The sequence below is a fragment of the Arthrobacter sp. EpRS71 genome, from assembly GCF_001512285.1.
In the GTDB taxonomy this organism is placed as follows: domain Bacteria; phylum Actinomycetota; class Actinomycetes; order Actinomycetales; family Micrococcaceae; genus Arthrobacter.
Map to the genome: position 1 here is coordinate 325,897 of NZ_LNUV01000003.1, position 84,120 is coordinate 410,016.

General features: G+C 62.8%; 76 protein-coding genes, 3 tRNA genes and 1 riboswitch (1 of these 80 only partly in view). Of the genes, 49 read left to right on the forward strand and 30 right to left on the reverse strand.

The features are described 5' to 3' along the window. On the forward strand, positions 1 to 523 hold the 3' end of the coding sequence (locus tag AR689_RS04275) for an AAA family ATPase (RefSeq protein ID WP_062067270.1). The gene continues 686 nt to the left of window position 1, outside the view; only the last 523 of its 1,209 coding nucleotides appear in the window; its start codon lies off the left edge, out of view; the stop codon is at positions 521 to 523. Between the two features lie 46 nt (positions 524 to 569). On the opposite strand, the gene AR689_RS04280 is transcribed toward AR689_RS04275, so the two are convergent. Then, positions 570 to 1,937 (reverse strand): LLM class flavin-dependent oxidoreductase, encoded by a 1,368-nt coding sequence (locus AR689_RS04280; RefSeq protein ID WP_062067273.1) that lies wholly within the window; start codon positions 1,935 to 1,937, stop codon positions 570 to 572. Between the two features lie 296 nt (positions 1,938 to 2,233). Between AR689_RS04280 and AR689_RS04285 the strand changes: the two genes are divergently transcribed. Next, positions 2,234 to 2,746: a GNAT family N-acetyltransferase gene (locus AR689_RS04285; RefSeq protein ID WP_062067278.1), complete on the forward strand. Its 513-nt coding sequence runs from the start codon at positions 2,234 to 2,236 to the stop codon at positions 2,744 to 2,746. 60 nt (positions 2,747 to 2,806) lie between these two features. Continuing rightward, entirely contained in the window at positions 2,807 to 3,187 is a 381-nt protein-coding gene (locus AR689_RS04290; RefSeq protein ID WP_062067281.1) for a RidA family protein, read from the forward strand. A 69-nt stretch (positions 3,188 to 3,256) separates the two neighbouring features. On the opposite strand, the gene AR689_RS04295 is transcribed toward AR689_RS04290, so the two are convergent. Continuing rightward, a complete protein-coding gene (locus tag AR689_RS04295) occupies positions 3,257 to 3,916 on the reverse strand; it encodes a response regulator (RefSeq protein WP_062067284.1) in 660 nt (219 codons plus the stop codon). Next, positions 3,909 to 5,609, reverse strand: coding sequence for a sensor histidine kinase (locus AR689_RS04300; protein WP_062067287.1), 1,701 nt, complete (start codon positions 5,607 to 5,609; stop codon positions 3,909 to 3,911). The genes AR689_RS04295 and AR689_RS04300 overlap by 8 nt, the downstream gene beginning before the upstream one ends. 198 nt (positions 5,610 to 5,807) lie before the next feature. On the opposite strand from AR689_RS04300, the gene AR689_RS04305 reads away from it, so the two are divergent. Next, positions 5,808 to 7,337, forward strand: coding sequence for a CitMHS family transporter (locus tag AR689_RS04305; protein ID WP_062067290.1), 1,530 nt, complete (start codon positions 5,808 to 5,810; stop codon positions 7,335 to 7,337). A gap of 136 nt (positions 7,338 to 7,473) precedes the next feature. Here AR689_RS04305 and AR689_RS04310 read toward each other — a convergent pair whose 3' ends face one another. Continuing rightward, entirely contained in the window at positions 7,474 to 7,932 is a 459-nt protein-coding gene (locus tag AR689_RS04310) for a hypothetical protein (protein WP_062067293.1), read from the reverse strand. Between the two features lie 74 nt (positions 7,933 to 8,006). Then, entirely contained in the window at positions 8,007 to 8,192 is a 186-nt protein-coding gene (locus AR689_RS04315) for a hypothetical protein (protein ID WP_062067296.1), read from the reverse strand. Between the two features lie 187 nt (positions 8,193 to 8,379). Here AR689_RS04315 and gatC point away from each other — a divergent pair, with 187 nt between their 5' ends. From gatC to AR689_RS04335, 4 genes are all read left to right on the forward strand, one after another. Beyond that, the gene (gene gatC / locus AR689_RS04320) at positions 8,380 to 8,676 is read left to right on the forward strand and encodes an Asp-tRNA(Asn)/Glu-tRNA(Gln) amidotransferase subunit GatC (RefSeq protein ID WP_062067300.1); all 297 of its coding nucleotides are present in this window, start codon (positions 8,380 to 8,382) and stop codon (positions 8,674 to 8,676) included. A 5-nt stretch (positions 8,677 to 8,681) separates the two neighbouring features. Continuing rightward, complete coding sequence (gatA, locus tag AR689_RS04325; protein ID WP_062067303.1) at positions 8,682 to 10,250, forward strand: Asp-tRNA(Asn)/Glu-tRNA(Gln) amidotransferase subunit GatA; 1,569 nt, start codon at positions 8,682 to 8,684, stop codon at positions 10,248 to 10,250. Next, the gene (gene gatB / locus AR689_RS04330; protein ID WP_062067306.1) at positions 10,250 to 11,758 is read left to right on the forward strand and encodes an Asp-tRNA(Asn)/Glu-tRNA(Gln) amidotransferase subunit GatB; all 1,509 of its coding nucleotides are present in this window, start codon (positions 10,250 to 10,252) and stop codon (positions 11,756 to 11,758) included. The genes gatA and gatB overlap by 1 nt, the downstream gene beginning before the upstream one ends. A gap of 76 nt (positions 11,759 to 11,834) precedes the next feature. Continuing rightward, positions 11,835 to 12,392, forward strand: coding sequence for a hypothetical protein (locus AR689_RS04335; protein WP_062067309.1), 558 nt, complete (start codon positions 11,835 to 11,837; stop codon positions 12,390 to 12,392). A 21-nt stretch (positions 12,393 to 12,413) separates the two neighbouring features. Here the strand turns inward: AR689_RS04335 and AR689_RS04340 are convergent, their stop codons facing one another. Then, positions 12,414 to 13,388 (reverse strand): formylglycine-generating enzyme family protein, encoded by a 975-nt coding sequence (locus AR689_RS04340; protein ID WP_197412805.1) that lies wholly within the window; start codon positions 13,386 to 13,388, stop codon positions 12,414 to 12,416. Between the two features lie 488 nt (positions 13,389 to 13,876). Here AR689_RS04340 and AR689_RS04345 point away from each other — a divergent pair, with 488 nt between their 5' ends. From AR689_RS04345 to AR689_RS04365, 5 genes are all read left to right on the forward strand, one after another. After that, positions 13,877 to 14,911: an ABC transporter permease gene (locus AR689_RS04345; protein ID WP_062067315.1), complete on the forward strand. Its 1,035-nt coding sequence runs from the start codon at positions 13,877 to 13,879 to the stop codon at positions 14,909 to 14,911. Positions 14,912 to 14,953: 42 nt separating this feature from the next. Next, a complete protein-coding gene (locus AR689_RS04350; RefSeq protein WP_062067318.1) occupies positions 14,954 to 15,877 on the forward strand; it encodes a carbohydrate ABC transporter permease in 924 nt (307 codons plus the stop codon). Positions 15,878 to 15,946: 69 nt separating this feature from the next. Next, the gene (locus AR689_RS04355) at positions 15,947 to 17,605 is read left to right on the forward strand and encodes a type 2 periplasmic-binding domain-containing protein (protein WP_062067321.1); all 1,659 of its coding nucleotides are present in this window, start codon (positions 15,947 to 15,949) and stop codon (positions 17,603 to 17,605) included. 58 nt (positions 17,606 to 17,663) lie between these two features. Continuing rightward, positions 17,664 to 18,716, forward strand: a complete 1,053-nt coding sequence (locus AR689_RS04360; protein ID WP_062067324.1) for a LacI family DNA-binding transcriptional regulator — start codon at positions 17,664 to 17,666, stop codon at positions 18,714 to 18,716. Between the two features lie 16 nt (positions 18,717 to 18,732). Continuing rightward, entirely contained in the window at positions 18,733 to 19,926 is a 1,194-nt protein-coding gene (locus AR689_RS04365; RefSeq protein ID WP_082697794.1) for a Gfo/Idh/MocA family protein, read from the forward strand. Positions 19,927 to 19,937: 11 nt separating this feature from the next. On the opposite strand, the gene AR689_RS04370 is transcribed toward AR689_RS04365, so the two are convergent. Beyond that, on the reverse strand, positions 19,938 to 20,867 hold the full coding sequence (locus AR689_RS04370) for a LysR family transcriptional regulator (protein ID WP_062067330.1): 930 nt from the start codon (positions 20,865 to 20,867) through the stop codon (positions 19,938 to 19,940). Positions 20,868 to 20,974: 107 nt separating this feature from the next. Here AR689_RS04370 and tdh point away from each other — a divergent pair, with 107 nt between their 5' ends. The 4 genes from tdh to hutI all read left to right on the forward strand — a co-directional run bounded on the left by tdh (position 20,975) and on the right by hutI (position 25,788). Further along, positions 20,975 to 22,021 (forward strand): L-threonine 3-dehydrogenase, encoded by a 1,047-nt coding sequence (gene tdh / locus AR689_RS04375; protein ID WP_062067333.1) that lies wholly within the window; start codon positions 20,975 to 20,977, stop codon positions 22,019 to 22,021. Positions 22,022 to 22,097: 76 nt separating this feature from the next. After that, positions 22,098 to 23,291, forward strand: a complete 1,194-nt coding sequence (locus tag AR689_RS04380; protein WP_062067335.1) for a glycine C-acetyltransferase — start codon at positions 22,098 to 22,100, stop codon at positions 23,289 to 23,291. Positions 23,292 to 23,446: 155 nt separating this feature from the next. After that, positions 23,447 to 24,544: an NAD(P)/FAD-dependent oxidoreductase gene (locus tag AR689_RS04385; protein WP_062067336.1), complete on the forward strand. Its 1,098-nt coding sequence runs from the start codon at positions 23,447 to 23,449 to the stop codon at positions 24,542 to 24,544. A gap of 11 nt (positions 24,545 to 24,555) precedes the next feature. Then, positions 24,556 to 25,788, forward strand: coding sequence for an imidazolonepropionase (gene hutI, locus AR689_RS04390; protein WP_062067337.1), 1,233 nt, complete (start codon positions 24,556 to 24,558; stop codon positions 25,786 to 25,788). 73 nt (positions 25,789 to 25,861) lie between these two features. Here the strand turns inward: hutI and AR689_RS04395 are convergent, their stop codons facing one another. After that, a complete protein-coding gene (locus AR689_RS04395) occupies positions 25,862 to 30,085 on the reverse strand; it encodes an endo-alpha-N-acetylgalactosaminidase family protein (protein ID WP_231745434.1) in 4,224 nt (1,407 codons plus the stop codon). Between the two features lie 459 nt (positions 30,086 to 30,544). Here AR689_RS04395 and AR689_RS04400 point away from each other — a divergent pair, with 459 nt between their 5' ends. From AR689_RS04400 to AR689_RS04420, 5 genes are read left to right on the forward strand one after another with little or no spacing between them, the layout of a single operon-like run. Further along, positions 30,545 to 31,462 (forward strand): SIS domain-containing protein, encoded by a 918-nt coding sequence (locus AR689_RS04400; protein WP_062067338.1) that lies wholly within the window; start codon positions 30,545 to 30,547, stop codon positions 31,460 to 31,462. A 10-nt stretch (positions 31,463 to 31,472) separates the two neighbouring features. Beyond that, the gene (locus AR689_RS04405) at positions 31,473 to 32,408 is read left to right on the forward strand and encodes an ROK family protein (protein ID WP_062067339.1); all 936 of its coding nucleotides are present in this window, start codon (positions 31,473 to 31,475) and stop codon (positions 32,406 to 32,408) included. After that, on the forward strand, positions 32,405 to 33,373 hold the full coding sequence (locus tag AR689_RS04410; RefSeq protein ID WP_062067340.1) for a 1-phosphofructokinase family hexose kinase: 969 nt from the start codon (positions 32,405 to 32,407) through the stop codon (positions 33,371 to 33,373). Before AR689_RS04405 ends, AR689_RS04410 begins: the two co-directional genes overlap by 4 nt. After that, positions 33,355 to 34,209, forward strand: coding sequence for a class II fructose-bisphosphate aldolase (locus AR689_RS04415; protein ID WP_062067341.1), 855 nt, complete (start codon positions 33,355 to 33,357; stop codon positions 34,207 to 34,209). The genes AR689_RS04410 and AR689_RS04415 overlap by 19 nt, the downstream gene beginning before the upstream one ends. Before the next feature lie 24 nt (positions 34,210 to 34,233). Next, entirely contained in the window at positions 34,234 to 35,025 is a 792-nt protein-coding gene (locus AR689_RS04420; RefSeq protein ID WP_062067343.1) for a DeoR/GlpR family DNA-binding transcription regulator, read from the forward strand. A 42-nt stretch (positions 35,026 to 35,067) separates the two neighbouring features. On the opposite strand, the gene AR689_RS04425 is transcribed toward AR689_RS04420, so the two are convergent. Next, a complete protein-coding gene (locus AR689_RS04425; RefSeq protein ID WP_062067346.1) occupies positions 35,068 to 35,724 on the reverse strand; it encodes a histidine phosphatase family protein in 657 nt (218 codons plus the stop codon). A gap of 113 nt (positions 35,725 to 35,837) precedes the next feature. Between AR689_RS04425 and AR689_RS04430 the strand changes: the two genes are divergently transcribed. Then, positions 35,838 to 36,608 (forward strand): CPBP family intramembrane glutamic endopeptidase, encoded by a 771-nt coding sequence (locus tag AR689_RS04430; RefSeq protein ID WP_062067349.1) that lies wholly within the window; start codon positions 35,838 to 35,840, stop codon positions 36,606 to 36,608. A 146-nt stretch (positions 36,609 to 36,754) separates the two neighbouring features. Here AR689_RS04430 and AR689_RS04435 read toward each other — a convergent pair whose 3' ends face one another. Beyond that, positions 36,755 to 37,393, reverse strand: a complete 639-nt coding sequence (locus AR689_RS04435; protein WP_062067351.1) for a VOC family protein — start codon at positions 37,391 to 37,393, stop codon at positions 36,755 to 36,757. A 220-nt stretch (positions 37,394 to 37,613) separates the two neighbouring features. Here AR689_RS04435 and AR689_RS04440 point away from each other — a divergent pair, with 220 nt between their 5' ends. Both AR689_RS04440 and metX read left to right on the forward strand, forming a co-directional pair. After that, positions 37,614 to 38,954: a bifunctional o-acetylhomoserine/o-acetylserine sulfhydrylase gene (locus AR689_RS04440; RefSeq protein ID WP_286158870.1), complete on the forward strand. Its 1,341-nt coding sequence runs from the start codon at positions 37,614 to 37,616 to the stop codon at positions 38,952 to 38,954. A 163-nt stretch (positions 38,955 to 39,117) separates the two neighbouring features. Next, positions 39,118 to 39,234, forward strand: a riboswitch (SAM riboswitch). A gap of 15 nt (positions 39,235 to 39,249) precedes the next feature. After that, positions 39,250 to 40,368: a homoserine O-acetyltransferase MetX gene (metX, locus tag AR689_RS04445; protein WP_062067357.1), complete on the forward strand. Its 1,119-nt coding sequence runs from the start codon at positions 39,250 to 39,252 to the stop codon at positions 40,366 to 40,368. Positions 40,369 to 40,371: 3 nt separating this feature from the next. Here the strand turns inward: metX and AR689_RS04450 are convergent, their stop codons facing one another. The 3 genes from AR689_RS04450 to AR689_RS04460 form a co-directional block, all read right to left on the reverse strand. Continuing rightward, on the reverse strand, positions 40,372 to 40,959 hold the full coding sequence (locus AR689_RS04450) for a hypothetical protein (RefSeq protein WP_062067359.1): 588 nt from the start codon (positions 40,957 to 40,959) through the stop codon (positions 40,372 to 40,374). A 150-nt stretch (positions 40,960 to 41,109) separates the two neighbouring features. Further along, a complete protein-coding gene (locus tag AR689_RS04455; protein ID WP_502686006.1) occupies positions 41,110 to 42,222 on the reverse strand; it encodes a winged helix DNA-binding domain-containing protein in 1,113 nt (370 codons plus the stop codon). A 61-nt stretch (positions 42,223 to 42,283) separates the two neighbouring features. After that, positions 42,284 to 43,147, reverse strand: coding sequence for an SGNH/GDSL hydrolase family protein (locus AR689_RS04460; RefSeq protein ID WP_231745435.1), 864 nt, complete (start codon positions 43,145 to 43,147; stop codon positions 42,284 to 42,286). Between the two features lie 70 nt (positions 43,148 to 43,217). Here AR689_RS04460 and AR689_RS04465 point away from each other — a divergent pair, with 70 nt between their 5' ends. Continuing rightward, entirely contained in the window at positions 43,218 to 43,871 is a 654-nt protein-coding gene (locus tag AR689_RS04465; RefSeq protein WP_062067365.1) for an alpha/beta hydrolase, read from the forward strand. A gap of 67 nt (positions 43,872 to 43,938) precedes the next feature. Here AR689_RS04465 and AR689_RS04470 read toward each other — a convergent pair whose 3' ends face one another. Beyond that, positions 43,939 to 44,166, reverse strand: a complete 228-nt coding sequence (locus tag AR689_RS04470; RefSeq protein WP_062067368.1) for an RNA-binding S4 domain-containing protein — start codon at positions 44,164 to 44,166, stop codon at positions 43,939 to 43,941. Positions 44,167 to 44,189: 23 nt separating this feature from the next. Here AR689_RS04470 and AR689_RS04475 point away from each other — a divergent pair, with 23 nt between their 5' ends. From AR689_RS04475 to AR689_RS04515, 9 genes are all read left to right on the forward strand, one after another. Beyond that, positions 44,190 to 45,194 carry a DMT family transporter gene (locus tag AR689_RS04475; protein ID WP_062067371.1) on the forward strand — a complete coding sequence of 335 codons (1,005 nt, stop codon included), beginning with the start codon at positions 44,190 to 44,192 and terminating at the stop codon, positions 45,192 to 45,194. Positions 45,195 to 45,353: 159 nt separating this feature from the next. Next, on the forward strand, positions 45,354 to 46,739 hold the full coding sequence (locus AR689_RS04480; RefSeq protein ID WP_062067374.1) for a glycine--tRNA ligase: 1,386 nt from the start codon (positions 45,354 to 45,356) through the stop codon (positions 46,737 to 46,739). A 2-nt stretch (positions 46,740 to 46,741) separates the two neighbouring features. Next, positions 46,742 to 47,704, forward strand: coding sequence for a GNAT family N-acetyltransferase (locus AR689_RS04485; RefSeq protein WP_062067377.1), 963 nt, complete (start codon positions 46,742 to 46,744; stop codon positions 47,702 to 47,704). 168 nt (positions 47,705 to 47,872) lie between these two features. Beyond that, the gene (locus AR689_RS04490) at positions 47,873 to 49,378 is read left to right on the forward strand and encodes a YibE/F family protein (RefSeq protein WP_062068601.1); all 1,506 of its coding nucleotides are present in this window, start codon (positions 47,873 to 47,875) and stop codon (positions 49,376 to 49,378) included. Between the two features lie 112 nt (positions 49,379 to 49,490). Then, positions 49,491 to 50,672 (forward strand): tRNA dihydrouridine synthase DusB, encoded by a 1,182-nt coding sequence (gene dusB, locus AR689_RS04495; protein ID WP_062067380.1) that lies wholly within the window; start codon positions 49,491 to 49,493, stop codon positions 50,670 to 50,672. A 64-nt stretch (positions 50,673 to 50,736) separates the two neighbouring features. Next, on the forward strand, positions 50,737 to 52,053 hold the full coding sequence (locus AR689_RS04500; protein ID WP_062067383.1) for a deoxyguanosinetriphosphate triphosphohydrolase: 1,317 nt from the start codon (positions 50,737 to 50,739) through the stop codon (positions 52,051 to 52,053). A gap of 72 nt (positions 52,054 to 52,125) precedes the next feature. Next, positions 52,126 to 54,009 (forward strand): DNA primase, encoded by a 1,884-nt coding sequence (dnaG, locus tag AR689_RS04505; RefSeq protein WP_062067386.1) that lies wholly within the window; start codon positions 52,126 to 52,128, stop codon positions 54,007 to 54,009. A 53-nt stretch (positions 54,010 to 54,062) separates the two neighbouring features. Then, positions 54,063 to 54,135: transfer RNA gene (locus AR689_RS04510), tRNA-Asn, on the forward strand. 115 nt (positions 54,136 to 54,250) lie between these two features. Next, positions 54,251 to 54,323, forward strand: a tRNA-Asn gene (locus AR689_RS04515). Between the two features lie 60 nt (positions 54,324 to 54,383). Here AR689_RS04515 and AR689_RS04520 read toward each other — a convergent pair. From AR689_RS04520 to AR689_RS04540, 5 genes are all read right to left on the reverse strand, one after another. After that, entirely contained in the window at positions 54,384 to 54,791 is a 408-nt protein-coding gene (locus AR689_RS04520; RefSeq protein WP_062067389.1) for a hypothetical protein, read from the reverse strand. A 44-nt stretch (positions 54,792 to 54,835) separates the two neighbouring features. Beyond that, a complete protein-coding gene (locus AR689_RS04525) occupies positions 54,836 to 56,119 on the reverse strand; it encodes an alpha/beta hydrolase-fold protein (protein WP_062067392.1) in 1,284 nt (427 codons plus the stop codon). Positions 56,120 to 56,141: 22 nt separating this feature from the next. After that, a complete protein-coding gene (locus AR689_RS04530) occupies positions 56,142 to 58,640 on the reverse strand; it encodes a bifunctional lysylphosphatidylglycerol flippase/synthetase MprF (RefSeq protein ID WP_062067395.1) in 2,499 nt (832 codons plus the stop codon). A 123-nt stretch (positions 58,641 to 58,763) separates the two neighbouring features. Beyond that, positions 58,764 to 58,943 carry a YMGG-like glycine zipper-containing protein gene (locus AR689_RS04535; RefSeq protein WP_024820266.1) on the reverse strand — a complete coding sequence of 60 codons (180 nt, stop codon included), beginning with the start codon at positions 58,941 to 58,943 and terminating at the stop codon, positions 58,764 to 58,766. A 23-nt stretch (positions 58,944 to 58,966) separates the two neighbouring features. Continuing rightward, positions 58,967 to 60,196 carry a multidrug effflux MFS transporter gene (locus tag AR689_RS04540; protein ID WP_062067399.1) on the reverse strand — a complete coding sequence of 410 codons (1,230 nt, stop codon included), beginning with the start codon at positions 60,194 to 60,196 and terminating at the stop codon, positions 58,967 to 58,969. A 172-nt stretch (positions 60,197 to 60,368) separates the two neighbouring features. Between AR689_RS04540 and AR689_RS04545 the strand changes: the two genes are divergently transcribed. The 5 genes from AR689_RS04545 to AR689_RS04565 all read left to right on the forward strand — a co-directional run bounded on the left by AR689_RS04545 (position 60,369) and on the right by AR689_RS04565 (position 64,253). Continuing rightward, a complete protein-coding gene (locus tag AR689_RS04545) occupies positions 60,369 to 61,217 on the forward strand; it encodes a phage holin family protein (protein ID WP_062067402.1) in 849 nt (282 codons plus the stop codon). Positions 61,218 to 61,263: 46 nt separating this feature from the next. Then, positions 61,264 to 61,887 carry a CDP-alcohol phosphatidyltransferase family protein gene (locus tag AR689_RS04550; protein WP_062067405.1) on the forward strand — a complete coding sequence of 208 codons (624 nt, stop codon included), beginning with the start codon at positions 61,264 to 61,266 and terminating at the stop codon, positions 61,885 to 61,887. Next, positions 61,887 to 62,804 carry a DMT family transporter gene (locus AR689_RS04555; RefSeq protein WP_062067408.1) on the forward strand — a complete coding sequence of 306 codons (918 nt, stop codon included), beginning with the start codon at positions 61,887 to 61,889 and terminating at the stop codon, positions 62,802 to 62,804. Before AR689_RS04550 ends, AR689_RS04555 begins: the two co-directional genes overlap by 1 nt. Positions 62,805 to 62,898: 94 nt before the next feature. Next, on the forward strand, positions 62,899 to 64,095 hold the full coding sequence (locus tag AR689_RS04560; RefSeq protein WP_062067411.1) for a glycosyltransferase: 1,197 nt from the start codon (positions 62,899 to 62,901) through the stop codon (positions 64,093 to 64,095). A gap of 84 nt (positions 64,096 to 64,179) precedes the next feature. Continuing rightward, a tRNA-Ile gene (locus AR689_RS04565) sits at positions 64,180 to 64,253 on the forward strand. Between the two features lie 58 nt (positions 64,254 to 64,311). On the opposite strand, the gene AR689_RS04570 is transcribed toward AR689_RS04565, so the two are convergent. Continuing rightward, a complete protein-coding gene (locus AR689_RS04570) occupies positions 64,312 to 67,086 on the reverse strand; it encodes an AAA domain-containing protein (RefSeq protein ID WP_062067414.1) in 2,775 nt (924 codons plus the stop codon). Between the two features lie 241 nt (positions 67,087 to 67,327). On the opposite strand from AR689_RS04570, the gene AR689_RS04575 reads away from it, so the two are divergent. Continuing rightward, positions 67,328 to 68,518: an acyl-CoA dehydrogenase family protein gene (locus AR689_RS04575; RefSeq protein WP_062067417.1), complete on the forward strand. Its 1,191-nt coding sequence runs from the start codon at positions 67,328 to 67,330 to the stop codon at positions 68,516 to 68,518. Between the two features lie 53 nt (positions 68,519 to 68,571). Here the strand turns inward: AR689_RS04575 and AR689_RS04580 are convergent, their stop codons facing one another. Further along, the gene (locus tag AR689_RS04580; RefSeq protein ID WP_062067421.1) at positions 68,572 to 69,081 is read right to left on the reverse strand and encodes a M23 family metallopeptidase; all 510 of its coding nucleotides are present in this window, start codon (positions 69,079 to 69,081) and stop codon (positions 68,572 to 68,574) included. A gap of 407 nt (positions 69,082 to 69,488) precedes the next feature. On the opposite strand from AR689_RS04580, the gene rpsB reads away from it, so the two are divergent. The 6 genes from rpsB (at position 69,489) to AR689_RS04610 (ending at position 74,379) form a co-directional block, all read left to right on the forward strand. Continuing rightward, positions 69,489 to 70,361 carry a 30S ribosomal protein S2 gene (gene rpsB, locus AR689_RS04585; protein WP_062067424.1) on the forward strand — a complete coding sequence of 291 codons (873 nt, stop codon included), beginning with the start codon at positions 69,489 to 69,491 and terminating at the stop codon, positions 70,359 to 70,361. Between the two features lie 122 nt (positions 70,362 to 70,483). Then, complete coding sequence (gene tsf / locus AR689_RS04590) at positions 70,484 to 71,320, forward strand: translation elongation factor Ts (protein WP_062067427.1); 837 nt, start codon at positions 70,484 to 70,486, stop codon at positions 71,318 to 71,320. Between the two features lie 121 nt (positions 71,321 to 71,441). Next, complete coding sequence (pyrH, locus tag AR689_RS04595) at positions 71,442 to 72,179, forward strand: UMP kinase (RefSeq protein WP_062067430.1); 738 nt, start codon at positions 71,442 to 71,444, stop codon at positions 72,177 to 72,179. A 101-nt stretch (positions 72,180 to 72,280) separates the two neighbouring features. Next, positions 72,281 to 72,838: a ribosome recycling factor gene (frr, locus tag AR689_RS04600; RefSeq protein ID WP_011774219.1), complete on the forward strand. Its 558-nt coding sequence runs from the start codon at positions 72,281 to 72,283 to the stop codon at positions 72,836 to 72,838. Further along, entirely contained in the window at positions 72,838 to 73,773 is a 936-nt protein-coding gene (locus AR689_RS04605; RefSeq protein ID WP_062067433.1) for a phosphatidate cytidylyltransferase, read from the forward strand. The genes frr and AR689_RS04605 overlap by 1 nt, the downstream gene beginning before the upstream one ends. Positions 73,774 to 73,794: 21 nt before the next feature. Continuing rightward, on the forward strand, positions 73,795 to 74,379 hold the full coding sequence (locus tag AR689_RS04610; RefSeq protein WP_062067436.1) for a DivIVA domain-containing protein: 585 nt from the start codon (positions 73,795 to 73,797) through the stop codon (positions 74,377 to 74,379). Positions 74,380 to 74,391: 12 nt separating this feature from the next. Here the strand turns inward: AR689_RS04610 and AR689_RS04615 are convergent, their stop codons facing one another. Genes AR689_RS04615 through AR689_RS04635 form a run of 5 tightly spaced genes read right to left on the reverse strand, consistent with a single transcriptional unit; the run spans position 74,392 to position 78,894 of the window. After that, positions 74,392 to 75,084, reverse strand: coding sequence for a hypothetical protein (locus AR689_RS04615; RefSeq protein ID WP_062067439.1), 693 nt, complete (start codon positions 75,082 to 75,084; stop codon positions 74,392 to 74,394). 49 nt (positions 75,085 to 75,133) lie between these two features. Next, complete coding sequence (locus tag AR689_RS04620; RefSeq protein WP_062067442.1) at positions 75,134 to 76,600, reverse strand: sodium/solute symporter; 1,467 nt, start codon at positions 76,598 to 76,600, stop codon at positions 75,134 to 75,136. Continuing rightward, complete coding sequence (locus AR689_RS04625) at positions 76,597 to 76,959, reverse strand: DUF485 domain-containing protein (protein ID WP_062067446.1); 363 nt, start codon at positions 76,957 to 76,959, stop codon at positions 76,597 to 76,599. Before AR689_RS04625 ends, AR689_RS04620 begins: the two co-directional genes overlap by 4 nt. Next, positions 76,956 to 77,675 (reverse strand): LytR/AlgR family response regulator transcription factor, encoded by a 720-nt coding sequence (locus tag AR689_RS04630; RefSeq protein ID WP_062067449.1) that lies wholly within the window; start codon positions 77,673 to 77,675, stop codon positions 76,956 to 76,958. The genes AR689_RS04625 and AR689_RS04630 overlap by 4 nt, the downstream gene beginning before the upstream one ends. 22 nt (positions 77,676 to 77,697) lie before the next feature. Further along, positions 77,698 to 78,894 carry a sensor histidine kinase gene (locus tag AR689_RS04635; protein ID WP_062068603.1) on the reverse strand — a complete coding sequence of 399 codons (1,197 nt, stop codon included), beginning with the start codon at positions 78,892 to 78,894 and terminating at the stop codon, positions 77,698 to 77,700. Between the two features lie 196 nt (positions 78,895 to 79,090). On the opposite strand from AR689_RS04635, the gene AR689_RS04640 reads away from it, so the two are divergent. Together AR689_RS04640 and AR689_RS04645 are read left to right on the forward strand one after the other, a co-directional pair. Continuing rightward, positions 79,091 to 79,471: a DUF485 domain-containing protein gene (locus tag AR689_RS04640; protein ID WP_062067452.1), complete on the forward strand. Its 381-nt coding sequence runs from the start codon at positions 79,091 to 79,093 to the stop codon at positions 79,469 to 79,471. Continuing rightward, positions 79,468 to 81,084, forward strand: a complete 1,617-nt coding sequence (locus AR689_RS04645; RefSeq protein ID WP_062067456.1) for a monocarboxylic acid transporter — start codon at positions 79,468 to 79,470, stop codon at positions 81,082 to 81,084. Before AR689_RS04640 ends, AR689_RS04645 begins: the two co-directional genes overlap by 4 nt. Before the next feature lie 81 nt (positions 81,085 to 81,165). Here the strand turns inward: AR689_RS04645 and AR689_RS04650 are convergent, their stop codons facing one another. The 4 genes from AR689_RS04650 to AR689_RS23505 all read right to left on the reverse strand — a co-directional run. Then, positions 81,166 to 82,185 carry a PHP domain-containing protein gene (locus tag AR689_RS04650; RefSeq protein WP_062067459.1) on the reverse strand — a complete coding sequence of 340 codons (1,020 nt, stop codon included), beginning with the start codon at positions 82,183 to 82,185 and terminating at the stop codon, positions 81,166 to 81,168. A gap of 76 nt (positions 82,186 to 82,261) precedes the next feature. Further along, the gene (locus tag AR689_RS04655) at positions 82,262 to 82,867 is read right to left on the reverse strand and encodes a hypothetical protein (RefSeq protein WP_062067462.1); all 606 of its coding nucleotides are present in this window, start codon (positions 82,865 to 82,867) and stop codon (positions 82,262 to 82,264) included. Positions 82,868 to 82,935: 68 nt separating this feature from the next. After that, a complete protein-coding gene (locus AR689_RS04660) occupies positions 82,936 to 83,343 on the reverse strand; it encodes a DUF4383 domain-containing protein (protein WP_062067466.1) in 408 nt (135 codons plus the stop codon). A 129-nt stretch (positions 83,344 to 83,472) separates the two neighbouring features. Beyond that, positions 83,473 to 84,120, reverse strand: a 648-nt coding sequence (locus AR689_RS23505) for a hypothetical protein (protein ID WP_231745436.1), incomplete at its 5' end; no start/stop codon positions are given.

Here is an 84,120-nt window from a genome sequence, read left to right on the forward strand (position 1 = left end):
CATCGGTACCCGCACCCCTGTTTTGCATCACAGCGGCAGGGATGTGGCGGCTGCGCTCCAGACATTGCGGGAGGTGGGCTTCGAGCGGGAACTGGATGCCGCCGTCGATCATGCCTTTCCCGGAAGCCGGCTGGAGATCGCGGTCAACGACGGCCGCTTCAGCGTCGAGTTGCGGCAACCCGGCATGCTGAGGCCCATGAAGGCGGCAGAACTGTCCGATGGGACCCTGCGTTTCCTTCTGCTGACAGCTGCCCTCCTGACACCGCGACCGCCGGAATTGATGGTCCTGAACGAACCGGAAACCAGCCTCCACGTTGACCTGATGCCGGCACTGGCCGGGCTGATTGTCCAAGCCAGTGCCAGCAGCCAGATGATTGTGGTGACCCACTCCGAAGCCCTGCTCAAGGCGCTGCGGGCGAGCGGTGCTGCCCATGAACATGAGCTCTACAAGGATCTGGGCGAAACCAGGATCAAGGGCCTGGGCTCGCTGGAAGGTCCTTCGTGGAGTTGGCCCAAGCGCTGAGCAGCCGCTTCCTCAGAAGCCACAGCCCACCTCAACGCGGCGTACGTCAGAGCGCAGAACCGATGGACGCGAGTGCCCGCGGGGCGTTCCCGGCGTAACGGTTCTCCGGGCGCGCCAATCCGTAGTGCCCCCGCAGGGTGGAGGCAGTGTATTCGGTGCGGAACAGGCCGCGCTGCTGAAGGATGGGCACCACGTGGTCCACGAAGATCTCCAAACCGGAAAGCAGCACGGGAGGCATGATGTTGAAGCCGTCGGCTGCTCCGGCATAAAACCACTCTTGGATGGCGTCGGCTACCTGTTCCGGAGTGCCCGTGATGGTCCGGTGGCCACGTCCGCCACCCAGGCGACCGATCAGCTGCCGGACGGTGAGCTGTTCACGCCTGGCCAGTTCCACAATGAGCGTGTAGCGGCTCTTGGCTCCCTCTATGTCGTCCTCGGAAGGCAGGTCCGCAGGCAGTTGGCGGTCCAAGGGGAGGTCCTCAGGATCCACACGAAGGGTCTTGGCCAGTTGTTCACGGGCGTACTCGGGCTTGATGAGTTGGTCCAGTTCGCGCTCCAATTTCAGGGCCTCGGCTTCCGTGGAGCCGATCACCGGGACGATTCCGGGCAGGATTTTGATGCCTTCCGGGTCCCGGCCTACGGCTGCTGTGCGTGCCTTCAGGTCTGCATGGAAAGCCTGGGCGTCCTTGAGGGTCTGGTGCGCGGTGAACACGGCTTCGGCATACTGCGCTGCAAGGTTTTTGCCGTTGTCCGATGACCCGGCCTGCACAATCAGCGGATGGCCTTGCGGGGAGCGGGGGACGTTCAGTGGTCCCCGGACGCGGAAGTGCTTGCCCTCGTGGTCCACCGTGCGGATCTTTGTGTCATCACCCCATACTCCGTCGGCTTTGTCGGCCAGGATGGCATCGTCTTCCCAGCTGTCCCAGAGCTTTTGGGCTACCTCTATGAATTCCGCGGCCCGTTCGTACCTCACTGCGTGTGCCGGCTGGTCATCCACGCCGAAGTTTCGCGCGGCATCGGGCCCGGCCGTTGTCACGACATTCCAACCGGCGCGGCCTCCGCTGACCCAGTCAACGGATGCGAAGCGGCGGGCGAGATTGAAGGGGTCGTTGTAGGTGGTGGATGCGGTGGCGATCAGGCCGATCTTCTGCGTTGCTGCGGCGATGGCCGTCAGGAGCACGGTGGGCTCCAACTTCCCGGCCGGGCGGCGGCCCACTTCACCGAAAAGGGCGGGGGAGTCCGCAAAAAAGATGGAGTCCAGTTTGCCGCGTTCGGCTGTGCGGGCCAAGTGCTGGTAGTGCTCAACCTTGGTGGCAGCGAGGGGGTCGCTTTCCGGTAGACGCCATGATGCTTCATGATGTCCGGTGCTCATCAGGAAGGCGTTGAGGTGAAGGTGGCGGACTGGCGGGGTCATGGTTGCTCCTCTAGTCAGGACGTTGTGCGGCTGGTGTGTGGCAACTCAAGCACGGGCCCAAAGGCCTTTGCCAGCAGCCCGACATGTCTGCGCAACAGCGCGAAACCGGGGTTCACCGCACGCAACGCCGCTCAATTCGACGCCACGGGAGGCAACACAAGCAGCCCAGCGAACCGTGGGTGGGACAGCGCAGGGAGACCATCCCGGCGTCGTGCATCCTCAACGTGACTGATAGTTCCATCACGGAAAGGGCAGTTTGGCAGGGTGCGCATGTGCAACCCGACTACCATTGGTAGGTGCTTTCGCCGATTACCGTCCGTCCCGCCCTGCCCGAAGACTACGACGCCGTTGCCCGCATTACGCAGGACTCGTACGTCACCGCGGGGTACTACGGCGATGCTGATCACCCGTACCTGAAGAAACTCCAGGACGTGGCTGGTCGCGCGGAGCACGCGGACATCCTGGTGGCCGAGCGCAACGGTGAAGTCATCGGCTCGGTGACGGCGGCACCGGCAGGTGGCGGCTTCTCTGACATCGGCCTGGATGACGAACTTGAACTGCGTACCCTGGTAGTGGACCCGTCCGTGCAGCGCTCCGGCGCGGGCCGTGCGTTGGTGCAGGCCGTCGTCGACCAAGCCAAGGCCATGGAAGGGATCAACGCAGTGTCCCTGACCACCGGTGCCACGTGGGAAAGTGCGAACGCCCTCTACTCGCGGACCGGCTTCGACCGTGCCCCGCACCGGGACTGGTTTGTTCCCGGGACCGACATAAAGCTGTTCGTTTACCGGCTGGACCTCCCGCAGTCATAAAGTTTCCTTCGTAAACGCCGGTCAACGGACCGCGCGAAAACTGCACAGGAAAGGCGCGGCATGCGCAAGACATTCGGCACGGGCTCGGTTTGGGAACAGACACTGGGTTACTCCCGCGCAGTCCAGGTGGACAACACGCTCTTCATTTCCGCAACGGCCGCATCAGGACCAGAGGGCATCGTTGGCGACGACTTCTACTCGCAGACCAAATACATTCTGGAGAAGCTGGGTGCCGTCCTTGAGGAGGCCGGCTTCTCCTACCAGGACGTGGTCCAGTCCAAGCTGTACCTGACGGACATCAGCAAATGGGAAGACGCCGGCCGCGCGCACGGCGAGGTGTTCGGCGAGATCCGTCCGACTCTGGCCTTGGTGCACGTCCTGCCGTTCCTCGACCCCGAAATGCTCGTGGAGATCGAGCTCGTGGCGCAGAAGTCCGCGTAGTCACCCAACTGGGTCGCAGATCAGGTCGTTCTCAGCGCTGGGAACGACCTGATCTGCTACTTACTTGGGTCAGGCGGGGACGCCGTAACGGTGTTCCGGGCGGCCCGTGCTTCCGTACCGCAGCTGGATGTCGACGGCGCCATCGTCCGCGAGGGAGGACAGGTACCTTTGCGCCGTGGCCCGGGAGACGCCAACCCTTTCAGCCACCTCGGCGGCTGAATACTGCTCACCGGGAAGCAAGGATTCCAGCACTGCGGCTTCCGTGGCTGAACGGGGCTTCGCTGACGGTGTGACATCGCCCGGAATCAGCGACCGTTTGGCGCGCTCAATAGTAATCTGGTCAACCGCTGTTTGCTGGCCGAGAATGCGGCGATACCGTGCGTAGGACCTGAGCTGTTGAGACAAGGACTCGGCGGTGAAGGGCTTCAACATGTATCCCAAGGCACCGCGCCGCAGGGCAACCTTGATGGATTGCGCGTCAGAGGCAGCCGTCAGCATCACCGCATCCACATCCAGCTGACCCAACAAGTCCAAGCCGGATCCGTCGGGCAGATACACGTCCAGCAGCACCAGATCGGGCCGCAGGCTGTGGATGGCCTGCAGTGCTTGGGAAACGGATCCCGCCGGCGCCAGCGCCATGAAACCGGCCACGGAATCCACATAAGCTGCGTGGAGTCTTGCCACGTGGAAGTCGTCGTCCACAATCAGCACCCGCAAATCCTCAGCCATTGCTGTCCTCCCTCAACGTTGAGTCGGTCTTTACGCTTGTGGGCTCCGCGGAATCCATGACACCAGGGATAGTGGCCATGAACACGGCGCCCGGACCACCCGTGGTCCCGGGCTCCAAGACGCGGACGTCTCCGCCACGCCGCCGCGCAAGCTGCCGCACCAGGGCCAACCCCAAACCTTGTCCAGCCCCCGAGCGTACCGGTTGTTCCGACGTCGTAAATCCTTCCGCGAAAACCTCGTCCGGTTCCAGGCTCCCCAAACCGTCGCCTGAATCGCCCACCACAATGTGCAGGGTCCCGCCGGTTGTTGTGGCGTCGTCCAGCAGCTCAACCTCCACCCAACGTTCCACTGAAGAGCCGGCGACGGCGGCGCTCACCGCGTTGTCGATCAGGTTGCCGAGCACGGTGGTGACGTCCTGGGGATCGGCGACGTGGCCCCTGACCAGGGTTTCGGGGCCAATCCGGAGGGTCACTCCGCGCTCCGAGGATTCCACGCCCTTCGCGCCAACGAACGCCTGAAGGTACGTGTCCTGGAGCAGCTCGGCTTGTTCCACCGGAAACTTCAGGGGCCCTGTGGCTGAGATTCTGGCCAGGTACTCCTTGGCGGCGTCGTGCTGGCCGATGCTCATAAACCCGGCGATGGTGTGGAGTTGGTTGGCGAATTCGTGGCGTTGGGCGCGGAGGGCCGTGGACATGGTGCCCACGGCGTCGAGTTGCCGGGTGAGTTGCTGCAATTCAGTACGGTCCCGCAGCATGACCACCCAACCGAGGTCCTCCTGCCGGTGCCAGGCTTTGCGTGCGCTGGCCACCACAACGCGTCCGCCGGCCACGATCTCCACGGCCTCGGCGTCGCGGGCTGCAGGTTGGGTGAGCTGCTTGAGCTGCTGGGGAACGGCCGCCGAAGCCCAGTCCTGTCCCGTCGCGTCGGGCATGTCCAAGAGGCGTGCGGCGGCGGCGTTGAACACCGAAATGCGTCCGTCCGCGGCGATGCCGATCACGCCCTCATCCACACCTTGGAGCACCGCCACCTGGTCGTGTACCAAGGTGCTGATTTCCTCGGGTTCCAAGCCGAGCGTGAGCCGCTGAAGCCTGCGCCTGAGCAGGAAGGACGCAAGGACGCCGGCAAGCAGTGCGCCACCGGCTGTGAGGGCAATCGGCACGATGTCGCGGGCCAGGCTGTTACTGAGGGATTCCACGGAATAGCCCACGCTGACCTCGCCCACAATGGTCTCAGAGCTCCCAGGCGCATACACAGGCACTTTGGCCCCGGCCGATGGTCCCAGAGTTCCTGTGTTGCGGGTGGTGATTTCTTCGCCGCCAAGGGCCACCGAGGGGTCGGTGCTGACGCGTTCGCCCAGCCGGGCGACGTCCGGATGCGCCAGCCTCAGTCCGGTTTCATCCGTGATGACCACGAAGAGTGCTCCGGTCCGGATCCGGACGGCTTCGGCCGCAGTTTGCAGGGTGCCGACGGCGAGCACCTCAGGAGGAGGCGTACCTTCTTCTTTGCTGATGGTCTGGACGCCGGACCTGATATCGGGATCCGCGGCGACTGTCCTGGCCAGGGTGAGCGCCTGATTCTCGGCTTCGGTGCCGATCCGTTCATACACCAACCAGGCATGGACAGTCCCGCTGAGCAGGACAACCAGTAGGACCACTCCCAACTGAAGGAGGAGGGTCTGGGTGGAGAAACGCATGCTGACACGACTGTTGCGCGGCACCTTCGCTCCTTTCCTCCTGATCCATTGAATCACTGAGCACAATGCGCAAAACGTTCGCAACGAGCAGTATTCCCAACAATTCCCCGAAACCCCTGCCCGTGACGGAGGCCACCATATCGTCTGTAGTGCGCATCACACCGACGTGGTGCCATTCACAGTAGTAAGGAGCCGGCCGTGCTGGTTTTGCTTGGATTCGCAATGATTGCGGTATTCATGGTCCTGATTATGACCAAAAAATTGACGCCAGTCCTGGCGCTGATCATCGTCCCCACCGTCTTCGGCCTTTTCGCCGGTGCGGGCCTCGGCATCGGCGACATGGTCATGGACTCGATGAAGTCCATGACGTCCACGGCCGCGCTCCTCATGTTCGCCATCATCTACTTCGGGCTGATGATCGACGTTGGACTCTTCGACCCCCTGGTGAAGTTCATCCTCCGCAAGCTGGGTAACGACCCCGCCAAAGTGGTCCTCGGCACCGCCATCCTGGCGGCAGCGGTCTCCTTGGACGGCGACGGCTCCACCACCTTCATCCTTACTACTGCAGCAATGCTCCCGGTGTACCTGCGGCTCAAGATGAGCCCCGTGGTCCTCACCTGCGTTGTCGGCCTCGCCAACGGCACCATGAACATCCTGCCGTGGGGTGGTCCCACAGCCCGCGCAGCCACCGCACTGAACCTGGACGTTAATGATGTCTTCGTTCCCATGGTCCCCTCGCTCATCGTTGGCCTCATCGTCGTCCTGGTCTTCGCCTGGCTCCTCGGCCTGCAGGAACGCAACCGACTCCGCACCACCGCTCCCGAGATCTGGGGCGACGTTGCCGATCCTTCCGACGCGTTCGACGGCGGCACAGGCCGCGGCGGTTCCGTCGCCGCTGGTTCGGGCTCGGGTTCGGGCTTCGGCGCAGGCCGCTTCGGCCTTGGCCGTAACAGCTCCGCCACCACCGCAGGCAAGCCGGGCGCCGCTGCCGGGAAGCCGGGCACCGGCGGAGGTTCCGGCGTCGCGGTTCTTGAAGATCCGGCCACGCTGGTTGACGATCACGACACCGCCATGGCTGACACAGCACTGGATCCCAACCGCACCACACTGCGCCCCAAGCTGTTCTGGTTCAACCTGGGCCTGACCGTGGCCGTCATGGTGGTCCTCGTGGCCAACATCGTTCCGCTGCCGTTCGTGTTCATGGTGGGCTCCGCAATCGCCCTGCTGGTCAACTTCCCCAAGGTCAAGGACCAAGGCGCCCAGTTGATCGCCCACGCGCCGTCGATCGTGGCCGTGGTCAGCATGGTCATGGCCGCGGCAGTCCTCACCGGCGTCCTCAATGGCACCGGCATGGTCAAGGCAATGTCCGAGTGGCTCGTCCAGATCATTCCCGCCGAAATGGGCCCCTTCATGGCGGTCATCACCGGCCTGCTCAGCATCCCCATGACCTTCTTCATGAGCAATGACGCCTTCTACTTCGGAGTCCTGCCGGTGCTTAGCGAAACCGCCGCACACTATGGCGTGGATGCAGTGGACATGGCCCGCGCCTCCATCACCGGGCAGCCCTTCCACCTGCAGAGCCCGCTGGTCCCGGCGATCCTCCTGCTGGTCTCCCTCGCTAAGGTCGATCTGGGCGATCACCACAAGAAGGTCCTCTGGCGCACGGCAGTCATCTCGGTTGTCATGCTGGCTGTAGGTGTCCTGACCGGAGCCATCGGCATCGGCTGACTCGCCGCAGCTTCGGGTATCGAGTTCGCGGGTTCGCTACCAATTCGCCGTTCAGCAACGGCGTATTGTGCAGCGGACTCGCGACTTGGCGTTAAGCGATGCGACCATGTGCGCAGGACCGGGGTGAGATAGCCACTCAAGTGGTTCTCTTTTTGGCAGTGGGATCCAACGTGCATTCGCCAACCACTTTGATGAAGCTTGTCTCCTTGGACGGTGTGAACTGCACCAGAAGCCCTCTCGGGCTTCTGGCGTTGAGCTGGATGCCTGTGGTGTTTCCGCCCATGTTGTCGAAGATATTGCCAATGGTGTATCCCTTGGACTCCAAATGGGCCTTCATTTGTTCCAAGGCAGCCCGGGGGTCACTCACAGGGCCGCCCTCGATCTGCGTCTGATAGGCGCGGCCGTCGTCCCTGGCACGAACTGAGCACGGGGGAGGGAAATAGCCTGCCGTATCCTGACGGTCCCAGCTGGGCCAATCTGCCCCTGAGTGCTGCACCGTGTCATCTATGGCATCCATGAAGTCCGTAAACACCGCCTCGGCGCTCCGCTCTCCAGGTCCAGGCTCACCCTGTTGCTCACCGTTCACTGAGTTCATGCCGCATCCTGTCATCACCAAGCACCCCAGCATTATCGAGACCAGCAGTGCTTTGCGCTTCGGTTTCGTTTTCGTCATTGGCCGACTTCTTCGTCGAGTTCGTCCGGGGTGAGATCGCGTTCAATCAGGGGCCCGTTGGGGAAGTCCATGCCGCCGTATCCCGGCTTGTCCTCACGGCGGAGCGGGATCAGTTCCTTGATCAGATCACCGCGACCGGTGGAGGTCAGGGCAATATTGTGGGCGGACTCGGTGCCTCCCAAATGACGCCGAAGCCCGTAAATAAATCGAAATGACAAATTCGGGCATGAACATATATTTAGGAGTGGGCTATCAGTTCTCAACGTGACGAAGAATCCAAAGATTGGGCTGCCGGATTCCCGTCTGACCGGCACACCCAACCCAAGTAGACTGGTTCGGAAAACCATTTGAACTTTGCAGGGGAGATCCATGGCTGCGATCAACCGTGACGACGTCGCGCATCTTGCGCGTCTGGCTCACATTGAAATGAGTGCCGAAGAACTGGACAGGATGGCTGTTGAGCTTGCTGTCATCGTGGATTCGGTGAAGAGCGTGAGTGAAGCTGCGGGGGAGGACGTCCCGGCGACGTCGCACCCGATTCCGTTGACCAACGTGTTCCGTGAGGACGTTGTGGGCCACACGTTCACGGCTGAGCAGGCGTTGTCCGGCGCCCCGGATGCTTTCGAGAACCGTTTCAAGGTCCCGGCAATTTTGGATGAGGACTAATTACTATGACTGAACTGAAGAACGAACTCATCCGCCATTCCGCTGCCGATCTCGCTGCCAAGTTGGCTGCCCGCGAGGTGACCGCCGTCGAGGTGACGCAGGCGCACCTTGACCGCATTGCCGACGTCGACGGTCAGGTTAATGCCTTCCTGCACGTCAACAGCGAAGAGGCTTTGGCTGTTGCTGCTGAGGTTGATGCTGCTCGTGCCGCCGGCGGCTCCGCTGCTGAGGAACTCCATGCCCTCGCCGGTGTGCCCATCGCCGTGAAGGACCTGATCGTCACCATCGGCCAGCCCACCACGGCTGGTTCGAAGATCCTCGAAGGCTGGCACAGCCCGTACGACGCCACCGTGGTCAAGAAGCTGCGCGCGGCCAAGATGCCCATCCTGGGTAAGACCAACCTGGATGAGTTCGCCATGGGTTCTTCCACTGAGCACTCGGCGTACGGACCCACCCGAAACCCGTGGGACCTGGACCGTATTCCGGGCGGTTCGGGCGGTGGCTCCGCTGCCGCCGTCGCCGCCTTCGAAGCGCCGCTGGCGCTGGGCACGGACACCGGTGGTTCCATCCGGCAGCCGGGTGCTGTCACCGGAACCGTTGGTGTGAAGCCGACGTACGGCGCAGTTTCCCGTTACGGTGCCATTGCCATGGCTTCGTCGCTGGACCAGATCGGTCCGGTGTCCCGTACCGTGCTGGACTCGGCGCTGCTGCAGGAAGTCATCGGCGGCCACGACCCCTTCGACTCCACGTCACTGACGGACCCGTTCAACAACCTTGTTGACGCCGCCCGCGTGGGCAATGTTGCGGGCATGAAGATCGGCATCATCAAGGAGCTTCACGGCGAGGGCTACCAGGCCGGCGTCGAGAACCGCTTCAATGAGTCCCTTCAGCTGCTGAAGGACGCCGGCGCTGAAATCGTCGAGGTGTCCTGCCCCAACCTGAAGTACGCGTTGGGTGCTTACTACCTGATCATGCCGTCCGAGGTGTCCAGTAACCTGGCCAAGTTCGACGGTGTCCGTTTCGGCCTGCGCGTCCTGCCCAAGGACGGTCCCATGACCATTGAGCGCGTTATGGGTGCTACCCGTGCCGCAGGCTTCGGTGATGAGGTGAAGCGCCGCATCATCCTTGGCACGTACGCGTTGAGCGCTGGTTACTACGACGCCTACTACGGCTCGGCACAGAAGGTCCGTACGCTGATCCAGCGTGACTTCGACGCCGCGTTCGCGAAGGCTGATGTCCTGATCTCCCCGACGGCGCCCACCACGGCGTTCAAGCTGGGGGAGAAGCTCAACGATCCACTGGCCATGTACCTCAATGACGTCGCCACCATCCCGGCAAACCTTGCCGGCATCCCGGGTCTGTCCCTGCCGGGTGGCCTGGCCGACGAAGACGGCCTGCCCGTTGGCATCCAGTTGCTGGCTCCGGCCCGCCAGGACGCCCGCCTGTACCGCGTGGGCGCTGTCCTTGAATCCATCCTTGAAGAGAAGTGGGGCGGACCGATGCTTGCGCAGGCGCCGGATCTGAAAAATGCTGTCCTTGGTGCAGTAGCTAACACCGCCGGAGGTTCCAACTAATGTCCGTCGACGCAACCCTGAGCTTCGAAGAGGCCATGGAGAAGTACGATCCCGTCCTGGGGTTCGAGGTCCACGTGGAGCTCAACACCAAGACCAAGATGTTCTCCTCGGCTCCCAACGTCTTCGGTGACGAGCCGAACACCAACGTCAACGAGGTTGACTTGGGCATGCCCGGCGTCCTGCCTGTAGTAAACAAGACCGCGGTGGAATCCTCCATCAAGATCGGCCTTGCCCTGAACTGCAAGATCGCCGAGACCTGCCGCTTCGCCCGGAAGAACTACTTCTACCCGGACACCCCCAAGAACTTCCAGACCTCGCAGTACGACGAGCCGATCGCCTATGACGGTTACCTGGACATTGAGCTTGAGGACGGCACGGTCTTCCGCGTGGAGATCGAGCGCGCCCACATGGAAGAGGATGCCGGCAAACTGACCCACATGGGTGGCGCCGCAGGCCGCATCCAGGGTGCAGACTACTCGTTGGTGGACTACAACCGTTCCGGTGTGCCGCTGGTGGAGATCGTTACCAAGCCGATCGAGGGCGCCGGCAGCCGTGCGCCCGAGCTGGCCAAGGCCTACGTTGCCGCGGTCCGTGAGATCGTGAAGAACCTCGGCGTTTCCGATGCCAAGATGGAGCGCGGCAACGTCCGTTGCGACGCCAACGTTTCGTTGCGCCCGCATGGCCGGGAAAGATTCGGGATCCGTTCGGAGACCAAGAACGTGAACTCGCTGCGCGCAGTAGAGCACGCCGTCCGTTACGAAATCCAGCGCCACGCTGCTGTCCTTGATTCCGGCGAGCCGGTCATCCAGGAGACGCGCCACTGGCACGAGGACACCCGTTCGACGACGTCGGGCCGGCCCAAGTCCGACGCCGACGATTACCGCTACTTCCCGGAGCCGGACCTGGTTCCGGTGGTCGCCTCCCGTGAGTGGGTGGAGGAACTCCGCGCCACCCTTCCCGAGCCTCCGGCCGAACGACGCAAGCGCCTCAAGGAAGCTTGGGGATACTCGGATCTGGAATTCCGCGATGTGGTCAACGCTGGCGTTATGGACTCCATCGAGGAAACCATCGCAGCCGGTGCATCCGCCGATGTTGCCCGTAAGTGGTGGATGGGTGAGATTGTCGGTCGCGCCAAGGTTGCCGACGTCGATCCTTCCGAACTCGGCGTCACGCCGCAGGTCATCGTCGAGCTGAACAAGCTGGTTGAAGACGGCAAGATCAACAACAAGATGGCAACCCAGGTCCTGGATGGCGTGCTCGCCGGCGAAGGTACTCCGGCTGAAATCGTTGAGAAGCGCGGCCTCGCGGTTGTTTCCGACGACGGTCCGCTCCTGGAAGCCATCGACGCCGCACTGGCAGCACAGCCGGATGTCGCCGAGAAGATCCGTGGCGGCAAGGTTCAGGCCATTGGTGCGATTGTTGGCGGGGTCATGAAGGCAACCCGTGGCCAGGCAGACGCAGGACGTGTCCGCGAGCTCATCCTGGAGAAGCTCGGCGTCCAGGGCTAAACGCCAGTTTCTTTCCCCTCAAAGTAGGTCGCAGTTATTACTGCGGCCTACTTTGCTGTGGGCGCACAATGGATGCATGGCCACTCTTAAACCAAGCCTTCGTCAGGGCCTTCTGGCCGCTGCGATCGCCGTCGCACTGACCGGTGGCGGTGCCGCCGCTGTATGGGCGGGCACCCAACCCAGCCCTTCGCCGTCGAGCGCTTCCGCATCGCCCGGCCCGTCGGCGTCCGCCAAAGCAAAGCCTGCCGACGGCCGTGGGCAGGCCATCCATGGTGAGCATGTTGTGAAGCAGCAGGACGGAAGCTACCGGACTGTTCTCACACAGACCGGAATCCTTGAGTCCGTCAGCGAAACCGAGATGACCGTGAAAAGCGAAGACGGCTTTACCCAGCGCTACGCGATCAATGCAGAGACCAGCATCGCGAAAGTCCCTGTCAACCTGTCGGAGCTCCGGAACGGCAAAGGCAAGCCGTCATTGCCGTCAGCGACGACTGCTGATCTCAAGGCCGGTGACACAGTGCGGGTCAATGGCACCAAGAACGGCGACACCGTGACGGCCACGAAGGTGGTGTCCGGGGAACTGCCGGCCGGCGTCAAGGGCCACGGGCATAAGCGCGGGCACGGCCCTCAGTAGTACACCGGCCCTCATTAATACCTAGAGCGCCACTGTCCTGAAGCCCAGGTTTCCGCTGGCTGAGTCCGGCGTGTTGGAGCTGCGGGCTGCCACTCGGTATCGGTTGCAGTAGGAGTCGTGGCAAAGGTATGAGCCGCCCCGCATGACCCGCCCGCGTCCGATGGTGGGGCCTTGGGGGTCCTCAACGGTGCCTTGGGTCAGGCATGTCTTGTAGTACTTGGGCAGGAACCAGTCGCTGCACCATTCCCAGACGTTCCCGCTGGTTTGGTACAGCCCGTAGCCATTGGGGCGAAAGGACATGGCCGGTGCTGTGGTGAGGTAGCCGTCGTCCACTGTGTTGCGGGAAGGGAATTCGCCTTGCCAAATGTTGCAGTTGTGGGCGGCGGCGCCTGGCTGGTCGTTGTGCAGGTGGTTGCCCCAGGGGTAGCGCTGCTCGGACAACCCGCCGCGGGCGGCGTATTCCCACTCGGCTTCCGTGGGCAACCGGCGGCCAGCCCAGGCGCAGTACGCCAAAGCGTCGTTGTACGACACATGGGTGACCGGATGATCCGGTATGTCCGTCCAGTGGGAGAGGGGCCCGGCCGGGTGCGCCCAATCCGCTCCACTGACGTTTAGCCACCACGGGACGCTGTTGACCCGGTTGAGGATCTGGTTCTTTTCCGCCTTGACCGCCAGATGGAACACCGCTGATGTTCCGTAAATTTCCGACTCGGTCCGGTGCCCGGTGGCATCAACGAACTCCGCAAACTGCTGATTCGTCACGGTGGTGGCGCTGATCCTGAAGCCGCTGACCCGCACCTCGTGCACTGGTGACTCGCCATCCCCCTCGTAGCCCTCGTCGAAGGGATCACCCATGGCAAAGGTTCCGGAGGGAATCGCGACATCGCCGCGTTCGATGTCTGCTTCCTGGTTCGTCCGGGAAGACTCGGCCCTCGCGGAAAGTTCGACGGCGGCACTCGCCTGACGATGTCCGCCCACCCCGCGTAGGGGGATCATCAGCCGCGGCTCCTCGTGGGCCCTGGAGTCGGCGCCCGGGCTACAGCAATCTGCCATGTCAACCTTCTGTCAAAGTTCCAACCGCTTGTACTTTATCGGCTTGTCCTTTATCGGCGGACCGTTGCCCGTTAAAGACACCTTGTATTCGCGCGGCGCAACTCTTTCCGCCTCGCGCGCCACATGTGCGTGGGGGTCGCACCTGTTTCCGCCTCGCGCGCCACGTGTGCTCGGGCGTCGCACCCGTTTCCGCCTCGCGCGCCGGTTCCTATGGGGCGATCGGCGGGAAAGGGTGCGTGGGCTCTGGCGAGGGACCCTGAGTCGCACTCCCAACCCCGCCTACACAGCGATAGTGATGAAAAGTGATTTCTTTGATGAGTTTCGATCATGATCTTGCAAAAAGAGATCCCTGTCACTTATGGTTTGTTAAACGGTTAACGAGCGTGGCCTGAATCACATTATGGCTCAGGCTCAGCACTTGAGGAGACAGCATGAACTCGACGACGGAACAGGCTCCGGCATTGCCCGAGGCTCGCCGAGTCCCGGGACCGCCAGGTGGAAACGCCGCCGGATCCGGTCCGAAGAAGCGGAAGAGAAACAAGGTCCCGCAGCAGAGTTTCCGATCCCGGCTGCGACGGGACAAGCAGATGCTGCTCATGATGCTGCCCGGTGTGGCTTTCCTGTTGCTCTTCTTCTACATCCCCATCCTTGGCAACGTCATCGCGTTCCAGGACTACCAGCCCTACCTCGGCATCGGAGACAGCTTGTGGGTTGGCTGGCAGAACTTTGTGGACTTGTTCGGAAATCCGGACTTCATTCACGCTTTCTGGAACACGCTCTATCTGGCGGCCTGGCAGCTGGTGTTCCTCTTCCCGGTGCCACTGGTGCTGGCGCTGATTGTGGATTCACTCATCAGCACCCGAGTCCGGCGGATTTTCCAGAGCATTGCCTACCTGCCGCACTTCCTGTCCTGGGTCTTGGTGATCGCCTTCTTCCAGCAGATGCTTGGTGGCGCAGGATTCGTCAACAACCTTCTCCGCGACTGGGGGATGGACCCCATTCCCTTCATGACCAACCCGGAAACATTCCCGGTCATGGTGGTGGTCCAGATGATCTGGAAGGACGCCGGTTGGGCCATGATCATCTTCCTGGCCGCCCTTGCCAGCATCGATGCCTCTCTCTATGAAGCCGCCGCGGCCGATGGAGCCGGGCGCTGGCGCAGAATGTGGCACATCACCCTCCCCGGGCTGCGTCCCGTGATCGTCCTGCTCCTGATCCTGCGGATCGGCGACATCCTCTCAGTGGGCTTTGAGCAGTTCATCCTGCAGCGCGACGCCGTTGGAGCCGGAGCTGCGGAAGTCCTGGACACCTTCACCTACTACACCGGCGTAGTGGGAGGCGGCTGGAGCTCAGGCGCGGCAGCAGGCCTGGCCAAGGGCGTGGTCAGTGCCTTGTTGATCTACGGCGCCAACAAACTTGCCCACCGCTTCGGCGAAGACGGAATCTTCGCAAAACAAGTGCGCTGAAAGCCACGCTGACCCGCGCGCCTGCCGCACAAGGAGAACCCCATGGCAACAACACTTTTCACCAAGAAACCCCGGGAACTTAGCTACAACCCAAAGCGCCCGGTGTGGAAGGAAAAGCCTTCCGCCCTGTATCAAACGGTCAAAGCGGTGGTCCTGATCGTTTTCAGCCTGTCCATCCTCACGCCCATCCTTCTAGTGGTTTCGACGTCCCTCGCTGATACCGAACAGCTGGTCAAAGCCGGTGGCTTCGTCCTCTGGCCGGAGCGACCCACCTTGGAGGCCTACGTCACCATCTTCAAGGGCCCCATGGTTCTGCAGTCCCTGGGGGTCAGCATGCTGGTCACCGCAGTGGGCACCATCCTGGCGTTGTTCGTCACCATCACCATGGCCTACGCCACCAGCCGCACGGTCCTGTTTGGCCGGCCGGTGATCCTCGCAGTCCTGTTCACGCTCCTGTTTGCACCGGGCCTGATTCCGTCCTTCCTCATGATCCGCCAACTCGGTCTGCTGGACTCCCTGTGGTCGCTGATCCTTCCCGGGATCTTCGGAGCCTTCAACTTTGTGGTGATGCGATCGTTCTTCATGAACATCCCGGGCGAACTGATCGAAAGTGCCAGAATCGACGGCGCCAACGACTGGCAAATCCTGTGGCGCATCGTGATGCCGTTGTCCAAAGCCGTGATCGCCGTCGTCGGGCTCTTCTACGCCGTGGGTTTCTGGAACTCGTTCTTCAACGCCCTGCTCTACATCAACGATCACAGCAAGTGGCCCATCCAGTTGCTTCTCCGCAACTTCGTGGTCCAAGGCAGTGGGGCAGCGGACCAGCTGGGTATCACCACCACACCGCCGCCGCAGTCCATCCAGATGGCAGTGGTGGTTGTAGCGCTGGTCCCCATCCTGATGGTCTACCCGTTCCTCCAAAAGCACTTTGCCAAGGGCGTCATCACCGGCGCCGTGAAGGGCTGACCACACCCGCGGCACCTGACAAGCACTAAAAACCACACCATGAAGCAAGTAACCAGAAAGGGTTATGCCATGACGAGCACTACCTCACAGGCTGGATTCAGCCGCCGCGGTTTCCTTGGCCTCGCAGGCCTGGCCGTGACCGCCGCCGGCTTGTCCGCCTGCGGTGGTGGCGGAGCCGCAAGCAACGGAGGCGCCGCTGCCTCCGCTTCGGTCAAACTGCCCACGTACAAGGAATTCACCGGCGTCACCCCGGACATCGCGGGTAACGCCAAGGGCCTCCAGGCCGGATACTTCAAACTGCCCACCGCTGTGCAGTCCGTGAAGACGCCGCCGCTTAAGGGCAAAGTGACCGGCCTGACCGAAACCTTCGACACCATGAGCCCGGGCCTGAAGGACAACCCCTTCTGGCAGCGGCTCAACGCCAAGCTCGGCGGCGACCTGGAACTGCAGATCGCAGAAGACATCGGAGACGGCTACCCGGCCAAATTCGCCACTGTCCTTGCCAGCAACGATCTTCCGGACATGATGTGGGTTCCGCCGAACCAGGGCATTCCCAACGTCGGGCCCATGCTTGAGGCCAAGTTCCAGGACCTGACGCCGTACCTCTCCGGCGACGCTGTCCTTGAGTACCCCAACCTGGCTGCGCTGAAGCCCGATTCCTGGAAGACCGCCGTCGTCAACGGAAAGATCTGGGGTGCTCCCATCCCCAGTACCCCGTTCGGGCAGGTGTATCTCGGAAACCACGATATGTGGGCCAAGGTTGGTGGCTTCGAAGCATCCAGCGCTGACGAATTCCTGGACAAAGCCAAGGAGCTGACCCGGCCCGGCGATCAGCAGTACGCGCTTGAACCGGCCTACATCAACGCCCTCCACATGGTCACGGAATGGTTTGGCGCCCCGAACAGCTGGGCCGTCAACAAGGACCGCACCCTCACCCACCTCTACGAAACCGATGAGTACCTGGCCGGCGTGGAGTTCACCGCCAAGATGTTCGCGGCCGGAGTTTTCTACCCGGACTCCAAGGCCACGGACATCCGCTCGCGCGTGGCCAACGGCAGTGTGGGAGCCCAGGTTGTCTCCGGGCCCCATGACATCCGGAGTTACCGCAGCCTGAACAAAACCGCCCAGTTCGACATCCTCGTTCCGTTCAGCGCAGACGGCAAGGTCAAACCCGTCTACGACATGGGCTACGGAACAGTCGGTTTCACGCCGTTCAAGAAGGCCGAAGAGGGCAAGATCCGCGAACTGCTCGCGCTCATCAACTACCTGTCAGCCCCGTTCGGCACCGTGGAATACCTGCAGAAGAACTTCGGTGAACTCGGCCAGGACTACACCATTGACGGCTCCGGCAACCCGGCACGCACCGACACGGGGACAACCAACGCTCCCGGCCTCGTCTCAGCCTTGAACATCATGTCCAGCCCGGAAAACGTGATCTTCAATCCGGGCTTCGACGACGACACCCGCTACGTCAGCCAGCAGGAAGAAAAACTGCTCGAGTTCGCATGGCGCAACCCCACCAATGGTTCCTACTCGGACACCAACGCAAAGGTGGGCGCCAAGATCACCAAGCAGCTGCGCGACAAGGTGGTGGACATTATTACCGGGCGCGCCAAGATCGACGAACTCAAGGACGCCGTCAAACGCTGGAAGAGCGAAGGCGGCGACAAGATGCGCGACGAGTACCAGGCCGCGTTGGACCCCAACGTGCCGGTATTCAGGAGCTAGCCTCAAACCAACAACCACGCAACGCAAACGTACAAAGCAAGCACCAGCAGGGGGAACCATGGCAAAAGCGAGCAGCACCGGGGTCAGGCCAACCATTCGCATGGTGGCCGAACTGGCGGGCGTCTCCACGGCCACGGTTTCCTATGTATTATCAGGCCGCCGCGGCGATGGCGGTCCGGGGGTATCGGATCCGACGGCGGAAAAGGTCAAGGCCGCTGCGGAGCGGCTCGGCTACCGCCCCAATCAGGCGGCCCGGGCCATCCGTACGGGCCGTACCAACACGGTGATCCTCTCGCTGACCATGCTGTCCGATCCCTGGTCCCTGTCCGTCATCGAGTCGGTGCAGAAGGCCGCGGTTCCGCGGGGGATCACGCCGATGATCCTGGGCGACGCCGACTGGGTGAAGGTGCTTGGCGCACACAATGCGGACGCTGTGTTTGTTGATGCCGTCCGTGAAGAGCAGCGGGACGCGCTGCGGAAGCTTGCCGAGCACGGAACCAGCCTGGTGGTTTTTGACGAGGTGCTGGAAGCGGAAGGCTTCGACGTCATCCGTTCCATTGCCGGACCTGGCTGCCGGATGGCCGTGGAGCACCTGCTCCACGGCCATCGCAGGATTGCGTGCTTGACTCCGGCAACGGTGGCCGGAACATCCGGCGGCACCAGGTACAGGGCGTACTCCGAAGCCCTCGCAGACGCCGGCATCCCGGAACGTGAGGACTACGTGGGCTTGTTCGATGGCACCAGCGCGGGGGCGTACGCCGCGGCAACACGGTTGCTCAGCATGCCGGAGCGTCCCACCGCCCTCTACGCCACTACGGATTACGCAGCGGTCAGCGCCATCAACGCCGCCCAGCGCCTGGGCCTTGCTGTGGGTAAGGACGTGGACATCATCGGTGTGGGCAACACGGTGGAGGGCGAGCGGATGTCTCCCTCGCTCAGCACTGTTGGTCCCGTGGACTTCTTCGACAAACTTGCGCGGCTGCTCCTCCGGCGGGCAACCGCGCAGTCCAGCCCGGACGCGGCAAAGGACCCTGGCGTCCTTGATTTCCCCTGGCACTTGTTCGTGCGCGAATCGGCGCCGCACCGCAGCGCCGCAACCAGACTTTACTAAGAACAGCAGAAGGATATTGCACACCATGGAAAAGGATTTGAAGGTCGGCATCGTAGGTTTCGGCCTGCGGTCGGGGCTGTGGAAGCACGCCCACAAGCCGGGCCAAGGCTCGGAGGTCACCATTGTCTGTGACCTGAGTGAACGTGGACGGGCGGACGCCGCTGAACGCATCCCGTCCGCTCGCGTCACCGGGGACCTTGAGGAACTGTTGAGCAGTGGGATCGACGCAGTCCTGGTCCTGACCCCCGATAACCAGCACGCCGCCGTCGCCGTTCGAACGCTCAAGGCGGGCATCCCCACCTTCTGTGAGAAGCCCTTGGACATCACCATTGAGGCCGCGGACCGGATTCTGACGACGGCCTACGAAAGCGGAACACGCCTGTACGTTGGCCACAACATGCGGCACATGCCGGTTGTAGTACAGATGCGCCAACTCATCGAGGACGGCAGGATCGGCGAGGTCAAGGCAGTCTGGTGCCGACACTTCGTGGGCCACGGCGGCGACTACTACTTCAAGGATTGGCACGCCCAGCGTGCCAACGTTACCTCGCTCCTGCTCCAGAAAGGTGCCCACGACATCGACGTGATCCACTGGCTTGCCGGTGGTTACACCAAACGGGTTGCCGCCGTCGGCGATCTTGCTGTCTACGGCGACGTCGCAAACCGGAGCAACAACGCGGGCAAGCGCATGGGGGACTGGTTCTCCATGGATAACTGGCCGCCCACGGAGCAAAAGGACCTGGCGGAGGTGATTGATGTGGAGGACATCTCCATGATGAACATGGTGCTGGATAACGGTGTGCTCGCCTCTTACCAGCAGTGCCACTTCACGCCGGACTACTGGCGCAACTACACCGTCATCGGGACCAAGGGCCGCCTTGAGAACCTCGGTGACGGGCCGGGGGAGACCATCAACGTGTGGACCAGCCGGTCCTCCGGCTACGCGGCACCGGATGAGGTCATCGCCATCCAGGACGGCGAAGGCGGCCATGGCGGCGCCGATCCGCGCTTGATCGAGGAGTTCCTTCGCTTCGCGTCGGAGGGTGGCCGGACCCAGACCAGCCCCATTGCCGCGCGCCAAGCTGTGGTGGCGGGCATCCTGGCGGCGGAATCCTTACGCGGCGATGGCTCTGCACGCGAGGTGCCGGAGCTCCCTGCCGAGCTGGTGGAGTACTTCGACGCCGGCCAGCCCGCCTTGGTCCGCGACTGACTGTTTGCGGGTCAGGTGGGTGAGGAAAGCTCGGTCATGACGGTTTGAAGTGACTCGCAAACCGTCATGACCGATTTCCGTTTGAGTGTCTCGGGCCGGGCAAGGATGTCGATCTTGCGCACTGAGTTCACCCCTGACAGTGGACGCAGCACCACCCCGGCATCCAACACCCGGCGCGCGGTGAAGCGAGGCAGCAGCCCGATCGCGCCACCGGCCGAGACCAGCGCGGCGACGGTCGAGTAATCGTTGATGCGGTGCAGAACTTCGGCCGGGCGCCCGCTCACGGCAACGACGGCGGCCAGGACGTCCGCGGGCGAGTAGCCATCGCGGCTGGTCACCCAGGGTTCATCCACGACGTCGGACGGTTTCAGTTCGCGTCGGGCCGCCAAAGGGTGGTTCGCGGGGAGAGCGATATCCAAGGGCTCATCCGCGAGTGGAATCACGGCCACTTTGTCTTCGGGCCACTGTGGGCTGTTGTCCATCCGGTGCGCCAGAACCAAGTCGTAACGGGCAGCCAGCCCCGGGAAATCCTCCTGGGCCACATCTTCATCGGAGAGTCGCAAGCGCGGTGACTTGCCGCCGTCGGACGCTGTCCCGGACGCCAAATGCGCTGCCAACGGCGCAAACAGCGCCTGTCCCGCACTGTGGAAAGCGCTCACGCTCACCGGCGCGTCGGGAGCGTCGTGATAGGCGCCGATTGCGGCGCGCGCATCTGCCATGGCATTCACGACGGCGGCACCCGCCTCGGCGAGGACACGGCCCGCGTCGGTGAGCACCAGGGCCCGGCCCTCTTTGCGCGTCAACGGCACGTCCACGGACTTCTGGAGCAGGGCCAGCTGTTGTGAAACTGCGGAGGGAGTCACCATCAGCGTCTCAGCGACTGCCTTGACACTTCCCAGGTCCCCCAGCTCGCGAAGCATCTGCAACTGATGAATTTCCATTAGCAAATCCTAAATCGTGGATTGAGAAGAATCTAGTTGTGCTAAATCGTCGGCGACGCTCTAATGGACTCAGCAGCAGCGAAGCAGCCCCGGCAGTGAGGAATCCCATGAAGGCTCTCTACAAATCCGGACCCCACGCAGGGTTCGAACTCGTCGAACGTCCCGAGCCCGAAGCAGGCTCCGGCGACGTCAAGATCCGTGTGATGACCACCGGTATCTGCGGCACCGACCTCCACATTCAAAGCTGGGACGCCTGGGCGCAGGGCATCATCGAAACGCCACTGATCGCCGGCCACGAGTTCTATGGCGAAGTAGTGGAAATCGGCGAGGATGTCCGGGATGTCAAGGTAGGGGACAGGGTCTCCGGCGAAGGCCACGTAGTGTGCGGAATCTGCCGCAACTGCCGTGCCGGTCGCCGCCAGATGTGCATCCACACGGTGTCCGTTGGCGTGCAGCGCGATGGTGCGTTCGCCGAATACGTGGTCATCCCGGAAACCAACGTCTGGGTCCACCAGGATGAATCCGTCACCCCGGAGCTCGGCGCCATCTTCGATCCCTTCGGCAACGCCGTCCACACTGCCCTCAGCTTCCCGCTGGTTGGCGAGGACGTGCTCATCACCGGCGCCGGTCCCATTGGCCTGATGGCCATCGCCGTCGCCCGCCACGCAGGTGCGCGAAAGATCGCCATCACGGACGTCTCAGCTCCGCGCCTGGAACTGGCCCGCCAGATGGGCGTGGACCTCGCCGTGGACGTCTCCAAAATGCGGGTCCGTGATGCACAGCAGGAACTGGGCATGCGCGAAGGTTTCGACATCGGTCTGGAAATGTCGGGACACCCCACGGCACTGCCTGAGATGATCGACAACATGAACCACGGCGGCCGCATCGCCATGCTGGGCCTTCCCAGCCAGTCCATCGACATCGACTGGGGCAAGGTGGTCACCCACATGCTCACCCTCAAGGGCATCTACGGCCGCGAAATGTTCGAGACCTGGTACGCCATGAGCGCCATGCTGTCCTCCAATCCCGTGCTGCACCGCAGCATCTCTGCCGTGGTCACGGACAAGCTATCCGCAAAGGACTGGGAAAAGGGCTTCGAGATCGCCCGCAACGGCACCGGCGGCAAAGTGGTCCTCGACTGGACCGAACTGTAACTGGACCGAACAGCGACTGGACCGAACTGTAACGCGACCCACGGCACCCGGACCCAACAAGACTTTAGGAGCACCCATGTATTCAGCCATCAAAGACCAGCTGCAGGGCGAACTGGACGAGATCCGCAGCGCCGGCCTCTTCAAGACCGAACGCCACATCGATTCCCCGCAGGCAAGCCACATCGCCGCGGGTCAGCTCGGCCAGCCGGCCAACAAGGTCCTGAACTTCTGTGCCAATAACTACCTTGGCCTGGCCGACCACCCGGACATCATTGCCGCCGCCAAGTCCGCCATGGACGAGCGCGGCTTCGGCATGGCGTCCGTGCGCTTCATCTGCGGCACCCAGGACCTCCACCTGGAGCTCGAGACCCGCGTCTCCGCATTCCTGGGAACCGAGGACACCATCCTCTTCTCCAGCTGCTTCGACGCCAACGGCGGCGTGTTCGAGTCCCTCTTCGGCCCCGAAGACGCCATCATCTCCGACTCGCTCAACCACGCATCCATCATTGATGGCATCCGCCTGAGCAAGGCCAAACGCTTCCGCTACGCCAACCAGGACATGGCAGACCTTGAGGCCAAGCTGGTGGAGGCTGAGGGTTCCCGCCGGAAGATCATCGTCACCGATGGTGTCTTCTCCATGGATGGCTTCCTCGCGCCCCTCGAAGCGATCTGCGACCTCGCCGAAAAGCACGACGCCTTGGTCATGGTGGACGACTCCCATGCCGTCGGCTTCATGGGCCCCACCGGCGCCGGCACCCCCGAGCACGCTGGTGTGTCCGATCGCGTGGACATCTACACCGGCACCTTCGGCAAGGCCCTCGGCGGCGCCTCGGGCGGTTATGTTTCCGGCCGTGGTGAGATCGTGGCAATGCTCCGCCAGAAGGCCCGCCCGTACCTTTTCTCCAACTCCCTCGCCCCGGCCATCGTTGCCGCCACCATCAAGGCGATTGAGCTGGTGCAGGAATCCGGCGAACTCCGCACGCGCCTGTTCGAGAACGCGGCTCTGTTCCGCCGCCGCATGAGCGAAGAAGGTTTCGAACTCCTCGACGGCGAACATGCCATCATCCCCGTGATGTTCGGTGACGCGGTGGTCGCTGCCAAGGTGGCTGACGAGATGCTGAACAACGGCGTCTTTGTCACGGCCTTCAGCTTCCCGGTGGTGCCGAAGGGCGTGGCCCGGATCCGCGTGCAGCTCTCCGCTGCGCACAGCGCGGACGACGTCGAAGCCTGCGTTCAGGCGTTCGTCAAGAGTCGCGCCGCGGTCGCCTAGAACGCTCTATCACGTCCCGCGTGTTTGGGCCGGACGCTCTATCACGTCCTTGTGGCATGTGATAGAGCGTTCGGGGTTAAGGGCTGGGACGTGAGAGAGGGACGGCCTGAAGGGCTTGGGATGTGAGAGAGCATCCGGTCTGACAGGATGGAGCCATGGCTTCGAATTATGACGTGGTAATCGTTGGCGGCGGCATCGGGGGACTCTCGTTGGCGGCGGCACTGGCAGGCAAGTGCACTGTTGCCTTGGTTGAGGCAGAGCAGTCCTTGGCGTTCCACACGTCCTCACGTTCGGCCCGGCAGCTGATCCCCAGCTATGGTCCGGCGGTGGTTCAGGACCTGACTGTTCGGACGCTGGAGATGCTGGCGGAAAGGGATGCCCAAGCAGCGGAGCCGATCCTGACGCCCCGCGGGTTCATGCTGGTGGGTGACGAGGAGACCGTGCGCGCCGAGGCCAGTGGCAACATGCACTCCATCACTCACGACGAAGCGATGCGGCTCTGCCCTGCCCTTGTCCCTGATTCCTTCACAGCCGCAGGGTTGGACAACGGCTCCTTCGGCTGCAACGCCCCTTTGCTGCTGGAGGAACACCGGCGGACTGCAGAAGCCGCAGGGGTGGACATCATCACCGGAGCCAAAGTGCACTCTGCCCAGCGGTTGGGGAGTGGCTGGCAGCTGGGCGCGGGCACCGAAGGTTTCCAGTCCGGCGTCGTGGTTAATGCGGCGGGTGCCTGGGCAGATGAGCTGGCCGTCATCAGTGGCGTGGAGAAGCTGGGGCTTCAGCCGTACCGGCGGACCGCCGCGATCGTGAACGTGGAGAACCGGTTGACGCCGGAAACACCTATGGTGTGTGCAGCCGACGACTCGTTCTATTTCCGTGCCGAGGGCCATCAGGTCCTGATCTCACCGTCGGAAACCGTGCCCAGCGGCGCCGAGGATGCCAAGCCCTATCCGGGGGACGTGGAGGCCTTGATCAGCAATCTCAACACTGTAACCGCCCTGGGCATCCGCTCCGTGGACCGTGCGTGGACCGGCCTCCGGACCGAAGCTGCTGACGGAATCCCGGTGGTGGGGTTCGACGCCGAAGCGCCCGGCTTCTTCTGGCTGGCAGGACAGGGTGGCTACGGTTTCCAGACGTCGTCAGCCATCGCGGAGCTGGCAGCCGCGCTGATCCTCGACGAAGTAAGAAGCGACAGTCCGGAATCCCGGACAGCGGAGCAGCTGGCAGCCGTTCGTTGGTCCATCCGGCGCTGAACAATAGGGTCATGAGCGGAAACACGAGCGGGCCCAGCACACTCATCACCAACATCGGCGAACTGATGACACAGGACCTGGAGCACCGGGTCCTCAGGGACGCGGCCATCGTGTTGGACGGCGAGCGCATCGCGTGGATGGGGTCCAGCGCTGACGCCCCGTCTGCTGACGTAAAGATCGACGCCGAGGGCCGGGCAGTGTTGCCTGGCTGGGTGGATTCGCACTCGCACCTTGTGTTCGCAGGTGACCGCACGGCCGAGTTTGAGGCCCGCATGGCTGGTGAGAGCTACAGTGCCGGTGGGATCGCCGTGACCACTAATGCCACGCGCAGCGTCAGCGACGACGAGCTCACGCGCTTGGTGCGGGACCGCGTGGCCGAGGCGGTCTCGCAGGGGACCACCTATTTGGAGAGCAAGACCGGCTACGGCCTGGACGTGGAGAACGAGGCCCGCAGTGCCCGCATCGCTGCGGCGGAAGTGGACGAGGTCACCTACCTTGGTGCGCACCTGGTCCCCGCCGGGGCGGACGCTGAGGAGTACACGGACCTGGTCTGTGGACCCATGCTCGTCGCCGTTTTGCCGCACGTCCGTTGGGCAGATGTTTTCTGCGAGCGCGGGGCCTTCACCGAGGATCAGTCGCGCCGCGTGCTGACGGCGGCCCGCGACGCCGGACTTGGTTTGAGGGTGCACGGCAACCAGCTCGGTGAGGGGCCGGGCGTTGCGTTGGCCGTGGAGTTCGGTGCGGCGAGCGTGGACCACGTCAACTACCTTTCGGACAAGGACGTCGCAGCGCTCGCGGAAACGTGGGCCGGCTGGGATCCTGCAACGGGGGCTGGCGCTAAAGGCACCGTGGCTACCTGCCTTCCGGCTTGCGACCTGTCCACCCGCCAGCCTTTGGCGCCTGGCCGTGAACTGATCGATGCCGGCGTGCAGATCGCGCTGGCCGCCAACTGCAACCCCGGTACTTCCTACACCAGCTCCATGGCGTTCTGCGTCACCACGGCTGTCCTCCAGATGCACTTGAGCGTCCATGAGGCCGTCCGCGCGGCGACGTACGGCGGCGCTTTGGCGTTGGGCAGGGAGTCGGGGAACGACGTCGACGGCGAACGGGCGGTGGGTTCGCTCGCGGTTGGGCATCGCGCGGACCTGCACATGTTGAGGGCGCCATCGGCCACGCACCTTGCCTACCGTCCCGGGATCCCGCTGACGCATTCGGTGTGGCGGGCGGGCGTGCGGGTCGTCTGAGTAAAAGCAACGCGGGGTCACTTATGGCCCCTTCCGGGACTCCGGAAGGGCCATAAGTGACCCCGCGTTGTGACTAGGCGCAGCTGAACTTCGCGTCCGCCCAATCACCCCAGTCGTCGCCGGCGTCGTCACCGTTCTTGTCGGCGATCAGCTCGACGTTCTGGACACCTGTGATGTCCACGGTGAGGGGGAGTGCCACGGAGTCGGCGCTGAGGACGGGGGTGCGGTGGAGTTCGCGCCCATCACCCCTGACGATAAACACCACCGATCCGTGCAGGCCCTTGTTCAGTTTGGCGTCGTCCACTCCTACCGTGGCGGTGAAGGCGTTGCATTTGGCCTCGGTGGCGATGCTGATCTTTGAGTCGGCGTGGACGCCGATCCCTTTCGGATACACGACGCCGTCAAGCCGCAATGCGGGTCCGTCGCCGGCGTTCTGCTCACCATTGGCCCGGTCACGTTCCGCTGGCCCCCAGCCATTGGTGCTGCCGATCCAGGGGAGGTCGGAGGCGAACACTGTTCCTGTCAGCACGGGTGCCGGCGGTTCCTGCGACGTGGAGGAACAGGTGAACTTGGCATCGGCCCAGTCTGCGTGGTCGTTGCCATTGGAGTCGCCGGCGTCGTTGGCTACCAGCTCCACATACTGGGCGCCGGTGACGTCCACGGTGAGCGGCAGGGGAGCGCTGGTGGCGCCCAAGACCGGGGTGGTGACCTTGGTGGTGCCGTCCGCTACCACGGAGAATTTCACGCTTCCCCGCGTTGGCTGGGCGTCATCGATGCCTACCGTTGCGGTGAAGGCAGTGCAGTAGCCGCCGAGGTAGTACCGGACGTTGCCGTTGGCGTGGGCTCCCAGGCCCTTGGCGTAGACCGTGCCGTTCAGTGTGAGTGGCGTGCCATCGCCGGCCCCGGTTCCGCCGTTGGACTGGTCCTTCTCAACAGGACCCCAGCCGTTGGTGGCGCTGACCCAGGGGTGGTCGCTGGCGAACACGGTGGCCTGCGGCGGCTTGGGCAGAGTCCGCACAATGGTGGTGGTGTTGATGGTGCGGCTGCCCGCGGGATCGGCGCCTGAAGCAGCGACGGTGTAGCTGGCTTTGGCTGTGATGGGGTAGTCGCCGTCTGCTGACGCCGGCGCCGTGATCTTCCACGTGGTGGTGAGCGTTCCGCCGGCCGGGAGGGTTGCAGCAGTGGCGGGCGTGGACGGGGTGGCTGTCCACCCTTCAGGCAGTGCAAGGGTGACGGCGAGGTCGCTGATGGCTGCCGGTTCGTCGGACACGAACGTGGTGACGAAGTCCTGCGCTTTGCCCTGCTGAACCACGTCGCCCTGGAGCGCAGCCGAGAGTTGCGCACATGCCGGGACGGCTTCGGAGGCGCCAAGATCTTCCACCAGGAAGTTGTCCAAGGTGAAATCTGAACCGTTCGAGCTTCCCGTGCGCTGCAATCCCACGAAGTAGTCCCCGCAGAAGCCGGTATCGAGGATCTGCTCGAACCGCGTGGTGGACGTCTTGGCGTCGATGGGCTGGCTGGCCGTCACCGCGGGGCCTGCCTGCGAGTCATAACCGGACACCCAGGAGTACTGTCCGGCTTTGGAGTTCTGGTAGTCGAAGGACACCTTGTACTTGCGGCCTGCCTGGAACGGCACGGTTGCCTCGGTGGTGCGGTACACCATGCCGGGTCCGCCATTGGGGGCAAGGTTTTCGTCGTGGGCGATCAGCGACCATGTGCCGTTCAGCACTTCGTCGATCACGTTGGTGTCCCAGCCCTTTTGTGTGAAGGGCTCGTGGCGTTCGGTGATGTGGGTGCGCGGATCCGTGGATCCACCGGCGTCGCCCTTCACGAATGGTCCCCAGCCTTGGTCCACGTTTTCGAAGTCCTCGCTGAGCACACCGGTGGTGGTGACCCGGGCGGTCTTCACCGCCCGGAAGTCATCCACGCGTACTGTGGCATCGCCGTCGGCCGCTTTCACGGAAATTGTCGCCTTGGTGTTGTTCCGTGGGACGTCCACCAGGACGCGGATGCGCTGGAAGGCTGTGCCGTGCTTCTCATCGCCAGCTACGAAGTTTTCGGCGTTGGACGAGTCGATGGTGACGCTTTCGGTCTTGCCGTTGACGTCTACGGAGAGCGTGGTGGGCCGGGTCTTGCCGGGCTGGATTTCCACCCAGGCGCTGACGGACTGGGTTCCGGCGTCCAGCTTCACGTCCTGGCTGATCGACGACGGCGTTGCCCCCATTTCGGCGTAGCGGCGGCCTTTGTCGTCGCGGACCTGGGTGACGGTGCCCGTGGGGGTCCACGGTGAGAGGTCTGCTCCGTTGAAGCCGGGATCGTTGAAGGCCGTTCCTTCGCCGAACCCGGCCTTCTGGGGCAGTTCAGCCTTGTTGTTCTTCGGAGCCAGGACGTAGGGCTGTTTGGCGTCGGCCGTGACGGTGACTTGTCCGTTGACAACGGGCACATCGGCGACCTTCACGCGGCCGTTGTCGGTCAGCTTGAAGAGTTCAAGGGAGCCTGACGTGGCGAACTCTGTGGTGAGGGTCCAGGTGCTGGCGCCACCGGCAGGGTTGTAGTGGTAGAGCTTGTCGGCCTTCCCGTTTTCCTTGGAGGACCAGGGCAGCAGGTACGTGCCGCCCTGCAATACGGAAGCCCCGGCCACCGTGATGTTGCGTTCCTCGGCGGTGTTTCCGGTGACAGCTACACCGTCGGCGAGGTCGATGCGGTCAGCCGTCCACTTGGTGATCTGGTGGTGCTGGAGGAACTTGGCAGGCACGTTGGCCGTCCACACGTTTTCGCTGAAGGCATTGAAGTCGTTCTGCCCGGTCCAGCCTTCGAACTCCACGATGTGGCTCACGCCGAGCTTGGGGTCGGGGTTCCAGACGTCCGACTGGGTGTTGTTGATGAAGCGCAGGATCTGGGAGTTGATGCCCTTGTTGGTGGATCCACCGTACTTTTCATCGTTTGCCCAGTGGGACCAGGTGTTGTTCCGGGAGAGGTGGTCTGCCCATTCGGAGCCCACACGGAAGCCGTTCTTGACAAGTTCCTGCTGCAGGCGTTCGGCCAGCCAGCCAAATTCGTAATAGACGTCCACGTACACGAAGTCCAGGTTCTTGTCCGTGGCTTCGCGGAGTTCCTTGATGCGCTGGGCGAGCTTCCCGGAATTAATGTCCTCACGCTGGTTCATGTAGTAGGACTGGTCCAACCAGTTCCAGCCCAAGCCCTTGTCAGCACGCAACAGGTCTTCGCTGAAGGACTTGGCCTCAGGGTAGATCTCCGTGGCGTTGATGTGGACACCGAAGCTGGCATTCCAGTCTTTGCCTTCCTTGACCAGCTTGTTGAGGTCTTCCACGCCACCTGCCCGGCTGTTGAAGTTGTTGCCGTAGTCCGTGTTGGCGGAGTCGTGGCCCTCGCTGGTGTAGCCCTTGAGCATGGCAACCTGGCCCAGTCCGTCCGTTGCCAGGGAGATGCGTTTGACGTCATCCAGGGTGCGGAGGAACGGGTGGGTTGCCTGCGAGGCGAAGTTGAACGGGATGTGTGTGATCACGTTATCCGGGGTCTGCTCACCCTTGTTGGGGCTGACCTGGATGGACCTCATGGCGATTGCCGCGTCCTGCCAGTCCACACCGCCGTCGGCATTTGCATCGGAGGTGATGACCACCCGTGTCCACGGGAGTTCCTCGGTGGTGGCCGAACCCTCTGCGCGGTAGAGCCACTGGCCGCTGGCCACACCCATGGACACTCCGCCTGCCCCGTCACTGACGGCTTGGCGCCAAAAGCGGCCGCGATCCTTCGAGCCAGGCCCGGAGGACGTGTCATAGAGGGCGTTGGATTCGAAGGCAGCACCCAGGGTGGCGGTATTGGCCAGCGCGTAGGCGGAGCTCTTGGCGGACGCATCCAGGGGAGTCGAAGGCGTGATCGGCGTGAACTCGTCGCCCGTGATGCTTCGGTCCACGGACAGGTTGGCGGTGGATACCTGGGCTCCAGGCTGCGTGGAGCCCACTGTCACCAGGTTCAGCCGGGGGAGTTGCAGGGTTTTCACCTGGTGTTCGGCGGAGTCCTTGATCTCTGTGACGTTGAAGGACACCACGTTCTTCTTCACGGACAGGCGGGCCTTGATCACAGTATTGCCGAATTCGGGGATGCTCAGGACGTAGTCCCTTGCATCCTTTCCGGAGGCGGTGGATGTCCCGGTGGCCGCGTATTCCACACCGTTGATGGTGACGGTGTTGAGCCGGGTCACCGTGCCATCCAGTCGGGCCTTGGAAGCGGTGTGGGTGTAGCCGAGGACCTGCGGGAAGGTGGTGGAGATGTCCACCGTGAGCTGGCCGGAGGTGATGGCAGTGGTGTCGGCGGTGCTGACGATATCTGTGGGGTGGGTGGATGGTGGGTGGATGGGGCTGCGGCGGCGGGCGGTAGTGCCAGCAGTCCCAAGGAGGATGAGGCGACGACGCAGGCCAAACTCAGTGAGGCGAAACGTCTGGGGGATGACAAGCGGGGCATGATGCTCCTTCTTGATTTTTCCGAGCGTGTAACAGTCATGTTCTTGCGGACTTGTCTAAGACTGGTGCATCGGACAGAAGTTGACAAGAGTTAACAGCCAGTTAACTTAATTGCACATCCTGGCACACGTTTTCCCTGATCGGAGGATCAATCACCAGCTATGCAGTTAATGCGCGGACATCCGGATGGATGATCCTTGTGAGATCGAAAATGATCGTTTAGTGTTTCTATAGATCAGAAAACGTCATTAGGCTGAGCGGGAGCGGTACACACGATGAGCGAGAACACACTGGGCGCCTTCATGGAGGAAGAGCTGGTTTCCCAGCCCGAGGTATGGCAGAAGGCCGTGGACCAGGCAGCTGCGGAGCAGTTGCTCCCCGCTGACGGAACGCGCATCGCCGTCATCGGCTGCGGCACCTCCTGGTTCATGGCGCAGAGCTACGCCGCTGCCCGCGAATCCGCCGGCAAAGGGGTCACGGATGCGTTCGCCGCTTCCGAGGCTTTCCTGAACAGCAACAGTGCAGATCGCCAGTACGACGCCGTTGTGGCCATCACCCGTTCAGGTACCACCACTGAGGTACTTGAGATCCTGGCTGAGTTGAAGGGAATCGTCCCCACCGTTGCCATTATTGGCGACACCACATCCCCGATCATCGACCTCGCAGACGCCGTGATTGGACTGCAGTACGCCGATGAGCGCTCAGTGGTTCAGACCCGGTTCGCCACCACAGCTCTGGTCTACCTGCTCAGCAGCCTCGGAATCAATGTGCAGCAGGCCATCGAGGACGCCCGCGACGCCGTCAGCGCCCCGGTCTCCCAGGAGCTGTTGGACGCAGAGCAGTTCACCTTCCTTGGCACTGGCTGGACAGTTGGCCTCGCTCACGAGGCTGGCCTGAAAATGCGCGAGGCAGTACAGGGCTGGACTGAGTCCTACCCCGCCATGGAATACCGCCACGGCCCCATTTCCATCGCAGCCCCCGGCCGCGTTACCTGGTTGTTCGGAACCCAGCCTGAAGGCCTGGACAACGACATGACCATCACCGGCGCCCTGTACATCCACACAGACAAGCACCCCCTGGCCGAACTGGCACGCGTCCACAAAGTCACGCTGGAGCGTGCACGCGTTCGTGGGCTGAATCCTGACCTGCCCCGCAACCTGACGCGCTCCGTTATTCTCGACGCCTCCGCCTAGGCAGCCGGTCATGGTTCTCGGAGCCGCGGAATCAGCGGTCCTTTCCTTCGACGTTGGCGGGACAGACATCAAGGCTGGTTTGGTGGACGCCTGCGGAACCGTGCTGGGCATGCGCCGCGTCCCCACGCCCTTGGCCCCGGTCTACCCGGGCGAAGCGGTCCTGGACAGGCTTGCTGAACTCGCTGCCGAGCTGGCTTCCGAGTTCCCGGACTCGCCCGCCCGGGCTGCCGGCATCATCGTCCCCGGGATCGTGGATTCCGCGGCCGGAGTGGGCGTCTACTCCGCCAATCTCGGATGGCGTAACTTCCCCTTCACCGCTGAGGCCGAAAAGCGGCTGGGCGTCCCTGTTGCGTTCGATCACGATGTCCGTTCCGCTGCGGCCGTGGAACACAGCTTTGGCGGGTCCAAAGAGTTCAACGATGTTGTGGTCATGGTGGTGGGTACCGGCATAGCTGCAGCTGTGTTCTCCGGCGGCAAAGCAGTCACCGCCGGTGGTTTCGCCGGTGAACTCGGCCACGCGCAGGTTCCGGATCCCGACGCCGGACCCGGCGCCACAGCCTCCACCATCCTGGAAGCAGTGGGCTCAGCCGGTGCCATTGCCAAGCGGTATCACCGTGCGTCAGGAAACACCGTGAACGGCGCCCGCGATGTCCTCCTCAGGGCCAAAGCCGGCGATGCGCTCGCCGCCCGAATCTGGGCTGAAGCCGTGGACGCACTTGCGTTTACCATCTGCCAATGCGTCAACATCATCGGAACCGAAGCCGTGGTGATCGGCGGAGGCCTCGCAGAAGCCGGGGAGGAGCTGCTTGGGCCGCTGCGTCAACGCGTTGAAGGAATTTTGGACTTCCAACGCAAACCCCAACTCATCCGTGCCCAGCTGGGACAGGACGCCGGCCTGCTGGGCGCGGCCCTGAACGCCCGGGCACTCCTGGAAGGCGCACGATGAAGCGAGCCAACGTGAACCGCATCATCACCGTCACTCCCAATCCGGCGATCGACATGACGTACACCGTTCAGGGGATCACCGAGGGCTCAAGCCACCGGGTGCCCACGCCGTTGAGTCGTGCCGGTGGCAAGGGCATCAACGTAGCCCGGGTCACGCACCAGCTCGGCTACCCCGTCCTCGCCATTGCCCCTACCGGCGGCGCGGCGGGGCAAACGCTTGCTGCTGAACTCCGGACCAGCGGGGTGCCGCACACCTTGGTGGGCGTCGCCGCCGAGACCCGCCGCAGCATCGCGCTGGTGGATACCGTCGCGGGGGAAACGTCCATCTTCAACGAGGAAGGCCAAGCCCTCCTGCCGGACGATTGGCGCTCGCTCAGGATCGCTGTGGTTGAGGCCGTGAGCGGAAACCGCAACCTCCCGGCCTCCGTCCTGGTGGGTTCGGGAAGCCTGCCGCCAGGCGCTCCCGCGGACTTCTACCCGGAACTGGTCCGTTTGGCCCACGACGCCGGCATCCCGGCCATCATCGATACCTCCGGTCCCGGAATCATCGCCGCAGCAAAAGCCGGGGCCGACATCCTTAAGCCGAACCATCACGAGCTCGCGGAGGCCACGGGGGAGTCCAGCCTTGAAGCTGCGGCCCTCTCTTTGATTGAGATGGGCGCCCGGACCGTTCTCGTCAGCGCCGGCGCGGACGGAATGCTCGCCTTCGACCACGCCGCCCCGGGAGGGTACTGGAGTGCCCGCTTGCCTGAGTCGCTCAGCGGCAACCCCACAGGAGCGGGCGACGCCGGAGTGGCGGCGGCCGCCGTCGCACTCGCCGAAGGCATTACCGAGCCCCGCGAGATTCTTCGCCGGGCCACCGCGTGGTCCGCCGCGGCCGTGCTGATGCCCGCCGCAGGGGAGATCTCGCCGCGGTACCAGGAACTTCAAGAGCAATTGATCGTCACATGGAAGGAGACCCGGTGACTCTGGTCAACACACGCGAACTCATGGACAGGGCCGCTGCTACGGGCATAGGCCAAGGCGCGTTCAACATCATCCACATCGAAACGGCCGAGGGCCTGGTGGCTGGGGCGGAAGCCGCAGGTGTTCCGCTGATTCTGCAAATTTCCGAGAACTGCGCCAAGTACCACGGTGGACTCGAACCGATCGCGTCGGCTGCCCTGGCAATAGCCCGCTCAGCCACCGTCCCCGTTGCCCTCCACTTGGACCACGCGGAATCCGAAGACCTCGCACTCGCTGCCGTGGACCTCGGATTCGGTTCGGTCATGTACGACGGCGCGCATCTTCCGTACGAATGGAACGTCGAAGTCACCCAGCGCGTGGCCACCTACGCCCACGAGCGCGGGGTTTACGTGGAGGCCGAACTCGGCAAAGTGGGTGGCAAGGACGGAGCCCACGCTCCCGGCGTCAGAACGGACCCTGCCGAGGCCCAGGCATTCGTTGAGGCAACAGGCGTGGACGCGCTTGCCGTAGCGGTTGGCTCATCCCATGCCATGACCGAACGCAGCGCGGCCCTGGACCTCCATCTCATTACCAGGCTGAAGACCGCGGTGGGAAAACCACTGGTCCTCCACGGCTCATCCGGTGTGTCAGATGACATGCTCATAGGCGCTATCCGCGCGGGTATGACTAAGATCAACGTATCCACACATTTGAACGGGTTCTTTACCCGCGCCGTCCGTGAGTACCTCGATGCCAACCCTGCCGTGGTGGATTCCCGGAAGTACATCAAGGCCGGCCGGGATGCCCTTGTGCTGGAGTCCGCACGTATGCTGACGCTGTTCGCTAAAGCGAACTAGCGCCGAACCCGCGAAAGGCTCGTCATGACCCGCACCGATCGGCTGACCGCCATACTCGACCTCCTGGCCGAGTCGGGCCATGTGGAGGTCGAGGACATCGTGACCCGCCTCGGCGTGTCACCTGCCACGGCCCGCAGGGATCTTGACAGCCTGGCCAAGCAGCGGTTGCTGAGCCGCACGCGCGGCGGCGCCACCACTGGATCAGTGGCCTACGACCTCCCCGGCCGCTACAACAGGGACGACCACGCCGTGGCCAAGCAGGAAATCGCCCTGGCGGCGTCTGCGCTGATTCGTCCCGGTGCTGTGATCGGGCTCAGCGGTGGAACAACCAACACCGCCTTGGCTCAGTTGCTGTCCACCCGCGAGGACCTCAACGCGCCGTCCCACACGCCCACGCTGACCGTGGTCACCAATGCAATCAACATCGCCTCGCAGCTGGCGGTCCGGCCGAACATCAAGATCATGGTCACCGGTGGCATCCTGAACCCGCGCTCCTATGAGCTGGTGGGTCCCTACACGGACGTCATCATGCAGAAGGTCGCTTTGGACATAGCGTTCATTGGCGTCAACGGGGTGGATCCCGATCTTGGCCCCACCATCACCGATGAGGGCGAAGCGATGGTCAATACCGTGATGGCACGCCGGGCCACGGAGTCCTATGTGGTGGCCGACTCCTCCAAGGTGGGCCGCCGCTCCTTCGCAGCGATGGCAGGCTACGATTTCAGGCACCTCATCACGGACTCCGGCATCAGCGCGGAGGACAGGGCGGCTTTCGAAGCCAAGGGCACCGAAGTCATCGTCGCGCCCGCCAGCTAAGGTCTGCCGGCTGGAGCGTTGGCCGGCTGGATCGTTGGCCGGCTAGAACCGCATCCTCGGTGCGTGAAGCACCGAATCGTCCACTTCCCTGGGCACCCACTGGCTGAACGGTAAGTCCAGACTGTACTGATCGCCGTCGTTCCTGATCAGTGTCCGCAGTTCGGCGTTGTCCGGGTTGTTGAGGGACTCGAAGTACTCAACAGTCCAGTGGAACCAGCGCATGCAGAACAGGCGCATGGTCAGCCCGTGGGTCACCAGCAGCGCGTTGGGTGCATAGCTGGGCTTCTGCCAGTGCCGATAGAGCGTCTCCATGAAGGACGACACGCGGTCGTACACGTCCGAGCCGGACTCGCCCTCGCGGAACCGGTAGAAGAAGTGCCCGTAGAGGTTGCGCAGTTCTTTCTGGTCCTCGATCTCCCCGGCGATCTGGAAGTTGGCCCAATCCTGTTCACGAAGCCTGGGTTCCTCAATCACGCGCTCAATCAGGGAACCGAGATTCATGGCCTCCAGGGTCTGGTAGGCGCGCAGATAGGGGGAGACATAAACGCAGACCTGCTCTCCATCGAGCTTGCGTCGTAGCTTCTCCCCGGCAACCCTCGCCTGTTCCACGCCACGGTCCGTCAGTGGGATCCGGTAGTCCGGCACGCGGTTGTAGATGGTGGTGTCGGCATTTGCGGCAGACTGTCCATGCCGGATCATGAAGATTCTCTCAGGGGCGCCCATCCCACCAAGCATAGGGCGGCTGCCACGCGTGGTCCGGCAAGGTGCGCGGTTCCCGGCAAAGTGGCAGGTTGTGAGGGCAAGATAGGTACATGTTCCTTGCTTCCCGCAGACGGCTGCGAGCCGAAGTGCTCATTGTGCTGGGCTTGTCCCTGGGCCAGTCGGCCGTCTACTCCGTAGTGCAGTTGCTGGACAAAATGTCGCGGGCACCGTTGGCCGACGCTACGTCGACGTTGAACAGGTCCCAAAGCACCCGCGAATACTTTGACCTCACCTATCAGCTTCTGGACATCGTGTTCGCCTTGGTGCCTGTGGCCTTGGTGTTCTACTTCCTAAGCACCCACGTGCCCGGCGCCAAGGAGGGCAGCGGTTCGGCATTTGCGCGGCTGGGCTTCAACTTTGCCCGGCCCGGCAAGGACCTTCTTCAAGGCGTTGGTTTGGCCGCTGCGATTGGCATCCCCTCCCTGGGCCTGTACGCCGCGGGCCGGGCCTTGGGCATCACCACGGCGATTGTGCCCAGCGGACTGGACGCTTACTGGTGGACTGTGCCGGTGCTGATCCTCTCAGCCATGCGCCACGCAATCGTCGAAGAAGTGATCGTGGTGGGCTACCTCATGGACCGCTTCGGCAAGTTCGGGTGGAGCGTGCCGGCAGCCATTGTGGTCAGCGCCCTCTTGAGGGGAAGCTACCACCTGTACCAGGGCTTCGGCCCGTTCATAGGGAATGTGGTCATGGGCCTGGTGTTTGCATGGATCTACACCAAGACCAAGCGGGTGATGCCACTGGTGATTGCCCACGCAGTGCTGGACATCGTGGCCTTCGTAGGATTCAGCCTGTTCGGAAAGGCGATAGGTCTCGGCTAACGGGCCGCACAGCTGCTTGGGATAGCGGCCGGAAAAGCGGGCTGTTAAAAAGTATTCGGCCGCCATCGGTGGGTGACGTCATTGGCACCCGCTGATGGCGGCCGAAGATTGGCCCGGACATGGTTGACCGGGGTTGGATGGAGCCCTTAGATGGTGACGGCTCCGGAGGCGGTTTCGAAGGTTACCGCCATGATGCCGGGAGTTCCGTGCGGGGCCATCCACTGGACGGCTACATCCTCAAGCGGCTTTTCCACCGGCTCACCCAACCACTCGGTAACGCGTTCAGCCGAGCCCGCAATGGTGAGGCTGGACATCTTGACGTCGCTCTCGTAGATCCTGGACGGGTGCAGTGAGGGGTCGCCCTCCCACTTGAGCAGGTATGGCACCTGGGGATCGGCGATCAGGCCGAGGATGCCAATCTGCTGCCATACCAGTTCGCGGCCATCGGGGAACTTGCGGTTGCCCGGAACAGCTGAGCGGCCAAGGCGGTCCTCGAACGGGGCGAGGTCATCAACGGCCACGCACCAGCCCATCCAACCGCCACCGGCAGCCGAGCGTGCACGGACGGCTTGGCCAAAGGGTGCTTTGTCCGAAGCGGGGTGGTCCAGGACCTCCACCACTTCCAAGTACTTGTTATCCGCAAGGGGAATGATCATGTTCCGGGTGCCGAAGCGCGGGTGCACTCCGCCCCGGACAGCGTCCACTCCCAATGCCGCGGAAATTCGTTCGGTAGTGGCCAAAAGGCCATCTCGTTCACAGGCGTAAGAGACGTGATCCATGCGCATGGCTTCATCTTGGCACTTTGTGATCGGGGTCTCAGCTAAGTCAAGCCTAACTAAGGTGGGATGTGTATAACTTTCGCTCTGAGCGTCATGGAAGGACGCGAAGAGACCTGTTGATTCCACCGGCGTCATAAAGCTGTCCAAGCTCCCGGACAGTTCCTAGACTGGCCCCAGCTCAGCTGCACCACATTGCCTGCCAATCCCATGCGCCACGAACAATCCCATGCGCCACGAACAGGAGAACTCCATGTCCCAAGGATGGTCTTTCGAAACCCGCCAGATCCATGCAGGCCAGGAGCCTGACTCCGCCACCGGAGCGCGCTCCCTGCCGATCTACCAGACCACGTCTTTTGTGTTCCCCAGCGCCGAGAGCGCTGCCAACCGTTTTGCCCTGGCCGAACTGGCTCCCATCTACACGCGCATCGGCAACCCGACGCAGGATGCCGTGGAGCAGCGGGTCGCGAGCCTTGAAGGCGGATTGGGTGCCCTCCTGCTCAGCTCCGGGCAGGCAGCGGAGACTTTTGCCATCCTGAACATTGCCGAAGCGGGCGATCACGTGGTGGCCAGCCCCAGCCTCTACGGCGGCACCTACAACCTGCTGGCACACACCCTGAAGAAGTTCGGCATCTCTGTGACCTTCGTGGAGGACCCGGACAACCTGGACCATTGGCGTGACGCCGTCCAGCCGAACACCAAGTTGTTCTTCGGCGAGGTTGTCTCCAACCCACGGCAGGACGTTCTGGACATCGAGGGCATCGCACGCACCGCCCACGAGGCCGGCGTGCCCCTGATCGTGGACAACACCCTGTCAACGCCATACCTCATCCGTCCCATCGAGTGGGGCGCGGACATTGTGGTGCACTCTGCAACCAAGTATCTGGGCGGCCACGGGTCCGCGATCGCAGGTGTGATTGTGGATTCCGGCAACTTCGACTTCGGCAAGGATCCGGAACGCTTCCCCGGGTTCAATACCCCGGACCCCAGCTACAACGGGCTCGTTTACGCCCGGGATTTGGGTAAGGACGGTGCTCTGGGCGCCAACCTGTCCTACATCCTCAAGGCCCGTGTCCAGTTGCTCCGCGATCTCGGCTCGGCTGTATCGCCGTTCAACGCCTTCCTCATCGCCCAGGGACTGGAGACACTGAGCCTGCGGGTGGAACGTCACGTTGCCAACGCCACCAAGGTGGCTGAATGGCTTGAAGCCCACGACGACGTCGAATCGGTCGCCTACGCGGGCCTGCCATCCAGCCCCTGGTACCAGCGGGGCCAGAAGTACGGACCCAAGGGCACTGGGGCAATAGTTGCCTTCAACATCAAGGGCGGAGTGGAAGCCGGCAAGCGTTTTGTGGACGGACTGGAGCTGCACTCGCACGTTGCCAACATCGGTGACGTCCGCTCGCTGGTCATCCACCCGGCGTCGACGACGCACAGCCAGCTGACGGTGGAACAGCAGCTCGCTGCAGGCGTCAACCCCGGCCTGGTCCGGTTGTCCGTGGGCATCGAACACGTGGATGACATCATCGCGGACCTCGAAGCCGGATTCCGGGCTGCCAAGGGCGCCTGACGCCTCGCGCGCAAAGCACTGACCCGGCTGCCGCCCGGGCCGACGATTATTCGCCGGGCGGCTGTTCCGGGTGCTGGTTCGTGAACGAAGAGCCCTCAAACCGTCACACTGTTGTCACATTCTTCGCCATAACCCCCCTGTGTTTCCTAGACTCGTCGTATTAGGTCATGAGTGCCAGCACACAGCCCCGGCTTGCTGGCCGGCAACCCTCCTCCGCGGTGGGGTGCCCCGGGTGAAGACCTGGCCTGTTCGCACGCAAGGCGACGGGCAAGCGCGAGGTTAAGGTGCCAAAGGAATGACCATTACTGCTACAGCCCTTCCAAAATCCGGAGAAGACGACGGAACCGTCAAGTATGCCGGCATCGGTCCGCTGGAACTTGAAGCCGGTGGATTCCTGCCCGACGTCGTCCTCGCTTACGAGACCTGGGGGCAGCTGAACGCCGATGCCTCCAACGCGGTGCTCATCCAGCACGCACTCACCGGCAGTACGCATGTAGCCCGCGGAGCCACGGACGAGGAAGGATGGTGGGAGCAACTCGTTGGTCCGGGTGCCACCATCGATACCAACAAGTTCTTCGTCATCTCCATCAACATCGTGGGCGGCTGTTACGGCAGCACCGGCCCATCATCAGAGGCTCCGGACGGACGCCCGTGGGGCTCACGTTTTCCACTGGTCACCCTGCGCGACAGCACAGAGGCTGAGTCGCGCCTCGCCGACGCCCTGGGAATCGAGGCCTGGCACGCCGTATTGGGCGGATCCATGGGCGGCGCACGTGCCCTCGAGTGGGCTGTGACCTTCCCCGGCAGGGTCAAACGCTGTGCCGTCATTTCGGTGGGCGCCTACAGCACTGCCGAGCAGATTGCCTTCGCCCAAGCCCAAACCCTTGCCATCAGGCAGGACCCGAACTTCAACAACGGCGACTACTACGGCGATACCGCGCCCGAGCACGGTTTGGCCTTGGCCCGGCGCATCGCCCACATCACGTACCGCTCGGCGTTGGAGCTGGACGTCCGCTTTGGCCGTCAAGCCCAGCACCAGGAGACTCCGCTGGCCGCAGTATTGGGCGAGCGCGGCCGATACCAAGTGGAAAGCTACCTGGACCACCAAGGAACCAAACTGGTGCGCCGTTTTGACGCGAACAGCTACATCGCCATCACCGAAGCATTGATGTCCCACGACGTCACCAGGGGTCGCGGCTCGTTGGAAACGGCGCTTTCCGGTGCTACAGCTGAGTTCTTTGTGGCGGCCGTGGACAGCGACAGGCTCTACTTCCCGGCGCAGTCACAGGAACTTGCTGCCGCGCTCCCCGGCGACGTGCCGGTTCACGTCATTGAGGCGCCGATTGGACATGATGGCTTCCTCACCGAAATCGGCCAGCTCTCCGAGCAGCTCCGGGACGCGTTTTTTGCCTAGGCTTTAGCCGTTCATGATGTCGCCGCGCTGCCTCATGTAATCCTCCATGGCAATCTCGCCGTTGCTGAACTTCGCGTCCAGCTCAGCCAGCTTGCGCGCCCGGTATCCCTGCGGCTCAGAACCGTTCGTTGCGGGAAACGTGCTGGGGGATGACGGGCTCGATGGCGGCCCGGACTGCGGTGCGTCATCTACTGGGCGGTTGATGGCCGGCTCCGACGGGTAGCCCGGGTGGCCCTGATCCGAATAGCCCGGGTGACCCTGACCCGGATAGCCCGGGTGACCCTGACCCGGATAGCCCTGACCGGGGGAGCCCTGACCGGGGGAGCCCTGCGAAGGGAAATTCCGGGACGGGAAATTTTGCGAAGGGTAATTTTGCCCAGGGTAGCCCTGTCCCGGGTGATTTTGCCCGGGATAGTCCTGTCCCCGGTAGTCCTGCTGCGGGTACCCCGGGCCGGGCAGGTTCTGCGGCGGGTAGCCGGGGCCGCGGAAGTCCCCGTGGTGGATCCGGCGCGCCCGGGAGCGGTTGTACATGCGGATTCCGAGCGGAATCAGCCACGAGCAGACGATGATCCAGAAGATCAGATTGTTCACAGTGCAGGCCTCCTAGGTCTCACCCCAGCTTAGTCGCGCCACCTGGGACCGGTGTGTGAACGTGGCACTGCCCCGTCTGGCATCGTCCTGTCCGTCACTGTCCTGTCCGGCACCGTCGTGTCCGGCACTGTCGTGTCCGTCACTGTCCTGTCACACCAGGGTGACGTCCATGCCCAGGAACCTGCCGTAACGATCCACCTCGGCCCGCAGGGCGGCCTGCTCCTGCGCAGTGGCAGGCTGGTTCATGCGCACGTCCAGCTCGCAGGCCCCGCCGGAGAATCCGTGACGCCACCATCCGGCCAACCTTCCATCCAGCAGGACCACGTGCATGGGTCCGTTGTCTTCGGGGAAGTATGGCGCCGTTCCGCCCAGGAAGTGCCGGGACTGCGAGTAGCCCATCACGTACTCGTCGTAGCACTGGATCAGGTCAATGCGGGGGAGCGCAGGGTCCTCAGTCGTCCAGGGGTGGTCCCCGCTGGCGAGCGTGGCCACTTCCTCCGCAGCCAGATAATACTCAAGCCCATCAAGTTCAAGGGCGCCCAAGCTGCCGGGAAAGATGTCCTGGGCTACCTGGATTCCACGCTTCACATCCTTCATGGTCAGCCCGGACCACACCGCACAGTCCTTCACGGTTGCGGGGCCCCGGCTGCTGAAGTACCGGAGCGCCAGTTGCCCCAGTGCCTGTTCACGATCCTCCCCGGCCAATGGTGCGGCAAGGAAGCCGGGAACGCGTTCCTCGAACAGGGCGTACGTCTGTTTCAGGGCACCCCCTGAGGATCTGACGGGGGAGCCGCTGACCAGGACGCGGCTGATTTCGGCATGCATCAGGTGGTAGATGAAGCCCAGGCCCTTGCTGGGGAAGCCCGCCTCTGCCAGGACCTGTGCCAGTTCCTCACGTGTCTTGTGCTCTCCGTCCGCCACCGCCGCGGCCAGGATTCGGCCGCTCCTTGCAGCGGCGTCCTCATCGATTCCTGTTTGGCGATACATGCCTTTGTTGCCCTGGTGGAGGCGATCTGCGGACAATCCCATCAACCAGCCGAGGTCGTCCCGGTGCACAAAGTGCCAGGTGGGGCGCAGGATGTGTGTCCGCAGTATTGTTCCATCAGCTACGGCCTGCTCAACATCCGAGGCCGTGACCATGGATGAAGGATGGGGGGAGCTTCTTTGCGAGAGCGTCCACCGCGCATAGGGGAATTCCTGTGATTGGACGGCCAGCAGGTTGCGGACCACTTCCCCGGGCCCTGCGGCGTAGGGAGCCCGCAACTGTTGCCGCCGGAGCCGCGTCCGCCGAACGGTCTCCCCAGGTGCAGGAACGGGCGTCACGTCAGCGGCGCGGCAGGAGGGTGCCGGTAGAGCCGAAGACGGGCGCCGGCGTCGGACGCTTTGGTGTGATGCCATCGCCGGATGACTGGTGCCGAAGCCGCCGGATCACCCACGGGACAAAGTACTCGCGGGCCCAGACGAGGTCGGATGACCTTGCCTCACGCCAGGTGCGGGGCGGCAGGGACTTTGGCATCAGGGGCTCAAGCGTGTGGTGGACGTTCAGTGCTTCCAGCACCATCATGGCGATGGTGTGGTGGCCAAGCGGCGAGAAATGCAGGCGGTCCGCATCCCACATCTGGGGGTCCGTCAGCTGCCGCAAGGACCACATGTCCGCGATGATGGCGTCGTGGCGTGCGGCCACCGTCCGGAGGTTCTCGTTGTAAATGGCAACCTTGCCGCGGATCCGGCCCAAGACCGATGCTGCAGTGTCCGGACCATTGAAGAGCACCACGGTAGCGCCGCCCGAGCTCAGCTCAGCTACTGCGGCGTCGAGCTTTTCGGCCAACAGGTCGGGATCGCCGCCCGGGCGGATGAGGTCATTGCCGCCAGCTGAAATGGACACCAGGTCCGGCTGCAGTTCCAAGCAGGGGCCCACTTGTTCATCGATGATCTGCTGAAGTAGCCTGCCCCGGATGGCGAGGTTGGCGTAGGCGAAGTCCTCCTGGCCGCGGCCCAGTTCCTCGGCGACCCGGTCCGCCCACCCGCGGTGACCGCCGGGGTTCCGGGGTTCGGGGTCGCCGATGCCCTCGGTAAAGGAGTCACCCAAGGCCACATAGCGGGTCCATGGGTGCTTCTGGATGGACTCGAGGGGCTCGGGGGCGGGCTCGCCCGGCTTCAGTAAAGGATTGTTCTCACTCACGCTCATATCCTGCACCGTGACGTCGACCCTACGCCACCGTAGGTTGTTACTTGTGGGTAACTGCAAGAATGGACCCATGACTGAAGCACCCTCATTTCCAGCCCCCGTAGTCCTGTGGTCCCACGACGAAGCCGAACGCGCAGGCAAGCCCCTCCTGGTCCTGCTGCACGGCTACGGCTCCAACGAGGACGACCTCTTCAGCTTGGCCGGGTTGCTTCCCGAAGGCTTTGTTGTGGCTGCCCTTCGCGCGCCGATGCCCATGGGGCCGGGCTTCACCTGGTTCCCCCTGACAGCATCCATCGACTACTCACTGGATGCCGTGAAGCAAGCGGCCGAGTACGCCCTTGAATGGCTGGACACGGTCAAAGGGAACCACTCGTCAGTGACGTTGTTGGGCTTCTCCATGGGTATGGCCATGGCCACCACCATGCTCCGCTACCGTCCCGCGGACTTCGCCGCCGTCGTCGGGCTGTCAGGCTTTGTGATCGACGCCGGCGCTGACGCCGCCTTCCGGGACCATGAACTGGACGGATCGTTGCCGATGTTCTGGGGCCGTGACCAGCAGGACCCCGTGATCACCCAGGACAAGATCGAATACACCATGGGGTGGGTCCGCAAGCACGTTGACCTCACCAAAGTGCTCTACACGGGGATGTGGCACGGCATCAACCAGCAGGAAATCGGACACGTAGGTGAGTTCCTCACCCACAAGGTCCTGACCACCCCTTAAAAGCAACGCGGGGTCACTTCTGCACCCTTATTGCCTCACAGGGGGCCATAAGTGACCCCGCGTTGTGTCAGGCGGCGGTGATCCGGACCGTCTGGCCGTTGACGGTGACGGTATCGCCCACATGGAGCTGGCGTCCGCGGCGGTCATCAATTTCGTTGTTGACCTTTACCAAGCCGTTCTTGATGAGCTCCGTGGCTTCAACGCCGTCCTCCACCAAGTTGGCGAGCTTCAACAGCTGGCCCAGGCGGATCATGTCGTCGCGGATGGGGATCTCTTCAATTTCGGGGTTGCTCATACAGCAATGATGCCTGAAGTAGTGTGGTGACGGTGCCGCAGCCTTCTCCCCGTCCCACCCTCCCGCTGGTCATTGGCCTCCCTATTGCCGTAGCAACAGGCATGGTCATCCCTCTTCAAGCAAGGATCAACGGGGCTCTCGGCGCGAAACTGGACGACGGCATCGCCGCATCCGTGGTGAGCTTCACCACAGGGCTCCTGCTCATCGGTGCTATTTCCCTTGCCACACCCCGGGGCAGGGCCGGCCTGCAGCGGATCATTCCTGCTGTCCGGAACCGCAGTTTTCCCCGCTTCTATGTCATGGCCGGTGCCATCGGCGCGTTGTTCGTCTTTGCCCAGTCATTCACAGTGGCACTGCTGGGTGTTGCACTGTTCACCGTCGCGGCAGTCACCGGACAAACGCTCAGTGGCTTGCTTGTGGACCGCATGGGAATCGGCCCGGGAGGTAAACGTGCCATCACTGGCGTCCGGATCCTGGGCAGCGTCCTGACCGTGGCCGCCGTCGCCTGGGCAGTTTCACCGCGGTTCGGCGGCGACGCCGACATCGCCTCGCTCGTTGTGCCCGTCCTCCTGCCGTTGGCCGCCGGCTTCTTCATGAGCTTCCAGCAGGCCATGAACGGAACCGCCACTGTGCATTATGGGACGCCGGTCGCTGCGACGCTGGTGAACTTCATTGCAGGGTCAGCCATTTTGTGGATTGCGTGGATCATCAAGCTCTCCGTGGCGGGACCGGGTAATCCGCTGCCCGCTGAGTGGTGGTACTACCTCGGTGGCCCCATGGGCTGCCTCTTCATTGGACTGGCGGCGCTGCTGGTCCGCAGCCTCGGCGTCCTGATCACGGGTTTGGGCATGATCGCCGGGCAGTTGGTGGGCTCGTTGGTGCTCGACGTCGTGATCCCCAGTCCCGGGGCGGTGGTCGCCTTGCCCACGGTGCTGGGTACGGTGCTGACACTCGCCGCGATCATCGTGGCCACCTTGCCCTGGCCCAAGGGAGCTTTCGCACAAAGATCCACGGCCAAAGGCCGGTAGGGTAAGTATCGGACAGTATCTCCGTGTACTTTCCCGCAGTAGAACGCAGTAGTAACAACAAACTTTCCCCCAGCACCCCGCCGGACAACCTCGTCCGGATTCCGGGGCAAACCACCGCGGACCGCACCCAGCGGCCCTGTAGAACAAATGGAGTTACCCATGGCAGCAAAATCCGTCCTTGACCAGGTCATTTCCCTCTCCAAGCGGAGGGGCTTTGTCTTCCAGGCCGGTGAAATCTATGGTGGCTCCCGTTCGGCGTGGGACTACGGCCCCCTCGGTGCTGAACTGAAGGAAAACATCAAGCGCCAGTGGTGGCAGAGCATGGTTCGCGGCCGCGAGGACGTTGTAGGCCTGGACTCCTCGGTCATCCTTCCCCGCCAGGTATGGGAAGCATCCGGTCACGTGGACGTCTTCTCCGACCCCCTGGTTGAGTGCCTTTCCTGCCACAAGCGGTACCGCGCCGACCACCTCGAGGAAGAGTACGAGGAAAAGAAGGGCCGCCCGGCAGAGAACGGCCTCGCGGACATTGCCTGCGCCAACTGCGGCACCCGCGGTCAGTGGACCGAGCCCCAGGAATTCTCTGGCTTGCTCAAGACGTTCCTCGGCCCGGTGGCCAGCGATGAAGGCATGCACTACCTGCGTCCGGAAACTGCCCAGGGCATTTTTGTGAACTTCAACAACGTCCTCACCACCTCCCGGAAGAAGCCGCCGTTCGGCATTGGCCAGATCGGCAAGTCGTTCCGTAACGAAATCACGCCGGGCAACTTCATCTTCCGTACCCGCGAGTTCGAGCAGATGGAAATGGAATTCTTCGTCGAGCCCGGCACGGACGAAGAGTGGCACCAGTACTGGATGAAGGAACGCATGTCCTGGTACACGGGCCTGGGTATCCGCGAAGACAACCTGCGATTCTTTGAGCACCCGTTGGAGAAGCTCAGCCACTACTCCAAGGGCACCACGGACATTGAGTACCGTTTTGGTTTCCAGGGCTCCGAGTGGGGCGAGCTTGAGGGCATCGCCAACCGCACGGACTTCGACCTCTCCACGCACGCCAAGGCCTCCGGCACGGACCTGAGCTACTTCAACCAGGCCACCAACGAGCGCTACACCCCGTTCGTCATCGAGCCCGCCGCCGGCCTGACCCGCTCCTTCATGGCCTTCCTGATCGACGCCTACACCGAGGACGAGGCACCCAATGCCAAGGGCGGCGTCGATGTCCGCACCGTGCTGAAGCTGGATCCGCGTTTGGCTCCGGTCAAGGCCGCCGTCCTGCCGCTGAGCCGTAACGAGGACTTGTCCCCGAAGGCAAAGGCGCTGGGCGCCCAGCTGCGCAAGAACTGGAACATCGACTTCGACGACGCCGGCGCCATCGGCCGCCGCTACCGTCGCCAGGACGAAATCGGCACCCCGTTCTGCATCACCGTGGACTTTGACACTTTGGAAGACCAGGCCGTCACCATTCGTGAGCGCGACACCATGAGCCAGGAACGCGTGTCCCTGGACAAGGTTGAGGGTTACCTGGCAGCACACCTGATCGGCGCCTAGCCGTGGCTTTGGATTACCGCGAATGGAAGGACGGCGACGACCTCGCCCTCCTGGAAATCTGGGGCGGCCCGGAGACTCTCCCCGCGGAACAGTTCCGTGCAGCACTGGCGCCTTCGAGCAACCAGCCGTGGCGCCGCTGCATCGTGGCGGAGGACGTGGTGGACGGTGTCCGGATCCCCGTCGCGGCCGGAGTTGTCCATGAAGCTTCGCTGCACCCGGAACGGCTCTGGGCGTACGTTGAGGTTGCCAAGGACCACCGCCGAGAAGGCGTGGGGGCCACCCTGCTGACCATGCTGCGCCGGGAAGCCGGGAACTCGCCGTCGGGCGTTTCCAAACTGCGCAGCAAAGTGGAGCCGGACACTGCCGGTGCGGCATTTGCTGCAGCAGCCGGACTTGCCCCCATCCAGCGTTCGCAGCTGGTGGTAGTAAAGCCGGAGCCTTTGTCTTTGCCGCGCTTCGGCGACGGTTCCGAGGAAGCCGCTGCAGAGCGCGTGGAGGATCTGGCCACTGGTTCGGTGGAGCTGAGCGATGTGGTGGGCAAGTACTACTCACACGTCCACCACTGGGACAGCCCGGGGGAACTCAGCATTGCCACAGTGCAGCGTTTGTTCCTGCACGACCTCACAGGAGCCCATGGCGCGATTGTCCTGCGTGCGCCTAAAGCCAGTGCCTTCGGCCAGGGAGTTCCTGCCAGCCGCAAGGGCAAGATCCAGGCCTTCGCCATCAGCTATGCGCAAGGCGATTCCGACGAACCTTCGGACGTCTTCCTCGGACACGACCCCCTGCTGCCTGCTGAGGAAGCAGCGGCCGCGGTCCGGGACCTGCTGGCACTCATTGCCTACCAACACCCGGTGTTGTTGGAGGTCGATGAGTCCATGACGGCGCTTCGCACGGTTCTTGATCCGCTGGTGGAATCCGGGAAGGCCCATGTTCGCGGCGCGGATACGTTGATTGTGAGCGACTGAGCACTGTTTCTCCGCGGCTCTCTTTCTGCACGTTGGAATCCCACGTTGTCCCGAACCACCGGGCAGCGTGGGATTCTGCGTTAAGAAGCGTGGGATCCTGCGTCAGCGGACTTTGTCCCCGGTGAGCACGGTCCCGCGTAGGGTTAAGGACATGAGGTTTTGCTGCTGATGGGTCACGGTCACTCCCACGGACATTCTGAAAATTCGGAACCAACCACGCAGGCTCTCGCTTCGAGGAAGCGGGCCAACTGGATTCTCGCGGCCATTCTGGTCCCGGTGGGCGTCTTGACGCTCATAGCCATGATGGTCCTGTGGCCCTCCGGCAGCCGGGAGGGGATCACATTTTCCAGCCCGTACCAGGCCGCCCCCGGTGTGACGTTTGATACCGGGCGGATCCAGAGCGTGGTGGTGGAAAGCTGTACGCAGACCGGCCAAAGCGGCACCGGCCAAAGCACTACCGGCCAAGGCGATACAGGTCAGACGGATCCCAGCCAGAATAACCAGTCCGGCGGGTCCCAGTGCACGTTCGCCTTTACGGAGCCGGACAAGGGCGGGGACGTGGTCAAGGTGGTCATCAACCCCGACGTCGCCATGTCCCATGGTGTGGACGCGGGGGACTCCATCCGGTACCTCAACTTGTCCGCCGTCCAAGGTGCCAACGCCGGCAGCGGCGCTCCCGCTTACGTTTTTGTGGACTTCGTCCGCAGCATCCCCATAGCCTTGCTTGCTGTCCTGTACGCAGCAGTTGTCATCGCGGTGGCGCGGTGGCGTGGCTTCCGGGCGCTTCTTGGCCTTGTGGGTGCGTACTTCGTCCTGGTCAGCTTCATTTTGCCGGGTTTGGTGGAAGGCAAGCCGCCGCTGCTGCTGGCTTTGGTGGGCTCCACGGTGATCATGATTGGGGTCCTGTATTTCGCCCATGGATTCTCTGCGCGGACGTCAACGGCTTTGCTGGGCACTATTTTTGGGCTCAGCATTACCGCGCTCTTGGCGGCGTGGGCCACGGATGCCGCCAACCTGGCTGGGGTGGGAAATCACGACGCTTCGACGTTGGTGAACATGTCACCGCAGATCTCCATTTCCGGGATCATCCTCTGCGGCCTGATTATTTCCGGACTGGGCGTGCTCAACGACGTCACCATTACCCAGTCCTCGGCAGTGTGGGAGCTTTACGAGCTGGCACCCAATACCAGTGCCCGCAAGCTGTTCTCCTCGGCCATGCGGATCGGCCGGGACCACATCGCCTCCACTGTGTACACCATCGCCTTCGCGTATGCGGGCGCAGCGCTTCCGATCCTCATCATCGTGATGCTGTACGACCGGCCGCTCGCTGAGGCTCTGACCAGTGCCGAGCTGTCCGAAGAAGTCATCCGTACCTTGGTGGGGTCCATCGGTCTGGTCCTCGCGATTCCGGTGACCACCCTCATCGCTGTTCTCGTGGTGAAGGCCACGGGCATGAAGCGCCTCGCCGCGGCAGGCGGGGGCACCGTTTCTGCTGACGAGATTAAGGACACCGGTTCGCTGGCAGCAGCTGCCGCCGTCGTAAGTTCCGGCCCGCAGGAAGAGCACGACGCCGGTGCCCGCCTTGACGCTCCCGGCGAGCCTGCACGCCCGGGAAGCCGGCGGGCCCAGCGAGAAGCGGAGCGCCGCGGCGGCAGCACCGACGAGGCCATCTGACGCCGGTTCCGGCTCGTGCTTGCAGGACCTGCCCGAGTACGGTGTGCGGGGCGAACGACAGCGGGTTTCGTCTTGCAGCCCCCGATTTGCCCACATTTGCAACAATGGATGGGTGACTGTAGTAGCAACGCCCCCCGCACCAAAGCTCGAGCTCCCGCCGTTGAAGCTCGGCGGGATCACCGTGGATACCCCCGTGATCCTTGCCCCCATGGCGGGCATCACCAACTCTGCCTTCCGCAGGCTCTGCCGTGAATACGGCGGCGGCATGTACGTGGCGGAGATGGTGACGTCCCGTGCCTTGGTGGAACGGACACCGGAATCGTTGCGCATCATCTCGCACGATGAGGACGAGAAAGTCCGTTCCGTGCAGCTCTACGGCGTGGATCCGGTGACCGTGGGTGCCGCGGTTCGCATGCTCGTTGACGAGGACCGAGCCGATCACATCGACCTTAACTTCGGCTGCCCCGTGCCCAAGGTCACCCGGCGCGGTGGCGGTTCAGCGCTCCCGTGGAAGATCGACCTCTTCACCTCCATCGTCAACACAGCGGTCAAGGAAGCCTCCAAGGGCGGCATTCCGCTGACCATCAAGATGCGTAAAGGCATTGATGAGGACCACCTGACGTACCTCGACGCCGGCCGCATCGCCCGCGACGCAGGAGTGGCCGCCGTCGCCCTTCACGGCCGGACTGCCGCGCAGTTCTATTCCGGCCAGGCCGACTGGTCCGCCATTGCGCGCCTCCGCGAGGCTCTGCCGGACATCCCGGTGCTGGGCAATGGCGATATTTGGTCCGCGGAAGACGCAGTCCGCATGGTGCGCGAAACAGGCGTGGACGGCGTCGTGGTGGGCCGCGGATGCCAAGGCCGGCCCTGGCTCTTCGGCGACCTCCAGGCAGCCTTCGAAGGCAGCGACCAGCGGCACCGCCCCGGACTCCGTGAAGTGGCTGAGGGCGTCTACCGACACGCCGAGCTGATGGTGGAGACCTTCGGCAACGACGAATACAAGGCGCTGCGCGAAATCCGCAAGCACATGGCCTGGTATTTCAAGGGCTACGTGGTGGGGGGAGAACTCCGCGCCAAGCTGGCCACCGTGCCCACCCTCGAGGTGCTGCGCGAATACCTTGATGAGCTGGACATGGACTCGCCGTACCCGGGCGTGGATTCCGAGGGCCCCCGCGGCCGTGCGGGCTCGCCCAAGAAGCCGGCCTTGCCCAAAGACTGGCTGGTGAGCCGTCAGCTGAACGCTGAACAAAGCGCGGATATCTCGGCTGCGGAGCTGGACGTTTCGGGCGGCTAGCCTCACACGTGTAAGACTGACTCTAGAAGCTCCACACCCCGGCGCTTGAAGGAGGCAGATACCCATGGGAACCGAAGCGATACTTGGCCACGACGGGACGGCCCACGATTTTGTGCTGGCCATCCCCGGTTACGCCGAGGCAGATTCCGCGCGGTGGGTTGAAGAGCCGCGCAAGAGCAACTATCGCTCCGATTTTGAACGGGACCGCGCCAGGGTCCTGCACTCTTCGGCCCTGCGCAGGCTCGGCGCAAAAACACAGGTAGTTGCCCCGGACACTGATGACTTTGTCCGGACCAGGCTGACCCACAGCCTGGAAGTGGCCCAGGTGGGCCGTGAACTGGGTCGTTCCCTTGGCTGCGATCCGGATGTGGTGGACACCGCATGCCTGAGCCACGACCTCGGCCACCCGCCCTTCGGCCACAACGGCGAGTCCGCGCTGAATGAAGTAGCGCACACCATCGGCGGCTTCGAAGGAAACGCCCAGACCCTGCGGCTGCTGACCAGGCTCGAACCCAAAGTGCTCGCCAAGGACGGCAGGCCGGCAGGACTGAACCTGACCCGCGCCAGCCTGGACGCCGCGTCCAAGTACCCGTGGTCCGCCGTCGACGCCCCCGTGATCCACGGCCACCGCACCAGCAAATTCGGTGCGTACGAGGACGATCTTCCCGTGTTTGAGTGGCTGCGTGAGGGTGCGCCGGGCAACCGGTCCTGCATCGAAGCGCAGGTCATGGACCTGGCAGATGATATTTCCTACTCGGTCCACGACGTGGAGGATGCGATCGTCGCCGGCCATTTCCAGTTGAAGTGGATGGAAAACCCGGACCATCGGGCGCGCGTTGTGGGTTACACCAAGCAGTGGTACCTGCCGCACAACGATCCCGCTGATATTGATGCCGCCCTGGCCCGGCTGGAGGCCACCAAGGTGTGGGTCCGCGAAGCAGACGGCAGCCGGAAATCCATGGCCGCCCTGAAAGACATGACCAGCCAGCTGATCGGCCGGTTCTGCCAGAGTGCCATGGAAACCACCCGCGCTCACTTCGGCCCGGCCAACCTCACCCGATACGACGCCGAACTCATGGTTCCCGAGGAAACTGTCACCGAGATCGCCGTCCTTAAGGGCCTGGCCACCACGTTTGTGATCTCCACAGACCACCGCCAGCCGGTGTACGAGCGTCAACGCGAGGTGCTGCATGCCTTGGTAGGTGTTTTGAACGCCACCGGTGACCGTCACCTGGAGCCGATGTTCGCCGCGGACTGGCGCGACGCCGTCGACGACGGAGCGCGGCTGCGGGTAGTGATCGACCAAGTTGCCTCGCTCACGGACGTCTCCGCTCTGGCAATGTACGAGCGGCTTGTGGGCAGCCTTCCCTCGCTCTGGTAAACCCCTCTGGTAAACCTTTCCTGCGTTCCGTTAACGGCGGGGACTGGTGGGGCAAGCGACTAGGATGGTCACGTGGCTGGCCTGATCAAACGTGAAGATATCGACGAAGTACGCCAGCGCACGGATATCAAAGAAGTCGTTGACGGTTACGTCACCCTCAAGGGCGCCGGGCTGGGCAGTTTCAAGGGCCTGTGCCCCTTCCACGACGAACGCTCACCCTCCTTCACTGTCCGCCCGCAAGTGGGCAGATACCACTGCTTCGGTTGCGGCGAAGACGGGGACGCCATCTCCTTCGTCCAGAAGATGGACCATAGCTCGTTCCACGAGGCCGTTGAGAAGCTGGCCGCCAGAATCGGCTACGAGCTGCGCTACGAGGACGGTGGAACCGGTCCCAGCCGTGAGGAAGTGGGCAAGCGCCAGCGCCTGTTGGACGCCCACAAGATCGCCGATGAGTTTTTCCGCGCGCAGCTGCTGACCCCCGGAGCAGCCGAAGGGCGCAACTTCCTCGATGGCCGGGGATTCGACCGTTCCGCCGCCGAACATTTTGGCGTGGGCTACGCGCCCCAGGGATGGGACGGATTGCTGAAGCACCTCCGCGGACGTGGATTCACGGACGCTGAGTTGAAACTCACAGGGATGTTTTCGGAAGGAAACCGGGGAATTTACGATCGCTTCCGGGGAAGGCTGATCTGGCCCATCCGGGACATCGCGGGAGACACCATAGGCTTCGGCGCGCGGAAGCTCTACGAGGACGACCAAGGCCCCAAATACCTGAACACCCCTGAAACCACGTTGTACAAGAAATCCCAGGTTCTCTACGGGATCGACATCGCCAAGCGGAACATCGCCAAGGAGCGGCAATTGGTAGTGGTGGAGGGGTATACGGACGTCATGGCCTGCCACCTCGCCGGGGTCACGACGGCGGTGGCCACCTGCGGTACTGCCTTCGGTACCGAGCACATCAAGGTAGCGCGGCGGCTGCTCTCGGACGACGGCAGCGGGGGAGAGGTCATCTTTACCTTCGACGGCGACGCCGCCGGCCAGAAGGCTGCCCTGAGGGCTTTCGAAGAAGACCAACGCTTCACCGCCCAGACGTACGTCGCCGTGGAACCTTCCGGCGCAGACCCCTGTGATCTTCGCCAACTCAAGGGTGACGCCGCGGTGCGCGAACTCATCAGCACCCGAAAGCCCCTGTTCGAGTTTGCCATCCGGGCCACTCTTCGGCGGCACAACCTGGATACCGTGGAAGGCCGTGTGGCTGCCCTTCGGGAAGCCGCCCCCGTGGTGGCGCAGATCCGGGACTCCGCCACGAGGCCCGGATACACGCGCAACCTGGCCGGTTGGCTGGGCATGCCCATCGAAGAAGTCAGCGGTTACGTGGGGGCAGCAGCCAAGCGGGCCGCAACCGGTGGCGGCGCCGCCAGCCCCGCAGGCCCGGCGGCCACCACACCAGCACCGGCGTCGAGCGGTCCCGTCTTCCAGCGGCCCGATCCCAGGGACCCCATAGCCGGCATGGAACGCCAAGCGCTGGAAGTGGTCCTCCAGGAGCCGGGTGTGCTGGGCGGGGGAGCCTGGGAGCGCTTCGAGGCCTCGCAATTCACCACTCCTGCCTACGCGGCCGTCCACACCGCCGTGCGGGCTGCCGGCCTGGCCCACTCGGATGACCCTGTGGCGTGGGTGGAGCAGGTCCGCCAGGAAGTCCCCGAGCCCCTGCGCGCGTTGGTCTCCGAATTGGCGGTGACGCCCCTGCCGGCGAGCACGGCCGAAGCCATGCAGCGGTACTGCCGTGACATCCTGGCCCGCCTCTTCGAATTGCAGATCACCAGGATCAAGGCCGACAAGATGGGGCAGCTGCAGCGCTTGGACGCGGGGGCAAATCCGGAGGAGTTTCAGCGGCTGAACCGTGAGCTGATGCAACTCGAAATGGAGCGCAGGGCGCTCCGCTCGGATGGCTGAAAGTGCCGATTTCACTTTCCGGCGGGCCCCTGTTAAGCTAGTAACCGCTTCATTCCTCCGTAGCTCAATTGGCAGAGCATTCGACTGTTAATCGAAGGGTTACTGGTTCAAGTCCAGTCGGAGGAGCGCGCAATACCCCCGTTTCGTTCACTCGGAACGGGGGTATTTTTATACCCCGAGGGGTATGCGGTGCCGATTTCGCATTCCGGTTGAACCTTTGCTAAAGTCATAACCGCTTCATTCCTCCGTAGCTCAATTGGCAGAGCATTCGACTGTTAATCGAAGGGTTACTGGTTCAAGTCCAGTCGGAGGAGCATCAGGACCCCGTACCGGTTTTAGAGCTGGTACGGGGTTCGTTTTTTTCCTGGACTTTCCTAGACGAAGTCCATCTCCACTTGCAGGAAACGGGCTGCCTCGGACACCGCGGCCATGAACGAATCCTGTTCGGTGGGCGGCGTCCTTGGCTCCCGGGGATGCCATTCGTGGGGCGCTGAGTAAACGCGGGTGAAGCCGCCACCAGGAGGCGCGTAGAAGATGCCGAAGCGCTGGACAGGCCACTCAGGCGAGGTCTCCGGGGCGACCAGCAGCGCGGCCCCCGTTTCCGGGTTGTACCACTGAGCAATCGGGCGGCGACGGTCATCGGTGAAAAGCCCGGCGGCGTAAAGCGCGGCAGACTGCGGGCTGGTCACCGAGCACAGACGGTCCCACCACAGCGGCAGGATGCGTTCATCCCGACGCTGCCACGGTGCCGGAAGCGGCTGCAGCTCTGGCCAAGGGGGCACATCACCACTTTATCGCCGGTACGGGGCCTGCAAAAGGGCGAGTGCTATCTGGAGAGCCCAAGCCGGGGGTAGAGCACTTCGAATCCTTTGGTCAGTCCCGCGTTCAATGCCAAGCCAACGTGACCTCCGTTGGGCACCTCGTAGTAGGTCACCGCCATCCCTGCCTGCCTGGCCGCTGCTGAGACTGCCTGGGCGGCCGCGACGTAGGTGGTGTCGTCCGAGCCCACAGTGAATACTGCCGTTGTGTTGGGGAACTGCTTTCCCTTCATGATGTTGATGGGCTTCTGCGCGTCGTAGGCTGCCTGGTTGCCGTTGAAGATCGATGCCAGGTTGCCCGCCGGATCCTCCGCACCGGGGAATTCCTCACCTGAGATATCCACCACGTTGCCCCACATCTCCGGATATTTGACCGCGAAGGAAATGGCACATTGCCCGCCGTTGGAGTAGCCGGCAATGGTCCAGTGTTCGCGGTCCGGGAGGATGTTCAAGTTGGCTTTGGCCCAGTTAACAACGTCCTCGTTGATGTACTTCTCCACGTTGCCGTATTTGGCGGTGTCGAGGCAGAGGGTGTCATCCTGGTCCGGGCCGATCTGGTCCGCGACGATCGCGATGGGGGCCAGGCCATTGTTCTTAGCGGCGAACTGATCCAGGGCAGCAGACACGTATTGCGGATCAGGGAGTCCTGGCTGGCCCATCATGAGGACGAACAAGGGCAGCTTGGGCGGATGGGCCGTCAGGGCCGCAGGGGGCAAGTAGATGCCCGCCGGCCTGGCAGTGAAACCGGACGCGGTGGCTGGAATGACCTGTGTGCCGGCCTCGCCCTGTGCCGGCTGGTCCGCCGGCGGCTTCCAGTTCTGCCATAGCGGACCTGCCGGAGTGGAGGCATCAGGGTCCGGCTTTGCCAGTTGGATGGCGCCCTCCGTGGAGATCCCCAGCGCCGAGCCGAGCGTCTTGTTCAGCCCGAACTCTGTATTGATGCCGAGCGCGGCCACCAGGATGAACACGGGAATCGATACCGCTGCCACCACCTTCCGCCACCGCGGGCTACGACGGAAACTGACCACGGCCAGACCCAGGGCGGCGAAACAGGCGAGGGCCCAGAACCACACCCGAGGTGTCAGTCCCACGTGGAAGACGTCCAGGACGTCCTCCACGAGCCACACGGTCAACCACCCGAACAGACCCGCGACCACTACCGCCGTGACCGCAGTGAGGGCCCAGCGCGCTGACGGCCGGAGGAACAAGAGCAGGAAAAACACGACGCCGATCACTCCGGCGATCGTCATGACTACCGGGCCGCTGATCTCGAGTTTCAGGAGGTCGTTCATGGCCGCCCGGTCCGCTTGGGCGTCATGCGGCTGGCTCTTTGGCTACCATTTGCCGCAACAGCCCGGCACTTTGGGTGGGGGACAGCCCCGGCAGGTAGGCCGAACCCACCGCGATGCCGATGGACGGCAAGGCCAACGGGTCCTGGTAGTACATGTACAGGGTCCGGTGTTCAGGCTGGAACCTTGATTTGAAAGCGGCCAAGGATTTGAAGCCGTACATGGGTTCCAGGGCGTTCCCCAGAAGTGCCAGGACGCGGTCCAGGGTGCTGCGGTCTCCGTCCCCGGCACCGCCGCCTGCGTTGGCGAGCGGCGAGCCGGACAACGAGATCCGGGGTACTTCCTCTTTGAAGTGGGTCACGGCAGAGGCGATGAGGAACTCCATGACGCCCTTGAATCCTGTGGTCCGGCGGCGCATGAAGTCCAAGGTCCACCCGGAGATGGCCCCGTGGCTGAAGACGGGGAGCCAGCTGGTGACTCCATGGACTAGTCCGTCGTCATCCACGGCCACGCAGCAGAGCACCTCGGGATCTTTGAGCTCGTTCAAGCCACCCAGGGTGAAGCCCATCTCAGGAAGCGCTTTGTCAGCTACCCATTCTTCGGAGATCTCCGCCAGCTGCGCCCTGATACCCGGAGGCATTTCAGGGTAGGGGTACCAGCGATCTTTGATGGAAAGCTTGTCTGCACGGTTCAGGGCGGTCCGGACGTTCTGCCATTCCTTGCCCTTGAAGGTCATGGCTTGGACGTTGAGGAGTGTCTCTTCCGCCACCTCGAGTTTCCTGAAGCCATGGGGTAGGAGTGGGACATCCAGCTCTGCCGTTGCGGAATAGAAACACGGGATCAGCCCCAGGTTGGCGCAGTGCTTGACGAAACCCGTAGCCGCATCGGCGTGGTGTTCGCTGGCGCCAAAAGGACCGGCAACGGTGAGGGCAACCCCGTTGTGGACCTGATAGGCGATTCCAGCTTTCCTGTCCGGGGTGAACCAGTACTGGTTGTTGTCCCAGAGCGCCATCCAGGACAACGTGCCGCCGCCATTATGCAACAGCTCCCGGGTGTGCCCCAGATCCGCTGCGGGATCGGTGGCCATCATCCTGAACCGCCGGAAGTTGTTCAGGACAAGCACCAGAATGCAGAGCCAGATGACGTCTCCACCCAGGCCGTACAGCACGGTGCTCAGGACGCCTTGGGGGAGGGCCACCACGAACGGGACAGGGAAAGGAACCAGGATATGGGTCAGTTGCCCGGCAAGGTCCACCAGCGTAGAGCGGCCCGGATTGCCTTCAACGAACCAGAACACCACGTAGAGGACCACAGCTGCCACAGCAAGGATGAGCGAGGTCCGGCCGAGGACCCGGTACCCGGCATCGCTGGATTCGACGCGGAACTTATGCCGGTTGACCAGCAGCATCACAGCGATGATGACCGGGGCGAGGACTGCGGGTATCGCGTACAGGAGCAGGTACGCGACGTCCTCATCGCCTACTGCGACCCCCGGATCCGTGACGTACTGGACGATGGACAGGACGGTCACGGCCGCCAGATACAGCTGGATAACGAGTGTCAGCCGATACGCCAGCCGCCGGCCGCGCCTCAATCCCTCGGCGCAGACAAGGAGCAGCAGCACAGGAATCAGCGTCAGGATCGCCGCGCCAAAGCTCTGGACGCCCACGATGCTTTGCAGGGTGACACAGTTGCTGTCGTTATTACACGCTTCCTGAACCTCGTCGGCGTCGGGACTGGCTTGGAGCATTACTTCGGAAACGACGGACAGGGGGCCGATTTCCCACGTTCCGGTCAGCTGCGTCAGCAATGGACCCACCGCGAAGACACCCACCACGGTGCCCACCAGGAACCGTGTTTCGCGAAGGCTTGAGGAGTGCAGCGATCCCGCCCGTCGGCGCAGGGCCAGCGACTGGATGGCCCACCCTGCCAGGATCCCGATCACGGCCCCGGCCAGGGCCTGGAGGGTTTGGGCGACGCCAACAAACAGGGCAAACATCAGCGTGGCGGCCAGCAGCCACGTCCTCAGGCGGCGACGCCACAGGGCCTCAAGTGCCGCCGTCGAGCATCCCAACGCCGCGGCAGCGCCACCATAGGCACCCACAACATATTCGCCGCCCAGGAAACTAAGCCATTGGTCGCTGGCATCAGTTCCAAAAGTTACGAGGGCTACCAGGACCAGGGCACTGAGGGCGGAACCGGCAACGAAGGCAGCCAGCGCCGGCCAAAGGCCCATGACGCGTTCGGCGATGCCCACTCCCACCAGGATCGCCGCTGTGCAGGCCAGGTAGTCGAGTAAGGACGAAGCGAAGAACGCCGACGTGAAGATTGACCACCAAGGTCCTGGTTCCACCGCCAAACCAAGGCCCACTTGGTTCAGCAACTCTTGGCCGGGACCGTTGATGAGGCTGCCGGATATGGCCCCCAGCACCCAGAGCAGTACCACCAAGGCCAGCGTCAGTGGCAGTTTCCGCAGGGTTGCCAGGCCGCGCGCACTGCCCTGAAAGACAACAGCCGTGCTCATGTGATGTCCCCTTCACCGGTTCAAGCACCGGTTACCCCGGCTGGCCACCATTCTGCCCTGCGGCAGGCAGTTAGGGGAGGGTTTGGTTATTCCCGACGTCGGCGGGTCGCCTGTGGAGGGCGACTAGTCCCGCTTCCAAGGGCCAGGATTCACGCGGTAGAGGATAGCAGCGCCGATCACGGCGCCCAGGATGGCACCAAACAGCGCGCTGCCGGCGGCGCGACCGAGAAGAGCACCGGCGACGGCGCCAAGCAAGGCGCCAAGGAAAAGGCCCCTGCCGTTGCGGTGCGGTTTATTAGTCATGATCACAGCCTACGGGGGCGGTTCTAATGAATGGACGGAACCGACCGCGGCCGGACAATCAGCCACAGCGCGGCAATGGAGCCCGTAATGCAAGCGGCCATGACGGCACCCATGGGCACTGCGGAGCTGACGCCGAGCCAACCGACCACCGGCGGGACTATACCGGCCATCATGAACTGGGAGGCACCCAGGAGCGATGCAGCGGTGCCGGCTTGAGCGCCGTGGTTGGCCAAGGACAGGACCTGAACGCACGGGAACATGAAGCCGGTGGCGCAGATGTAGAACCACAACGGGATGAGGATGCCCCACAAGCCCACATGGAAAAGGTCCAAAACGACAATCAGGGCGGCCATGAGCACCATAAAGAGGGTTGCTCCAGCCACGATCCATTGCGGGGCCACCCGTCTGATGAGGCGTGAGCTGATCTGCACGCCTGCCACGATGCCCAGTGAGTTGATGCCGAACAGGATGCCGTACTCCTGTGGGGAGAATCCGTAGACGTTTTGGAACAGGAACGTGGAAGCCGAGAGGTAGGCGAACAAGCCGCCGAAGTTGAGGCTTCCCACCAGCACCATGCCGACGAAGATCCGGTCCGTCAGGACTGTTTTGTAGCGTTGCCGCACGGTAACGGCGGACTTGCCCCGTTGGTCCGCCGGAAGCGTCTCGCGGATGAAGAAGATCGAGGCAAGGATCACCAGCAGGCCGTAGCCGGCCAGGAAGTAGAAGATGCCCGGCCAAGGGAAGGCCAACAGCAGCTGGGACCCGATGACGGGTGCCAGGATGGGGGCCAGTCCGTTGACCAGTGACATGCGCGAGAACATCCGGACCATGGAGTATCCGTGAAAGAGGTCCCTGACCATGGCCATGGCCACGACGCCGCCTCCGGCAGCACCGATGCCCATCAGGACACGGAACAAGGACAGCATTCCGATGTCTGTGGCCAGTGCTGCACCGAGCGATGAGCCGATGTGTACGGCAGTGGCCAGGATCAGCGGTAGTCGACGACCCACCTTGTCACTGAAAGGTCCCACCAAGAGCTGGCCGAGCCCGAAACCAACCGTTGTGCCGGTCAGCGTGAGCTGGATGGCCGCCGCCGAGACATCAAAACTCTCTTCCAACGCGGGGAAAGCCGGAAGATAGAGGTCGATGGTGAAAGGACCCAGGGCAGTCAGGGCACCCAACAGCAGAATGTAGACAAGTTTTTCACGTCGGCTCAGAGAATCGCCCGGAGCAATGGGAGAGGTCACGATCATCTATCCTATGGCCCGGATCATATTTATTGGGCGTATGACGGGCGCGCCGGGGCCCGATCCCGAAAGTTCAGCAGGAACCTGAATGATAGCTTTGAGAACAGGTGTATGCGGGGATTGTTTTCCGCCGCGTTCGCCTTACACGATGCCCAGAGGAAGCAGTTAGGCGGAACCCATGAGTGGACGTCACACAGGCCGGCCCAGTCAAGGGCCAGCCATTCGTAGTTTGCCGAAGACCCTCAAGCTCGTTGCAAGGCTGGCTCCGAGGCAACTCAACGACGAAATCGCCTTGGCGAAGGTCGAACTTAAGCGAAAGGCCACACAGGTTGGCGTCGCCGGCGCCTTCTTCGGAGTAGCGCTGGTTTTCCTGGCGCTCCTAATCATTGCCCTGGTTGTCGCGGCGATCCTTGGTTTGGCCACCATCATGCCCGGCTGGCTTGCGGCCCTGGTGGTTGCGGCGTTGTTCCTGGTGATCGTAGCCATCGCATCCCTGATAGGAATTGCCAAGTTCAAGAAGGCCATGCCCCTGGTTCCTGAGGACACCATCCGGGGAATCAAACATGATCTCGGAATTGCCAAGGAAGGCTCCGACTTCGACGAGTCCATCCTCGATCCCAACTCGCCCGCCGCCAAAGCCGCCAAGGCTGAAAAGGAAGCGTCCGCAGAGAAGGCCAAGGCTGAAAAAGCTGCCAAGGAAGCCGCCAAGGAAGCGGACGCCGTCAAGGCGCCCACCGAAGCTGAGCTTCGCTCGCGCCTGAAGCGCCGCCGCGAACACCTCACTGGTGTGCGTGACGAGCTCGGTGAACAGCTCGACGTCAAGAAGCAGGGACAGGCGTTGCTCGAGAGTGCCAACGGGAAGTTCCAGGAGAGCAAGGAATTCGCTGCCGCGAAATTTGCCGACCTCGGAGACTCTGTCCCGGAGAGCCTCACCGAAAGGCTTGCCGCCCGGTGGAAGGACCTCGCAGCTTTCGCCACCGCTGCCGTGGTCTTCGTTGTGGCGCTGCGGAAGCTACTGAAGAAGTAGAAGCCAGCCGCGCCATCAGACACTGAAGACAAGCAAGGGGGACAGGATGAGATTGATCGGAGCTGGGTCGCGACCCGACCGGCCGCAGGTTGATCACGACCTCATCTTCACCGTTCCCAATATCCTCACAGTCCTTCGCTTCATGGGCGTGCCGCTCTTTGTCTGGCTCGTCCTGTCCGAACAGGAGTATGGTTTCGCGGTCCTGGTGCTCGTCATCATGGGCAGCACCGATTGGGTGGATGGCTATATTGCCCGGCGCTTCGACCAGACATCCAAGCTCGGCCGGATCCTCGATCCCATGGCTGACCGTGCCGCACTGCTGGCGGTCGCCTTCACCCTGGCGATTGCCGGCGTCGTGCAGTGGTGGTACCTGGCCGCGCTGCTGGTACCGGACACAGTCCTGGCCATTGCATCTTTGATCTACTTCCGAAGCCACCCTGACCTTCCGGTCAGCATCATTGGAAAGATCCGCACGGCGCTGCTGCTGGTCGGCACTCCGCTGCTTGTCCTGTCCAAACTGCCTATTCCGTTGACCGAGGTCTACTTCGTGGCGGCTTGGACGTTCCTGGGCCTCGGCCTGATCGGCCACTGGATAGCGGCATATAACTACTACTGGGCCATCCTGCGCAAAGGAAAAGAATTGAAAACCGACGACGGCGGACGAGGCTGATGGTCTGGCTGGCGGTTTTTCTCGCGGTACTTGGTGCCTTCTTCCTTGCCATCGGTGCCCAGCGGCAGGGCAGCGCCGTGAAAGCCGACACGGGCGGCTTGGCACTGAGCTCCAATGGGTTCCTGCGGCTCCTGCGAAATCCCCGCTGGATGCTTGGACTGTTGTTCCTCGCCCTCGGAATGGTGATGAACGCAATCGCGCTGGTGTCAGCACCCCTCACGGTGGTGCAGCCGATTGGTGCCATTGCGCTGGTCATCACCACGGTGGTCAACGCCAAGGACCAGGGCCTGAGCATCAACCGTGCAACCGTGGTGGCCATCAGCGCCTGTGTCGCGGGTTCAGCACTGTTCGTCCTCCTGGCCGTCAACGTCACGCAGGAGAACCACCACGTCAATACTGAGGACGAACTGACCATTGTCCTGTTGTTGGCCCTGGCAGTGGGCATTTTTGGGACACTGGCCGTCCTGTTCAAACACCGGATGAGTGCCTTCATTTACATTTTGGGCGCCGGTGTCCTGTTCGGTTTTGTTGCCGTCCTGACCCGCATCATCGGCAAGCACCTGCTCGACCCCAACGGCTTGTTCCTGCTCAACGTCCAGTGGTACACGCTCGTAGCAATTGTGGCCGCCGGGGGACTCGGCTCATGGTTCGTCCAGAGTGCCTATTCCGGGGGTCCGCCGGACCTGGTCATTGCCGGACTGACCGTGATTGACCCGATGGTTGGCATCGCAATTGGCATTGTGATCCTGGGTGAGCTTCGTCCCGATGTCCACGCCGTGATGGCCATCGCCATGGCCGCGGCCGCTACGCTTGCTATCGTGGGGGTTATTGCCCTGAGCCGGCACCACCCGGAAGTCACCAAACGCAAGAAGGACGCGAAGGCGGCTGCCAACCGGAAGGCCCAAGGCAAAGCTTGACTTGCGCCACCGCTCTCGCGGACGGCAACCCGGCGACACCGCAGCATTGCCACAAGCAGTGCTGTTCGCACCGTGACCATCAGGAGTTCTCCACGTGACCATTCCCGACACCACCAAGCCCCTCACCATACTGATTGCCGCGGATACTTACCCGCCGCACGTCAACGGTGCCGCACAGTTCGGCTACCGCCTGGCCAAGGGGATGACGGCACGCGGGCATAACGTGCACGTGCTGGCCTGCCGTCCGGACACGGGCAAGAGCTACACCGAGTTCCGCGACGAAGCCACCGTTCACCGGCTCCGCTCCCACGGCGTCTTCACCCACGAGTACTTCCGAATCTGCTTCCCGTGGGAGATCAAGAAGGAAATCAGCCTTCTTTTCGATCGGGTCCAACCGGACGTCGTTCACATCCAGAGCCACTACATGATTGGCGAGCACGTCCTCTACGAGGCTGTTAAGCGCGGCATCCGGATTGTGGCCACCAACCACTTCATGCCCGAGAACCTCAACCCCTTCCTTCCGTTCCCGCAGTGGTTCAAGGATATTGTTGGCCGGATTTCATGGAAGGACATGGGCAAGGTCATGGGCCAGGCGGACGTGGTCACCACGCCGACGCCACTGGCTGCCAAGGCCATGCACCAGCACGCTTTCCTGCGTAAAGTCTTGCCTCTTTCCAACGGCATCGACTCGTCTGCTTACGAGCTGCAGCCTGGTGAAGTCATCGAGCCGCACGCCAACCCCACAGTCCTGTTCGTCGGCCGGCTCGCCGAAGAAAAGCACATCGACGTGCTGATCGATGCCGTGGCCAAGACCCCGCGCGAACTGAATGTGAACCTGGAAATCGTGGGCGGCGGCGAAGTCCGCCCTGCCCTTGAGGCCCAGGTGGCGAAGCTTGGACTGGGTGACCGTGTGAGGTTCCTCGGGCTTGCCAGCGACGAGGACCTGCGGGAGGCCTACATCAAGGCAGATATCTTCTGCATGCCCGGAACAGCCGAGCTGCAGTCTCTGGTGACCTTGGAGGCCATGTCTGCTTCCACTCCTGTGCTGTTGGCCAACGCCATGGCACTGCCGCATCTGGTCCGTGACGGGGAGAACGGGTACCTCTTCACCCCCAATGACAGCAACGAGCTGGCGGACAGGATCACCCAGCTGGTGGGTCTTCCCCAGGACGAGCTTGAGGCGATGGGCAAGCTGAGCCGCGAGATGGTGGAGCCACACAGCATCAACGGAACCCTCCAAACCTTTGAGGACCTCTACCGCGGTGCCACTTACGAGGACATGGTGGTGTGACAAAAGCACTCCCTGGCAGCTATTACAATTGCTGGAGTGCTTTGCCCGGAACTGCTGCTTTGCGGTGGCCGGACCGGGCATCAAGGGGCTATAGCTCAGCTGGTTAGAGCGCGGGACTCATAATCCTAAGGTCCTCGGTTCAAGTCCGAGTAGCCCTACATTTCACACGGGAGCCGTGGCCGACGATTCATCTTCGTCGGTCACGGCTCTTTGCGGTTACTGGCCCCTGACTGCCTCGGACAACTCGTGGCGAAGGCGGCTTTCCTCGTCACTGCCCGTGGTGGGTAAACGCAGGAGACGGATGTTATGAGCGCGGCAGATGGCATCTTTGTGGGCATCCCGAGCCTGCTGCACGGGATTGTTCTCATGGAACGCATATCCATCGACTTCAACTGCAAGAACGGGCAAGTTGCTGATGCGGTTGTAGACCACAAAGTCCAAGGTCGCCCTGTTTTGGACGTAGGAACGCTGTTCGGGCGTGAGTATCGACAGGTTTGGCAGCAGGCTCCGCAGCACGACTTGCGGAGCTATGGCCAAATCGCTGAAGGGCTCATCCGCGATCAGCTCAGTCAACAGCGTCCACATGATGTTTTCCGAAGGAAACTGTGAGTTGCGCCGGACCCTGCTGGCAAACGGCCTCAGTAGCGCCGAATACTCCGTGTACAAGAGGTCGAAGATTGACAGGACGCTGCTGTCGAAAAAACCATCCTCAGGGTTTCGGTATCGGATGAAATGAACGAGATCCCGAAGGTGGCGACTCGTTGGAAGCATCTCATTGTTCGTTACCAGAACGAACCGTTTCACTGCACGGGAAACTGCGACATTGACCAAATGCGGGTCGTCGACGAAGCCGATGCCCGCTTGCCCGCTGTTCGTCTCGTCCAGAACAGTACTCATGATAATTACGGACTTTTGCCGCCCCTGAAACTTGTGAACTGTATCGGCCTGGATGGTAGCGAGTAGTGCTTCTGTGACCTTGTCCACTTGCCGCCGATACGGTGTCACCACACCGATTTCGTGGTTAGGGATGCCTGAACAGAACTGGCCCAGGACTTCTTTGGCGATGACGTCCGCCTCACGTTGGTTGGTTCGGCCACCGCTGTGGTGCTGACGCATGTGGTTCCCCGCAGCAGTCCGGACTACGACGAGCGGCCGCCCCTCAGCGTCGCCAGTGGTGTAGGGAACAAGCTGCCCGCCGTAGAACTTCCTGTTGCAATAGTCGATGATCGCCGGATCGCACCGGTAATGCTCCCGGAGCATGGTGCGGGGAAGGTCGGCACCGAATTGATCGATGATCGAGGACAGAACGTTGTGCAGCGTGTAGTCGACACTGGGCGACGGTGCTTTCAGGGAGTTCCGTGAGGCCCTTTCGTCGGTGATGTGTTGGAGTTGCTGCAGGTCTCCCACGACGATGACGTTCCGTGCGCATGCGAGCGCCAGCCCGGCAGCGAGCAGGTCAACCTGGGAAGCTTCGTCGATGATCAAGTAATCCAGGAGCTTCCCTGTGGGGATGTTTCTTCGCAAGGAGTGGCAGGTGCTAAGCACCACCGGGTAGTCGGAGGTAAATTCTGCGAAGTCGGTCTTATAACTGCTTTCCGTGTAGGTCCTTCTCCGTTTCCGGGCATATCGGTCATGGAGTACCGCCTCGAGCCGTTGCCTGGAGGCCCGCTGATGATCCTCTTCCAGACGCGGGTAATCCTCAGCGGCCAGAATCGCATTCGCGTGATCAATGTGCTGCCCCAGCTCAGCTATCTTCTTGTTGTAGTAGGTGCCTTGCAGACTCAGGACAACATCAGTCTCACTGCTGTTCACCTTGCCCAGGGCCCCGTATCGCAGGCGAAGTCCGATGCGTCTGAAGAACCTACGCAGCGGACCTTCATCCAGAGGAACGGAGGACGTTTCGGCCAGGAATTCGAGGATGCGTCGGGACGAGCCGGGCAGGGGCGGTATTGCGTTCAGCCCATCGGAATCAGGGCGGGTCGCTTGAAGGAGGAAATGGCGCCTCTCGAGATTGAACGCTTCCAGCTCGTGCTTCCACTGCGCCACCTGCCGGGCCGTCTCTTGTAAGCCGCGCAAGCGCCTGTCGAGGGCAGCTACCCGGTCTGCTTGGGGCGCTTCGCAGCGGGGACTGCTGAGGAAACGATCGACATCGGAATTTCTGCTTTCCTGACACGCGAAGAATTCGTCCATTTTCTCCTTGCGACGAAGGTCCGCCACGATGTAGCCCACACCTTCTTCCACGAGTTTGTCCCGAACATTCTCAACAGCTGCGTTGTTGAAGGAGACGATTCCAACCGTCTTGCTTGGGACGGCGACTATGTTGGCAACGAGATTCAGTATGGTTTGGGTCTTTCCGGTTCCCGGTGGACCGTCGATCACGGAGATTCGGTGACTGAGGCCATTCAACAAGGCTTCGCGTTGGCTGATGTTTGAGGAAAAGGGCAGTATTGGGTGCTGTTGAACCTGGCCCTCGGATTCAATTGGCTGACCCCGGAGGTAAAGATCCAGGGCGCTTCCTTTAGGGATGTTCTTAAAATTCTCATACTGTCTGCGAAGCGGGTCATCCTCCCGCAGTTTCGAAGAGACATCCCGCCAATAATCCAGTACTGCCTGGGCTTTCAGTTCTTCATCGGACGGCCGGGAGATGGCTATTTCAAAGTCCTGACAGTTTCGATACCCAATACGTGACTCGGCCGAGTGAAAAACACGCCACCACGCTCCATGGGGCGACTCGAAGCGGAGGACCTCCGTAACGCCTTCGACCACCCTGCCCCGAACGCTCACCACGTCCTGGGGCCCAAGGAGTGTCGACGACGGATTCCGAAGGATGATGACGTTTTCCGCAGAGTATCTGTAGCTCTTTCCGGAACCAAAGGTGACATGGACGAAGGCACCGTCGGCGCGGTACTCCACCACCTCCGGGGTCTTATCATCAAGGCCGTTGTGTTGACGGTTGCGGACCAGAATCGCCTCGCGTCGTGGATTGATCATCGGAAAGTCCCCCAGTTGAGTGCAGCGTTGCACAACCGACGTTACAGAAATGCCCCTTGGAACAGAGGCATTGGAAAACCCGGAATGAGATGTCCTCCATTGCGGGGACCGTAGATCCTGCGGTATGTTACTCATCAGTAACCTACTACTCGCCGGTAACTTGGCTGCCTGTTCCCATGGATGCGGTGCAGTTCGTCCGGACTCGATGTGGTCGCAGGTGACCACCCTTGAAGGAGCGAATATGTCCAACGCTGCATTCGATGCCACCAACCTTCCGTATGCCGACGGCGACTTCTACGCCTTTGAGCAGTTGCTGACAGGAAAAGAGCAGGACCGCCTCGCGGAGGTCCGGGAATTCCTGGCCCGCGAAGTCAAGCCCATTGCCGTGGACTGCTGGAACCGTGGCGAGTTCCCGATGGACCTCATCCCGAAGCTTGGCGAACTGGATCTGGTCAGCCCCGTGCGTCGGCAGGGATACTCCAATGTGTTCGCCGGAATGCTCCACGCAGAAATGACGCGCGCTGATGCTTCGATTGCTACGTTCATGGGCGTTCACGACGGCCTCTTCACGGGCTCCATCGAGGCGCTGGCGTCGCAGGAGCAGAAGGACGCCTGGCTGCCGGACATCTACTCCCTGAGGAAGATCGGCGCTTTCGGCCTGACTGAGCCCTTGGGTGGCTCGGACGTAGCCGGTGGAACGCGCACTACCGCCAAGCGTGACGGGGATAACTGGATCCTCAACGGCGCCAAGCGCTGGATCGGCAACGCAACTTTCTCCGACTGGGTGGTCATCTACGCCAAGGACGTGGCCGATAACCAGGTCAAGGCGTTCTTGGTGGACACCACGTTGCCCGGCTACTCCGCCAGTAAGATCGAGAACAAGATCTCCCTGCGTACGGTGCAGAATGCGGACATCGTTCTGGACAATGTGGTGGTGCCCGACTTCTTCAAGCTTGCCAACGGCAACAGCTTCCGTGATACCAACAAGGTCCTCAAGGTGACCCGCCTGGCGGTGGCCTGGCAGGCCGTTGGGCTGCAGATGGCGGCCTTTGATGTCGCCCGGCAGTACTCCGTGGAACGTCAGCAGTTCGGGCGCCCGCTGGCGGCCTTCCAGCTGGTGCAAAATCAGCTGGTCCAAATCCTCGGCAACACCGTAGCTTCCATGGGCATGATGGTTCGCCTGGCCCAGCTCGAAGACGCGGGTGTGGCGAAGGACGAGCAGTCGGCACTGGCCAAGGCGTTCACTACGGCACGCATGCGCGAAAGCGTTGCCCTGGGACGCAGCATCCTGGGTGGCAATGGAATCGTCACGGACTACGGAATGGCCAAGATCTTCTCCGATGCCGAGGCCATCTACTCTTACGAGGGCACTCATGAGATCAACACCCTGGTGACCGGCCGGGCCATTACGGGTGTCTCGGCCATCGTCTAGAACATTCGCTGGCGCCGCGGGACTCAAGTGCGTGGACGCGGGCGTGCGGGGACTCACTGGAGCGGCAGCAGGATGGACGGCCTCATGTCCGCCACGAAGCCCAACGGATTGACGTAGTCCTCGCCGCGCCGCACGCCCCAATGCAGGCAGGTCGCATTGCTGCAGTGGCCGGGTTCCGTGGTGCCGATGACTTGTCCCTTGCGCACGGTGTCACCGGCCTTGAGTCCACTGGTCACCGGCTCGAAACTGCTCTTGAGGCCGTCACCTTGATCGATGGTCAGCACAGGACGGTCAACCACCACGCCGGCAAACGTCACCACGCCGTCGGACGGCGCCGTGACCGGGGCGCCGTCGGGCGTTGGCCCTAAATCCACGCCCCGATGCCCGCTGAGCCACGGCTTGTCAGGCGGGTCGAAGGTCCGCAGGACCGAAGGCTTGGGGGAGAGAGGCCAGCCCCACCGGGCCTCGGGCGGGGACGACTCTGGCGCGGGCGCGGAACTGCTCGTCCCTCCGGCGACAACGAGGGCGAAAAATGTGGACATGATGAGCTTCAGAACGGGCATGAACCCAGCCTTCCGAGACCATGGACCCGGGTCGATCCCCGGCCTTCCTTATGTGGACAACGGGTGGCGGCGCGCGGTCAAACCTGTGGGGTCGCTGTAGTACACTTGGTGGAGCAGTTTGCTGTGCCCTCAAGCTTGTTCAGGAGCATGTCTCATTCAGATATGTGAGGGTCCCAGGCTGACTACGCGTATCCAGCCCTCCACCAGCGAAGCCTCATGGCTTTGTGCTGCGGGGGATTGCGCCTCTTGCGGTCCGGCCGAGCCCAGGCTCCATGCCGGATGAGAAGTGCAATGGATGCCAGGAGCCACGCCCATCCGGGCAAAGGCTAAACAACCGTCAACTATTGGCAGGGTAAGAGCAGCCCCTTGGGCTCTCTCATGAATGACCTGCCGGAAGGAGCGTCGGCATGCCCGTCGTAACTATGCGCCAGCTGCTTGACAGCGGCGTCCACTTTGGACACCAGACCCGTCGTTGGAACCCGAAGATGAAGCGCTTCATCTTCACGGAGCGCAACGGCATCTACATCATTGACCTTCAGCAGTCGCTGTCCTACATCGACCGCGCCTACGAGTTCGTCAAGGCTACTGTCGCCCACGGCGGCACCGTCTTGTTCGTTGGCACCAAGAAGCAGGCTCAGGAAGCAATTGCCGAGCAGGCTACCCGCGTTGGCCAGCCGTACGTCAACCAGCGTTGGTTGGGCGGTATGCTCACCAACTTCCAGACCGTCGCCAAGCGTATCCAGCGCATGAAGGAACTCGAAGAGATCAACTTCGACGACGTCGCCGGTTCGGCTTACACCAAGAAGGAGCTCCTGCTCCTCAAGCGTGAACTCACCAAGCTCGAGTCCAACCTCGGTGGTATCCGCAACCTGACCAAGGCTCCCTCGGTTCTCTGGGTTGTTGACACCAAGAAGGAACACCTTGCTGTTGACGAAGCCAAGAAGCTGAACATCCCGGTTGTTGCCATCCTGGACACCAACTGCGATCCCGACGAAGTTGACTTCCCGATCCCGGGTAACGACGACGCCATCCGCTCCGTCAACCTGCTCACCCGCGTTGTTGCCGACGCCGTAGCTGAGGGCCTCATCGCCCGCAACCAGCGCGCAACGGGCACCACCGAAGCTCCGGAAGAGCCGCTGGCTGAGTGGGAGCGCGAGCTCCTCGAAGGCAGCAAGGCTGAAGAAGCAGCGGCAACCGAGGCTCCGGCGGCAGAAGCTCCCGCAGCTGAGGCGCCCGCAGCAACTGAAGCTGCAGCCGGCGAAGCCGAAGAAGCCAAGTAAATCTGGACCTTCCCTGACGCTGGAGACTGCGTCGGGGGCAACTGACAGGATGGCGGCTCACACGGTGGGCTGCCGTCCTGTCAGTCCGTAAACACACAAAATTTCTAGACAGAGGGGTTCACATGGCGAACTACACTGCTGCTGACATCAAGGCCCTGCGCGAGCGCACCGGCGCCGGCATGATGGACGTCAAGAAGGCTCTTGACGAAGCCAACGGTGACGCCGAGAAGGCCATCGAGATCATCCGCATCAAGGGCCTCAAGGGCGCTACCAAGCGCGAAGGCCGTTCCACTGCTGAAGGCCTGGTTGCTGCCAAGGTCAACGGCGGCGTCGGCGTAATGATCGAGGTCAACTGCGAGACTGACTTCGTTGCCAAGGCTGACAAGTTCATCCAGCTGGCCGACAAAGTTCTTAACGTTGCAGTCGAGTCCGGCGCAGCCGACCTCGAAACCCTGCTGGCCACCGAGGTTGACGGCAAGCCGTTGTCCGAGGTTGTTGTCGAAGAGGGCGCAGTCCTCGGCGAGAAGGTTGTTGTCCGCCGTATCTCCCGCGTTGAGGGCACCACGGTTGACGCCTACCTGCACAAGACGTCCAAGGACCTCCCGGCCCAGGTCGGCGTTCTGTTCGCTGTTGACGGTGAAGGCGAAGCCGCTTCCACCGCCGCGCACGACATCGCTGTGCACGTTGCAGCCATGGCTCCGAACTACCTGACCCGCGAGGACGTCCCGGCCGAACTGGTCGAGTCCGAGCGCCGCATCGCGGAAGAGACCGCAAAGGCTGAAGGCAAGCCCGAAGCTGCTCTTTCCAAGATCGTGGAAGGCCGCGTGACGGGCTTCTACAAGGGTGAAGTTCTGGTTGACCAGGCATTCGCCAAGGATTCCAAGAAGACTGTTGCACAGGTCCTCGAAGAAGCCGGCGTCAAGGCAACCGCAGTAACCCGTTTCCGCGTAGGAAACTAGTAATTCATGAAAAGGGGTGGTCACTTCGGTGGCCGCCCCTTTTTCATGCACCCGTCCGGGTAGTACCTGCGCGGACCCACAGCACGATAATCTAGCCAGAGTCCACCAACGGGAAGGCACCATGGAAACCGTCAACACTGCTATCCAGCCCGAGAAGACCCGCCGACGTGTACTTCTGAAACTTTCCGGCGAGGTCATCGGCGGAGGCAAGCTCGGCGTCGATCCTGAGACAGTGCGCGCCATCGCCAAACAGATCGCAGCTGCGGTCACCGATGTAGAAGTGGCAATCGTCGTAGGCGGGGGTAATTTCTTCCGCGGCGCCGAACTGTCGCAGAGCGGTATGGACCGCTCCCGCGCCGACTACATGGGCATGCTGGGCACCGTGATGAACTGCCTGGCCTTGCAGGACTTCCTGGAGCAGGCCGGGGTGGAAACCCGCGTCCAGAGCGCCATCACCATGGGGCAGGTTGCAGAGGCCTACATTCCGCGCCGTGCCATCCGGCACATGGAAAAGGGCCGCGTGGTCATTTTCGGTGCGGGTGCCGGACTGCCCTACTTCTCCACGGACACCGTCGCAGCGCAGCGTGCCCTTGAAGTGCACGCAGACGTGGTCCTCATGGCCAAGAGCGGTGTGGACGGCGTCTACACCGCAGATCCCAAAAAGGACCCGCTGGCCGAGAAGCTGGATGTCCTCAGCTACGACGACGCCCTGCGCCGTGACATCCGGGTGATGGACCAGACCGCAATGACCATGTGCAAGGACAACAGCCTGTCCATGGTGGTCTTCGGCATGGAGGGCGAGGGCAACGTTACCCGTGCCATCCTCGGCGAAACGCTGGGAACCCTGGTTACTCCCTAGCAAGGGCTAGGATATTTCTAGGACCGTCCGCCCATGTTGGCGGATCTTTACTGTGCATTGCCGCCTGCAGTTGGGCAGCAACTATTTCTGAGGAGAAACCCGTGATCGAAGAGACCTTGCTCGAAGCCGGCGAGAAGATGGACAAGGCGGTGGAGGTAGCCAAGGATGATTTCGCCTCGATCCGTACTGGCCGGGCCAACCCCGCCCTCTACAACAAGGTGATCGTCGAGTACTACGGCACACCCACTCCGCTGCAGCAGCTGGCCTCCTTCGGCGTGCCGGATGCCCGCACTATCCTGATTACCCCTTACGACAAGACCGCGCTGCGTGACATCGAGAAGGCGCTGAGTGACTCCGAGGTTGGAGCCAACCCCTCCAACGACGGCAACGTCATCCGCGTGACCATCCCGGAGCTCACCAAGGAGCGCCGCAAGGAGTACGTGAAGATCGTCAAGGGTAAGGGTGAGGACGCCAAGGTTTCCATCCGCAGCATCCGCCGCAAAGCCAAGGATTCCCTGGACAAGCTCGTCAAGGACGGCGAAGCCGGCGAAGACGAGGGTGCACGTGCTGAGAAGGAACTCGACGCCCTGACCAAGCAGCACGTTGACAGCATCGACGAGCTGCTCAAGCGCAAGGAAGCCGAGCTGCTCGAGGTCTGATGAACCAGGCTGAGCCGGCGCCCGCTGAGCGGGTCCCGACACGCGATACCCCTCAGCGCGCCAGACGCGTGCGGAAGAACCCCACGCCGAAGGCTGGCCGGAATCTTCCGGCCGCCATCGGCGTCGGGCTTGCCATGCTGTTGGCCGTTTTGGGCGGCTTGCTTTTCCTCCCGTTGGGGTTCGTCCTCCTCACTACGGCCTTCGCGGTACTTGGTGTCTGGGAGGTTTTCAGGGCGCTTGAGGCGCAGGGCACCCGGATGCCGATCATTCCCGTGATGATCGGCAGCCTGGTGATGCCGGTATCGGCCTACTTCGGTGGACTTGAAGGTTTGCTTTTCACCATGACGGCCAGCTCCGTGGCAGTCTTGTTATGGCGCTCCATCGAGAGTGCTGCGGGAGCGCCGCGAAGCGTGTTCGCCGGTGTCTTCACGCTGGCGTGGATTCCTTTCCTCATCAGCTTTGCGTCGTTGTCCCTGCACACCGCCAGTGGACCCACTCCTGTTGGTTTTTGGCCGGAAGGCATCCCGGAAGGCGCATGGCAGATCGCGTCCATGCTGCTGTTGGTGGTTTCCAATGACACGTTCGGGTACATCGTTGGAGCCTCCTTCGGGAAGCACCCCATGGCCCCCAAGATCAGCCCCAAGAAGTCGTGGGAAGGTTTCGCGGGGTCCGTCGGCGGTGCCATGGTGATCGGCGTCCTCGCCTGTATCTTCCTGCTCGACAGGCCTTGGTGGGTAGGTCTCATCCTGGCCGTGGGCATGGTGGCCGCAGCAACCGCGGGAGACCTTGCCGAGTCCATGGTCAAACGCGAACTTGGCGTCAAGGACATGAGCAGCATCCTGCCCGGCCATGGGGGCGTGATGGACCGCTTGGACTCCATAGTGTTCGCCGCCCCTGTAGCCTATGTTCTGTTCGCGCTGCTGAGCGGCGTCTGACAACCCAATGAAGGAAAACTAGTGGCCTTGGATATTCGACGCCAGATTCCCGCAACCTTTGATCGCGTGGAACGTAGCAAATACGGCTATAACGCCAAGCAAGTGGACGAGTTCCTCCAGCGCGCCCGGACATCGTTTGAGAACCCCGTTGGCACCGCGGACCAAGTGGCCAGCGTTGACGTGAGGGCCGTGGCTTTTGATCCCGTCAAAGGTGGCTACGACGCTCACAGCGTCGATGCCGCGCTGGACCGGTTGGAGGACGCGTTCGCGCGACGGGAGAGGGACGACCTCATCAGCCAGCAGGGCGAGGAGGCCTGGCTTCGACAGATCGGCAAGCTCTCAGGCATTCTCCGCGGCAGGCTTCACAGGCCCGACGGCGAACGGTTCCGCCGCCCGTCCGGGAAACGGACCCGCAGCTACAACGTCCAGGATGTTGACGCCTTGTGCGATGAGCTCATCGGGTACCTCGAGCACGATCAGGCTCTGAGCGTGGACACCGTGCGCCGGGCTGTTTTCCGTGCCGCAAAGGGCGCTGACGGTTACGAAGAGGCTCAGGTGGACGCGTTTCTCGCCCGCGTTGTAGAGCTCATGGCAGCCATCGACTAAACCGCCCTTGTGCTATCGGGGCGTGGGAGAAACGGGTGGATTGTCCCTCCACACGTTCAGATAACGCCGATGTCCGCGGACCAGCGACGTGCCGAAAAAGGCCAGCGCCGCCACGGCCGCAATGGGCACAGCGGCGATCGGGGGAAGCCCGGCGGTCAACATCCCCGAGCCGAGCAGCAAGGCTAGTAAGGCTGAGTTGACGAAACCCATGAATACCATGCTGCTGCCGGCCACCTGGCTGAAGTCGGTCCGCCCACCGAGGAAGTAGTAGGTTCGCTTGGCGCCTTCCTCATCGTCGTGGTGCCCGGCCATGAGGTACGGACGGACCCCGGGGTCCAAGTCAAGGTAGGCGGCCCGCAGGCGGTTCATGGCCAGGACATACATGAGGTCCTCCATGCCCACGCTCATCACACGGATATGGGTGAGCAGACCAACTATTAGGTCGATGCACAGAATGGTCAGCGCGAAGGCCCTGAAAGCATCGGAAAACTGGGTGGCGTTGCCCACCAATGCCACACTCAGCAGGCTGGCCGACGTGAAGGTCAGGAACATGCTGATGCGGGTGAGGACTTCGCCTTGGGTGGTGCTCCTTGATGCCAGCAGGCTCCAGTGTTCCGTGGCCAGTATTTGCGCGCGGACGCTGGGAGAGACCTCCGGTGTGGGCGACGGTGGTTCTGGACCGGCCGCGCCCGGTTCCTCGGACATGGCGCCATTGTCCACCTTGCGGGGGCAGCGGACAACGGTTTGCGCGCCGCTACCTCTCCGTCACCACCGGCCTCTCCGGCACATGCAGGCGCGACATCACGCGGTTAACGGAGGCCGGAACGCGGTTCTTGGTCATGATGGACACTGTCACGGTGGCCGCGAAGGCGGCAGGGACGCTCCATGCCGCTGGCTGGGCCAGCCACGCCGGCGCATTCCCTGGTCCCATGAGGGTGCCGACCACCATGGCGCCGCCGCAAAGGAAAGCCCCTGTCAGCATGCCCGCGATGGCGCCCGCGTCGGTCAGCCCGCGCCACCAGATCCCCAGCAACAGCAGCGGACAGATGGTGGATGCGGTGAAGGCAAAGACCAATCCGACGCTGCCGGCCAGCGCAAGAGTGTCGGTCATTAAGGCAAAACCCAAGGGCACGACGGCGGCGAGTACCGCAGCGAGGCGGAAGCCTCTCACGCTTCCTCCGAAGAGGTCCTGGCTGATAACGCCGGACAACGAAACAACCAGCCCGCATGTGGTGGACAGGAAGGCGGCGAAGGCTCCGGCCACCACCAAGGCTGACAGAAGCTCGCCGGCCATGCCTCCCACAAGTTTGCCGGGCAGCAACAAGACCAGAGCATCGGCCTGCCCGGACTGTGCCAGCTCCGGTGCGAACATCCGCCCGAGGGCGCCGGAAAGTGTGGGAAAGAGATAGAAGACGGAGAGCAGCCCCAGCACAATCAACGTTGTCCGGCGGGCCGATTGGCCGTCCGGGTTGGTGTAGAACCTCACAAGGACGTGTGGAAGGCCCAGAGTTCCGAAGAGCAATGCCACGAGGAGAGAAATGTTTTGGTAGGCCCCGGCGGCACCTTGGCCGGTGGGATTGACGGGCAGGGGCGCCACGGGCTGTGTGCCGTTGCCGGCCAGAACCAGGAGCACGAATACTACGGGTACTGCCAAGGCAGTGAGTTTCAGCCAGTACTGGAAAGCCTGAACGAACGTGATCGAGCGCATGCCGCCTGCCGCCACTGTCAGGCAGACAACCACCACTACCGCAGTTGAGCCTACCCACGATGGCAGGCCGGTGGTGATCCGGATGGCAAGGGCTGCCCCGTGGAGTTGCGGCACAATGTACAGCCAGCCAACGGCCACCACCATGAGGCTGGTCACCCGGCGGACAAGCTTGGAGTCCAACCGTGCTTCGGTGAAATCCGGAATGGTATAGGCGCCGGAGCGTCGCAGGGGAGCGGCCACGAAGAGCAGCAGCATGAGGTAACCGGCGGTGTATCCCACGGGGAACCACAGTGCGTCGGTTCCTGAAAGCAGAATCAGCCCTGCGACGCCGAGGAAGCTGGCGGCTGACAGGTACTCGCCACCGATTGCCGAAGCGTTCCACCAGGGCGGGACGGTTCGTGAGGCTACGTAGAAGTCACCGGTGGTCCGTGAGATGCGCAGGCCGTAGAAGCCAATGACGGCCGTCGCGAGGGAAACGGCCAGAAAAGCGATGAGGCCAACGGCAGGGTTCACTTGTCCTCCACCAGGTCCCGGTAGCGTGCCTCGTTGCGGGCGGCTGCGCGATTGTAGAGCCAGGCGCTGAGTCCGATCACGGGGTAGATGCCGGCACCCAGGACCAGCCAATCCAGGGGAATACCAAAGATGCGGGTCTCTGCCACGCCGGGTCCGTAGACCAGAAACACGGCGAAGACGGCGAGAATAATGAGGAATCCGCAGGCCACCACCAAGGCCAACCGCAATTGGGAACGGATCAGCGACCTGATAAAGATTCGTCCGGCGTCGGAGTCCTCGGTAACCTCTCGGGGATAAAGCGACCTGCCGGGTGCGGCCGTGGCTGATTGCCGTGGACCCGTCACGCGGACGCGTGTCATCCTTGCGGCCGGATGCGGGTGGTGTGCAGCTTGTCCCGCACCGATGGCAGGTGCCTGCGGCTGATGGGCAGAACAGCGCCGGCCACCGCGACGCTCGGCGCCGTCGCGGATAGCTTCACGTGCTGGACATGGTTCAGGGCGATCAGATACGAGCGATGGATCCGGATGAACCCGGCGTCCGCCCACTTTTGTTCCAGATCGCTCAGAGGTACCCGGATCAGGTAACTGGCTTCGGCGGTGTGCAGTCTTGCGTAGTCGCCTTGGGCCTGCACGTAGGTGACGTCGTCGCGGCGGATCATGCGGGTGGTGCTGCCGAGGTCCACCGTGATCATCTCAGGTGCAGGAGTACCGTCCTTGATGAGCTCGCTGATCCGGTCCACGGAACGCGACAGCCGTTCCGCCCTGAGGGGTTTGAGCAGATAATCGACGGCGGCGAGGTCAAAAGCTTCGAGCGCGCAGTCTTCGTCAGCGGTGACAAACACGACGGCGGGCGGACGGCTGCTGCGGGAAATGGCGCGTGCGATGTCCAGCCCGGAGAGCGCCGGCATGTGGATATCGAGGAAGACAGCGTCCACGGACTCTGTTTCCAAGGTCCGCAGCGCCTGGGCACCGGATGATGCCCGGTGGATGGCGCCTATGCGCTCATCCCGGCCCAACAGGAAGGCGAGCTCCTCCACGGCGGGCAGTTCGTCATCGGCGACGAGCACGTTGATCATGATTACTAGACTAACGGCAGGCTCAGGCGTCGTGATCGGGTTGGGATTTGGGCACCCGCATGGTGATCATGGTCCCCTCACCGGGCGCCGTGTCGATGACGAGCCCGTGCTCGTCGCCGTAGACCTGCCGCAGACGGGCATCCACATTGCGAAGACCCACATGGTCGCCGTCCGTGTGTCCGGCGAGCACGGAGCGAAGATGTTCCGGGTCCATGCCCACGCCGTCGTCTTCTATGGTCACTTCGGCGAACGCCCCGGAATCGTTCGCGCAAATGGTGATGTGTCCCGGGCCTTCTTTGGCCTCCAAACCGTGCCGTACAGCGTTCTCCACCAACGGCTGAAGGCTGAGGAACGGGATGACCGTGCTGAGGACTTCGGGAGCGATCCGCAGGCTCACTTGAACCCGCTCGCCGAACCTGGCCCGTTCCAGCAGGAGATAGCGGTCTATGCAGCGAAGTTCCTCCGCCACGGTGGTGAAGTCCCCGTGCCGCCGGAACGAGTACCGGGTGAAATCGGCGAATTCCACCACGAGCTCCCTTGCCCGGGCCGGATCAGTATTGATGAACGAGGCAATGGCATTCAACGAGTTGTAGATGAAGTGCGGGCTGATCTGCGCACGGAGTGCCCGGACCTCAGCTTCCATCAGGAGGGTACGCGAAGATTCCAGCTCTGCCAGCTCCAGCTGCGCGGCAATCCAGTCGGCCACCTCGCTGGTGGCTCTCACCAGCCCGGCCCCGGCAGCAGGAGCCAGTGCGGCCACCGAACCAACCACGCTGGATCCAGCCCTGATCGGTGCGATCACAGCGCTGAAATCGTGGTGTCCATGATCGGACGTGGCCGGGTTGCCGGCGCGGGGAACCACTACCGTTCGGCCGGTGTCCAGAACCTCGGCCGCGAGCCGCATCAGTGTTGGCCGGAGTTCCTCAGCGGCACCGTCCCAGGCGAGCACGGCGTCCGTGTCTGTGATGGCCAACGCATCGCAGCCCAGAAGGACACGCAGTTGCTTGCTTGCCTTGGCTGCGCCGGCGGGGTGGAGGCCGCCGCGAAGGTGCTGCCCGGCGCGCGATGCTGCATGCAGGGTGGTGTAGGTGGCTCGTTCGGCGTCCGTGCCCAGGTCGCGGAATGATCGGATCACCTTGAGGCCAACACCCACCACGACGGCGACTGCCAGCACGATCACGGCGATCGCGGCTGCGGTGAAGAGTGGGGAATCGGGCATGAGGCCAGCGTAGCCGCACGTCCGCCCGTTGCCCGGATGTTCCTGCGCAGCCACCGTTTGGCGCAGCATCGCAACCGCTGAGCGACGGCAGCCAAGGATTCTCTGGAACAGGCACCGCGGCGCGTTCCATAGTGATTGCAGTCACATTGGCAAAGCGTGTGCAGCTGATGTGGACACATCACACTCAGGAGGAACCATGGGTAATGAGGCCCAACCCCAGGACGCAACGGCGTCCGTGGACTTCCAGGAAGTCCAGCAGACGGAACGGTTCAAGACACTACGCAAGCGGCACCGCAGCTTTGTCTTTCCGATGGCCGTCGTATTCCTGCTCTGGTATTTCGCCTACGTTCTCCTGGCCGCCTATGCGGTGGACTTCATGTCCACCAAGGTCTGGGGCAACATCAACGTCGGACTGATTCTCGGACTGCTCCAGTTCGTCACCACCTTCGGCATCACGGCATGGTACGTGAGCTACTCCAACAGGAAGCTGGACCCCATCGCTGCTGAGATCCGCAACGAGATTGAGGGCCACGAATTCGATAAGGACGGCAATGTGATCAGCGGGGTTAAGAAATGAACACCATGGTCCCGGCAGTCAACGTCGAAGCCCTGAAAGACACCACGCTACTGAACATGGGCATTTTTGCCCTCTTCGTCGCGGTCACCATGGTGATCGTGTTCCGGGCAAGCCGGAACAACAAAACAGCCGCCGACTACTACGCAGCCGGCCGGTCATTCACGGGCTCCCAGAACGGAACGGCCATCGCCGGGGACTACCTGTCCGCGGCCTCGTTCCTGGGCATCACCGGCGCTATCGCCATCAACGGCTACGACGGTTTCCTGTACTCCATTGGCTTCCTGGTTGCTTGGCTCGTCGCGCTGCTGCTGGTGGCTGAACTGCTCCGCAACACCGGCAAGTTCACCATGGCCGATGTCCTGTCCTTCCGGCTCCGCCAGCGCCCTGTGCGCATTGCGGCAGCACTGTCCACGCTGGCGGTTTGCTTCTTCTATCTCCTCGCCCAAATGGCTGGTGCAGGCAGCCTGATATCGCTCCTGTTGGGCATCAGCGACTGGGGTGGACAAGCCCTGGTGATTATCGTCGTCGGCGCTTTGATGATCATGTATGTACTCATTGGCGGCATGAAGGGCACCACCTGGGTGCAGATCATCAAAGCGATCCTGCTGATCGCCGGCGCCGCCGTCATGACTGCCATGGTGCTGGCCGTCTACGGCTTCAACGTGTCCAGCCTGCTGGGCTCGGCAGCCGAGGCCGCCAACAACCCCGCCGTCCTCAACCCGGGACTGCAGTACGGCAAGACTGAAACGTCCAAGCTTGACTTCATGTCCTTGGGCCTGGCACTGGTCCTCGGAACAGCGGCCCTGCCGCACGTCCTGATGCGCTTCTACACCGTGCCCACAGCCAAAGAAGCCCGCAAATCCGTTGTCTGGGCCATCTGGCTGATCGGCCTGTTCTACCTCTTCACCTTGGTGCTGGGCTACGGGGCAGCCGCGCTCGTGGGCGCAGAAACCATCAAGTCCGCACCCGGCGGAGTGAACTCAGCGGCACCTTTGCTGGCATTCCATCTGGGTGGGCCGCTGCTCCTGGGCTTTATCTCGGCGGTCGCTTTCGCCACGATCCTGGCCGTAGTGGCCGGCCTGACCATCACCGCAGCCGCATCCTTCGCCCACGACATCTACGCGAACGTCATCTCCAAGGGCAAGGCCGATGCGGACACCGAGGTGAAGGTGGCTCGACGCACCGTCGTAGTGATCGGTGTCCTGGCCATCCTTGGCGGCATCTTCGCCAACGGCCAGAATGTTGCGTTCCTGGTGGCCCTGGCCTTCGCCGTCGCGGCGTCTGCGAACCTGCCCACCATCGTGTACTCCCTGTTCTGGAGGAAGTTCACCACCCAGGGCGCAGTGTGGAGCATGTATGGCGGCCTTGCTGCGGCCATCCTGCTGATCACGTTCTCACCCGTGGTTTCCGGCGCCAAGACCTCCATGATCCCGGGAGCGAACTTCGCCCTCTTCCCGCTAAGCAACCCGGGTATTGTGTCCATCCCGCTGGCCTTCTTCCTCGGCTGGCTCGGAACGGTCCTTGACAAGCGGCGTGAAGATCCGGTGAAGCAGGCGGAGATGGAAGTGCGCTCGCTGACCGGTGTCGGAGCTGAGAAGGCGGTAGACCACTAACTCCGCACCAGCATGCCATTACCAAAGGGCTCCTCCTGCGAATAGTCGCAGGAGGAGCCCTTTGTGGTGGATGCACTGCCTTCACTTCTTCAGGCTCAACCACTCCTTCAACTGCGCCAATGGCCAGGTGGTGACAATCCGTTCCTTGGGCACGCCAAGGGCTTCAGCCCGTTCCGCACCGTACTGCAGGAAATCCAGCTGGCCGGGAGCGTGGGCATCGCTGTCGATGCTGAACAGGCAGCCCGCGTCGAGGGCCATTGTGATGAGGTTATCCGGCGGGTCCTGACGTTCGGGCCGGGAGTTGATTTCCACGGCGACGCCCCACTCCGCGCATTCCTTGAAGACTTTGGCGGCATCGAATTCGGACTCGGGCCGGGTTCCCCGCGAACCCTGCACCAAGCGGCCTGTGCAATGCCCCAGGACGTTGGTATGGGGATCGCTGATGCCGCCCAACATGCGCATGGTCATGGTCTTTGTGTCGGATCGAAGCTTGGAGTGAACGCTGGCCACCACCACGTCCAGGCGGTCCAGCATGTCCGGGGTCTGGTCGAGGGTTCCATCTTCGAGGATGTCCACCTCGATTCCTTTGAGCAAGCGGAAGCCATCCTGTGAGGCGTTGATACCGTCCACCACACCAAGTTGCTTCTCCAGCCGTTCCACGCTGAGGCCATTGGCGATGGTGAGGTTGGGGGAGTGGTCCGTCAGCGCAAGATATTCGCGGCCAAGGGTGCGTGCGGCGGCAACCATGGCTTCGATGGGGGAGCCGCCGTCGGACCAATTGCTGTGGCTGTGCAGGTCCCCGCGTAACTCCGCCCGTAGAGTGTCGCCGCCGGCAGCCAGCGCTTCAGTGCCGCGCTCACGCAAATCAGCCAGATAGTCGGGAACCCGGCCTTCCAAAGCCTGGGTGATGACTTCGGCGCTGCGGTTGCCTACGCCTTTGAGGCTGGTGATGCGTCCTGAGCCCACCAGTTTCTTCAGGTCCTCGGGCGAAAGCTGCCGTGCGGCGTCGGCTGCTTTTCGGAACGCCTGGACCTTGAACGTGGGGGCTTGGCTTCGTTCGAGCCAGAAAGAGATTTCGTTGAGCGCCTCAAGGGGATCCATGGCTCCATGATCCACGAACAAGGCGCACCATCAACAGTGGGCATTGTTGATGGTGCGCCGGTTCGGTCACTGCCAGCTAGTGGTGGTGACCCGGGTCCAGGGCGGGATTGGAGCCCTGGCCGTTTTCCTGGTGTGGCGCCTGGCCGTGCTCTCCGTGCGGAACAGCATGCTGCCCCGCCATCGAGGCGGCCAAGCCCGGTGTTGCTACAGAGGCAACAACGACGGCGGCTCCGAACGCGGCTGCCAGAAGCCGCCCGGTCCTTGGCTGGCCGTGGGCGCCGCCGTCGTTGGTCTTGTGCTGCCGCCTCAGCCAGCCAGCCCCGGCAACTGCCATGAGCGTCAGGCCAAGAGCGGCAAAGTGGCTCACATTCAGTGAGCGCTGGGTGCTGACCCCGGCCACCGTCACTGCAAGATGTGCAGCAGCAGCCAGGGCGAGGACAGGAAGTGCGTATCGGGCCAGGACCAGAGTGTTGCGGTGCAGCCCCCACAGCGACCACGCCAAGAATGCGAGGCCGCCTGTGAGGGTTGCGGCACCGGCAGCAACCGGGCCGGGTGTCACCGCTTCAGATCCTGTGAGATATCCGGCGGCCAGGGAAAGCTCCACCATCCCGGCGGCCATTGCTGCGAAATACACGAACAGCAGGGTCGCTGCGCTGAGCGTGGGGTGATTTTTGCGTTCCATGGCTGGTAGCCGTCCTCTCGCTTGTCAAACGCTGATCAGATGCCTGTTAGGAGGCTTTCAGAGAATGATCAGGCGCGGGCGGAAGCTACGGCGGCCTTGTCCTGGGACAGTGCGACGCCCAGCAGGACCACGGCGCTCGCGAGGTGCAGGACGTTGTCTGCACCGTTGAGGGCGATGATGTTCAGCGAGGAACCCACCAGGAAGAGGCCAAGGATGCCCACCAGGAGGTAGACGCCACCCACAGCCGTGTTGACTCCCTTGGAGAGCGTGACGCTGTTCATACCTGCGTAGAGCAGTGCAGCGCCAATGGCCAAGTGGATGATGTTGTGAAGCGGGTTCACGGCGAAGATGATCAGGTTGGCACCCTCGGTGGCGAAGAAGCCGATTCCCGAGGTGACAAAGAATCCGAGCACGCCTACCAAGAGGTATACGGCTCCGAAGATGGTGGCGATCAGGCGATTGGGCGAAGTACGCATGGTCCGAACCTTCCGATGATGGCCGGAAACCCCGGCCGTCCTGCTGAGCCCCGGCTGGGGCTCTCAGGCAGTGATTCGGACCATATGCGCAGGTGGATGGGTGTTGGGCGGAAAATAATTTCCCAATGCCTAGGGGCGGAGACGGATACTGCTCATCTTGAGGTCGTCGGTGCCCTCGAAGACGTACTGGAGGTTGATCGTCTTGCCGTCGCACTGCAACGTGCCCGCGAGGTTGGCTTTGTTGTTTCCGTTTTCCGAGTTCACGCTGACGGAGTTGTAGTTCGGCTTGCAGGAGCTGTCCAGGTTCAGGCTGGCAATGCCGTCCACGAACGACTGCTTATCCAGTTCGTCTTTCAGTGGCTGGCTCAAGTAGTTGTCGTAGGCCTGCTCAGTCTGGCCAGATACCACCAGGTTGGTGAATTCGTCCGCCAGGGTCCTGGCTTTGGACGTCGCGTTCCCTACCAGGTTGACGAGCAGGAGGACCCCCACCACGGCCAGCACGATCACTCCAGCGACGATGCTGAGGACAATCCACAGTACTTTCCGGCTCTTTTTCGGCGGCTGCTGCGGCTGCCCATAGGGGTCCTGGGGGTATTGGCCTGGTTGGTACTGCCCCTGCGGGTAGGGGTTTTGAGTTGGCGGGTACGGGTTTTGCGCGGAGGGATCGCTGCCTGGCGCCGCGTACTGCGGGTTGCCCTGGGGAGCAGCGTTCGACGGCGGCTGTTGCCACTGCGGCGAGGCGCCGGTCTGCGGGGGATACCCGGGGCCCGGGGGAAC

Coding starts and splice junctions, on each gene's coding strand:
- AR689_RS04350 (WP_062067318.1), top strand. CDS start 14,954: ATGGCAACAACACTTTTCACCAAGAAACCCCGGGAACTTAGCTACAAC.
- AR689_RS04420 (WP_062067343.1), top strand. CDS start 34,234: ATGACCCGCACCGATCGGCTGACCGCCATACTCGACCTCCTGGCCGAG.
- AR689_RS04290 (WP_062067281.1), top strand. CDS start 2,807: ATGCGCAAGACATTCGGCACGGGCTCGGTTTGGGAACAGACACTGGGT.
- gatB (WP_062067306.1), top strand. CDS start 10,250: ATGTCCGTCGACGCAACCCTGAGCTTCGAAGAGGCCATGGAGAAGTAC.
- AR689_RS04540 (WP_062067399.1), bottom strand. CDS start 60,196: ATGATCGTGACCTCTCCCATTGCTCCGGGCGATTCTCTGAGCCGACGT.
- AR689_RS04405 (WP_062067339.1), top strand. CDS start 31,473: ATGGTTCTCGGAGCCGCGGAATCAGCGGTCCTTTCCTTCGACGTTGGC.
- AR689_RS04660 (WP_062067466.1), bottom strand. CDS start 83,343: ATGCGTACTTCGCCCAATCGCCTGATCGCCACCATCTTCGGAGCCGTA.
- AR689_RS04460 (WP_231745435.1), bottom strand. CDS start 43,147: ATGAGCGTGAGTGAGAACAATCCTTTACTGAAGCCGGGCGAGCCCGCC.
- AR689_RS04655 (WP_062067462.1), bottom strand. CDS start 82,867: ATGGAACGCAAAAATCACCCCACGCTCAGCGCAGCGACCCTGCTGTTC.
- AR689_RS04355 (WP_062067321.1), top strand. CDS start 15,947: ATGACGAGCACTACCTCACAGGCTGGATTCAGCCGCCGCGGTTTCCTT.
- AR689_RS04650 (WP_062067459.1), bottom strand. CDS start 82,185: ATGGATCCCCTTGAGGCGCTCAACGAAATCTCTTTCTGGCTCGAACGA.
- metX (WP_062067357.1), top strand. CDS start 39,250: ATGACCATTACTGCTACAGCCCTTCCAAAATCCGGAGAAGACGACGGA.
- AR689_RS04480 (WP_062067374.1), top strand. CDS start 45,354: ATGGCAGCAAAATCCGTCCTTGACCAGGTCATTTCCCTCTCCAAGCGG.
- tsf (WP_062067427.1), top strand. CDS start 70,484: ATGGCGAACTACACTGCTGCTGACATCAAGGCCCTGCGCGAGCGCACC.
- gatA (WP_062067303.1), top strand. CDS start 8,682: ATGACTGAACTGAAGAACGAACTCATCCGCCATTCCGCTGCCGATCTC.
- AR689_RS04370 (WP_062067330.1), bottom strand. CDS start 20,867: ATGGAAATTCATCAGTTGCAGATGCTTCGCGAGCTGGGGGACCTGGGA.
- AR689_RS04345 (WP_062067315.1), top strand. CDS start 13,877: ATGAACTCGACGACGGAACAGGCTCCGGCATTGCCCGAGGCTCGCCGA.
- AR689_RS04300 (WP_062067287.1), bottom strand. CDS start 5,609: ATGCGTTTCTCCACCCAGACCCTCCTCCTTCAGTTGGGAGTGGTCCTA.
- tdh (WP_062067333.1), top strand. CDS start 20,975: ATGAAGGCTCTCTACAAATCCGGACCCCACGCAGGGTTCGAACTCGTC.
- AR689_RS04570 (WP_062067414.1), bottom strand. CDS start 67,086: ATGATCAATCCACGACGCGAGGCGATTCTGGTCCGCAACCGTCAACAC.
- AR689_RS04435 (WP_062067351.1), bottom strand. CDS start 37,393: ATGCGCATGGATCACGTCTCTTACGCCTGTGAACGAGATGGCCTTTTG.
- AR689_RS04635 (WP_062068603.1), bottom strand. CDS start 78,894: ATGCCCGATTCCCCACTCTTCACCGCAGCCGCGATCGCCGTGATCGTG.
- AR689_RS04440 (WP_286158870.1), top strand. CDS start 37,614: ATGCGCCACGAACAGGAGAACTCCATGTCCCAAGGATGGTCTTTCGAA.
- AR689_RS04555 (WP_062067408.1), top strand. CDS start 61,887: ATGGTCTGGCTGGCGGTTTTTCTCGCGGTACTTGGTGCCTTCTTCCTT.
- AR689_RS04545 (WP_062067402.1), top strand. CDS start 60,369: ATGAGTGGACGTCACACAGGCCGGCCCAGTCAAGGGCCAGCCATTCGT.
- AR689_RS04490 (WP_062068601.1), top strand. CDS start 47,873: ATGGGTCACGGTCACTCCCACGGACATTCTGAAAATTCGGAACCAACC.
- AR689_RS04525 (WP_062067392.1), bottom strand. CDS start 56,119: ATGAACGACCTCCTGAAACTCGAGATCAGCGGCCCGGTAGTCATGACG.
- AR689_RS04535 (WP_024820266.1), bottom strand. CDS start 58,943: ATGACTAATAAACCGCACCGCAACGGCAGGGGCCTTTTCCTTGGCGCC.
- pyrH (WP_062067430.1), top strand. CDS start 71,442: ATGGAAACCGTCAACACTGCTATCCAGCCCGAGAAGACCCGCCGACGT.
- AR689_RS04530 (WP_062067395.1), bottom strand. CDS start 58,640: ATGAGCACGGCTGTTGTCTTTCAGGGCAGTGCGCGCGGCCTGGCAACC.
- AR689_RS04615 (WP_062067439.1), bottom strand. CDS start 75,084: ATGTCCGAGGAACCGGGCGCGGCCGGTCCAGAACCACCGTCGCCCACA.
- rpsB (WP_062067424.1), top strand. CDS start 69,489: ATGCCCGTCGTAACTATGCGCCAGCTGCTTGACAGCGGCGTCCACTTT.
- AR689_RS04410 (WP_062067340.1), top strand. CDS start 32,405: ATGAAGCGAGCCAACGTGAACCGCATCATCACCGTCACTCCCAATCCG.
- AR689_RS04415 (WP_062067341.1), top strand. CDS start 33,355: ATGGAAGGAGACCCGGTGACTCTGGTCAACACACGCGAACTCATGGAC.
- AR689_RS04280 (WP_062067273.1), bottom strand. CDS start 1,937: ATGACCCCGCCAGTCCGCCACCTTCACCTCAACGCCTTCCTGATGAGC.
- AR689_RS04605 (WP_062067433.1), top strand. CDS start 72,838: ATGAACCAGGCTGAGCCGGCGCCCGCTGAGCGGGTCCCGACACGCGAT.
- AR689_RS04645 (WP_062067456.1), top strand. CDS start 79,468: ATGAACACCATGGTCCCGGCAGTCAACGTCGAAGCCCTGAAAGACACC.
- AR689_RS04465 (WP_062067365.1), top strand. CDS start 43,218: ATGACTGAAGCACCCTCATTTCCAGCCCCCGTAGTCCTGTGGTCCCAC.
- AR689_RS04385 (WP_062067336.1), top strand. CDS start 23,447: ATGGCTTCGAATTATGACGTGGTAATCGTTGGCGGCGGCATCGGGGGA.
- AR689_RS04470 (WP_062067368.1), bottom strand. CDS start 44,166: ATGAGCAACCCCGAAATTGAAGAGATCCCCATCCGCGACGACATGATC.
- AR689_RS04625 (WP_062067446.1), bottom strand. CDS start 76,959: ATGACACGCGTCCGCGTGACGGGTCCACGGCAATCAGCCACGGCCGCA.
- AR689_RS04310 (WP_062067293.1), bottom strand. CDS start 7,932: ATGAACTCAGTGAACGGTGAGCAACAGGGTGAGCCTGGACCTGGAGAG.
- AR689_RS04630 (WP_062067449.1), bottom strand. CDS start 77,675: ATGATCAACGTGCTCGTCGCCGATGACGAACTGCCCGCCGTGGAGGAG.
- AR689_RS04500 (WP_062067383.1), top strand. CDS start 50,737: ATGGGAACCGAAGCGATACTTGGCCACGACGGGACGGCCCACGATTTT.
- AR689_RS04550 (WP_062067405.1), top strand. CDS start 61,264: ATGAGATTGATCGGAGCTGGGTCGCGACCCGACCGGCCGCAGGTTGAT.
- AR689_RS04430 (WP_062067349.1), top strand. CDS start 35,838: ATGTTCCTTGCTTCCCGCAGACGGCTGCGAGCCGAAGTGCTCATTGTG.
- gatC (WP_062067300.1), top strand. CDS start 8,380: ATGGCTGCGATCAACCGTGACGACGTCGCGCATCTTGCGCGTCTGGCT.
- AR689_RS04295 (WP_062067284.1), bottom strand. CDS start 3,916: ATGGCTGAGGATTTGCGGGTGCTGATTGTGGACGACGACTTCCACGTG.
- AR689_RS04380 (WP_062067335.1), top strand. CDS start 22,098: ATGTATTCAGCCATCAAAGACCAGCTGCAGGGCGAACTGGACGAGATC.
- AR689_RS04575 (WP_062067417.1), top strand. CDS start 67,328: ATGTCCAACGCTGCATTCGATGCCACCAACCTTCCGTATGCCGACGGC.
- hutI (WP_062067337.1), top strand. CDS start 24,556: ATGAGCGGAAACACGAGCGGGCCCAGCACACTCATCACCAACATCGGC.
- AR689_RS04335 (WP_062067309.1), top strand. CDS start 11,835: ATGGCCACTCTTAAACCAAGCCTTCGTCAGGGCCTTCTGGCCGCTGCG.
- AR689_RS04400 (WP_062067338.1), top strand. CDS start 30,545: ATGAGCGAGAACACACTGGGCGCCTTCATGGAGGAAGAGCTGGTTTCC.
- AR689_RS04640 (WP_062067452.1), top strand. CDS start 79,091: ATGGGTAATGAGGCCCAACCCCAGGACGCAACGGCGTCCGTGGACTTC.
- AR689_RS04340 (WP_197412805.1), bottom strand. CDS start 13,388: ATGATCCCCCTACGCGGGGTGGGCGGACATCGTCAGGCGAGTGCCGCC.
- AR689_RS04425 (WP_062067346.1), bottom strand. CDS start 35,724: ATGATCCGGCATGGACAGTCTGCCGCAAATGCCGACACCACCATCTAC.
- AR689_RS04360 (WP_062067324.1), top strand. CDS start 17,664: ATGGCAAAAGCGAGCAGCACCGGGGTCAGGCCAACCATTCGCATGGTG.
- AR689_RS04580 (WP_062067421.1), bottom strand. CDS start 69,081: ATGCCCGTTCTGAAGCTCATCATGTCCACATTTTTCGCCCTCGTTGTC.